Below are 115,343 nucleotides of genomic sequence, written 5' to 3' on the forward strand. Positions count from 1 at the left end.
CGTGTCCGCCCTCACCCGGGAGTGTCGACCGGCCGGGTGAACCGGCGGCACAGGTGGACCCGCCGGAACTCGGCACGCAGCCCCTCCTCGTCCGCCGGATCGGCGTGCGCGAGGGCCCTCACCACCGCTGTGACCTTCGGGACGCTGGCGGGTCGCGACGCGTGGTGTGTGCGGGCGTCCAGCGGCGCAAGGGCGAGCCGCGTTACCTCGTCGTGGTCGGCGTACACGTGGAGGTAGTGGTCGTGGTCGGTGAAGCCGCCGGACCGGTACCAGGCCAGTGTGGCGGGGTCGTCACGGGTCCAGGCGTCCAGCCTCCGGACCCCCTGCTCGCGCAGACGTTCCAGGAGGGTGGACAGCAGCCGCCCGCCCACTCCTCGGCCCTGGTGGTCGGGGTGGACGGCGACGGTCTCGATCACCGCCGTGTCGCCGTCCAGTTCGGCGTCGAGGATGCCGACCAGGGTCGCGCCGCGTACCGCGACCAGCTCCACGGAGGCGGCCGGACGGACCGGTTTCGTCTGGACCACGTCGTCGTGGTACGCGGTGTGGAGGAAGGACAGGACCCGGCAGCGCAGCCACTCCTCCTCGTCGGCGGTGCGGTAGGGGCGGATCTCCGTGGGGGGCATGGCGGTCATTCTCGGCACCGTGATCCACGGCCGCAACGGGTTTCGGGGGCTCGCCCGGGAGTGTCGGACGCGACTCCGTCCTCCCGAGTGCAGGGCGGGTGGAACGGGGAGGTAGGAAGGAGACGGTACGTACGGAGGGAGCCGAACATGGCGGACGCCGCGCACGCGCGAGGTTCGGGGCTGTTCCTGTACGACAGGGACTGCGGCTTCTGCCAGCGCGCGGTTGCCTTCGCGCGGGATCGCCTGCGCACCCGGACCGCCTTCGCGGCCTCTCAGGACTCCGACCTCCCCGCCCTCGGTCTCACCCCCGAGCAGGCCGACGAACAGGCCTGGATCGTCTATCCGGACGGTAGGCGGCTGGCCGGGGGCGACGCCGTCGCCGGGGTGCTCCTGGGCGCGGGGCTCCCCGCCCGGATCCTCGGCCGTTTCCTGCTGCTGCCCGGGGTGCGCGCGCTCAACCGCGCCGCCTACCGGATCGTGGCCGCGAACCGGTACCGGCTCCCCGGGGGAAGCGCCGCCTGCGCGCTCCCGCCCTCGAACGGAAGGTCCACACCCCCATGAACCCCCTGGCCGCGTCCTCCGACCAGATGATGCCGCTCGGCGCGATCGCTCTGATGATGGCGAGTCTGCTGCTCATGGCGGTGGCGCTGGTGCTCATGGGGGTGCGGGGTGCCCGGCGGAGGATCAGACCGAACCGCCTCTTCGGGATCCGGACCGCCTACACGTTCTCCGGCGACTTCGCCTGGTACACCGTGCACGAACTGGCGGCGCCCTGGTCGATCGTGGCCGGGTTGGTCTGTCTGCCGGGCCTGGCCCTGCTGCCGGTGGCGGCCACCCCGAACCTCCAGGTCGCGGCGGTGCTCGCGCCGATCGGGGCCAGCCTCGTGGTGCTCCTCGTCGGGACGTGGCGGGCCCACAGGGTGGCACGGGAGCGTGCGGCCCGGGACGCGGGCCGCGCCGACCTGCCCTGAACTCAGGCGGCGCGCAGGGCCCGGCACACGTCCAGGACCCGTTCGCGCAGCACCGCGCCGCGTTCGGCGAAGTCCCGCTGGTACTCCATGTAGGCGGCCTTGCCCTCGGCGGTCTCGATCCGCACCGGCTGGTACCCCCACGCGGCGAGGTCGTAGGGAGAGGCGCGCATGTCGAGCACGCGGATCTCCCTGGAGAGCTCGAAGCAGTCCGCGACCAACTCCGAGGGGACCGCCGGGGTGAGCTTGTACGCCCACTTGTAGAGGTCCATGTTGGCGTGCAGGCACCCCGGCTGGTCCAGGTCGGCCTGGCGTTCCCGGGTGGGCTGGAGGGTGTTGAGCGGGCGGGCGGGTCCGGTGAAGAACCGGAACGCGTCGAAGTGCGAGCACTGGATCCGGTGCGACTCGACCACGCGGTCGGTGCCCTCGTGCCCGAGCCGCAGGGGGACCTGGCCGTGGCGCACCTCCTCGGTCCGGTACACCATCGCCCACTCGTGCAGCCCGAAGCAGCCCAGGTGCGCGGGGCGCCCGGCTACCGAGGTCAACAGGCGTTCCACGAAGTCCAGCACCGGCCGGGCGGACAGGAACGCGGGCACGTCGAGCCCCACTCCGCCGGGGAGTTCGGTGTAGAAGCGTTCGGAGAGCCGTGCGCGGGCGCCCTCGCCCAGCAGCACCGTCCCGACGCCGGGGTGCCAGCGCCGCAGTTGCGCGGGCTTGAGGTTGTAGTACGTGAACAGGAAGTCCTCGACGGGGTGCCGCTCGCCCGCGCTCCGGCGGCGTACGTGCTCGCCCACCAGGGCGTCGACCCGGTGCTGGTGCCGCTCGGCGCGTGCGCGCCACTCCGTCTCCGCCAGGCCCCTCAGGGCCTCGGTCCTCGTTCCCGTCACGGCACCCAGGGTACGTGCGGTCCTGCCCTAGTCTGCTGGGATGCAGATCCCCACCGACGAAGAGATCCGGGCCCTCCACGAGCGGTACGCGCCCACTCCCGAGGCCTTCGCGCTCGTGTACACCCACTGCCGGGCCGTGTGCGAGGTGGCCGAACTGCTGATGGAAGCGGCCCCCGGCGGAGTGGACGCGGCGCTGGTCCGTGCCGGGTGTCTGCTCCACGACGTGGGCGTGTACCGGCTGATGGACGAGCGGGGGCGGATCGACGGGTCCCGTTACGTGAGCCACGGGGTGCTCGGCCACGAGCTCCTGGCGGGGGAGGGGCTGCCCGAGGCGCTGTGCCGGTTCTGCTCGCACCACACGGGCGTGGGCGTGACCCGGGACGACGTGCGGGACCAGGGCCTGCCCATCCCGGTGGCGGACTACCTCGCGGAGTCGCCGGAGGAGGAGCTGGTCATGTACGCGGACAAGTTCCACAGCAAGAGCGTGCCGCCGGTCTTCCTCACCGTGGACACCTACGCCGCGAAGGTGAGCCGCTTCGGCCCGGACAAGGTGGCGCGCTTCGGGGAGCTGGTGGACCGCCACGGCGTACCGGACCTGGCGGCGCTGTCCCGCTCCTACGGGCACGCGCTCGTCTGAGTCCGTTCAGTTGGACTGCTGGACGGGCAGGTGCCGCCCCAGGTAGCCGACGTACACCCGGTTGGTGGTGTCCGGGCCCAGATGCGGGAAGAAGTACAGGCGGGGGCAGATGCCGTACTCGATGTCCAACTTGATGTGGGCGTACATGGGGACCCGCCCGTCCGGCTCCACCTCGGCCGGGACGCGGAACACCCGCTTCTCGTTGAGCTTGCCCCGGTTGCGGACGTAGTCGGACTCCTGCGAGGCCAGCCGCTTGACCGGGATCACCCGGTAGCCGTCCGGGGGTTCGCGCAGGTAGGAGTGGAAACCGAGTCCGCTTCCGGGGTTGTCGAACTGGTAGCGGGCGTAGTCGTTCAGGGCCAGGAGCGCCTCCCAGGCCCGGGTCACCCACAGGCCCTCCTTGCGGCTGTCGGAGAGCTCGTACACGGTCTGGTCCTCGATGGTGAAGAACAGGTGCGGCAGGGCCGAGCCGTCGGTGATCCGTTCCAGCAGCTCGGCCACGCTGGACGGCGGCCCCTGCTCGGGGTCGCTCGGGGCCGGGGCGGCGGCCAGCCGGAACAGGCCCGCCTCGCGTGCCTGGTCGCGCAGCCACCGGACCTCGAAGCGGGCCACGCGGCGCTCCTCCCGGGTGAGGGCCAGCTCGTCCGCGAGGTCGGCGGTCTCCGCGAGCACGGCCTGGTGCTCCTCGGAGAGCTCCCCGATCCGCGCGTTGAGTCTGCGCACCTCCTCCCTGAGCCGTCGGACCTGCTGTTCCTGTGCCTGGGCGGCGGCGAGTTCCACCGAGGAGACGGAGTCGTGTTCTGACTGGTGCGCGATGACGTTCCCCGATCCTGAGGGTGCCCGTGGGGGAACGGGGGCACGGGTGTGCGGACCCCGGCGCAGGTCCTCGGTCTCCTCGGCCAGGAGCGCGTCGATCGCCCGGAGCGCCTCGGGCAGGCGCAGTCCGAGCGCGTTGTCGCGCACCCGCCGGGACAGGGCGGCGCCCACCCAGTTGCGCACGCGTTCGCCGTCGCGGGCGGTGTCGAGGGTGCCCGGACTCATCCGGGGGTGGCGCTGGGCGTCCGCCTCGTCGGTGGGGTCCACACCAGGTAAGAAGGTGCGGACCCCACCGACGGGGACGTCCAGACCCCGGGGGAGGAGCTCGGAGACCCGCTCCAGGGCGGCCCCGTCCAGCACGTATCCGGCGCACATGCCGGTGCAGCGGGACAGGGTCCCCGCCATGGAGGTGCGCCAGTCGGCCACGGTGACGTCGTGCGGCGCCCCGGTGGCGACGATCGCCAGGCGTCGCAGGGGGTCGCGGATGGTCGAGAGCAGGGCCGCCACGTCCTCCTCGTCACGCCCGCGCACGATGCGGGGGGTGGACGGCAGCGGGTGGGCGCCGTCGTGCGCGCCCACCGACCCGAGCAGCATGCGCGCCGCCTCGGGTGGCATCACCTCGGCGCGGGGGGTGTCGGCGGTCGCGACGGGGTCGACGGTCATGTCGATCCACACGTAGTTCCAGGGGGAGAGCTCGGGGTCCACCACCACCGTGGCCAGGGTGCGCCACACGCCCTCGGGTTTCTCGGACTCGGTGGTCAGCCTCAGGAAGGTGAGTCCCTCGTCGGCGTTGTGGTGCCGTGCGACCAGTGCCCGGGAACGGTTGCTGAGCTCGAACCGGCCCGAACCGGTGAAGTCCACCCGCGCCCCCGAGTTGCCGCGCTTGCTCAGCCAGCGGGAGAGGACCGAGGAGGCGGCGGAGACCAGGTCCCCGTCGTCGTCGTGGACGGCGACCAACGTGCGGTAGACGAGCGGCAATGGGCACTCCCGGGTTCCCGTCGACGGCGGCGACCCGAGGGTCCGGCCGAACCCGCTGGCGGAGCCCTCCCTCACCACTGTGGACGAAGGACCGCCCCCGCACCAGCCGCTTGGCCAGGTTCCCTTCGGCGGTCGGTCGCCCGCCGCCCCCGGGTCGTACCTTCCGTTTACCCAAGGAACGGCCGAGTCACCAATCCCCACACGCCGGTGTGCCCCGGGATTCCCCGATCGGGTACGCCACAGTGGCCAAACGGGAGCTCCGGGTTGGTGATGGTGGACAACGCGGGCGGCTCCGTGCGGGGGCTAGCGTCACCGACATGACCACGCATCCGTTCTGGCTGGCCGGTTCCGCCGCGTCCGGCGACACCGAGCTGACCGTCCGCAACCCCTACACCGGAGGGACGGCGGGCGTCGTCTCCGTGCCCACCGAGGCGCAGGTGGAGGCCGCCGTCTCCGCCGCGCACGCGGTGGCCGCCGAGGCCGCCGCCCTGCCCGCGCACGTCCGCGCCGGGGCCCTGGACCACGTCTCCCGGCGCATCGGAGAGCGTGCCGAGGAGATCGCCCAGGTCATCACCGCCGAGAGCGGCAAGCCCATCAAGTGGTCCCGCGCCGAGGCCGGACGCGCGGTGTCGGTGTTCCGCTGGGCCGCCGAGGAGGCCCGCCGGGACAGCGGCGAGCTCCAGCGCCTGGACACCGACCCCGGCGGCACCGGCCGGATGGCGCTGGTCCGCCGGGTCCCCAAGGGCCCCGTCCTGGGCATCTCACCGTTCAACTTCCCGCTCAACCTGGTCGCCCACAAGGTGGCCCCGGCCATCGCCGTGGGCGCCCCCGTGGTGCTCAAGCCCGCTCCGGCGACCCCGATGACCGCTCTGATCCTCGGGGAGATCCTGGCCGAGACCGACCTGCCCGCGGGCATGGTGTCGATCCTGCCCATGCCCAACGAGCTGGCCGCGCCGCTGATCACCGACGAGCGGCTGCCCGTCATCTCCTTCACCGGCGGTCCCTTCGGTTGGGAGCTCCAGCGGCGGGCTCCGCACAAGCACGTGACCCTCGAACTCGGCGGCAACGCGGCGGCCGTGGTGCTGGACGACGCCGACCTCGACTGGGCGGCCCGGCGGGTGGCCCTGTTCGGCAACAACCAGGCCGGTCAGGTCTGCATCGGGGTGCAGCGGGTCGTGGTCACGGACGCCGTGCACGACGCGTTCGTGGAGCGCCTGGTAGCGGAGGTCGAGGCGCTGGGCACCGGTGACCCGACCGACCCCGGGACCGACGTCGGACCGCTGGTCGACGCGGCCGCCGCCGAGCGCGTGACGTCCTGGGTCGAGGAGGCGGTCGCCGCGGGGGCCCGCCTCCTGACCGGCGGCACGCGCGACGGCGTCACCGTGGCGCCCACCGTCCTGGCGGACGCGCCCGCCGACGCCCGGGTGGTCCGCGAGGAGGTGTTCGGCCCGGTGCTGGTCGTCCAGCGGGTCGCGGACACCGACGCCGCCTTCGCGGCCGTGAACGACAGCGACTTCGGCCTCCAGGCCGGTGTCTTCACCCGGGACCTGCCCACCGCGTTCCGTGCCCACCGGGAGCTGGAGGTCGGCGGCGTGGTCGTCGGTGACGTCCCCACCTTCCGCGCCGACCAGATGCCGTACGGCGGGGTCAAGGGTTCGGGTGTGGGCAAGGAGGGCCTGCGGGCGGCGATGACGGACCTCACCCACGAGCGGGTCCTCGTCCTCACCGGGATCGACCTGTAGGGACGCCGCGCGGACGCGGACGGGGGCGGGGGGCGGCCGGTGTTCGGCCGCCCCCCGCCCCCGTCGTGACCCCGGGGCCCCGGGCGCCGCAGGGGCCCTCTAGAGCCGCGCCGCGTGGTCGTAGAGGCGCTTGGCCTCGGCGCCCAGGCGCGGGCCGTACTGGGTGCTGCGGTCGTCGGCGTACTTGAAGCTCACCACCGAGGAGATGGTGCCCTGGCCGGTCGCGGTGTCGAAGTCGGTGAACCAGGGGCCGCCGCTGGAGCCCTGGGTCATGGTGCAGCGCACCCCGTTGGCCGTGGTGCCGCCGGTGTCCGGGACGGTCCGGCCGGAGCAGTAGTGCAGTTCGCGGCCGTCGTAGGGGGAGGCGGACGGGTAGCCGAAGGTGTAGACCTGCACCCCGTTGTTCACGTTCTGCTCGGACCACGTGGAGAAGGACAGCTTCTGCGCGCCGACCCGGTCCTGCACCGGGGTGCCGCCGTCCTCGTTGAGCACGACCATCGCGAAGTCGTAGCTGTCGTCGGCCCGGTCGGACCACTGCGGGGCGACCATGAGGTCGCGGGCGGTGAACTTGCCGTGCGGGCTGTCGCCGGAGGAGTACCCGGGGACGAAGGTCCAGTTCTGGGCCCAGGAGCCCCTGCCGTCCTTGGCGCAGTGCCCGGCGGTCACCAGGGTGCTCTTGTTGGCGGAGTCCACGACCGAGGCCGAACAGGTGAAGTCGCGGCCGTCCATGGTCAGGTACACCTTGCCGGTGGTCTGGGTGACCTTGCCGCCGTCGTTCCAGCGCTCGCCGTCGCTGTTGGGGCTGGACGCCTGCGGCTCGACGTCGGCGGTCCCCTGGAGCGGGTCGGTCAGCCCCAGGGTGGACTCCACGAGGCTGGTGATCGGCTGGGCGGCGGCCATGCGGTCGCTGGTCCAGTAGTCGAGGACGGCGGTGCGCTGTTCGCCGGTCACGGCCCCCGCCTGGTGGTGGATCCCGTCGGTCCTGGAGACCGGTGTCCGGTTCTCGGGAGCGGGGAGTTCGGGGGCGAGGGCGTCCGGAAGGACGGCGGAGGCGTGGATGGCCTGGGAGACGGCCGAGGCCGGGGCGGGCAGGTGGTCGATGAGGGCGAGGCCCCCGAAGGCGACCGCGGCTGCGGCCAGCGGGGCGAGGATCCTGCGTGCGGTGGGCGAGGTCATGACCACGATCTTCGCACACTTGGAGTAACTTGATGACTACTTTGGGTTTGTGTCGCGGCTTTCTCGGGCATGCGACCGGCCGACCCCGCGCGAGGCGGGTCGACCGGTCGCCCGGCCCGTGGTGTCCGGTTGACCGGAACACGGGGTTTCGGCGCCGATCAGGGGTGGAAACCCGGGACCGGCGCCCACCGCGGCCTAGCCGATCGGAATGGTCACCCGGGTCGGCGCCTCCTCCGGAGAGGACACCGTGACCCGGTTCCCGATCCGGCTCTCACTGACGTAGCGGGGGTCCTTGCTGTCCACCACCACGGCCAGACGGTGACCGGCCGGGACGTCCCACACCACCGACGAGAGCTCGGTCTCGACCGTCACCGGCGCGCCCGGGGTCGCGTCGCGCAGGGTGTACGGGGCGTGGCTCAGCAGGGAGCCGGTGCCGCGCTCGTTGATCGCGTACAGGTACACGAAGACCGACTGGTCAGCGGCGGTGGGGGTCACCGTGAACGTCACCTCGGGGGTCCCCGCCACGCGGACGCCCTCGGGGTGGGCGGGGCTGGTCCACACCGCGGCCCGGTAGCGGTCGACGGTGGGCAGCAGGACCCCGGTGGGCACGTCGAAGAACTGCTGGAGCGCCCCCGAGAGGATGACCGTGCCGCTGTGCGCGGTCGTGCCGATCCCGGTGCGGAAGCCGTAGTCCCAGCCCGTGGCGGGCTCGTCGCCCATCGCGCCGTCGCTCTGCCAGCGGCCCCAGGTGGAGCGGGGCTCGTCGAGGTGGTACTCGTCGGTGGACGCCGTCACCGAGGGCCAGTCGGCGTGCGAGGTCCACCCGCCGTTCCCGTTGTTGGGCCGGACACGCACCGGGTCCTCGGCGCCGACGCCGTTGTCCTCGCCCTTGAGGTGGTGGTCGAACCAGCGGCCCAGGTCCTCCCACACCTCGTTGGGCAGCCCCACCGCGCCGAACGCCTCGGGGGTGGCGTGGTCGCCGGGGGTGAGCATGAGCCGCTTGGGGCCGGACAGCTCCTCGTAGAAGTCCGCGATGTGCCCGACGGGGAACATGCCGTCGTTCCATCCGTGCGCCATCATGACGGCGGTCCCGTTGGCGTTGATCTGGTCCACCTTGGTGGCGGCGGAGCGGTCCGGGGCCATCTCCAGGATGGGGTCGACGTTGCCGCGCCGGTACTCGCGCTCCATCTCCCGGAGGGAGTCCCCGGGGGTGCCGAGCAGGTTCCCGGCCAGGAGCAGCAGTTCGGCCGACTGCACGTCGATGGTCCGGCCGGGGTAGAGCGAGGCCTCCAGGTCGGCCCAGCCGCTCATGGAGCCGACCGCCCTCACCCGGTCGTCCTCGGCGGCGGTGAGCAGGCTGATCCCGCCGCCGTAGGAGATGCCCGCCATGCCGATCCGGTCGGCGTCGGCCTCGGTGTTCTCCAGGGCCCAGTCGATGACGGCGCTGGCGTCGGCCCGGTCCTCGGGTCCGGCCACCTCGACGCCGCCGCCGGAGTCCCAGAACCCGCGCGAGGTGTAGGCGACGACCTGGTATCCGGACTCCTCGGCCAGCTTCTTGGCCGCGCCGACGTACAGGATGTGCGGGGTGGCCCAGGCGGAGGGCATGACGAGCAGCGGGCGCGGGCCCTCGGCGTCGGTGGGGGTGATGACCTTCGCCTTCAGTTCGGTGCCGTCATGGCTGACGATCGTCTCGTAGCTGATGGTCGAGGAGATCGTCACCGCCGAGGCGGGGGCCGGTGACAGCGCGGCCACGGCGACGGCGGCCGCCACGGCTGTGGCGGAGAGGGCGTGGAGTCGCGTGCCGAAGGGGGCGCGCTCTCGGGGTGGGGGAGAGATGCTGACTGAGGGCATGGCGGGAACCTCTGGGGTGGGGCGGGGGAGGCTCCGATGGTCGCTCGCGCCAGCACCATCGGGGGAGCCGGACGCACCGGCGGTGATCGGCGTCGCACTGTACTGTGAGGTAACTTACTCGCCAGTCAAGTTAGGCGATCCACCGCCCTTTGTAAAGACCCGGGGCGCGCGCCTCCCCGGAGTGCGCTCCCGCGCCGCTGTCGCACTGTGAGGGTTTGTCCCCGTGCCCGCCGCCGGGGTGCGCTCGTGCGGCGGACCGGCTTCCACCTCGGTGCCTGCCACCGGGGCTCCCCCTCCCCGCTGCCCGCCGTGCGCCGCCCACACCGAGGGTTCGCCCGGCCGTACCCGGGGGTTGTCCACAGGGCCCCGGCGCTGGGCCGCCGGGTGCGCGACAATGGAGGGGTGCGAGAAGAACAGCAGCGAACAGTAGTGATCCTCGGCTCCACGGGCTCGATCGGGACCCAGGCCGTCGACATCGTCCAGCGCAACCCCGCGCGCTTCCGGGTCGTGGGCCTGGCCGCCGGGGGAGGCCGCGCCGACCTGCTCGCCAAGCAGGCCGTGGAGCTCGGGGTCGGGCACGTGGCCGTGGCGGACCCCGCCCGCGCCGCCGACCTCACCCGCCTGCTGCGCGAGCAGGGCAGCGACGCCGAGGTCCTGGTCGGAGCGGAGGGTGTCGCCGCGCTGGCCGCGCACCCCTGCGACGTCGTCCTCAACGGGATCACCGGCGCCCTGGGGCTGGAGTCCACCCTGGCCACGCTGCGCGCGGGGACCACCCTCGCCCTGGCCAACAAGGAGTCCCTCATCATCGGCGGGCCCCTGGTGCGCGACCTCGCCGCGCCCGGCCAGATCATCCCGGTCGACTCCGAGCACTACGCCATCGCCCAGTGCTTCCCCCACCTGCCCGAGGGCGAGCTCACCAGCCCGGCGCAGGGCCTGGTCCACGCCGCCCGCGCCGACGTGCGCCGCCTGGTCGTCACCGCCAGCGGCGGTCCCTTCCGGGGCCGACGCGCCGAGGAGCTCACCGGCGTCACCCCCGCCGAGGCGCTGGCCCACCCCACCTGGAGCATGGGACCGGTCATCACCGTCAACTCCGCGACCCTGGTCAACAAGGGCCTGGAGGTGATCGAGGCCAACCTCCTGTTCGACGTGCCCTTCGACCGGATCGACGTCGTCGTGCACCCGCAGTCGGTCGTGCACTCCATGGTCGAGTACGTGGACGGCACCACCCTGGCCAAGGCCAGCCCGCCCAGCATGATGATCCCGATCGCCTACGGGATCGGCGCGCCCGACCGCGTCCCCGACGCCGCCCCCGGCATGGACTGGACCCGCGCCCAGAGCTGGACCTTCGAGCCGCTGGACCACGAGGCCTTCCCCGCCGTGCGGCTGGCCGCCGAGGTCGGCGCGGCGGGTGGCACGGCGCCCGCCGTCTACAACGCCGCCAACGAGGAGGCGGTGGACGCGTTCCTCAAGGGAAACCTCGCGTTCCCGGCCATCATGGACACTGTCTCCCAGGTAGTCTCTGAACACCGGCGGGCGGACCATCCGGGTACCTCGACCCTGACCCTGGACGACGTGTACGCCGCTGACACCTGGGCCCGAACCCGCGCGCGCGAGCTGCTCACCCGCGGCTGAGGACCGACATCGGCTTGAGGAGAGATGCATGGTCGTTCTGCTGACCGTGGTCGGGATCGTCCTGTTCGTCGTGGGACTGCTGTTCTCGATCGCCTGGCACGAGCTCGGCCACATGTCCACGGCCAAGATGTTCGGGATCAAGTGCACCGAGTTCATGGTGGGCTTCGGCAAGACGCTGTGGTCGGTGCGCAGGGGCGAGACCGAGTACGGCATCAAGGCCGTCCCGCTGGGCGGCTTCGTGCGCATGGTCGGCATGCTGCCGCCCGCCAGGGAACGGCGGGACACCGGGGCCCGGAAGATGTCCCGCTGGCGGGCGATGGCCGAGGACGCCCGCGAGGCCTCCTACATGGAGCTCTCCCCCGAGGACCAGGACCGGCAGTTCTACCAGCGCGCCCCCTGGAAGCGCCTGATCGTCATGTTCGCCGGTCCGGGCATGAACCTCGTGCTCGCGATCATCCTGCTCGGCGTGCTCTTCATGGGCATCGGCGTGCACCAGGAGACCCCGCAGATCGGGTCGGTCCGCGAGTGCGTCGTCCCCGCCGGAGTGACCGCCACCGAGTGCACCGACGAGTTCGCGCCCACCCCCTCCCACGAGGCGGGCCTGGAGCCGGGCGACGTGATCGTCTCGATCGACGGCCAGCCGGTGACCGGCGACACCGTGAACGGACAGATCCGTCAGTCCCTCGGCAGCACCGAGTTCGAGATCGAACGCGACGGCGAGCGCTTCACCACCGACGTCGACATCGTCGAGAACGAGCTGCCCGCCCGGAACTCCCAGGGCGACATCGTCTACGACACCGACGAGCGGGGTGACCTCGTCTACGACGAGCAGGGGCGCCGGGTGGCCGCCACCGAGGTCGTCGGGTTCCTCGGCGTGGTGTTCGTCCAGGAGCGCCAGCCGCTGACGGTGGGGGAGTCGGTCTCCGAGGTCGGCACCATGCTGGTCGGTGTGGGTGAGGCGATCATCGCCCTGCCCAGCCGGGTCCCCGAGGTGTTCGGCGCCGCCTTCCTGGGCGAGCAGCGCACCGAGGACTCCCCGGTGGGCATCGTCGGGATCTCCCGCATCGGCGGCGAGATCATGTCGCAGGGCCTGCCGGTGATCGACACCGTGGCGATCATGATCAGCATCCTGGCCAGCGTCAACCTGTTCCTCTTCGCCTTCAACATGCTCCCGATCCTGCCGCTGGACGGCGGGCACATGGCCGGGGCGCTCTGGGAGTCCGTCAAGAAGTGGACGGCACGACTGTTCAGGAGACCGGACCCGGGGCCGGTGGACGTGGCGCTGCTGACACCGGTGGCCTATGTGATCGTCGGCTGCTTCCTCGTCTTCAGCGTCATCCTCCTCGTGGCCGACCTCATCAACCCCGTGCGGTTGTTCGGCTGACCCCTCGGGGGCGGCTCGGAGCCGCCCCCGAGCCGGCCCCGAGGGATGAACACCGGTTGAACTGGTGTGAGCGCGGCCACGAAGGGCCGTGTGTCGCCCCAAGGGCGGGTAACCTGGAGGTCGCGTACCGGGATCGCCGCCGTGGCGGAGGCCACCGAGACGGAGCACCCGGACACGCCTCCGGGCGCCGCCGTGCGCGCCCTTCTCCACGAATCGGACGACATCAAGTGCCGCCCTCCCTCCGGCGGCAGACGAGGTGAACCAAGCGTGACCATTGATCTCGGTATTCCCGCCACCCCGCCGCGCCCGCTGGCGACCCGGCGCAAGACCCGGCAGATCATGGTCGGGAACGTGCCCGTGGGCGGGGACGCGCCGGTGTCCGTGCAGTCCATGACGACCACCCGCACCTCCGACATCAACGCGACCCTCCAGCAGATCGCTGAGCTGACCGCCTCCGGCTGTCAGATCGTCCGCGTGGCCGTCCCGACCAACGAGGACGCCGACGCGCTGCCGATCATCGCCAGGAAGTCGCAGATCCCGGTGATCGCCGACATCCACTTCCAGCCCAAGTACGTGTTCGCGGCGATCGACGCCGGGTGCGCCGCCGTGCGCGTCAACCCGGGCAACATCAAGAAGTTCGACGACAAGGTCGCGGAGATCGCCAAGGCCGCCTCCGAGGCCGGCACCCCGATCCGCATCGGCGTCAACGCCGGTTCGCTCGACAAGCGTCTGCTCGCCAAGTACGGCAAGGCCACCCCGGAGGCGCTGGTGGAGTCGGCGCTCTGGGAGTGCTCGCTGTTCGAGGAGCACGGCTTCCGGGACATCAAGATCTCCGTCAAGCACAACGACCCGGTCGTGATGGTCAACGCCTACCGGCTGCTGTCGCAGGCCTGCGACTACCCGCTGCACCTGGGCGTCACCGAGGCCGGTCCGGCCTTCCAGGGCACCATCAAGTCGTCCGTGGCCTTCGGCGCCCTGCTGTCGGAGGGGATCGGCGACACCATCCGGGTGTCCCTGTCCGCCCCGCCCGCCGAGGAGGTCAAGGTCGGCGCCCAGATCCTGGAGTCCCTGGGGCTGCGCGAGCGCGGCCTGGAGATCGTCTCCTGCCCGAGCTGCGGCCGTGCCCAGGTGGACGTGTACACGCTCGCCGAGGAGGTCACCGCCGGGCTGGAGGGGCTGGAGGTGCCGCTGCGCGTGGCTGTCATGGGCTGCGTCGTGAACGGTCCCGGCGAGGCCCGCGAGGCCGACCTGGGTGTGGCCTCCGGCAACGGCAAGGGCCAGATCTTCGTCAAGGGCGAGGTCATCAAGACCGTGCCCGAGTCCAAGATCGTGGAGACGCTGATCGAGGAGGCCATGCGCATCGCCGAGGAGATGGGCGAGGCCGGGGTCGAGGGCGAGCCCAGCGTGTCCGTGGCGAGCTGACCCCCTCCCCGTCGGGGGAGGAACCACGCTTCGAGGGGAGTACGGCGGCGGCCGTGCTCCCCTTTGTCGTGTCCTGACGCCGCCTTGACGTGGAACCCGCCGGACGGGGTGGGAACACCCGGGGCGATCGGACGCTTACACCTACGGGCGGGACCCTCGTCGTCGCTGGTCACGAGAGCCTGATCACCGTGAGTCATGTCATGTGGCACGAGTCACCACGGCGTGCGTTTTCTTGCGTCGGTGCGCATGATTCGGGCCCGGAAAGCGGACATGGGCAACGAATGTGGGTCATGTTACTCACGCAACACCATTAACGTTGCCCAAGGCACAAGTGGGGTCCCGTTGGTTCGCGACGGCGCCGATCCGGTGTGCCCACCCGCAGAACGTCGAGGAGTCATTTCGTGGTGGACCAGAAGAGCCCCGCGCGGGCGGACGCTTCCGCGCCCACGCTGGGGCGGCGTCTGAGCCGACGCAAGCCGGTCGAGAAGCTCGTGGCCGAGACCGAGGGCGGCCACGGCCTGCGCCGCACCATGGGGTTCTGGCAGCTGTCCATGATCGGTATCGGCGCCACCCTGGGTACCGGCATCTTCGTGGTCCTGGGCGAGGCGGTCCCGATCGCCGGACCCGCCGTCATCCTCGCGTTCGTCCTGGCCGGTGTGACCGCGCTCTTCTCCGCGCTCGCCTACGCCGAGATGGCCGGGATGATCCCCGCCTCCGGCTCGGCCTACTCCTACAGCTACGCCACCATGGGCGAGTTCATGGCCTGGGTGTGCGGCTGGTGTCTGATGCTCACCTACGGGGTCTCCGTGGCGGCCGTCGGCGTCGGCTGGGGCCAGTACATCAACGAGCTTTTGCACCTGACCACGGGTCTGTCGCTGCCCGGCGCGCTCCTGGCCGGACCCATGGAGGGCGGCCTGGTCAACGTGCCCGCGGCCGTCGTCGTCCTGCTGTCGATGTTCGCCCTGCTCGCCGGGGTGCGGGAGAGCACCCGCGCCAACGCCGTCATGGTCACCATCAAGATCGCCGTGCTGGTGATGTTCGTGGCCATCGCGGTCACCGCCGTCCAGCGGGGCAACTTCGCCCCGTTCATGCCGATGGGCATGGCGGGTGTCTCCGCCGCCGGCGCCACCCTGTTCTTCTCCTACATCGGCTTCGACTCCGCCTCCACCGCCAGCGAGGAGGCCCGGAACCCGCAGCGCGACCTGCCGCGCGCCATCATGTTCTCCATGATCGTGGTCACCGCGATCTACTGCCTGGTGGCCTTCAGCGCGGTCGGCGCCCTCAACTGGACCGAGTTCGCGGAGGGGCGGACCTCCCTGGCCGGGATCCTCACCGTGGTCACCGGAACCCCGATCTGGGCGGTCATCTTCGCTGCGGGCGCCGTCCTGGCGCTGGCCAGCGTCGTCCTGGTCGTCCTCTACAGCCAGACCCGCATCCTCTTCGCGATGTCCCGCGACGGGCTCATCCCGGCCGCCTTCTCCAAGGTGGACGACCGGGGCACCCCGCGCGCCAACACGATCATCACCTCGGTGTTCATCGCCCTGCTGGCCGCCCTGATCCCGCTCGGCCCGCTCGCGGACGCCACCGCCATCGGCACGCTCTTCGCCTTCGCCCTGGTCAACGTCGCCGTGCTCGTGCTGCGCAGGAACCGCCCCGACCTCACGCGCGCCTTCCGGATGCCCGGGGCCCCGGTGACCCCGGTCCTGGGCGTCCTGGCCTGCGCCTACCTGATGCTCAGCATGCCGGTCAGCGTGTGGGTCGCCTTCGGCGCCTGGCTCGTGGTGGGTCTGGCCATCTACTTCGGCTACAGCATGCGGCGCTCCGCGCTGGAGGACGAGCCCACGGTGCGGGTCGGCTCCTGACCGGGACCGGGCACACGTCGGACGTGTGAGCACGGGCGGGACCGGGGGAATCCCCCGGCCCCGCCCCACGTTCACTCTGGGACCGTGGACGCGAGCGAACGGAGCGTGACACCGCGATTTCGCGCAACGAACCACGACGAATCGCCGCGAACTCGCAACGGAGTGCACGTCGTACACACGGTTCCCACGCACTGCTCCACCTAGAGTGGACGCGGCCGACCAGCGGCGACGCACCAGGAGGTACGCAGCGATGCCCGCACCACTGCGCGTGGCCCTCGACCAGGGCACGGGACGCAGCGGCGACCCCGCCTCCTCGCTCCAGCGGCTCCGCGAGCGGGCACGCGAGGCCGCGGCCGAGGGCGCGACCCTGCTGGTCACCCCCGAGATGTCGCTGACCGGCTACAACATCGGCAGCAGGGTCCGGGACCTGGCCGAACCGGCGGACGGGCCGCTCCTCGCCGAGGTCTCCCGGATCGCCGCCGACACCGGGGTGGCCATTGTCCACGGGTTCCCCGAACTGGCCGACGGCGACGTGTACAACGCGGTCCGGCTGGTGGACGCCACGGGGGCCTCCCGCGCGCTCTACCGCAAGACCCACCTGTTCGGAGACCTGGACCGGGACCACTTCCGCGCCGGTGACGCACTGGTCGTCCAGGCCGACCTCGACGGCCACCGCATCGGCCTCCTGGTCTGCTACGACGTCGAGTTCCCCGAGGCCGTGCGCGCGCACGCGCGGGCCGGGACCACGCTCCTCGTCGTGCCCACCGCCCTGATGGCGCCGAACACGTCGGTGGCCACCCTCCTCGTCCCCGCGCGGGCCATGGAGAACCAGATCCACGTGGCCTACGTGAACCGCTGCGACACCGAGGGCGAACTCGACTACGTCGGATTGAGCGCCCTCGTGGGCCCGGACGGCGCCGAGCTGCTGCGGGGCGGGCCCACCGAGGCCCTGCTCGTCGGTGACGTCGACCCGGCCGCCACCGAGGCCTCCCGCGCGGAGCTCTCCTACCTGGGCGACCGCCGACCGGACCTGTACCCCGACGCCTGACATCCGTCCCACCCCGCCGCGCCCGCGGCGGTCCACACCCTGCCCCAGTGAAGGAGGGCCCCATGACGTCCGCCGTGCCCACGTCCGCCGGTACCGCACCCGTGTCCGACTCCCGGACCGACGACCGTCCGCTGACCATGTCCGGGCCCGACTTCCCGTTCGCCTACGACGCGTTCCTGGCCCACCCGGCCGGACTGGGCCAGGTGCCGGCCGAGCACCTCGGCACCGAGGTCGCGGTGGTCGGCGGCGGGCTGTCCGGAATCGTCACCGCCTACGAGCTCATGAAGATGGGGCTGCGGCCGGTCGTGTACGAGGCCGACCGGATCGGCGGGCGCCTGCGCACCGAGCGCCTGCCCGGCGCCCCCGACGACGTGGTCGCGGAGATGGGCGCCATGCGCTTTCCCCCGACCTCCACGTCCTTCTGGCACTACGCCGACCGCGTGGGCCTGCGTACCAGCCCCTTCCCCAACCCGCTCTCGCCCGCGACCCCGAGCACCGTCGTGGACCTCAAGGGGGAGTCGCACTACGCGACGCACCTCGACGACCTGCCCGAGCTCTACCGCGACGTGGCGCGCGCCTGGGACCGGACCCTGGAGAGCGTGGAGCACACCCGCATGCAGCGGGCCATCCGCGACCGCGACGTGGCCACGCAGAAGGAGATCTGGAACCGGCTGGTCGAGCGGTTGGACAACCAGACCTTCTACGGCTTCCTGTGCGAGTCCCCGGGGTTCGCGTCGTTCCGCGACCGCGAGGTCTTCGGCCAGGTGGGCTTCGGCACCGGAGGCTGGGACACCGACTTCCCCAACTCCATCCTGGAGATCCTCCGGGTCACCTACACGGGCGCCGACGACGACCACATGGGCATCGTCGGGGGCGTGGACCAGCTCCCGCTCCGTCTGTGGGAGGACGCCCCGGACAAGCTCGTGCACTGGGCGCGGGGGACGTCGCTGGCCTCACTGCACGGTGGTGAGCCGCGTCCGGCCGTGACCGCGCTGCGCCGCACGGCGGCCAAGGGGTCCCCGGCGGGCAACCTCACCGTCACCGACGCCTCCGGTTCCACCCGCACCTACCCGGCGGCGGTGTTCACGGCGCAGTCCTGGATGATGCTGTCCAAGATCGACTGCGACGACGACCTGCTGCCGATCGACCACTGGACCGCGATCGAGCGGACCCACTACATGGAGTCCTCGAAGCTGTTCGTGCCGGTGGACCGCGCGTTCTGGCGGGACCGGGACCCGGAGACCGGCCGTGACGTCATGAGCATGACGCTCACCGACCGCATGACCCGGGGCACCTACCTGCTGGAGGGGGAGGACCCGGACGGCCCGGCGGCCATCTGCCTCTCCTACACCTGGTGCGACGACTCGCTGAAGTGGTTGCCGCTGTCCGCCAACGAGCGCCTGGAGGTCATGCTCGCCTCGCTCGGCAAGATCTACCCGGACGTGGACGTGCGCTCGCACATCACCGGTGACCCGGTCACGGTGTCCTGGGAGGACGAGCCGTACTTCATGGGCGCGTTCAAGGCCAACCTGCCCGGGCACTACCGGTACCAGCGCCGCCTGTTCACGCACTTCCACCAGGCGGACCTGGCCGAACGGCACCGGGGTCTGTTCCTCGCCGGTGACGACGTGTCCTGGACCGCGGGGTGGGCCGAGGGCGCCGTGCAGACCGCCCTGAACGCGGTGTGGGGCGTCATGCACCACTTCGGCGGCGAGACCGACCCGACCAACCCCGGCCCCGGCGACCTGTTCGACGAGCTGGCCCCGGTCGCCCTCCCCGAGGACTGACGGGGCCGACGTGGAATGATCGGGGTCGGGGCGTGCTGCCCCGCCCCCGAGGAAGAGGTTTCTCCCGTGCCTTCTCCCGAGAGGACCACCCGACGTCAGGTCCTGTGGTCACCGTTGATGCTGGTCGTCGGCACGGTCGTCGTCGTGCCGATCGCTGGCTTTCTGCGCGTGTCCGACCTCGCCGACCTGGGTGCCGAGTCGATCCTGGTCCTGGTGGTGGTCGTGACCGTGCTGTGGGCGATGGTCTCCAGCGCTCTCGGACTCGGTGTGTGCGTCGGCCCGCGGCGTGCCCTGGTGTGCGACTACCTGTTCACGACCCGAGTGCGACTGGTCGACATCGACGCGGTGTACGTGGTGGACGAAGGCAGGATCGTGCTCTGGCTGCGCGACGACAGCAGAGTGAACGTCCGGGCCTACCAGCGAGCCCAGGCCCTGATGTTCTTCGGTACGGACGCCGCCGATCACGCCGCCGAGCGGATCAGAACGGCGGTCCGGGCCGCGGGGGCGGCGGGCGGGGGCCCGGTCGTGCTGCAACGAGGCTGGTGGCCGGTTCCCGTCCACCTCACCCTCGCTGTGCTCCTCTGTGTTGGGCTCGGGTGGATGACCGCGCCGATCATCTAGGCCCACGCGGACGGAGCGTTCGGGTCGGCCCTTCGGAAAGCGAGGCAGCCGGTCGGGCCGGGTGGGGTCAGGGGGTGTTCTGGTCCGACGGGTCGGGGTCGGCGGTACCGGCGAGGATGGGCTGGTCCACCAGGCGGGAGAGCACCAGGGTGCTCTTGGTGCGGACCACGAAGGGCTCGGCCCCGATCCGCTCGATGACCTCCTCCAGGTGCTGGGTGTCGCGGGCGCGCACCTGCACGATGGCGTCGGCCTCCCCGGTGACGGTGCAGGCCGAGGTGACCTCCGCGTACCCGGACAGGCCGATCCGGATCTCGCCGGGGGACGTGCGGGCGCGGCAGTACAGCTCGATGAAGGCCTCGGTGGTCCAGCCGATCGCCTGGGGCTCCACGACCACCGTGAAGCCGCGCACGGCGCCGGACTCGATCAGACGGTCCACGCGACGCTTGACCGCGGAGGGGCTGAGACCGACCCCGCCGCCGATCTCCGCGAAACTCGTCCGCGCGTCCGCGCCGAGCATCGCGATGATCCGCTCGTCGACACGATCAAGCCGCATTCTGCCCCTTTGTCCATTTCTGATCTGACCAGGGCACATGTTACCGGGGGAGTGCTCGAATGGGGCCCGTGTCGCTTCCGGAGGTCACGCCGGGTAGCGGTGAGAATGCATGAGGACATCATGGCCGGTATCGGGGGTAAGCGAGTGCGTTCATCGGGCACACAGTGGGCAGCCGTCTCCGTCGGGGTGCTCCTGGCCTCACTGGTCGCCGTGCCCACGGCCACGGCCGGGACGGCCGCACCGCCGACCACCCGGATCGACCAGAGCGCGCTCGACTGGCGGCCCTGTGAGGACCTCGCACCGGTGAGCGGCACGGAGATGGAGTGCGCCACCCTGACCGTGCCCATGGCCAGGACCACCGGTGGCCAGCGCGTCGGCGACCTCGCGGAGACCCTCCAGATCGCCCTCTCCCGGGTCCCCGCCACCGGCACCGGCACCGCCGAACACACCCTCCTGGTCAACCCCGGCGGGCCGGGCAGCGCCGGACGCGCGTGGGCCGCCCACACCCACAACCGCATGCCCGAGGAACTGCGCGAGATCTACGACGTGGTCTCCTTCGACCCGCGTGGCATGGGCGCCTCCACACCCAACGTCACCTGCGACCCCGGTTACTTCGCCCCCGTCCGCAAGGACTCCGTCCCGGCCGACGCCGCTGAGGAGCAGGCCCTGCGTGAGGACGCCGAGGCCTACGCCGCCGCCTGCGCCGAGAACACCGGGCCGCTCCTGGACCACATGCGCACCGAGGACACCGCGCACGACATGGACGCCATCCGCGTCGCCCTCGGTCTCGACCGGATCGACTACCTCGGCTACTCCTACGGCAGCTACCTGGGCACGGTCTTCGCCTCGCTGTACCCCGACAGCGTGCGCGCCGTGGTGCTGGACAGCGTCGTCGACCCGAGCCTGCCCTGGTACGACAGCAACCTCCTCCAGAGCCGGTCCCTGGACCACGCGGCCGTGAACTTCTTCGACTGGATCGCCCGCCACGACGCCGTCTACGGACTGGGCACCGACGGCGAGACGGTCGCCGCCGCCTTCTACGACCTGCGCGCCAGCCTCCGCGAGGCCCCGCTGGAGGACACGGTCGGCCCCACGGAACTGGACGGCGCCGTCTCCGTCGTCGCCTACAGCGGCAACTCCTGGCCCACCGTCGCCGCCGCGCTGGCCGCCCGGATCAACGACGCTGACTCCGCCCCGCTCCTGGAGCTCCACGGGAACTACGGCGACGACGCCGACAGCGACCCCGGCTTCGGCGGCTACCTCGCGGTCCAGTGCACCGACGCCCCGTGGCCGCGTGACTGGGACACCTGGAACAGGGACGCCCGGCAGGTCCACGCGGACGCGCCCTTCCTGGGGTGGCACAACATCTGGTACAACGCGCCGTGTGCCTCGTGGTCCAGCGAGTCCGACCCCTGGTTCAAGGTCGGTGACGGCCCGGACGAACACCCCGCCTACGACGGCGACGCGCTCGTCGTGCACGCCACGGAGGACGGCGCGACCCCGATCGCGGGCGCCTACTCCCTGCGCGAGCGCCTGCCCGGCTCCGCGCTGGTGATCGAGGACGGCGGCATCACCCACGGCGTCGCGCTCACCGGGAACGCCTGCGTGGACGAGACCGTCGTCGCCTACCTCCGGGACGGGGTCCTGCCCGAACGCGGCGCGGACGCCCCCGACGTCACCTGTGAGGCCCGGCCCGAGCCCGCCCCGCGTGACGCCCAGGGCACCGAGGCCGCACAGGTGGACCGCCTCGGACCGATCGGACTCGAAACATCCAGGTGAGTCCGGACAGACGGTCTAATAGGCTGGAATCGGCGCGAATTCGTCGTGGGCCCATGAACCGATCCGGTGACCGCCGGAGACGGTGACCGGGAAGATGGGGGAGATGCGATGCTGCGGACCTCGGCGGTACGGATTCTGGGAGAACGCGACCGGGAGGCCGTCCGCGCGCTCCTGGACGCGGACCCCGTGGGCAACGTCTTCGTCGCCTCACGACTGATGACCACGGGCATGACCGGCGGAGCCGGGGCCGAGGTCTGGGGACACACCGAACGCGGCAGACTCACGGCCCTGTGCTACTCGGGGGCCAACCTCGTCCCGGTCAACGCCGGACCCGCCGCCGTGCGCGGGTTCGCGGACCACGCGCGCTGGCGCGGCCGACGCTGCTCGTCGATCGTCGGCCCCGTCGAGGCGGTCAGGGACTTCTGGGAGCAGATCACCCCCGCCTGGGGGCCGGCCCGCGCCATCCGCGCCAGCCAGCCGGTCCTGGAGATCAACGGCCCGCCCGTCGTCGCCCCCGACCCCCTGGTGCGCCGGGTCCGCGTCCACGAGATCAACACCCTCGTCCCCGCCTGCGTGGCCATGTTCACCGAGGAGGTCGGTGTCCCGCCGGACTCCGGCGACGGCGGCGCCCTCTACCGCGCCCGTGTCGAGGAACTGGTCCGCACCGGCCGCGCCTTCGCCCGGATCGAGGACGGCCGCGTGGTGTTCAAGGCCGAGATCGGCGCCGTCACCCCCCAGGCCTGCCAGGTCCAGGGCGTGTGGGTCCACCCCGACCTGCGCGGTCAGGGGTACGCGAGCGCGGGCATGGCGGCCGTGGTCAACTACGCCCGCGCCGAGATCGCCCCCCGGGTGACCCTGTACGTCAACGACTTCAACGCCCCCGCCAGGGCCACCTACCAGCGCGTCGGCTTCCGCCAGGTCGGGGAGGTCATGTCGGTGCTCTTCTGAGCCTGACGCATCACCGTCAGGTTGCGGACCGACCGGGGCCCGGCGCCGAGGTCGCTGGGTACCGTTGACGGGCTCCCTCACCCTCGCCGCAGAGAGGCCCCATGCTCCGCAATCCCACCGGCCGCGCACGGCTGGGGCTGGCCCTCCTCCTCGCCCTGCTGACGGTGCTCGGCCCGCTCAACATCGACATGTACCTCCCGGCCTTCCCGGAGATCTCCGACGACCTCGGCGCCAGCGCCTCCCAGGTGCAGCTGAGCCTGACCACCTGCCTGGTGGGCCTGGCCGTCGGCCAGGTGGTGATCGGACCGATCAGCGACGCGCGGGGCAGACGCGGGCCGCTCCTGGTCTGCGTGGCCCTGTTCGTCCTCTCCTCGGCCCTGTGCGCGCTCGCTCCCAACACCGTGATCCTGGTACTGGGCCGCTTCCTCCAGGGCTTCACCGCCAGCGCCGGGGTGGTGCTCTCCCGCGCCGTGGTGCGGGACGTCTTCGACGGCACCGCGCTCACCCGGTTCTTCGCCCTGATCATGGTGGTGGTCGCGGTCGCCCCGATGGTCGCCCCGATCGTCGGTGGCGGGGTCCTGCTCCTGCCCTCGACGACCTGGCGGAGCGTCTTCTGGGCGCTGGCCCTGCTCGGCGCCGTGATCCTCGCGGTCTCGGCGGCGCGCCTGCCGGAGTCACTCTCCGTGGAGCGGCGGATCCCCGGCACGCTCGGGGGCAGCCTGCGCACCATGGGTGCTCTGTTCCGGGACCGTCGCTACCTGGGGTACACGCTCATCGTCGGCCTCCTGCACGGCGGCAGCTTCGCCTACGTCGCCGGGACCCCCTTCGTCTACCAGGATCTCCACGGGGTGTCCCCGCAGGTCTTCGGGTTCCTCTTCGGGGTGAACGGCGTGGGGATCATCCTCGGGAGCACCGTCGTGGGCCGTCTCAGCGACCGCCACGGCGAGCGCTCCCTCCTCGCGGTCGCCGTGGTCACGGCGGTGGCCGCCACCGCCGTGGTGCTCGCCACCGCGCTCCTCCACGGGCCGCTGGTCCTGCTCGTCGTGCCGATCTTCGTCTACATGACCTGCATGGGAGTGGTCCTCACCGCGTCCTTCGCCCTGGCCATGGAGGGCCAGGAGAACCGTGCCGGGAGCGCCAGCTCCCTCCTGGGCGCCCTGCCGATGCTCATCGGCGCCGTGGTCGCGCCCATGGTCGGCCTGGACGAGACCACGGCGGTTCCCATGGGCCTGCTGCTGTTCGCCAGCTCCGCCCTGGGCCTCCTGGTCCTGGTCACCCTGGCCCGCCCCGCCGAGCACTCCGCCACCCGTGAGGCCGACCCCCTGCCCTGAGCGGGGTCGGGGGCGGGGCGCGTCGCGCGCCCCGCCCCCGTCACCTCCGCGTCCGGGTCAGCCCTCGGAGACGCGGTCCGTCGAGCCCTTCCGCTCGGCGTCCATGCCCAGGCGCTCGGGGGCGCCGGGGAAGGACAGCTCGAAGTCCGGGGTGTCCGCGATCAGCGCGCGGGTGTACTCGTGCCGAGGCGACGACATCACCTCGCCCACCGGTCCGTACTCGACGATCTCGCCCTTGTTGAGGATGGCGACCCGCTCCGCGATGTTGGAGACCAGAGCGATGTTGTGCGTGACGAACAGCAGCGCCATGCCCTGGTCCTGGAGCTCGCGCAGCAGCTTCACGATCTCCGCCTGCACCGACACGTCCAGCGCCGACGTGATCTCGTCGCACACCAGCAGGTCCGGCCCGGTGGCCACCGCGCGCGCGATGCACACGCGCTGGCGCTCGCCGCCGCTGAGCTGCTCGGGGAAACGGTCCGCGTAGGAAGCGGGCAGGGAGGCCCGTTCCAGGGCCCGGGCCACCACCGCGTCCGGGTCGTCTGGGTTGCCCACCAGGTGCCGGTAGGGGCCCAGGATCTGTTCGCGCACCCGCTTGCGGGGGTTCAGCGCCTCGTACGGGTTCTGGAACACGTACTGCACCCGGCGGCGCTGCTCCGCCGTCCTGCGGTAGCTGCTGGTGGCCAGCGGCTCCCCGTCGAAGAGGATCTCACCGGTGAACTGGTGGTGCAGACCCGCCACCGAGCGCGACAGGGTGGTCTTGCCCGAACCGGACTCGCCCAGCAGCGCCACGCACTCGCCTCGGGAGACCGACACGTCGATCCCCTCCAGCACCTGCGTGCGCCCGTACCCGGCGGCCAGCCCGGAGACCCGCAACAGCGGCTCCTCCACCGGTTCCGGCTCCTCGTGCCCGGAAGTCCTCAGCAGCGGCACCGCCATCAGCAGCTGACGGGTGTACGCGTGCCGGGGGTCGGACAGCACCGTCTGGGCGCGCCCGTGCTCCACGACCTCGCCCCGGTACATCACCGCGATGTCGTCGGCCAGGTCGGCCACCACGGCCATGTCGTGGCTGATGTACACACCGGCGGTGCCGTAGTCGCGGGTCATCGACCGGATGGTCTCCAGCACGTGCGCCTGCGTGGTCACGTCCAGGCCGGTGGTCGGCTCGTCGAGCACGATCACGTCCGGGCGGCCCACGAACGCCATCGCGATCGCCACCCGCTGCTGCTGCCCTCCGGAGAGCTGGTGCGGGTAGCGGCGCAGGAAGGCGTCGTCGTCGGGCAGGGCCACCTCGCGCATGACCTCGCGGACCCGGTCCCGGGTCTCCTGGGCCGTCAGCGCGTCGTCGTGCAGGGCCTCCGTCAGCTGCGTGCCCAGCCGCAGCGCCGGGTTGAGGGCGGAGGCGGGCGACTGCGGGATGTAGGCCACCGCGCGGCCGCGCAGCTCCCGGACCTCGCGCTCGTTCAGCGTGGCCAGGTCCCGGTCACCGACCAGCACCTGACCGCCGACGATCTCCGTGGCGCGCTTGCAGTGCGCCAGCAGGGACAGCCCCAGGGTGGTCTTGCCCGAACCGGACTCACCCACCAGCCCGAGGATCTCGCCGCGCCTCACGGTGATGGACACGCCGCTGATGATCTCGACGTCCGAGGGGCGGCCTATCACGGTCAGCCCGTCAACCACCAGCACGGTCTCGCCATCGTGGCGCCGCGCGCGTTCCGTGTTCTCGTCCAAGGTCACTTCTCGACCCCCCTGTCGATGCCGATCGCCGCGCGGGAGAGCCCGTCGGTGATGAGGTTGGCGCCGACGGTGAGCACCGCGATCGCCGTGACGGGCAGCGCGACCGCCCACGGCTGGATGGCCATGCCCTGGCGGTTCTCGTTGATCATCAGCCCCCAGTCCGCTGTGGGCGGCTGGAGCCCCATGCCGAGGAACCCGAGCACCGCCACGACACCGATCGAGTAGGTCAGACGCAGACCCAGCTCCACCAGCAGCGGGCTGGTCACGTTGGGCAGGATCTCCACCGTCATGATCCGCCAGCGGGGCAGGCCGATCGCCTCGGCCGCCTTCACGTAGTCCTGTTCGATCACCTTGCGGGTGGCCTCGCGGATCACCCGGGCCACGCGGGGCATGTGCGAGACCGCGATGACCGCGACGATCAGCCACACCTTCGGGCCGAGGATCGACATCACCAGCAGGGCGGCGATGAGCTGGGGGAAGGCCAGCAGCACGTCGTTGGTGCGCATGAGGACGTCGTCCACCCAGCCGCGACGGTAACCGGCGATCACGCCGATCACCGTTCCAGCGGCCACGCCGATCCCGGCGGACGCGGCGGCCAGCAGCAGCAGTGTCCAACCGCCCCACAGGAAGCGGGTGAACACGTCACGGCCCCGGTTGTCGCCGCCGAACAGGGTGCCGTCGACACCCGTCTCGAACGGCTTGGACACGAACTCGGTGGCCGTGTAGGGCGCCAGGAACGGCCCCAGCACGGCGATCAGGACGATCAGCCCGGTCAGGGCCACACCGACCTTGGTACGGCCGAACCGCCAGGCGGTCCGGAACAGTCCCGGACGCCGCCGCGGCGACTCCGTGACGGGTGTGCTCGTCGAAGGTCCAGTCATCGGTTCGCGACCCTCACCTTCGGGTTGGCGGCCAGCCCGATCACGTCCGCGACCAGGTTGACGAGGATGTAGATCCCCGCGATGAGCAGGACCACGGCCTGGATCAGCGGCACGTCACGGTTGCCGATGGCGTCCATGAGGACCTTGCCGACACCGGGGAAGTTGAACAGGAACTCGATGGCGACCACGCCGCCGGCCAGCCAGGCCAGCTGGAGGGCGACCACCTGGGCGACCGGGCCGATCGCGTTGGGCGCGGCGTGGCGCCACAGCACCGTGCGCTCGCCCATGCCCTTGAGCCGCGCCTGCTGCACGTACTCGCTCTCCAGGACCTCGATCATCGTCGCCCGCATCATGCGCACGATCGGCGGTGCCACGGCCAGCGCCAGGGTCAGCACCGGCAGGACCCACTGTTCGGGCCCGCCCTCACGGGCGTACACGGACGGGAACACGCCGAGGCCGCCCGGACCGAGGAGCAGGATCAGCAGGATGCCGACCACGAACTCGGGGACGGACGCCAGGACGAGCGTGCCCATGGACGACGTGTGGTCGAAGGCGCGGTCGCGGCGCAGGGCGCTGAACGCCCCGACGAACAGGGCGATCGGGGTCGCGACCAGGGCCGACAGACCCATCAGGGTCAGCGAGCTCCGCACCGGGTCGGTGAGGTACTCGGCGACGGGCAGCCGGTTGGAGAACGACGTGCCCAGGTCGCCCTGGAGCAGTCCCTGGAGCCACTGCATGTACTGCACGGCCACGGGCTCGTGCAGGTTCAGCTGGTCGCGGAGCGCCTCCAGCCGTTCCGGGGTGGCGTCGCGGCCCAGGATGAGCTGGGCTGCGTCGCCCGGCAGCGCCTGCGTGGCCGCGAAGACCACGAGGGACACCGCCCAGAGCGTCAGCGCTCCGAAGAAGAGGCGGACGACGATGAGTCGAGTCATGGTGAGCTTTCGATAGCGGTCTGGAGGTTCGGGAACCGGATGTCCGCTACTGCTCCAGCCACATGGTGTGGAAGGCGTAGGAACCCAGCGGATGGCCGGAGACCGCCGGCTCCAGCCCGTGCACCGAGACGTGGTAGGCGTCGAGCAGGTTCACGAAGCCCCACACGATGTAGCCGCCCTCCTCGTGCTCGATCTCCTGGGCCTTGCGGATGAGCTCGTGGCGCGCGTCCTCGTCGGCGGTCTGACGCGCCTCCTCCAGGTGCTCCAGCCACTCCTCGTGCTCGCCCCACATGGTCTCGTTGTAGGGGGCGCCCACGACCGAGCCCTGGGCGGTCTGGGTGATGTAGTTCCGGGCGCTCCAGAAGTCCTGGCCGAAGGCGTACGGGAAGCCCTCCTCCGGGTTCCAGTAGTCGCTCGGGTTGACCCGGCGCAGGGTCACGGTGACCCCGGCCTCGCGGGCCTGCTCCTGGAAGACCTCGGCGGCGGCGACCACACCGGCGCTGATGTCGGAGGTGACCAGTTCGACCTCCAGGCCGTCCTCGTGACCGGCCTCCGCGAGCAGGCGCTTGGCCTCCGCGATGTCCTGGTCGCGCTGGGGGAGGTCCTCGGGGTAGGACGGGTCCATCCGCGCGTACATGTCGTTGCCGACCTGTCCGTACCCGGCCAGTGCCTGGTCGATCATCTCCTGGCGGTCGACGATGAGACGGAAGGCCTGGCGGACGCGCACGTCGTCGAAGGGGGCCTCCTCCACGTTCATCGTGAAGGGCAGCCACATGCCGGTCTCGGACTCCAGGATGTTCACGTTGGGGTCGCCCTCCATGATGGCGACCTGGACGTGCGGGACCTGGCTGATGACCTGGACGTTGCCGCTGTTGAGGGCGTTGACGCGGGCGTCGTCCTCGGGGAAGTTCACGATCTCCAGCTCGTCCACGTAGGGCAGGCCCTCGATGTGGAAGCCCTCGTGGCGCTCGAAGACGCTGTACTCCCCGACCTTGAACTCGGAGAACTTGAAGGGGCCGGCCCCGATCGGGTTGGCCGGGTCGTAGTCCACCGGGACGACGCAGTTGTAGTACTCGGCGAGCGCCTCGGGCAGGGTCACCAGGGGCTCGTCGACCGGGATCGTCATCTCCAGGTCGCTGACGACCTCGAGCTTCTCCGGGTCGACGCCGGGCATGTCACCCGCGCCGCGCATGGGGTTGTCGGGGTCGAGGATGCGCTTGAGGGAGTACACGACCGCCTCGGTCGTGACCGGGGTGCCGTCGTGGAAGGTCAGGCCCTCCTTGAGCACCAGCGTCCACTCGGTGCCGTCCTCGTTGGGCTCGAGCGACTCCGCCAGGTAGGGCTCGATGGTGCCGTCGTTGTCGAAGCGCATCAGCGCCGCGTACAGCGCGTGGTTGCGCGCGATGTCGACGTTGTCGGTGGGGTCGTGCGCGTCCAGGGTGTCGCTGGCGCCGCCACCGGCGACACCCACCTTGAGGCGGCCGCCGGTCTGGGGCTCGCCGTCGCCGGAACCACCGGAGCCGGAGTCCCCGCCGCCGCACGCGGCCAGGACCGGGGCCACGGCCGCGCCGGCGGCACCGGCCTTGAGGAGGCTGCGGCGGGAGGTGAGGTGGTTCAGAGCGGTGGTGGGGTCTTCGGACTGGGCTGGCACGGGGACACCTCGTGTGGGGACGGGAGCTTCGGAGAGGCCGGGACCCTGGTGACAGACGGTGGCTTGGGGTGCCCCCGGGAGGGAATGTCGGGATCGGCCCCAATCGATACTTGTTCGCACTACAGGAAGCGTCAAACGAGGTCGGGGCGGTCCCGGAGGCGCTCAGGGGATTTCTTACGGAGTGTCCGGGATGGTGTGTGAGGGATTGGTGACATCTGCTGTGGCCTGGGGGTTTCAGGCCGGATGGGAGGGCGTCCGGCGTGTCCGTTCGCGAGCACCGTCCGCGCCGTGGTAGGCACCCCGGATGCGTTTTCGGCGCCCCCTGTTGTGTCCTCATCGTTGCCTGTGAGTAGTGAAAACGTGGCGTTTAGTCGTCGGTTTTCCGTCTTTACCAGGCGCTCGATCACGTAGGGTGACTCTCTCGGGGTGGCGCGGTCGGGTCTCCGGAGACCTCGTGCCCAGCGTTTCGGGGGAGTGCGCGCGCCGTGCGCGGCCGGATATGGCCACGCATTGCCTGGGTGTGGCACGTCACATGGTCCGTCCTGGGGGCCGGGCTGTTTCCTTTGTCCACATCGGGGAGGACACGGGACGAGGTTTTGTGACCAATCCCCGGCGAGAGGAACCCAGGTGTGCTGTTCTGGACCCGGCACACCCTTGTCTAAGGTGAGTGCGGGCGGCGCAACCCGCGCGCCCGTCGCGGGTGATTGGAGTGACCGGATGGCTGAGGCGAGGCAACTCCGGGACTACGTGCCCGCGGAGGCCGCAGACGCCGTGACGTCGACCGCCCCGAGGATCGACGTCGGGGACCTCACGGGTGGGGTCACCGACCACACCGTGTGGAGCTGCGCGGGAAACCTGACCGCCGTGCGGTCCATCCGCGCGCGGGTCCGTGAGTTCCTCACCAGGAACGGGCACGGCGACGGGGCCCTGGACGACGCGGAACTGGCCGTGAGCGAGCTGGCGACCAACGCCCTGCTGCACTCGCGCTCGGGGCAGAGCGGAGGCGTGATGACGCTGTTCATCCGCTCCGACGCGAACAGGCTCCGAGTGGCTGTGGCGGACCAGGGCGAGCGCGACCCGGTGGACACCGAGAGCGGGCACACCCGCGAGGACGGCGACGACTTCGGGCGCGGCAGGTTCATCGTCGACAGCTGTGCCACGCGCAACGGTGAGTACTGGAGCGAGGCCACCCACGTGACCTGGTTCGAGATCGATGACGAGACGGGCGGGAACGCGGTCGGCGAGACCGCCTGAGAGCCCCCTCAGAGGGCGTACACGGGGCCACCGGGCCCGGAGTAGCCCTGCCCCCTCCATGACGCGCTCCGTGTCCCCCCAGGGTGCGTTCAGGGACGTACGTCCCCCCAGGCGTGGGTCGGACGGCACTGGCGTGGTGTCTCCGCCTGCCGGTGGCCCGCTCTCCCCGCGGACGTCCGGCCGTGTGACCGACTTCCGAGAGGCGGCGTGCGAGACCCCCGGTCCCGCTCCTCGGGGCGCGACGTCGCGGCGAGCGGGTCCGCCCGGCCCTCCCGTCGGCGGCCACGCCGCCGGAGGAGACCGCACGACGCGGACCCGGAACTCTCCGTGGAACCCGAGCTAACGCGCGACGTCGGACTGCGGGTGGGCGATGCGTGTGGGGACGGGGTCGCAGGTGACCGTCATCCGCCGCCCCTCCGGCGGCGGGCAGTCCTCGCCCGCGACCACGCACGACCCGGTCCACAGGGCCAGTGCCACCAGGGCCAGCCTGGTGGCCTCGTCCCCGGACTCGCCCACCGCGACGACGTCGTCGGCGGTCAGGGCCAGCTCGCCCCGCAGCTCCGCGAAACGGGCCAGGAGGTCGTGGTGGGTGTGCAGCGTGGTGAGGATGTCGTCCCCGGCGGGCTCGTAGCCCAGGTGGCCGTTGTCGAAGAGGCCCCGCGCCGGGCTGTACACGCTCCCGTCCGGACTCGGCAGCAGCAGCTCCCGGAACGGGGTGGTGCCCAGGGCGCTGCCGAAGGTGATGACCTGCCGCACCCGCGAGCGCTCGGCCAGTTCCAGCCCGCGCTCCGCCAGGTCCTCGCTCACCATCAGCAGCCGGGCGTCGGTCTCGGCCAGCGCACGGCACTGGGTACGCAGGTCGGACTCGGGCGTGACCGTCAGAGCCCGGCCCCCCACGGCCATGACCGTGTACGAGGCCAGGAAGCGGTCGGGGGAGACGGGAGCCAGGACGCCGACCACGTCCCCGAGACACATCCCGCGGCGGCTCAGCCCCGCGGCGGCCTGCTCGACGGTGGCGGCGAAGGTCAGCGCGTCCATCCGTCCGGAGGCGCCGCGAATCGTCCCGCCGCGCGCGGTCCGCAGACGCAGCCGCTCACACAGCCCACCGGTGAGCGATCCGATCGGGTCGTCCCGACGCGGCAGATGACGGCCGGGTCGTCCGGTTCCTGAAGTCAGCCCTACCCCCATGCGATCCCCCACTCGAACGGTCTCCGTGTGGGCCCGCTGCCCGGGCTCGTCACGCCCCCTCCACGTGGCGAGCCCGGAAGCGCCGCGCCGGACGTTCGCCGCGAGGGACCTCCCCAGGTCTCCCCTCGCGCCAGCACGGTTGCCCACCGGTTCCGGGAACCCTCCCGGTACCGACGGCGCGACGATCCCCGGGGGTTCGGCCCGGGATTCGACGGCCGTTTCTGGGACCGGCCGAACACCGTTCGCACGGTGCCGGGAGCCCGAAGTCCCATGGCTTCGAGCCTAGCGCGTTCATGGCAATATGCACATGCATCTGGCCATGCAGATGCATATGTAGATTCGTGGTCGGGCGAGAACTACACAACCCGCGCGAGAACCGGGAGTCCCGTCCGCGCGGAGTGTTCGCGGCCCGGTCAGCCCGTACGGTGCCGCTTGATCCACGCGGTGATCTGCGTGCGGGAGTTGAAGCCCATCTTCCGGTTGATGTTGGCCACGTGCCGGGCGGCCGTCGACGACGTGATGAACAGGGTCCGGGCGATCTCGGGGTTGCTCTTGCCGGTGCTCACCAACTGGGCGATCTCCAGCTCCCGTCGGGTCAGGAGCTTCCCCGGGCTGGCCGACTCCGGCGAGGGCGGCACCGGCACGGGCGCCGGCTTGGTGGCGGCCGTCGCGGTCGCGTCCCCGCCGCGTTTCCTGCGCGCGGGCCGGGGAGCCGGGTACCGGCCCTCCTCCGCCAGCAGTTCCGCCTCACGCACCGCCTCGGACTGGCTCAGGGCGTACCCCTGCTCCCACCAGGTCACCAGCTGGCGACGGCGCCGACGTCCCCGCTCCTCGTCCTCGAAAGGCCACGGGGCCTGGCGCACGGGCAGTCCGACCCGGGAACGCAGCGCCGTGGCGGCCCCGGCCAGACGGCAGGCGGGCTCGCGCCGTCCGGAACCGAAGGCCACCCGGGCCAGCGCCACCAGACTCCGGGCCGCCTCGGCCCGCTGCCCGCTGGCGTGGCTGAGCAGCAGACCCTCGCTCAGGTAGTCGTAGGCCTGGCTGGTGTGGCCCTGGGCGTGCGCGACCCGGCCGATCCCGGCCAGGCAGCGGGCCTCCTCCGACACCGCGCCGATCAGCCGCTGGGTGTCCAGGGCCTCCCGGTAACAGCGGTCGGCGGTGATCAGGTCGTCGTTGGCCTCGGCCGCGCGTGCCTGGTTCATCAGGGTCACCCCCACCCCCCAGCGGTGGTCGATCCCCCGCAACAGGGTGAGCGCGGCGTTGTAGTGGTGGTCCGCGGTGGGGTAGTCCCCCTGCTGGGCGACCAGGGCCGCCCGGCAGCCCAGGGCGATCGCCTCGCCCCACAGGTCTCCGGCCTCCCGGCACAGGCGCAGGGCCTCCTCGACCCGGACGGAGGCGCGGTCGAGGTTGCGTTCGCGCACCTCCACCAGCGCGAGCAGGCTCAGGCAGGTGCGCACGAACACGTCGTCGCCGGCCTCGCGGCACAGCCGCAGCCCCTCCTCGCCCGCCTCCAGGGCCAGCTCGTGGTCCCGGCGCACACGTGCCAACTGGGCCCGGCCGACCAGCGCCCGCGCCCGCGAGGGCGCCTTGGCGCTCTCCTCCAGCGCCAGCAGGCGGTCCATCCAGTGCGCGCCCTCGGAGTAGTTGTTGTGGCTCACCCAGTGGGCCACCAGGCTCACGCAGAGCCGCAGTCCGGGTTCGGCGGCGCCCTTCTGGAGGGACCAGCGCAGCAGCGAACGCAGTGTGTCGTACTCGGCGATCACCCGTTGGCGGCCGGAGTCCCGCTCCGACCACGGCATGGACCGGCTCGACTCCAGGCGCCGCCCCAGGTCCTCCGCCAGGCGCAGCATGCGCGCCAGCAGGCGTTCCTGGAACACCTCGTACTCGCCCGACGCCACCAGCCGCTCCTGCGCGAACCGGCGCACCGCCTCGGGCAGCCGGTAACGCACCCGGCCCTCGAACTCACCGGTCACCGTGATCAGGGACCGGTCCAGCAGCGAGGTGAGCAGGTCGAGGATGGTCGGCTCGGGCAGGGACTCGTCCGCGCACACCTGCTCGGCCAGTTCCAGGTCCCAGCCCCGGAACACCGAGAGACGGCGCAGCAGCACGCGTTCGGGTTCGGGCAGTCCCCGGTAGACGAAGTCCAGCACCAGCGGCAGGACCTGGCTGCGCGAGACGGCCTGCCCCGGGCCGGGTTGGAACATCGGTGAGGCGAGGTGGGCGCGGAGCCCGTCCGTGAGCGCGGGGATGCCCTCCTCGGGTGCCCGGGCGCCCAGTACCTCGATCCCCAGCGGAACCCCGCCGCCCAGGTCGCACAGGGTCGCCACCGCCTCCAGTTCGGGGCCCGAGGCGGTGAACCGGGGGTCGCGGGCACGGGCGCGGTCCATGAACAGACGCACCGACTCCGCGTCGGCCGGGTCCGGGGGAGGGGCGTTGCGGGGGGTCACCGGCAGGGCCATGGCGGGCACCCGCCACACCGTGCCCCCGGTCAGCCGCACCGGCACTTCGCTGGTGAGCAGGACCGACACGGCGGGGCACTCCGCGAGCAGGGTCTCCCCGACCTCGGTCACCTCGTCCGCGATGTGTTCACAGGAGTCCAGCACCAACAGCAGTCTGCGGTCCCGCAGCGCCTCGGTCACGGTCACCCCGAGCGGCAGCCCGGGTTCCTCGACCACCCCGACCGCCTGGGCGATGCGCGCGTGCACCTCCAGGGGGGTGCGCACGTCGGTGAGATCGGCGATCCACACCCCGTCCGGGAACGACACGGTGGACTGCTCGGCCACACGCAGGGCCAGCCGCGTCTTGCCGATGCCGTCGGCGCCGCAGAGCGTCACGGATCTGCTGGAGCCGAGCAGGCGGAGCAGATCGCTCAGATCTCGCTCCCGGCCCACGAAGCTGGTGCCCGGCAGGGGGAGGTTGTGCCGCGCAGGCGCGGTCAGAGGTGCCATGGCCTTCACAAGTAGGGGCTGTTGGGGGTTGTTCTCACCACGGAGGATACGAGGGGGACGGGGACGGTCGTCATCGAGGTGGGCGAAGGGGCTTGGGCTTTCTGGTTTAGCGGGTGCACGCGCACTGTGCAAGTGCTTCGGCACGAACACCCCTGGTTCAGCCGGGTTCTCTCGGTGAAGCCCAGCCGGTCAACTGCGTCCTCGAGGAAATCGAAAGTTTTCTGAAGATGTTCGCGATATGGCGTGCCGCGGTGGCCTGGCTGATAGTGAGCCGGGTCGCGATCTCCCGGTTCGACAGACCTCTCTCGGCCAGTGTGGCGATCTCCCGTTCCCGGGGAGTGAGCGACCCCGGCCCGGTCAGTCGTGACGTGGGCGGACGGGGGAAGGCCAGGGCCCGGTCCCGTACCTGTTCGAGGGGGAGCGAACGCCAGGCGTTCCACGCCTCGGAGGCCCGGCCCGCGCCCACCCGCCGCTCCACCGCCGACCGCAGTCGCACCGTTTCGGCGGACGGTCGGTCCAGCGCGGTCCGCAGGTCGGACGCCACCCCCGCCAGGGCCGCCGCACGCGTGGGCTCCTCCTCGGCCAGAGCGAGTTCGGCCAGGGCCTCCAGGGCCTCGGCCACCGCGATCCTGCGGCCGGAGGTGAAACTCACCCGCAGGCACCGGCTGAGCGGCTCCCGGGCGGCCAGGGTGTCCCGTGCCGCCAGGTGCAGGCGGCCCAGATCGGCGGCGCACCGGACCGCGTAGGGCGCGGAGGGCAGCTCGACGAAGACCTCCAGGGCCTCGGAGAACAGCTCCCGGGCGCGGTCGTGGTCACCGGCCTCGGCCGCGATGGTGCCCAACCCGTACAGGGCGCGTGCCTCGCGCCAGCGGTCGCCCAGTTCACGCGAGGCCGCGGCGCTCTCCTCCAGGTGCGTGACGGCCTCCTCGGTGGCGCCCCGGCGCTGGGCCAGCTCGGCCAGGACGCCGCGGGTGCTCGCCTCGGTCATCGGGTCACCGGACTGGCCCGCCCAGTCCAGCGCCCGCGCGGCCTGCCGCTCGCCGTCCTCCAGGGCTCCCGTCCGCAGGGAGAGCGTCGCCAGGGTGGCCAGGGCCGAGGCGGCCGCGATCGGCTCACGGCAGGCCCGGGCGGCCTCCAGCGCGCAGGAGGCCAGGGTGTCGACCCGGGGCGCGGGGTCCACGTCCAGGCGCAGCTCGGCGTGCAGGGCCAGGGCGCGGGCACGCAGCGCCGGCTCCTGGTCGTCGGGCTGGTGCGCCAGCACGTGTTCCAGGAGCCGGCTGCCCTCCGCCGACAGGTCCCGCATCAGCCAGTGGGCCCGCAGCGCCACGCACACCCGCAGGGCGTCGTCCACGCGCCCCCGGGACAGCGCCCACTCCACCAGCCGGGCGTGGTTCTCCCGGTGGTGGTCGTACATGCGCAGTCGCCCGAGCCACTCGTCCCAGGTCTGGGAGGAGGCGGAGCTCTTGGCCGACTCCTCCAGCCGGTCCACGGTGAACCGCAGGTACCGGCCCCACCGCAGGTCCGCGTCGGCGCCCAGGCGCTCGGCGGCGTAGGCCCGCACCGTCTCGGTCAGCCGGTAGTGCGCGGTCCCGTCGATCTCGGAGTCCATCACCACCAGGGACTTGTCCAGCAGGGAGAAGTGCAGGGAGAGCACGTCCGTGGAGTCCACGCCCTCGCCCGAGCACACGTCCTCCGCGACCTCCAGGTACCAGGTGGAGAACAGCGACAGCCGGTGCAGCAGGAGCCGCTCGGTGTCGCTGAGCATGTCGTGGCTCCACTCCAGCACGGCCCGCAGGGTGCGCTGGCGTGCCGGGAGGTGGCCCGTGCCGTCACTGGTCAGGAGTTGGAAGCGGTCGTCCAGTCGGCGCAGGATCTGCTGGACCGACAGCACCCGGACCCGTGCGGCCGCCAGCTCGATCGCGAGCGGCATGCCGTCGAGCATGCGGCAGATCTCCGCCACGTAGCCCGAGTTCTCCCGGGTCATCTCGAACCCGGAGCGCGCCGCGTGCGCGCGGGTGAGGAAGAGGCGCACCGACTCGTACCGCTGGGCGTCCCGACGGGGGATCGGCGCGGGGACCGCCGCGTAGGGGTCGGTCGGGGTGGGCCGCGCGGGCAGCGAGAGCGGGGGCACCCGCCAGATGTTCTCCTCGGGGACGTGCAGCGGCTGGCGGCTCGTCACCAGGACGCGCACCCGGGGGCAGTCGCGCAGTACCGCCTCACAGAGCTCCGCCATCGGTTCCACGGCGTGCTCGCAGGTGTCCAGCAGCAACAGCAGGTGCTGGGTGCGCAACGCCGTGATGACGCTGTCCATGAGCGTCGTGGAGTCGGCCGTGACCGCCTGGAGGCCCGCCGCGACCGCGCGCAGCGCCTGCTCGCGGGTGGTGGCCTCGCTGAGGTCGATGAACCGCACACCGTCCGGGAACCGGCGCAGGACGCGCTCCGCGAGGTGGAGCGCGAGTCGTGTCTTGCCGATGCCGCCGGTTCCGGTGAGCGTGATCATCCTGGCCGTGCCCATGAGGCGGCTCAGGTCGACGATGTCGCGTTCACGTCCGACGAACTGGATGAACTCCCCGGCGGACAGGGGCAGGTTGTGGCGAGGAGGAGACATGGCCTCGATTACTAGGACAATCGGCCCGTGCCTGAGGTACGGCACGGAGAACAGCCTCTCCCAGTCTGGCACCCGGGCGCCGAAGCTGTCTCGCGAATGGCCGGTTCCGGCACGGGAGGTCGAAAACCGCCCGTGCCGGGCCAGAACCTGCTAAGTGGCGGGGGACCACACGGCCGGGTCGGCCGCGCCCTGCTCACCCTGGGCCATGTTCTTCACCTCGTGCTCGCCACCCTCCTCGAAGGGCGGGAACCAAACGAAGGGGATGCCCTTCTTGGCGGCGTACTGGATCTGCTTGCCGACCTTGGCGGTCGAGTGGAACACCTCGGTGTTGAAGCCGCGCTCCCGCAGCAGCTCACCGGTGCGCAGCGCGTCGGCCCGCCGCTCGGCGCTGGGCACCACGACCATCACGTCCGTGGGGCAGATCCGGCCGCCCTCGATCCGGCCCTCCGCCACCAGTTTGGCGAAGATGCGGGTCAGGCCGATGGAGATGCCCACGCCCGGCAGCCGCTTGCGGATGAACTGCCCGGCGAGGTTCTCGTACCGGCCGCCCGCGCAGATGCTGCCGTAACCGGGGTCGTCGTCGAAGGAGGCCTCGTACACGGTGCCGGTGTAGTAGTCCAGGCCGCGCGCGATGGACAGGTCCGCGACCACGCTGCCCTCGGGCAGGTCGGCCAGGTCGTCCAGGACGAAGGCGAGCTCCTCCAGTCCCTCCTCCAGCAGTTCGGAGACGACTCCGAGCGCCCGGACCTGCTCGATGACCCCGGCGCCCCGGATACGGGCCAGCGCCAGGCAGGGGTCGATCTGCTCGGCGGTGAGCCCCTCGCCCTCCAGGATCTCCCGGACGCCCTCGTCACCGATCTTGTGGAGCTTGTCCACGGCGCGGATGACGGCGATCGGGTCCTTGACGCCGAGCCCCTCGTAGAAGCCCTGGAGCACCTTGCGGTTGTTCACGTTGAGCGTCCACGCCGGGATGTCCAGTCCGCTGAGCACCCGGTACACGATGCGGGGCAGTTCGGCGTCGAAGTGCAGCGGCACCGAGTCCACGTTGATGACGTCGATGTCGCACTGGGTGAACTCGCGGTAGCGGCCCTCCTGCGGGCGCTCACCGCGCCACACGCGCTGGGTCTGGTAACGCTTGAACGGGAAGGTCAGCTCGTTGAAGTGCTGGGCGACGTACCGCGCGAAGGGCACGGTCAGGTCGAAGTGCAGACCGAGCCTGGCGTCGGAGTCGTCCTTCGCGTCGGCCTGCAGCCGGTGCAGTGTGTAGACCTCCTGTGAGGTCTCGCCCTTGGCCATCAGCACGTCCAGGTTCTCCACGGAGGGAGTCTCGATGGACGCGAAGCCGAAGGACTCGAACCCGGCGCGGATATGGTCCAGCCAGCGCTGCTCCACGGCCCGGACCTGTGGGGTCCACTCGGGGAAACCGCTGATGGGAGTGGGGCGGACGACGCGCTGATCGGACATGTGGGGTACTCGGCTCCCTTGGGAGTGTTCGGCCTGTTCGGGAAGGTGCCCCTCGACCCGGACCACGGCTAACGCCGCTCGGGGAGGGGCCCGTCCATCCTACGCACCCGGGTCGCACCCCAGGGCCCACCCCGAAACCCAGCCACAGGTCGTAGGCCGGGAGGTCCCCCTCGGCCACCGTTCGGAGTGCTGTCCGGCCTCGGGTGTGAGTCCTGCCCGTGCCCCTCAACCACAGCCGTGAGCCCCGCCCGCCCACCTCGCCACTGGGGGGGTGCCCGTTCGAGCGCCGGAGAGTGTTCTGCAAGACGAGTCAAGCCGCCAGCGAGGAACGAGCCAGGCGCAGACGAGGATGAAGAACAGCTCTGCAAAGGCGCCGAACCCGGGCCGAAGCGAAGCGGAGGCCCAAAGAAAACACGTCTGAACCCCAAGCACAGCCGTGAGTGCCGCCCGCCCACCTCGCCACCGGGGGTGCCCGTTCGCATCGAAGCGAAGCGGAGATGCACAGCAAACACAGGGTCCCACCGGCCCACGTGGACGGTTGTGGGCCGGTGGGGCTGTGGGGGCGCCCGTCGGTGGGGTGTACGGCCGGTCCGACGTCGAAGAGCGAGGCGTCGGTGGTGGTCGTGCGCCCCGGGGCGCCGCCGGGGCCCCCGTGGTGGTCGCGTCCTCGTGCCAGGAGTCCGTGGTGACCGCGCTCAGGCGGGTGCCCTGCCTTCCACCGTAGATGGCGGGGAGGACGCCGGACAGGGATCGACGCGGCCGAAAGCGGCCGAAAATGACCGCTCTCAATGTCGTAAAGTCGACGTGCCGGGGTACAGGAGTGTGCTTGTCTGACTACGTTCCGTCGGACAGGGCGGACTCCCCGCCACGAGGTGGACATCGGACCTCGGGGCCTCTTCTGGTGTGTTTTGACCCGCTTGGGCCGACTGGTCGGGGATGTGACGTGTTCCCCCACTGTGTCGAAACCCCGGATTCCAGTGTCGGCCGGTGTTAGGTTCCAGTTGCGGTGGTTTCCGTGAAGGTTCGGAACCGGGAGCGCCGCGCCCCTCCAGCCCGGGTCGTGTGCGCCCGTCCGTTCGTGCAGGCCCGGCATTCTCGCTAGGACTAACAGTGATCCACTCAGCTAACAGTACGAACGACGTCCACGCACCCAGTGAGCTGTCCACCAAGATCATCATCGCCGGTGGCTTCGGTGTCGGCAAGACCACGTTCGTCGGGGCTGTCTCGGAGATCCCCCCGGTCCGCACCGAGGCCGCCGTGACGGCGGCCAGCGCGGGTGTGGACGACCTCTCGCACACTCCGGACAAGACGAGCACCACGGTGGCCATGGACTTCGGCCGTATCTCCCTGGACACCGACCTCACCCTGTTCCTGTTCGGTACCCCGGGCCAGCAGCGCTTCTGGTTCATGTGGGACGACCTCGTCCGTGGCGCCCTGGGCGCGGTGATCCTCGCGGACACGCGGCGCCTGGAGGACACCTTCCAGGCCCTGGACTACTTCGAGCGGCAGTACCGGCTGCCCTTCGTGGTGGCGGTCAACGAGTTCGACCCCGAGGCGGCCTACAGCGCCGACGAGCTGCGTGACGCCCTGGACCTCACCCCGGACGTGCCCGTGGTCTACTGCGACGCGCGTGACCGCAGGTCCGTGGTGAAGGTTCTGGTCACCCTCGTCAAGCACGGCATGGCGTTGGAGGCGCGTCAGCGCAACCGCCAGCTCGTGAACTGACCGCGCCGCCCCGGGCCCCCGACGAGTCCCTGGTCCAGGGTGTTCTGTCCCCGTTGGAGCCGACAAGCAGGTACCCGAGAGGAACCATTCGCTTGTGTCCGGCGTTACTCTGGCGTGGTGTTCGGACGAATGGCGGAAAGCGTCCGCCGCCTACTGGGCAAGCCCGGTGCGGTGGACCTGCGGCCCTATACCAAGCTCCTGCCGGCGATCGAGGCCGAAGAGGAGGGTCTGCGAGAACTCAGCGATGGCGAGCTGACGGAGAAGGCCATCGACCTCGGCTACGCCGAGCTTCCCTACTCCCAGAACGACCTCGTCAGTCTGTGCGCGGTCGGCCGTGAGGCCGCCCGGCGCACCCTCGACGAGCGCCCCTTCGACGTGCAGTTGCTCGGTGTGATGGCCCTCCTCGACGGCCACGTCGCGGAGATGGCGACCGGTGAGGGCAAGACCCTCGCCGGAACCCTCGCCGCCGCCGGGTTCGCCCTGCGGGGCAAGCGGGTCCACGTCCTCAGCGTCAACGACTACCTCGCCCGGCGTGACGCCGAGTGGATGGGTCCCCTCTACGCGATGCTCGGGGTCACGGTGGGCTCCGTCAGCGAGGAGTCCACCGTTGACGAGCGAAAGCAGGCGTACGGCTGCGACGTCACGTACGCCGCCGTGAGCGAGCTCGGGTTCGACGTGCTGCGCGACCGCATGGTGACCGACGTGGACGACCGGGTGGTGCCCGAGCCGCATGTCGCCATCATCGACGAGGCGGACTCCGTGCTCGTCGACGAGGCCCGGGTTCCGCTCGTCCTCGCCGGTGCGGCCGAGGCCGTGGCCGCCGACGTCGAGATGGCCGACGTCGTGCGCGGCCTCAAGCCGCGCCTGCACTACGAGGTCGACGGTGAGGGGCGCAACGTCCAGCTCACTGACGCCGGTATCGACGCGGTCGAGAAGGCCCTGGGCGGCGTGGACCTGTACTCCGAGGACGACACCTCGGTGCTGCCCCAGGTCAACCTGGCCCTGCACGCCCACGTGCTGCTCCAGCGGGACGTGCACTACGTGGTGCGCGACGGCGAGGTGCGGCTGATCAACGAGTCGCGCGGACGCATCGCCCTCCTCCAGCGCTGGCCGGACGGCCTCCAGGCGGCGGTCGAGGCCAAGGAGAAGGTCGCGGTCAGCCAGACCGGCGAGGTGCTCGACTCGATCACGGTCCAGTCCCTGGTGCTGCGCTATCCCACGCTGGCGGGGATGACGGGTACCGCGATGAGCGTCGCGGAACAGCTGCGCGAGTTCTACGAGCTCGAAGTGGCCGTCGTGCCCTCCAACAAGCCGAACGTCCGCGAGGACCACGGCGCGCTCCTGTACGCCACGCGTGAGGAGAAGGAGGACGCCCTGGTCGCCAAGGTGGAGGAGATCCACAAGACCGGGCGCCCGATCCTGATCGGCACCCAGGACGTCGCGGAGTCGGAGCTGCTGGCCGAACGGCTGCGCGCCGCCGGTCTGGAGAGCGTGGTCCTCAACGCCAAGAACGACGCGGACGAGGCGTCCATCATCGCGGAGGCCGGCACCTACGGCGCGATCACCGTCTCCACCCAGATGGCGGGCCGCGGTACCGACATCCGGCTGGGCGGCAGCGACATGACCGACCGCGACCGGGTGGTCGAGACCGGCGGTCTGTTCGTGATGGGCTTCGGCCGTTACCCCAGCAGCCGTCTGGACGGTCAGCTGCGCGGGCGGGCCGGGCGCCAGGGCGACCCCGGCGACTCCATCTTCTTCGTCAGCATGGACGACGACCTGCTGGTGAACCACGCCCCCGAGACGACCGGCTACAAGACCACGGCCGACGGTGAGATCACCGACGAGGGCTGGCTGGCCATGGTCGACCACGCCCAGCGGGTCTCCGAGGGCCAGCTGCTGGAGGTCCACCGCAACACCTGGCGTTACAACAAGCTCATCGACGTCCAGCGCGAGGTGGTCCTGGAGCACCGCGAACTGGTCCTGTCCTCGGGGCAGGGCGACCGGCACGTCGCCGCGGACCGCAGGGAGCGCCACGAGGAGCTGGTGGAGGAGCTGGACGCGGACGAGGTCGCCCGCGCCGCCAAGCTCATCACGCTCTACCACCTGGACCGGGGCTGGACCGACCACAACGCGTTCCTGTCGGAGCTGCGGGAGGGCATCCACCTTCGGTACCTGGGCCGCCGTGATCCGCTCGACGAGTTCAACCGCGAGGCGGTCCCGGTCTTCAAGGGCTTCCTGGACGGTGCCCGGGCGCGCGCCGCCGAGAGCTTCGAGGAGCTGGAGGTGGTGGACGGCGAGCTGGACGTGAGTTCGGTCGGCGTCAAGCGGCCGTCGATGACCTGGACCTACATGGTGCACGACCACCCGTTCAGTTCGGCCCTGGAGACACTCGTGGGCAGGCTCAAGGGCGGCCGGGGCACGTCGAACGGTGACTGATTAATTCGCTGTACCGCGACTCGCGCGGGTCAGGACTAAAGTCCTGGCCCGCGCATTACTTTTGTCGGCTAGTCTGCTGAAGCGCTAATCTTACCCGTTGGTTCCCTGTTTAATTGGTGCACGCGGGTTAATATGGATGCGTTTTCCAGGTTATTCGAGACGGTTGGGACTGAATCCACGGTGGTCCACGAGATCGGCGCGCAGGAGAAGATCAGTTACGGGCGCAACGACCGCTTCGCCGGCGGGCCCGTCGGCGGAGGGAGCTTCTGGGTCGACGACGACGGTCAGCCGGTCGCCAAGATCGGCGGCCCGAAGGAGTGGCGGCCCACGCCCATGATCGACGTCCGCGTCAATGACGTGTTCAGCGTCGGTGGCCAGGCCTGGCGGGTGACGGAAATCGTCGACGCCGATTCGCCCGGTGCGTATCTGCTGGCCACACGGATTAGCTGAGGTCACTCCCCGGGGCGGACCCGGGGAGGCTTTTTTCTGGCCCTCGTCGGAATCCCCTCCTGTCGCGACCGTTCCCAGGTCGTGTGTGGAACGATTCCTGTTTCGGGTTTCCCGGCGGGGGCTTCTCTGTTTTCCCGCGACGATAACTCCCGCCCCGAGGCGTCCACACGTGTGTGCGACGCCTCGGTCGCGGTGCGTCGTCGCAGGTCGGGGCGGGTCGGTGAGAGACCTCCAGGGGCAATCGAGACATTCCGGTTACCCGAAGGGGGGTGTTCGCGTGACCGGTGCCTCGTTAACGTCTGTGGTGAAGGCGCGCCCCGGAGCGTGTGGGAGGGTCCATCGTCCACCAGGGGTACGGGTGGTCGCGCCGATCATCGTCGGTCCCAGGGGCTGTCCCCCGCCCCTGGGCCTGGCCCACTCTCCCTGCCGCGCCGGTGTGTCCCGCCCGGTGCCGCCTCGCGCCCGCCCCCGTGCCATCGCCCCGGCGCCCCCTGCCCGTCGGCATGGACCGGGCTCAACGGGATCAGGTTGCAGGGGAGTGCTGTGCCCGACGGGTCCGTACCGCTACCGTGCACGCTGGGTTTTCGAGGAGAACCGAGCGGCGTTCGGGTCTTGCGGTAGAACGTGTTCCAGTACTAGCCTCGGGGTGTGCCTCGCTCGGCGGGGGCGCCCGACCGTTCGGTCGTGAGCGTCGTCGGCGACAGGTGAGACCGTCGCCCGTCGATGTCGGATCGCGCCCCGACCTCGGCGGGCGTCGTCCTTTCCCGGGGCTTTCCGGGTGTGCTCCGGGTCGGGGTCAGCCGAGGAGCCGCGTGATCTCGCCGAAGGTCGGACAGGGCCAGGGCAGGCGACACCCCTGGCAGTGCGGGTCGTCCTGATCGTCGGGGCTGTGCAGGCCGAGCAGGTCCAGGCAGAGCCCGGCCAGGGCGGAGACCTCGTTGCGAGCGTTGGCGTAGAAGGCGACGTCGTTGATCCGCGCCAGGGCGCTGTCGGTGCGGGCGTCGGGGAGCCCGACCGTATCCGGCTCCCAGGGCACCGCGCGGTCCGAGCGCTCCAGTATCGCCTCCACGCACTGGAGCAGCCGGGCGTGTTCGGAGTCGTGGACCCTCCGTGTCGCTGGTCTCGTGAACGGCGGCATCGCTGATCGCCCCCAACGGGTGGATACGCAGCGGCTCATCCCCCAAGGAAAAGCACTGTGACATAGCGTACACACCTCGTCGCGTATTGTCGCGACTTGGGACTGTGGTCCGTCCTGGTCACGTGGCCGCCGGACCGTGGGGAGTGGGGGCGCGGGCTGTCCCCAAGGGGAGGGACAGCCCGCAGGTCGGGGAAGGCACCCGTCGCACGAGCGCGGGGCCCCGCCTGGGGAACCGGTCAGCCGCAGCGGCCGCCGCAGCCGCAGGAGCCGCCGCTCTGGCAGCCACAGCCGCAGCTCGATCCGCAGCCGCATCCGCTCAGGCCCGGCGGTCTGGTCAGGGGGTCGGTCACAGTCCCTCCTCAAGGGCTCGACGCCGTCACCCGTGCGCGATCTCGCCGGGTCCGGGATCGGATTCGGCGCCACGGGCGAGTTTCCCGCCCCAGGAAGTGCCCGCTGACCGGCTTTTCCAATCGGAGACGGGAACCTTGCCCTCCCATGACCCGGCGGGGGCTGACCGGCCCCCTCACCGGGTTCCCGGTCTGACCTGTACCTTCCGGCCCGGGGGTCAGGCGAAGAAGGTCGGGGTCGTGGCCGGGCGCCGTGTCATTCGGTAGAGCCAAACCTGGCCGAGGAGCATGACCGGAACCACGGGCAACAGCATCGACCAGACGAACGCACCGGTCATCCCGGGAGGGGCCGACAGGGGAGTCCCGACGGAGAGCGCCACCACCAGCCCGGGCACCGCGATCGCCAGCGCCGACGTGTGCCGGGACAGCATCGGACCGGTCAGCCCGCTGGTCGCGGCCAGCGCCGCCGCGAGGATGCCGACCAGGACCGCCGCGACCTCGGGGCGGACCAGGGCCGGTCCACCGAGGCCCACCCCGACCAGCACGGTCACCGCCAGGGCCGCCAACGCCGTCCTGGCCAGGGGACGGGTCGCCCGGGCCGCGGCGTCCGCGCTCTCCGCCTCCGAGGCCCCCACCAGACGCTCCGCGCCGAAGGCCGCGCCGCGCAGCGCGAACAGCGCGACGACTGTCACGGTGCCCAGGACGGTGAACGGGTCCGGGGCCAGTCCGTCACCGACCAGGGCGGTCAGGACCAGCCCCCAGCAGACGGCCAGCGTCCAACTGCCCGCCACGAGCGCCGTGTCGCACAGGGACCTCCACCGCCGGTCGTCCACCCGGGAACGGAACCACAGCCCCGCGTCCCGGACCAGCCACCCGAGCGCCAGGGCCACGAGCACCGGCCACAGGGCACCGACCAGCTCGTGCTCCAGGTCGGGGAAGAGCCCGGCCAGCACGCCGAGAGCGGCGACCAGCCACACCTCGGAGGCCAGGAAGTAGGGGGCGACGGCCGCCACCACACGGCGGCGCTCGGCCGGGGTGCGCGCCACGTGGGGCACGAGCATGCCCAGACCGACGTCGGACCCGGCGAGCACCAGGTAGCCCACGACGAACAACGCGAGGAGCGCTGTGGACAGGAGTTCCATGATGGCTGCTTCCCTTGACCGTTGACTCTCGGAACGTGCGCGTGCGGTTCAGAACGTGGGGACGGGGTCGGGGTCCTTGGATCGCTCCTCCTCCCAGTGCTCGGCGAGCGGACCTCCCTCGGGGCCGCGTCGGGCGAACCGGACCAGCAACCAGCAGGTCACGCAGGCCAGGACCCCGAAGGCGACCGTGAACAGGGTGAACGAGGTCACCGCGGCGCCCGGCGACAGAGGCGTCACCGCGTCGGCGGTGGTCAGGTGGTGCACCACCACCCAGGGCTGCCGGTTGGTCTCGCGGTACACCCAGCCGCCCACGCTCGCCAGGTAGGGCAGGAAGGGGGAGAACAGGAGCAGGGCCAGCCCCCAGCGACGCGGCCGGAACCAGGACGGCACCCGGGGCGCGGAACCCGGACCGTCCGCGCCGGTGGCCGTGCTCCCGCGCCCGTTCCCGAACCACCGCCGGGGGTTCAGCGGTCCCCCGTACCGCGCCAGCAGCATCACCGGCCCGAGGAGGAACATGACCGTCCAGGCGGTCATCATGACCAGTTCACCGGCCGTGTTGACGGCGGACACGAAGGCGCTCGGACCGGCGGCCTCGATCGCCTCGATCCGCTCGGCCGTGTAGGTCAGCCCGCTGGTGGGCGGGTCCTGACCGAAGATCCGGAACTGCGCGCCACCGAAGCTCACCACGACCATCGGCATCACGGTCATGGTCACGGCGGCGAAGCCCATGCCGCGTCGGAAGATCCCGTGCGGGTCGTCCCCCCGCAGCAGGTGGTGAGCGCTGGCGGCCGCCACGACCAGCGCACCGACCAGCATGGCGCCGCTGACCACGTGCAGGAAGGCGAACACCGCCGCCGGGTTGGTCACCAGGGCGACCGGGTCGGTCAGGTGCGCGACCCCGTCCACCATCGCGAACCCCACCGGGTGACGCAGGAACCCGTTGGAGACCAGCACCCACCACGCGGAGGAGTACGCCGTCGCGGTGACCACGGAGAAGCAGAACAGGTGCGCCCACCGGCCCATGCGGTCCCAGCCGAAGATCCACAGCCCCAGGAACGTCGACTCGACGAAGAACGCCGTCATCGTCTCGACGGCCAGGGGAGCGGCGAAGGTGTACCCGAAGGTCTCGTGCAGCCCGCTCCAGTTCAGCGCGAGCTGGAGCTCCATCACCAGACCGGACAGGACGCCCATGCCGTAGTTGACCAGGTACAGGCCGCCCCAGAAGCGCACGGCGACCATGCGGGACCGGTCCCCGCGCAGGGTCGCCACGAGCTGGGTGCCGAGGATGTACGGAGCCAGCCCCAGCGTGAGCGCCACGAACACGTAGTGCGTGGCCGCCGTCAGCGCGAACTGGAGCCGGGCGAGCACGAGGGGATCGTCGAACACGGGAGGGCCTCTGCGGTCGTCGGTGGGGACGCCCCCAGCCTCCGCCGACGGTCGGGGGCGGCGCATCGCCCCCAGGGCGGCATCCGAGGGCCGTCCGGAGGGGTACTCCGCCGTCCGCTCCTACTCCCCGGGGCGTACGGGACGACCCCGAGGCGCCCTCAGGGTCGCCCGGGTGCGCGGTGGCGCCGCCCCCGCCGCTACCCGTCCCGCGACCAGCCGGGGGTCACCAACGCCGTCTCGTAGGCGAGGACCACGAGCTGGGCCCGGTCGCGCACGCCCAGCTTCACCATGGCGCGGCTGACGTGGGTCTTGGCGGTGGCCGGACTGAGCACCAGCTCCCGGGCGATCTCCTCGTTGGACATCCCCCGGCCGACCAGAGCCAGGACCTCCCGCTCGCGGTCGGTGAGCCCGTTCAGCCGGACGGAGGAGGGCGGCGCCCCCGCTGGGCGGCGGGCGAAGTCGGAGATCAGCCGCCGGGTGATCCCGGGGGAGAGCAGCGCCTCGCCCTCGAACACCACCCGCACCGCCTGGAGCAGGTCGCGCGGCTCGGTGTCCTTCACGAGGAAACCGCTGGCGCCCCCGCGCAGCGCCTCGAAAATGTACTCGTCAAGGTCGAACGTGGTGAGGATGACGACCCGGGTCCGCTCCAGCGACGGTTCCGCGAGGATGCGCCCGGTGGCGTCCAGCCCGTCCACCTCCGGCATCCGGATGTCCATCAGCACCACGTCGGGGCGTTCGGCCAGCGCGAGCCGTACCGCCTCCGCGCCGTCGGCCGCCTCCGCGACCACCTGGATGTCGGGCGCGCTGTCCAACAGCGCGCGGAACCCCGCGCGCACGAGCGCCTGGTCGTCCGCGAGCAGTACCCGGATCAACCCGTTCCCCCCGTCTCACCACGGGGGTCACCGTCGATCGGCAACCGCACCCGCACCCGGAATCCTCCACCCTCCACGGGCCCGGCGTCCACCGAGCCGCCCACGAGAGAGGCTCGCTCACGCATCCCGGTGATGCCGTTGCCCACGGCGGGCGGGCCCACCGTCCCGTGTCCGTCGTCCGTGACCTCGACGGTCAGCAGGGAGGGCCCGTAGTCGATCCGCACCCGGGCACCGTCCGCCCCGGAGTGGCGGACCACGTTGGTGAGCGCTTCCTGCACGGCCCGGTAGGCCACCCCCTCGGTGCCCACGGACAGCCGCCGCTCCTCCCCGGTCACCTCCACCTCGGTGGGCAGTCCCGCGCCCCGGGCGCCCTCCACCAGGTCCCCGACCCGGTCCAGCCCCGGGACCGGAGACCGGGGCGCCGCCGCGTCCTCGTCCACCGCGCGCAGCACCCCCAGCATCGCCCTGAGCTCGCTCAGCGTGTCCTTGCTGGTCTGCTTGATGGTGGACAGCGCCTCGACGGCCCTCTCCGGCTGGATCTCCATCAGGTAGAGCGCCGTCCCGGCCTGCACGTTGATCAGGGAGATGTTGTGGGCCACGGTGTCGTGCACGTCGCGCGCCAGCCGCAGCCGCTCGTCGGAGGCCCTGCGCAGCAGCTCCTCCTCGCGGGTGCGGGCGGCCTCCAGCTCGCGTTCGCGGTCCGCCCTCAGGTACTCCTGGCGCCAGCGCACCACCTCGGCGGCGCACAGCAGCAACATCACCCACGCCACGATCCCGACCGCCTCGGGACGGTAGGTGCCCGTGGCCAGGAACTCGTAGGCGTTGACCGCCGCGAACTGCCCGACCCCCAGGGTCCACCCGAAGGCCCGGTACCCCCAGCGCACCACGGTGTACAGCATCACGGCGGTGCACAGCATCACCATGCCGTCGGGGAAGCCCAGCGGGTAGTAGACGGTGGCGGCCACCACCGAGACCACGGCGACCGTGCGGGGGAGGGCGGTCCGCCACAGGACCGGCAGGCAGGCCGCGAGGATCAGGGCGTACCCCCACGGCCGGGGGTCCAGGTCCTCGGGGACCGGGTCGACCACCTCGACCAGCAGGGTGCTGCCCAGCGACAGGAACACGAGGGCGGCCGTCAACCGGAGGTCGGTGCGGGTGGGACGCGGAACGCGTGCGAGGAGTGCTGCCACGCCCACGACGGTACGGCGGCCGCACCGGCGGCGCCGTCCTCCTCAGGGTGACTCTTCGGGGGCGGGCCTACTCCCCCCGGAGTAGTCCGGCCTCGGAGAAGGTCAGAAGAGGTCGGTCGGCGGCGCGGGGGAGTCCTTCGCCTCCGCGTCGTGTACGGGGGAGTGGCCGGAGAGGAACCGGTCCAGGTCCTCGCCCTCCACCAGCCGGGCCATCTCGGGGTCCCGGTGCGCCAGCCGCCCCAGCTCCTCCACCGGCAGCGGCCGGTGGCCCGCCACCAGCACCAGGTTGCCGAACCGGCGCCCGCGCAGGATGCCCGGTTCGGCGGTCATCACCACGTGCGGCAGCACCGAACGCACCGTGGCCACCTGGGCGCGCGTGTGCCGCAGCGCGTAGCCGTCCCCGACGTTCACCACCAGGAACCCGCCCGGCCGCAGCACCCGCGCCGCCTCCGCGTAGAACTCCACCGAGGTCAGGCGGGCCGGGGTCCGCGCCCCGGAGAAGACGTCGGACACGATCAGGTCCGCGCCGTCCTCGTGCCTGGCGCTGATCCACTCCCGGGCGTCACCGATCCCCACTCGGAGTTGGGCCCTGCGGTCCCACGGCAGACGCCGTCGCACCAGCTCCACCAGCGCCGCGTCCACGTCCACCGCGCGCTGACGCGACCCCGGGCGCGTGTGCGCCACGTACCGGGCCACCGTCAGGGCCCCGGCACCCAGGTGCAACGCCTCGACCGGCTCACCCTCCGGCGCGACCAGGTCGACCGCGTGCGCGATCCGCCGCACGTACGAGAAGTCCAGGTATCCGGGGTCGGACAGGTCCACGTGCGACTGCGGTGTGCCCTCCACCAGCAGGAACCACGAGTTGGCGCGGTCCGCGTCAGCGAGCAGGTCGACCCCGGGCACCACCGAGACCTCCTCCTCCGCCTCGACCCTGTCACGCACACGTCTGCCCATGTCCCCCACCCCGGTCCGCACGATCCCCCAACGTTAGGCGCAGTCGGGAGCCTTCGGAAACTGGCGCGCGAACCCCCTCGAAGGAGCGCTAGCCTGGGGTTCCCCAGAAGTCCCAACCCGCGCCCTCCGGGGCGCGATCACCGAGGAGTGGCCGTGCTACTGCGGATGTCGAACCTGTTCCTGCGCACCCTGCGTGAGGACCCGGCGGACGCCGAGGTGCCGAGCCACAAGCTCCTCGTCCGCGCCGGGTACGTCCGCCGCGCCGCCCCCGGCATCTACACCTGGCTGCCCCTGGGCAAGATCGTCCTGGAGAACGTCGCGCGCGTCGTGCGCGAGGAGATGAACGCGATCGGCGGCCAGGAGGTCCTGCTGCCCGCGCTGCTCCCCAAGGAGTTCTACGAGACCACCGGGCGCTGGGAGGAGTACGGCGACACCCTCTTCCGCCTCAAGGACCGCAAGGGCGCCGACTACCTCCTCGGCCCCACCCACGAGGAGCTCTTCACCCTCCTCGTCAAGGGCGAGTACTCGTCCTACAAGGACTTCCCGGTCGTGCTCTACCAGATCCAGGAGAAGTTCCGCGACGAGGCCCGCCCGCGCGCCGGCGTGCTGCGCGGCCGCGAGTTCCACATGAAGGACTCCTACTCCTTCGACACCGACGACGAGGGCCTCCAGCAGTCCTACGACCAGCACCGGGCCGCCTACATCCGGATCTTCGACCGGCTGGGCCTGGACTACGTCATCGTCTCCGCGACCTCCGGCGCCATGGGCGGCTCGGCCTCCGAGGAGTTCCTGGCCGTCGCGCCCACCGGCGAGGACACCTTCGTGCGCAGCACGGAGTCCGACTACGCGGCCAACGTCGAGGCCGTGCGGACCCCTGCCCCGGCTGAGGGCTCCGTGGAGGGGCTGCCCGAGGCCCGGGTCCACCACACCCCCGGCACCGCCACCATCCAGACCCTGGTGGACTTCCTCAACGGCGCCGGGCTCGACCGCGACTTCACCGAGGCCGACACCCTCAAGAACGTCCTTGTCAAGACCCGCGCCCCGGGCAGCAAGGAGTGGGAGCTCCTCGGCATCGGCCTGCCCGGTGACCGCGAGGTCGACCTCAAGCGCCTGGAGGCCGCCCTGGAGCCCACCGAGGTCGCGCTCCTGGACGACGCCGACTTCGCCGCCAACACGTTCCTGGCCAAGGGCTACATCGGCCCGCGCGCCCTGCTGGACAACAAGGTCCGCTACCTCGTCGACCCGCGCGTGGCCACCGGCACCTCGTGGGTGACCGGCGCCGACCGCACCGACCACCACGTGCTCGACCTCGTGGCCGGACGCGACTTCACCCCGGACGGCACCATCGACGTCGCCGAGGTGCGCGACGGCGACGCCTCGCCCGACGGCCGGGGCACCCTGTACACGGCGCGCGGCATCGAGATCGGGCACATCTTCCAGCTCGGCCGCAAGTACACCGACGCCTTCAAGTTGGACGCCCTCGGCCCGGACGGCAAGCCCCGCCGCGTCACGATGGGCTCCTACGGCATCGGCGTCTCCCGTGCCGTCGCCTCCGTGGTCGAGCAGTCGCACGACGACAAGGGCATCGTCTGGCCTCGGGAGATCGCCCCCGCCGACGTGCACGTGGTCGGCACCGGCAAGGGCGGCGAGGTCGAGGAGGCCCTGCGAATCGGCGGAGAGCTGGAGGCGCGCGGCCTGCGCGTGCTCGTCGACGACCGCAAGGCCGCCCCCGGCGTGAAGTTCAACGACGCCGAGCTGCTGGGGATCCCGACCGTGGTCATCGTCGGCCGTGGCCTCAAGGACGGCCTGGTCGAGCTGCGCGACCGCCGCACCGGTGAGCGCACCGACGTGCCGGTCGGCGAGATCGTCGAGAGCACCGTCGCCGCCTGCGCCGGGTAGGGCGCGGCACGAACGGGGAGGGGGCTCCCGCGCCGGTGCGCTCGGGAGCCCCCTTCGTGTGTCCGGAGCGGACCCCGGCAGCGCTGGTCAGCCGTGGTCGAAGGCGGGGAGGGGGTCGAGCTCGGCGCCCCACTCCAGCGAACGCACCGTCGCCTCCTGGAGACTGCGTGCCGCCGTGACCCGCAGGTCGGTGTCGGCGGACGAGCTCAGCCACAGGTAGGCGCTCATGGTGGTCTCCTCCAGCCGAACGGCGAAGTCGTCCATGTCGCCGCCGTCGCGCCCCTCGGGCAGCGGGTAGGAGGCGAGCGCGGCCGGGGGGTCCACACCGCGCTCCACGGAGGCCGCGTGCAGGGAGTCCCGGAGCGCCTTGTGCTCGTAGGCGGACGCCGAGGCCCGCTCACGGCGGGTCCGGTCACCGGCGGCGCCGCCGATGAACTCGTGCCCGTACACGGCGGCGTGCTCGGCCCTCAGGGCCTCCGCCAGGGCCGCGCCGGTGGGGTCACCGCTCTCGGAGGGGGAGGCGTCCGCACCGGTCTCCCCGGAGCCCTGCGCGGGCGTGGGGCTCTCGCTCACCTGACTACCTTCCTTCCACCTTCACGCCGCTCGGACGTCCCTGGGATGTTCCTCGACTTCTTCCGCCGCCGTCCCTTCGGCACCGTGCGCCGCGCCGTCGCCCCCGTGACCGCTCAGGCACGCGCGAGCAGGTGGGCGTGCCCGGCCTCGCAGGCGCCGATCCCGCTCACGAGCTGGGCCAGACCGGGGTCGGTCACGGCCGCGGCCTGGTCGAGCCGGGCGCTGGTCGCGGCGGCGGCGAGGGCGCGCAGCCCCGGGACGTCGGGCACGGCCTCCAGCGCGGGGTCCGCCGCCGAGGTCGGGGCCCCGTCCTCGGCGGCCTCGGTGTCGTCGTGCGCCTCCACCCCTTCGGGCAGGGCGTCCAACAGCGCGTCCAGGTGGGTGGCGTGGTCCTCCAGCAGCCGCTCCAGCAGCTCCGCCGGGCCCGTGCCGTGTGCCAGCGCGGCCTCGTGCCGGACGATCGCCCGCTCCTTCTCCCGGATGAGCGAGCGCAGGACGGCGACGTCCGGCGTGACGTCGAACGGGTACCAGTCGGCCCCGGCGCATCCGGTCACCCCGACCGCTCCCGCGACGGAGCCGGTCACGGCGACACCCGTCAGCACGAGGCTCCGGGCCGCGAAGGACCTCCTCGTCAGCCCGGGCGCCGTGCGACCGCTGGCGTTTCCCTGGTCCACGCGCGCTCTCCTCCCGTACCCCACGGCGTCGACTGGACCGCCGTCACCGGCGGTCAGCCCCCATCTTTCCACGGTCGGGGACGGGCACGGGTCGTACCGGCACCCCCTGCCAGGACGGTGTTCCCGCGGGGCCGACCCCGGTCCGCGACCACCCCCCGTCCGCGTGTACCGACCTGGGCGCCGCTCAGGTGTGGATACCCTTGCACCACAACCGCCGTCGCACGCGACGCGCGGCGCTCACGCTGCCCGCACGGGGGCGTCGAGCGGATTCGACGAAGACTACGTACAGAGCTGGACCGCCCCGTTCAACGGCACACAGCCGAGCGGGCGGGATTTCGCCGTTTGAGGGGCTAATCACGCATGGGAGCGCAGGCGCGCAACGAGCGCATCGCCGAGCTGCTTGAGCCGGTACTGGCCGAGGCCGGACTGGACCTGGAGGCCGTCGAGCTGACACCCGCGGGCAAACGCCGGGTGCTGCGCGTGGTCGTCGACTCCGACGACGGGGTCGACCTGGACACCGTCGGTGAGGTCAGCCAGGCCGTCAACGAGAGCCTGGACGCCTCCGACGTCATGGGCGAGCAGCCCTACGTGCTGGAGGTCACCTCCCCGGGGGTGGACCGTCCGCTGACGCTGCCGCGCCACTGGCGGCGCTCCCAGGGGCGTCTGGTGAAGGTCTCCCTCGTCGAGGGCGGCGACCTCACCGGGCGCGTCACCGGGTCCGACGACCAGGGCGTCACCCTGGACGTCAGGGGCCGCCCCCGCACCCTGGCCTACGACACGATCGCCAAGGCCAAGGTCCAGGTGGAATTCCGTCGCGAAGCCGACACCGACGCGGCGGACTAGAGGGGGAGCCCCATGGATATTGACATGAGTGTCCTGCGCAGCCTGGAGCGCGAGAAGGACATCGCCGTCGAGCTCGTGGCCAAGGCCATCGAGGACGCCCTCCTGATCGCCTACCACCGCGAGGAGGGCCCCGACAAGAAGGCCCGCGTGGAGCTGAACCGTTCCACCGGCCACGTGGTCGTCTGGGTCTCCGAGACCGACGAGGAGGGCGAGGTCGTCGGTGAGTTCGACGGCACCCCCACCGGGTTCGGTCGCATCGCGACCTCCACCGCCAAGCAGGTCATCCTCCAGCGTCTGCGCGACGCCGAGGACGAGCTGACCCTCGGCGAGTTCGCCGGACGCGAGCACGACATCGTCTCCGGGATCATCCAGCAGGGCAACGACCCGCGCAACGTCCTGGTCGACCTCGGCAAGATCGAGGCCGTCCTGCCCCCGCAGGAGCAGGTCCCCACCGAGGACTACACCCACGGCGAGCGTCTGCGCGCCTACGTGGTGCAGGTCCGCAAGGGCCACCGCGGTCCCTCGGTCACCCTCTCGCGCACCCACCCCAACCTGGTGCGCAAACTCTTCGAGCTGGAGGTCCCCGAGATCGCGGACCACACCGTGGAGATCGCCGCGATCGCCCGCGAGGCCGGCCACCGCACGAAGATGGCGGTCCGATCCAACCGGGGCGGCGTCAACGCCAAGGGTGCCTGCATCGGCCCGCTCGGCAGCCGGGTCCGCAACGTCATGGCCGAGCTCCACGGAGAGAAGATCGACATCGTCGACTACTCCGAGGACCCCGCCGTGTTCGTCGCCAACGCCCTCTCCCCGGCCCGGGTCAACTCGGTCGAGATCCTCGACATGGCCGCCCGGGTGGCCCGCGTGGTCGTGCCGGACTACCAGCAGTCGCTGGCGATCGGCAAGGAGGGCCAGAACGCCCGTCTCGCCGCTCGGCTGACCGGCTGGCGTATCGACATCCGCTCCGACGCCGAGCCCGCGCGGGACCCGGCCGAGGACGCGGACGAGGCCGTCCGGGGGGACGAAGACACCCCTTCGGCCGGTTAATCGGGTCGCGCCCATGTCCCGACGCGATAGGGTGGCCGGAGACGGTCCTGACCGCCCCGTGCGTACCTGCGTGGGGTGCCGGTCGCGGACAGTCCAGTCCGACCTCGTGCGGCTGGTGGCCGTGGGCACGGTCATCACGCCCGACACCCGAGGTCGACGTCCGGGGCGCGGCGCCTATCTGCACGACGATCGGCGATGCCTGGAGCTCGCCGAACGCCGCAGAGCATGGTCCCGTGCCTTCCGGAACCGGAACGGTGGTGGCGCCACCGGGTGGGACGTCTCACTTGTGAGGTCCCTGCTTGGTGACGCCCCCGCTTGACCGAGCTCCGCTCGGTTCCGGATAGGGTTGGAATGTCCGCGCCGACTCCGTGGTTGATGTGACCGAGGTCGGCGTGTAGTGCTGTGTCGGCACCTATGAGCTGGCCCATTGTTGTGTAGCGATGAGGAAGCAGGTCGAGATTGCGATGAGCGCCTGATGAGTACGCAGCGATGAGTAACTCGAGCTAACGACGGTCCGGCACAAGCCCATGTCCCGGACCGAAGCTGAAGGAGAAGTGTGGCGAAGGTCCGGGTGTACGAACTCGCCAAGGAGTTCGGTGTAGAGAGCAAGGCCGTGCTGGCCAAGCTCAACGAGATGGGCGAATTCGTCCGTTCGGCGTCCTCGACGATAGAGGCCCCCGTCGTTCGACGCCTGCAAGAAGCTTTCGACAACGGTTCCGACGGCGGCAAGAAGGGCGGATCGGCCAAGCCCGGTCCCAAGCCCGCCGCCGAAGGTTCGGCGCGTCCCGCGGCTCCCAAGCCCGGCCCCGCGCCCAAGCCGGGCCCGAAGCCCGGCCCGGCCGCGCGCCCCGCGGCCCCCAAGACCGAGGCCCCGGCCGAGAAGCCGGCCGCTCCGGTCGAGAAGCCCGCCGCGCCGGTGGAGAAGCCCGCGGTTCCGCATTTCGAGAAGCCCGCCGAGCGGCCCGAGTCCGCTCCGAAGCCCGGCCCCAAGCCGGCTCCGAGGGCTGCCCGCGGCGACGCTCCGCGTCCCGGCGGCCCCAAGCCCGGCGGTGCCCAGGGCGGCGCCCGTGGCGACCGTCCCCAGCGCGGTGACCGTCCGGAGCGTTCCGGCGGCCGTGAGGGTGGCGGACGCGAGGGTGGCCGTGACGGCGGCCGCAGCCCGCGTCCGGGCGGTCCCCGTCCGGGCCCGCGTCCGGGCAACAATCCGTTCGCGTCCAACGCCTCGGGCATGGGCTCCAAGCCCTCCGCCCCGCGTCCCGGCGGTGCCGCCGGTCCGCGCCCGGGTCCCCGTCCCGGTGGCCCGCAGGGCGGCGGCGAACAGCGCGCTCCCCGTCCCGGCGGCGGCGCTCCGCGTCCCGGCGGTGCCGGTGGCCCGCGTCCGGGTCCCCGTCCCGGTGGCCCGCAGGGCGGCGGCGAACAGCGCGCCCCGCGTCCCGGCGGTGCCGCGGGCGCTCCCCGTCCCGGTGGCGGTGCTCCGCGCCCGGGTGGCGGCGGCGCTCCGCGTCCCGGCGGTCCGCGTCCCAGCCCGATGAACATGCCCTCGTCCCGTCCGGCCGCGCCCGCTGGCGGCGGCCGTGGCGGTGCCGGCGGCGGTCGTCCCGGTGGCGGCGGTGGCCGCGGCCGTGGTGGCGCTCCCGCCGGTGCGGGTCCGCGTCCCGGTGGCGGCGGCGGTCGTCCCGGCGGCTTCGGTGGTCGTCCCGGTGGCGGCGGTCGCGGTCGCGGTGGCGGAACGGCCGGTGCGTTCGGTCGTCCGGGCGGTCGTCCCGGGCGTGCGCGCAAGTCCAAGAAGCAGCGGCGTCAGGAGTTCAACGACCTCCAGGCCCCGTCCTTCGGCGGCGTGAAGATCCCGAGCGGCAACAACCAGGTCATCCGTCTGTCCCGTGGCGCCTCGCTCTCGGACTTCGGCGACAAGATCGACGTCAACCCGGCGTCGCTGGTCCAGGTCATGATGCACCTGGGCGAGATGGTCACCGCGACCCAGTCGCTGCCCGACGAGACGCTCCAGCTGCTCGGCGAGGAGCTGAAGTACACGATCGAGGTCGTGAGCCCCGAGGACGAGGACCGCGAGCTGCTCGAGTCCTTCTCCATCGAGTTCGGTGAGAACGAGGGAGGCGACGCCGAGCTGCGTCCGCGTCCGCCCGTGGTCACCGTCATGGGTCACGTCGACCACGGTAAGACCCGACTGCTGGACACCATCCGCAAGAGCAACGTCGTCAGCGGCGAGGCCGGCGGAATCACCCAGCACATCGGTGCCTACCAGGTCGCGACCGAGGTGGACGGCGAAGAGCGCAAGATCACCTTCATCGACACCCCCGGTCACGAGGCGTTCACCGCCATGCGTGCCCGTGGTGCGAAGGTCACCGACGTCGCGGTCCTGGTCGTGGCGGCCGACGACGGCGTCAAGCCGCAGACGGCCGAGGCCATCGACCACGCCAAGGCGGCCGAGGTGCCGATCGTGGTCGCGGTCAACAAGATCGACGTCGAGGGAGCGGACCCGCAGCGGGTGCGCGCCCAGATGACCGAGTACGGCCTCGTGGCCGAGGAGTACGGCGGCGACGTCCAGTTCGTGGACATCTCCGCGCTCAAGGGCGACAACATCGACGCCCTGCTCGAGTCGATCGTCCTCACGTCCGACGCGGCCCTGGACCTCCAGGCCAACCCGGACATGGACGCTCAGGGTCTGGCCATCGAGGCCTACCTGGACCGCGGTCGCGGTTCCATGGCCACGGTGCTGGTCCAGCGCGGCACGCTCAACGTCGGTGACTCCATCGTCTGTGGCGACGCCTTCGGCCGCGTCCGCGCCATGCTCGACGAGCACGGCGAGAACGTGCAGTCGGCCGAGCCGTCCCGTCCGGTCCAGGTCCTGGGTCTGACCAACGTGCCCAGCGCCGGTGACAGCTTCCTGGTCGTCAAGGACGACCGCGTGGCCCGTCAGATCGCCCAGCAGCGCGAGGCACGCGAGCGCTTCGCCCAGCAGGCGAAGTCGGCCCGCCGGGTCACCCTCGACAACTGGCAGTCCGCCATCAAGGAGGGCGAGCGCTCCGAGCTGCTCCTCCTCATCAAGGGCGACATGTCCGGTTCGGTCGAGGCACTCGAGGAGTCGCTGCTCAAGATCGACGCCGGTGGCGACGAGGTCAGCATCCGGATCATCGGACGCGGCGTCGGTGCCATCACGCAGAACGACATCAACCTGGCGTCGTCCGCGGACGCGATCATCGTCGGCTTCAACGTTCGGCCCGAGGGCAAGAACAGCCAGCTGGCGGACCGCATGGGCGTCGACATCCGGTACTACTCGGTCATCTACCAGGCCATCGACGAGGTCGAGGCCGCGGTCAAGGGTCTCCTCAAGCCCATCTACGAGGAGGTCCAGCTCGGCAGCGCCGAGGTCCGCGAGGTCTTCAAGGTGCCGAAGATCGGCAACATCGCCGGTTCCATCGTCCGCGACGGGATCATCCGCCGCAACACGAAGGCACGGCTCATCCGCGAGGGCAAGGTCATCTCCGAGAACCTCAACGTCGAGTCGCTGCGTCGGTTCAAGGACGACGCCACCGAGGTCCGCGAGGGCTTCGAGTGCGGTATCGGTGTCGGTTACAACGACATCCGGGTCGAGGACGTCATCGAGACCTACGAGATGCAGGAGAAGCCCCGCGACTAGTCGCGAGGACTGATCCACCTGGGGCCCCGGACGATCGTGTCCGGGGCCCCGCCTTTGACGGCTCACACAACACCACAGGTGATCACTTGTACGTTGGGGCGCTGACACTGGACGTGCTCCTCGGAGACGTCCACTCGCTCAAACAGAAGCGTTCGCTGGTCCGGCCGGTCATCGCCGAACTGCGACGGAAGTTCTCGGTGTCGGTCTCCGAAGTCGGGGAACACGACCTCTACCGTCGGGCCAGGATCGGTGTCGCGGTGGTCGCGCCGACCGCCGCGCACGCCCGGGACCAGATGGACACCTGCGAGCGTTTCGTCGCGGGCCGTCCCGAACTGGAGCTGCTCTCCGCCAGGCAGCGGCTCTTCAACGAAGAGGAAGACTGACGATGGTTGACGCCGCACGCGCGCGAAAGATCGCCGACCGAATCCAGCGGATCGTCGCCGAGATGCTGGACCGGCGAATCAAGGACCCGCGCCTGGGATTCGTCACCGTGACCGACGCCCGGATCACCGCGGACCTGCGGGACGCCACGGTGTACTACACGGTGTTCGGCACCCCCGAGGAGAAGGCGGCCAGCGCGGCCGCGCTGGAGAGCGCCAAGGGCGTGATCCGCAGCGAGGTCGGTCGCCAGACCGGCATCCGCCACACGCCCAGCCTGACCTTCGTCATCGACGAGGTGCAGGAGAACGCCCAGCACATCGAGAAGCTGCTGGTCGAGGCGCGCAGGTCCGACGAGGAGGTGGCCCAGAAGGCCACCGGAGCCAAGCACGCGGGTGAAGCCGACCCGTACAAGGCGCCTCGTGAGGACGAGGACGAGGACGACGAGTAACCCAGACCCCCCGGGGCGGCGGCAGCGGCCGCCGCCCCTCTCCCAGAAGGAGCCCCCATGGCCGACAGCGGTGTCGTGGTCGTCGACAAGCCCGCCGACTGGACCTCACACGACGTGGTCGCGAAGACCCGGGGTCTGGCGCGCACCCGACGCGTGGGCCACGCGGGCACCCTGGACCCGATGGCCACCGGGGTCCTGGTCCTGGGGATCGAGAAGGGCACCAAGCTGCTCGGTCACCTGACCCTGACCGAGAAGACCTACGAGGCCACGATCCGCCTCGGCCTGGTCACCAACACCGACGACGCCGAGGGTGAGCCCGGAGCCCGGGTGGACGCCTCCGCCGTCACCGACGCCGACGTGCGCGCCGCCGTCGCGAAGCTCACCGGCCCGATCCAGCAGGTCCCGCCGCAGGTCAGCGCGATCAAGGTGGACGGCAAGCGCGCCTACAAGTCGGCCCGTGAGGGCAAGGAGGTGGCGCTCAGGGCGCGGACGGTCACCATCTCCCAGTTCGACGTGACCGCCGTGCGGCACACCCCGGACGGCTTCGTGGACGTGGACGCGGTGATCACCGGCTCCAGCGGCACCTACATCCGCGCGCTCGCGCGCGACATGGGCGCGGACCTGGCCGTGGGCGGGCACCTCACCGCCCTGCGCCGCACCCGGGTGGGCCCCTACGACCTGTCCCAGGCCCGCACGCTCGACGAACTCGCCAAGGAGTTCACCCAGGTCCCCCTGGCCCAGGCCGTGGCAGCCGCGTTCCCGGTCCGCACCATGGACGAGGCCGAGACCCGTGCGATCCGCCACGGGAACCGGATCAGCGAGAGCTCCCTGGGCGACGGTCCCGTGGGGTTGTTCGCGCCGGACGGCACCGTGGTCGCCCTGGGCGAGAACCGCCCGGGCCACATGAAGCCGGTCGTGGTCTTCTCACCGGCCTGACCGGGATCCCCCGGCGGACGCGTGGCGGAAGCGGGGGGCCCGACGTGGCACGCTGGACTCTGACCAACCGAACGTGACCGAAGGGGACCGAACGTGCTGCGATGGGACGGGCTGGGGGACACTCCCTCCGACTGGGGACGGTCCGTGGTGGCGGTCGGTGTCTTCGACGGCGTGCACCGGGGACACCAGGCGATCCTGGCCGCCGCGCGCGGCCACGCCGACCGCCTCGGCCTGCCGGTGGTCGCGGTCACCTTCGACCCCCACCCCGAACGCGTACTGCGCGGGTCCACCCCGGCGGTCCTGACACCGGTCGACCGAAGGGTCGAGCTCATGGCGTCCCTCGGGGTCGACGCCGTGTGCGTCCTGCCCTTCGACGAGGCCCTGTCCTCGCTCGGCGCCGAGGAGTTCGTCCGCGGCGTGCTCTCCGATCGGCTCGGCGCCGCGGCTGTCGTGGTCGGTGAGGACTTCCGCTTCGGCCACCGGGCGGCCGGGGACGTCGCCGCGCTGGCCGAACTGGGGGAGAAGTACGACTTCGTGGTGGACGGCGTGCGCCTGGTGGTCGAGGGCGACACCATCACCTCCACGCGCGTGCGCGCGCTGCTCGACGAGGGGGACGTGGCCGCGGCCGCCGAACTCCTGGGCCGCCCGCACCGGGTGTCCGGCGAGATCGTGCACGGTGCCGCCCGGGGCCGCGAGCTCCTGGGGTTCCCCACCGCCAACGCCGACCTGCACCCGGACACCGCCGTGCCCGGTGACGGCGTGTACGCGGGGTGGCTCAGCCGACTGGAGCCGGTCGAGGGGCACGAGGCACGGTGGCCCGCGGCGATCTCGGTGGGCACCAACCCCACGTTCGACGGGGCCGAGCGTACGGTGGAGGCCTACGCCCTGGACCGCGACGACCTGGAGCTGTACGGACTGCGCATGGCGGTGGACTTCACCGCGCGCATCCGGGGTCAGGAGCGGTTCGAGGACATCGACGCGCTCATCGTGGCGATGCGCCGCGACGTCGACCGCTGCCGTGAGGTCCTCGGCGTCGCCTGAGTCGGGCGTCACCGGGGAACCGGGTTCCGCGCCACAGAGCCTGCGGTAGGGTGGGGTCCGTCCACGTGTGCCCGCGGTCAGTCACGCCCCCTCCGGGGAGCGGACGCGGCGGGAGCGCGGTGCACCCACGCCATCGGCGGAGGGCCGCGCGCACCACACGCGACGGTGACTGCTCGTACGCGCGGTCACCGCGTCTGAACCCTGCCACGTACCGGGGTTCGCCCCTGCGTACCGACTTCTCAGTGAAGGAGCGTCGTGTCGATCGACACCGCCACCAAGGAAAAGATCATCGCCGAGTACGCCACCGTCGAAGGTGACACCGGCTCCCCCGAGGTCCAGATCGCGCTGCTCACGCACCGCATCACCGAGCTCACCGAGCACCTGAAGGACCACAAGCACGACCACCACAGCCGTCGTGGCCTGCTCCTGATGGTCGGCCGTCGCCGCCGTCTGCTCAAGTACGTGGCCAAGCAGGACATCACCCGCTACCGCTCGCTCATCGAGCGTCTGGGCCTGCGCCGCTAGGTCGTTTCGGAGGGAGTGGCTTCGGCCGCTCCCTCTTTGTTAGTAAGGTGTGACCAGAGTGGTGTCCGCGACGGACGCCACCCGCACCACCCGTGCCGCCACCCCGGACCCAGGGGTCGGTCCTCGGTAGTGGTCTCCGGACATCGCCCGTACGGGCGGGCCGTGGGCTTCGATCGATGACCGACCGTCATCACCTCCGGGGCACGACACGGGATCAGTATCGCCGTGCCACGGACCCGGAGAGGGTCCGGCGCGGCGCCCGCAACGTGTAACAGGAGGTCGCCCATGGAGGGCGTTTACTCGGCCGAAGCCGTCATCGACAACGGCAAGTTCGGCACCCGCACCATCCGCTTCGAGACCGGCCGTCTGGCCCGTCAGGCCGCCGGTTCGGCCACGGTCTACCTGGACGACGAGACCGTCGTCCTGTCGGCCACCACGGCCTCGAAGCGCCCCAAGGAGAACCTCGACTTCTTCCCCCTGACGGTGGACGTCGAGGAGCGGATGTACGCCGCTGGCCGCATCCCCGGCTCCTTCTTCCGGCGTGAGGGCCGTCCTTCCGAGGACGCCATCCTCACCTGCCGTCTGATCGACCGTCCGCTGCGCCCCTCCTTCAAGAAGGGCCTGCGCAACGAGATCCAGATCGTCGAGACGATCCTGTCGCTGCACCCCGAGCACCTGTACGACGTCGTCGCCATCAACGCGGCCTCGATGTCCACGCAGATCGCCGGTCTGCCCTTCTCCGGCCCGCTCGGCGGCGTCCGGGTCGCGCTGATCGACGGCCAGTGGGTCGGTTTCCCCACCCACGCCGAGCTTGAGGGCGCCACCTTCGACATGGTCGTCGCCGGCCGCGTCCTGGAGGACGGCGACGTCGCGATCATGATGGTCGAGGCGGAGTCCACCACCCGGACCCTGAAGCTGGTCGCCGAGGGCGCCGTCGGCCCCAACGAGCAGACCGTGGCCGAGGGCCTCGAGGCCGCCAAGCCCTTCATCAAGGTGCTGTGCAAGGCCCAGCAGGCCGTCGCCGACCAGGCCAGCCGTGAGCAGGGCGAGTTCCCGATCTTCCTCGACTACGAGGACGACGCCTACGCCGCCGTCGAGGGCGCCGTTCGCGAGGAGCTCGCCAAGGCGCTCACCATCGCGGACAAGCAGGACCGCGAGGCCGAGCTCGACAAGATCAAGGCGTCGGCCGCCGAGAAGCTGGCCGAGGACTTCGAGGGCCGCGAGAAGGAGATCAGCGCCGCCTTCCGCAGCCTCAGCAAGCAGCTCATGCGTGAGCGCGTCCTGCGCGACAAGGTCCGCATCGACGGCCGTGGTCCCAAGGACATCCGTCAGCTGAGCGCCGAGGTGGGCATCCTGCCCCGCGTGCACGGTTCGGCCCTCTTCGAGCGTGGCGAGACCCAGATCATGGGCGTCACCACGCTGAACATGCTGCGCATGGAGCAGACGGTTGACACGCTCAACCCGGACAAGACCAAGCGCTACATGCACAACTACAACTTCCCGCCCTACTCCACCGGTGAGACCGGTCGGGTGGGCTCGCCCAAGCGGCGCGAGATCGGGCACGGCGCCCTGGCCGAGCGGGCCCTGCTGCCGGTTCTGCCCGCCCGCGAGGAGTTCCCGTACGCCATCCGCCAGGTGTCCGAGGCCCTCGGGTCCAACGGCTCCACCTCGATGGGTTCGGTCTGCGCCTCCACCATGTCCCTGATGGCGGCCGGCGTGCCGCTCAAGGAGATGGTGTCCGGTATCGCCATGGGTCTGATCAGCGAGGGCGACGAGTTCGTCACGCTGACCGACATCCTCGGTGCCGAGGACGCCTTCGGTGACATGGACTTCAAGGTCGCCGGCACCCGGGAGCTCATCACGGCGCTCCAGCTGGACACCAAGCTCGACGGCATCCCCGCCGAGCAGCTGGCCCTGGCGCTCCAGCAGGCCCGCGGCGCCCGTCTGGCCATCCTCGACGTCATGCAGGAGGCCATCGAGCGTCCGGCCGAGATGAGCCCGAACGCCCCGCGCATCCTCACCGTCAAGGTGCCCGTCGAGAAGATCGGTGAGGTCATCGGCCCGAAGGGCAAGATGATCAACTCGATCCAGGACGACACCGGCGCGGACATCTCGATCGAGGACGACGGCACCATCTACATCGGTGCCACCGACGGCCCCTCCGCCGAGGCGGCCCGGGACACGATCAACCAGATCGCGAACCCGACCATGCCCGAGGTGGGCGACCGCTACCTGGGCACCGTCGTCAAGACGACCGCCTTCGGCGCGTTCGTCTCGCTGCTGCCCGGCAAGGACGGTCTGCTGCACATCTCGCAGATCCGCAAGCTGCACGGCGGCCAGCGCATCGAGAACCTCGACGACGTGATCAGCATCGGTGAGAAGATCCAGGTCGAGATCCGCGAGATCGACGACCGCGGGAAGCTCTCCCTGGTCCCGGTCGAGGTCGTGGAGTCCGAGACCGCCGCCAAGTCCGACAGGGCCGAGGCCCCCGCGGCCGCGGACGCGGACGAGGACGACGAGAAGGGCGACGACAAGGGCGAGGGCGCCCCGCGCCGCCGCCGTCGCCGCAGCTCGGGCGGGCGTTCCGAGAACACCTGATCCACACCTGTGTGACCCTGTACGGGGCGGTCGCGTCTGCACGACGCGGCCGCCCCGCCGTCGTCCCGGGCGTATGCTCTGCTGGATGTCCCGACGCGAAGAAGAAGGATCCATGAGTTCTGTCCCCATCGCCGCCGAGCAGGAGCCGGGCACGACCGTCACGCTGCTGGAGCCCGACGGCGGTTCCGGTCTGGTGCGTCGGACGGTGCTGCCCGGCGGCCTGCGCGTGGTCACCGAGAACGTTCCCGGGGGCCGCTCCGCCGCCTTCGGTGTCTCCGCGACCACCGGCTCCCGTGACGAGGACTCCGCGCACGCGGGGTCGGCGCACTTCCTGGAGCACCTGCTCTTCAAGGGGACCGGGACCCGTTCGGCGCTGGAGATCTCCGCGCTGCTGGACGGGGTGGGCGCCGACCACAACGCGTACACCACCAAGGAACACACCTGCTACTACGCGAAGGTCCTCGACCGGGACCTGCCGCTCGCGGTGGACGTGGTGGGCGACATGGTCGCCAACTCGGTCCTGGACGAGGGGGAGGTGGAGACCGAGCGCGGCGTGATCCTGGAGGAGATCGCCATGTACGAGGACGAGCCCGCCGACCTGGTGGACGACGTCTTCGCGGAGCACTTCTTCGGTGACACCCCGCTGGGACGCCCGATCCTCGGCACGACCGACACGATCAAGGCGCTCTCCCGCGAGCGTATCGCCGAGCAGTACCGGGACGCCTACGTGCCCTCGGAGCTCATCGTGACGGCTGCGGGCAGCCTGGACCACGAGAGCGTCGTGGAGCAGGTCCGCGCCATGTTCGCGAACCGCCTCGGCGCCGCCGGTGACGCCCGCCCGTCCCGCCCGCGCGGGGCCGGGGAACCGGTCCGGACCTTCGGTGGCACGGTCGTGCAGCCGCGTGAGACCGAGCAGGCGCACATCATCCTGGGTTCGGAGGGGCTGACCCGCACCGACCCGCGCTGGCACGCCCTGCGCCTGCTCAGCGCCGCGTTGGGCGGCGGCATGTCGTCGCGTCTCTTCCAGGAGGTGCGGGAGAAGCGCGGCCTGGCCTACGCGGTGCACGCGTACCACACGGCCTACGCCGACACCGGAACCTTCCAGATCTACGCGGGCTGCCTGCCGGAGAAGGCCGACGAGGTCATCGGCGTCTGCCGCGACGAGCTGGCCAAGGTCGCCGCGTCCGGGATCACTCCGGAGGAGCTGACCCGCGCCAAGGGCCAGATCCAGGGCGCCATGGTGCTCGGCAGCGAGGGCACCAACGCCCGGATGGGCCGCCTGCTCGCCCACGAGCTCACCCAGCCGCGCCACTTCTCCATCGACGAGGACCTGGCCCTGTTCGACGCCGTCACGCTGGACGACGTCGCCGGGGTCGCCGCCGAGCTGCTGGCCCGCCCGAGGGCGCTCGCCGTGATCGGCCCGTACGCGGCCGACCGGACGTTCTGAGGTCGGACCCCGCGAACGAAGGGAGCCCGTGACCGTCGCCGGTCACGGGCTCCCTCCTTCCGCTCGCCCTACAGCGGGCGTCCGCGCGGCCGACCGCGCTTCTTGATCGCGATCTGCCGGGGGCCGCCGGTGTGGGCGCCACCGTGGACGACGACCTCCAGGAGGCCGTCACCGAAGGCCGCCTCGACGTCCTTGTCCTCGACGTCCTCGGGGAGGCTGATCTCACGCCGGAACGAGCCCATGAAGCGCTCGGACGTGTAGTAGATCGTGGAGTCGTCCTCCTCGCGGTGCCGCTCGCCGCTGATGACGAGCACGCCGTGCGCGAGGCTGACGGACACGTCGGTCTCCTTGACCCCGGGCAGCTCCGCCCGGATGACGAGGTCGCGGCCCTTGGCCATGATGTCCGTGGACGGGCTCCAGGCGTCGGCGAACGTCCTCTCGCGCTCACCCACCTGGGTGGTCTCGATCGTCGAGATCGTGTCCGACATCCTGTTCATCTCGGTGATCATGTCCACCACCCCGTGGAAGGGGTTGCTGAACCTCTTGGGTGCCACCGTTGCCTCCTCAATACGCCGTCGGTGGTGATGCGCCCACCGTCAGGAACGAACTGGTTCCTACTCTGCCCGGTCTCCGGAACGAGAACGATCCTCGGCCCGCGACCTCTTGGGTTCGCCCGGGGCACGTTCGCTGGCCAGCCCCTTGAACAACCCGGCCGCCATGAACAGCAGGATCACCGCGAAGGGCAGTCCGGTGATCACCGAGGCCGCTTGGAGCGCCGACAACGCGTCGTCGCCCCCGGCCACCAGGAGGATCCAGGTGACGCCGCCCAGGCAGACGGCCCAGAAGCCGCGCTGGAAGCGGTTCGGGTTCCGGGTGCCGCCGTTGGTCAGCATGTCCACGACCAGCGAGCCGGAGTCCGCGGAGGTGACGAAGAAGATGGCCACGACGGCCAGCAGCCACACGGCCGCGACCATCGCGACCACTCCGGAGATCGGCAGCGCCTCCAACAGGGTGAACGCGGCCTGGGCCTCGTCCCCCTCGATGAAGTTGGCCCTGCCCGCGAGGTCGTAGAAGAGGCCGGAGCCACCGAACACGCCGAACCACAGGACGCAGACACCGGTCGGGGCGAACAGGGCGCCGATCACGAACTCACGGATGGTGCGCCCGTAGGAGATCCGTGCCAGGAAGATGCCGACGAAGGGCGCCCAGGAGATCCACCAGCCCCAGTAGAAGATGGTCCAGGCCTGGGTCCAGGCCGCCCCCTGCTCGTCGACCCGGGGACTCGGGAACGACAGGCTCCAGGAGACGAGGTTGCTCAGGTACTCCCCGGAGGCGGTGGTGGTGCTCGCGATGATCCAGAGTTTGGGACCGACCGCGAACACGAAGGCGAGCAGGATGAACGCCAGCCACAGGTTGATCACCGACAGGCGGCGCAGTCCCTTGTCGATGCCGGACAGCACACTGAACAGCGCCACGGCCGTGATCACCACGATGATCAGGGTCTGGATCAGCGCGTTGTTCGGAAGCCCGAACACGTCGGTGAGCCCGCCGTTGATCTGGAGGGTGCCCAGGCCCAGCGACGTGGCCAGGCCGAAGATGGTGCCGAACACCGCGAGGATGTCGACGACGTTGCCGGGCCAGCCGAAGGCGCGGTCCCCGAGCAGCGGGTGGAGCGCGGAGGCCGGGCGCAGCGGCAGACCCTTGCGGTAGGCGAAGTAGCCCAGGGACAGGCCGAGGGCGATGTAGACGGCCCAGGGGTGGAACCCCCAGTGGAAGAACGTGAGCGCCAGCGACTCCGACGCGGCCGCGGGCAGTGGAGCGCCGTCCTCACCCGGCATGAGCGCGGCGTCGCGCGGCCAGTGCAGGTGCTCGATGGGCTCGGCCACACCCCAGAAGACCAGTCCGATGCCCATGCCCGTGGTGAAGAGCATCGCGAACCAGGCCAGGGTGCTGAACTCGGGTCGCGAGTCGTCCGGTCCGAGACGGATGCCCCCGTACTTGCTGAGCATCAGGAACACGGCGGTGACGACGAAGAAGACCGTCGCCAGGACGTAGATCCAGCCGATCTTCTCGCCGATCCACGTCCGGGTGCCCTCAGTGGCGTCCAGCAGGGGGCCCGTGTACGCCACACCCAGGATGATGAAGGCGATGATCACGAGGCCCGACACGCCGAAGACCGTGGGGTTCGTCTTTTCTTTTATGTATGTGCGCAGGGATGAGATGGTGTCTCCTTCCCGGCACCGCCGGGGGATCGAGCGGTGTTTGGGAGAGTTGCCGGTCCCGCTGCCGGCCACGGATGGGTCCCGTGGGATGTTAGGGCCGTTGGTCCCTTGCAGCAAAGTAAAGCCGCGAGTTGGAGTGTTCCGACAAAAACGGCATGACGGACTTGGGTCGCGTGTGGCGCGGACGTCGCGGCGCCCGGAGGGTGCCTTCGGGTCAGGGGCGCGGCGGCAGTGAGGTGATCAGAGCCTCAAGGGTGAGCCCCGCGCGGTCCAGCCAGTCCGCGATCACCTCGAGTTCCGCGTCGGTGTAGCCAGCGTGCAGGTCGGTCATGGCCTGGCGCATGCCCGGCGCGGGGGGACCGAGCGTGGCCTCGGCGCCCTCGAGGAGCCGCACGGCGATCTTGCGTCGATCCAGCGGGTGCGGTGCGCGCTCGACCAGTCCGTGTGCCTCCAGGCGGTCCACGACGCCGGTGACGGACCCGGTGGACAGGCAGAGGCTGTCCGCGATCTCGCCGGGCGTCATGGTGCCGCTCGCGCGGAGCAGTGTGTAGCACTGGAAGTCGGTCGGGTTCATGCCCGAGCGGTCGGCCATGCGGTGCAGGAGCCGGACCAGGCGCACGGCCAGCTGCTGTCCGTCGCTCTGGAGCGCCTCGTACAGCTCCGCACGCGTCCTGTGACCGTTGCCGTCTCCGGGTGCCCTCGCGGGAGGCTCGGTGCTGGGCGCGGTGTCCATGGATCTCCCTACCGCTCCGTGAACGGTCCCTCCGGTCACTTGCCGTCGAGTCTAGGCCGCTCTCCAAGTGTCGCCTGGCCCCGGAGTGCGTCGCGTGAAATACTTGCCTCAGTAAGATGCTCGATTTTTAAGGTATTTCCCGAGAAATCGGACACTCGCCGGGGGTAGCCATCGCCGTCTCGCCTGCCGACACCGTGGAGGAACCGCTTCCCACCGACCTGGACGGGGTGCGGGAGGCGGTGAACGGACTCCTGGCCGCGTACCTCGGACACAGGGTCGAGGCCGCACGGGCGGTCGACGGGGACTTCGCGGCCGAACTCTGCGCGAGGATGTCGGCCTTCACACTCGCCGGGGGCAAGGGTCTGCGCTCCGTTCTGGCCTGGTGGGGGTGGCTCGCCGGTGGCGGCACCGCCGCGGGGCCGGTCGCCGGGTCGGCGCTGCGAGCGTGCTCGGCGGTCGAGGTGCTCCAGTCCTTCGCCCTCGCGCACGACGACGTCATGGACGCCGCCCCGCTCCGGCGCGGTTCCCCCTCCTTTCACGCCGTGTACACGAGACAACACCGTGAGAGGGGCCTGCGCGGGGACGCGCGCCGCTACGGCGAGTCCCTGGCGATCCTCGTCGGGGACCTCGCCATGGTCTGGGCCGACGACCTCCTCCACGAGTCCCTGGCCGACCTGCCCACCGGGGCCGCCGCGCACGCGGTGTGGCGGGACATGCGTACCGAGGTCATCGCCGGACAGTTCCTGGACCTCGGCGCCCAGGCCGACGGCGACCGCTCCGAGGACAGGGCGGTACGCATCGACCAGCTCAAGACGGCGACCTACACCGTCGAACGCCCCCTGCACATGGGGGCGGTGATGGCCGGGGCCGACGAGGCCACCGTGACCGCCCTCCGCGCGTACGGCACCGACGTGGGCGTGGCCTTCCAGCTCAGGAACGACCTGATGGACGCCTACGGCGCCCCTGACCACACCGGGAAGCGGACCGGCGAGGACCTGCGGGAGGGCAAGAACACACTCCTGTTGGCCTGCGGCGTCCGGAGGGCGGAGGAGGCGGGGGACCGGTCGGCCCAGCGCGCCCTCGCCCGGGTCGGACGCTCCTCCGCACCGGAGGACGCGGAGGAGGCGGCGCGCGTGCTCGACCGCGTCGGCGCCCGCGAGGAGGTCAGCCGTCGATGCCGCCTGCTCGCCGAGCGCGGACTGGGACGGATCCGCCGACTCGATCTCCACCCCGCCGTCTCCGAGGGCCTGCGCCGCTTCGCCGAGACAGCGGCCCGTACGTGAAACCCACACCGAGAGGATCCGTCGACGTGCCCGCGAGGAACGGTAGGGAACCCGTGGTCGTGGTGGGGGCCGGTCTGTCCGGACTCTCCTGCGCCCTCCACCTGCTGGGAGCCGGACGCGAGGTCGTGGTGCTCGAACGCGAGGACCACCCCGGCGGACGCGCCGGGCGCCTGGACATGGACGGCTTCCGGGTCGACACCGGACCGACCGTGCTCACCATGCCCGAACTCCTCGACGAGGCGTTCGCGGCGGTCGGGGAGTCCGTCGGCGACCGGCTCGAACTGCTGCCGCTGGCCCCGGCCTACCGGGCGTCCTTCACCGACGGCTCCACCGTCGACGTGCACACCGACCGGGAGCGGATGGCCGCCGAGGTGGCCCGGGTCGCGGGCCTGCGTGAGGCGGTGGGCTACCTGCGGCTCCGGGACTGGCTCACCCGTCTGTACGAGGTGGAGATGCGGTCGTTCATCGACGCGCGGTTCGACTCGCCGCTCGACCTCCTCGGCCCGGACCTCGTGCGGCTCGCCGCGATGGGCGGGTTCCGCCGCCTGTCCCGGGTCGTCGGCGGCCACCTGAAGGACGAGCGCCTGCGCCGCGTCTTCTCCTTCCAGTCGCTCTACGCCGGGGTCGCCCCGGACCGGGCCCTGGCCGCCTACGCCGTCATCGCGTACATGGACACCGTCGCGGGCGTCCACTTCCCGAAGGGCGGCATGCGCGCCATGGGCGAGGCCCTGGCGGGCGCCGCCGCCAAGGCCGGGGCGGTCCTGCGCTACGGGGAGTCGGCACACCGCCTGGAGCGTCGCGGAGACCGGGTCACGGCGGTCATCACCGAGCACGGGGAGCGCCTGCCCTGCGACCACGTGGTGCTGACCACCGACCTCGCCGCCGCGCACCGTCTGCTCGACCACCGCTCGCGGCGCCCGCTGCCCCACCGGTACTCCCCGTCGGCCGTGGTGCTCCACCTGGGGACCGACCGCACCTGGGACCACCTGGCCCACCACACCATCTCCTTCGGCGCGCAGTGGGAACGCACCTTCACGGAGATCATCGACGAGGGCCGGACCATGAGCGACCCCTCCCTCCTGGTCACCCAGCCCACCCTCACCGACCCGAGCCTGGCACCCGACGGGCACCACCTCCTGTACGTCCTGGCGCCCGCGCCCAACCTGGCCGCGGCGGACATCGACTGGGACAGCGAGGGCCCCCGCTACCGGGACCGGATCGTGGCCGTCCTCGAAGCCCGGGGGATGACCGGCCTGGACGCCTCGGTGCGCGCCGAACACCTGGTCACGCCCGCCGACTGGGCCCGACAGGGGCTGGCCCGGGGCACCCCCTTCTCCCTCGCCCACACCTTCGCGCAGACCGGGCCCTTCCGGCCGCGCAACACCGTCCCCGGAACCGCCAACGCGGTCCTGGCAGGGTGCGGGACCACGCCCGGGGTGGGTCTGCCGACCGTCCTCGTCTCAGGGAAGCTGGCGGCCGCGCGCGTCGTGGCCGGAACGGAGCGGCGCGCACGATGATGACCTCAGCCACCGGGGAACTGGACGCCGCCGGGATCGAGCCGGGGCGGCTGCGCTCCGACTACCTGCGGTGCCGCGCGCTGCACGCCCGCCACGGCCGCACCTACTTCACCGCGACGCGGGTGCTCCCACCCGAGCGCCGCCCCGGCATCCACGCCCTCTACGGGTTCGCGCGCTGGGTGGACGACATCGTCGACGAACCCGGCCCCGACACGACGCCGGACGATCAGCGTGCCCGCCTGGACGAGATCGGCGCCGACCTCGACACCGCGTTGACGGGAGGGGAGCCGCGCGAGCCCGTGCTGCGTGCGCTCGCGCACACGGTGGAGGGGTACGGGCTCCCCGGCGACTACTTCACCGCGTTCATGGCCTCGATGCGGATGGATCTCGACACCACGGCCTACCGGGACCTGCCGCACCTGCGCGAGTACATGTACGGGTCGGCGGCGGTCATCGGGCTCCAGGTCCTGCCGGTCCTGGGGACCTCCGCGCCCAGGGAGGAGGCGGCGCCGCACGCCGCCGCGCTGGGGGAGGCCTTCCAACTCACGAACTTCCTCCGCGACGTGGCGGAGGACCTGCGCAGGGGCCGCGTCTACCTGCCCGCCGACGTGCTGGAGGCGCACGGCGTGGACCGGCCGCTCCTGGAGCGCTGCGCACGGGGACGTCGGCCCGACCCGCGCGTCCGTGGTGCCCTCGCCGCGCTCGTGGAGGTCAACCAGGACCTCTACCGCGAGGCAGAACCGGGCGTCGCGATGCTCTCACCGGTCGCCCGACCGTGTGTCTCCACCGCGTTCCGGCTCTACCGCGCCATCCTGGACGAGATCACCGCCGCCGACTTCGACGTGTGGAGCGTGCGGCACCGCGTCTCCGACACCCGCAAACTGGCCGTGGCCGCGCCCGCCCTGGCCCGGGCGCTCTGGGCGCGGACCGTGCCCCGGCCCCGGGTCGGCACCTGACCCGCCGGTCCGCAAGGGACCGTCAGAGACCCGTTGAGGAGGTCCCGTGACACTGCCCGACCCCGAGCCGCGACGCCTGCCGCTGCGGCGCATGCCCAGAAGCGTCTGGGCGCGACAGCACCCGACCTGGCGCGAGGCCTCGCCCTCGGTCATCGGCGGGGCGCTCAAGCGTGCCCTGGCCCGGCCCTCCGGGAACTGGTTCGTGCTGGCCGCCAGCTCCGAGGTCCGGACGGACCGGCCCTTCGGCCGGGTGGTGTCCGGGACCGAGCTCGTGGCCTGGCGCACCCCCGACGGGGCCGTGCACGCCGGTCCGGGTGCCTGTCCCCACCTGGGTGCGCCCCTGTGCCGGGGCGCGGTGACGGAGGGGAACCTGGTCTGCCGCTGGCACGGACTCTCGCTGGGGCCCGGGGGCATGCCCGGGTGGAGCCCGTTCCCGGCGCACGACGACGGCGTGCTCGTGTGGGTCCGCCTGGACGGGTGCGGGGGAGAGGAACCGACGGAGGCGCCGGTGGTCCCGGAGCGTCCGAGGGCGGACGCGAGCATCGCGGCGGTGGAGAGCCTGGCCGGACGCTGTGAACCGGAGGACGTGGTGGCCAACCGGCTCGACCCCTGGCACGGTTCGTGGTTCCACCCCTACTCGTTCGTCGGCCTGACGGTGACCGAGGTCCCGCAGGGCCCGGACCCCGACCCGGACCGTCTGGTGGCGGACGTGGGGTTCCGTGTGGCGGGCCGCTGGGGCGTGCCCGTGCGTGCCGAGTTCACCTGCCCCGAACCGCGCACTGTCGTCATGCGCATCATCGAGGGGGAGGGCACGGGCAGCGTGGTGGAGACCCACGCCACGCCGCTGGGCGCCGACCGCGACGGGGTCCCGCGCACCGCCGTGATCGAGGCGACGGTGGCGGTCTCCGGGCGCACCGGTTTCGCCCTGGCCCGGCGCGCGGCCAGCGCGGTGCGACCGGCGATGCGGTTGGTGGCCCGCCGACTGTGGAAGGACGACCTCGCCTACGCGGAGCGCCGCTACCTGCTGCGCACCTCCGGCCGCTGGCCGGGCTGACGGAAGGACCGGGCCAGAGCCCTCAGGACCGCGCCCCTCCCCTGGCGGGGCACGGTCCACAGGTCGTGTCCGGGCGTTCCCCAGCGCGACAGCAGCGCGTTGGCGGCGCTCAGTCCCGTGGTGGCCGCCCCCTCCATGAGGGCGACCGGCAGGTCGACCCGGACGTGGTCGCCCGCCACCACCAGGGTCGGGTCCGGTGTGGTCACCGTGCAGCGGTCCCGGTAGCCGCCGGGAGGGAACAGCGCGCAGTCCGCGCGCAGCTCGTGCCGGGAGTCCACCTCGCGCGCCGGAGCCAGCTCCGGGTAGACCGCCGTCGCCTGCTCCCAGAGCGACTTCCGCTCCAGGTCGGGGTCGTGGTCCTCGGGCAGCGCGTAGGCGTGCAACTCGACCACGGAACCTCCGGTGCGGGCGGCCCACGCGCGCGCCTGGTCCTCGTAGCGGTCCAGGACGCTCACGTTGTCGAGCGTCGGATACCCGGCGGTGGCCAGGAAGGCCTGCCGGTGCGGCCGCACCGGGCGGTCCAGCCAGTACCGGGAGACCAGGAAAGGCGGAGCGGAGGCGACCCCCGCGACCCGTGCGCGCCAGGCCGCCGTCCCGAGTCCGGGGGAGTCCGCCACCAGGGCGCGCAGCCCGCGCGGGTCGGTGGCCAGCACCACCGCGTCGAACTCCTCCCGGCGGGACCGTCCGACGTCGCGCCAGGTGAGCGCGTGACGCAGGCGCTCCCCACGGGTGACCCGCTCCACCCGCACCGCCGTCCGGAACCCCACTCCAGCCCGGCGCAGGTACCCCTCCAAGGGGTTCCACAGGGCCTGGGGGAAGGGCGAACGCGGCACGTCGAACACCAGGCCCTCGGACGAACCGAGGAAGTAGACGTGGAACATGACCGCCATCTCGGCGGCGGAGAGCCGTTCGGGCGCGGCGAAGAAGCTCCGGCTGAAGACCTCGAAGGCCAGGTGGCGCGCGGTGCGCGGAAAGCGGGTGACCTCCAGCAGGTCCCGGGCGCTCCGGTGCCCCAGGCGGTCGTGCACCCCCGGGACGTCCACGTCCAGGAACTGGAGCACCGCCGGGAGGTTCACCGCGGCCAGTTCCGAGACCGGGAAGCTCCGGCTCGTGGCCGCCAGCGCGAACGCGTTCCACGGCGGAGTGGTGGGAAGACCCGAGAAGCGGTCACGGGCCCCGGAACGGTGCACCAGCGGGTAGTCGGGCAGCGGCACCAGCGAGTCCAGGTCGGGATCCGCGCGCCGGAGCAGCCCCCGCAGGTTGTAGTACTGGCGGAAGAAGGCGTGGAACCCGCGGCTCATGGTCGCCGTGCCGCCGTCGGCCAGAGTGGTGTCCCACCCCCGGAGACGACCGCCCAACCCCTCCTCGCGCTCGAACACCACGGTGTCCACCCCGCGCTCCGCGAGCCCGCAGGCAGCCGCCAGCCCGGCGATGCCGCCGCCCACCACCGCGACCCGTGGCGCGCGCTCCGGGGGCGGCCCGGACGGGGCGGGGGCGACGATCCGCTCGGCCCGGGGGTCGTTGACGTCGGGGTTCACGGCCGGGCTCCCACGAAGGTGTGCGTGATCCCGTAGCGCCAGCCCGGCATGGGCGCGCTGGCCACCGCTCCCAGCCCCGCCGCCCGCATCCGCTGCAGCAGGGCGGCGCGGCCGTCGAAGTCCAGGACGCTCCGCCAGAGGTACCGGAACAGGTCGTCCCGCCCGGTCAGGGCGCGGCCCGCCGGGATCACCACGCCCCAGCACACCGCGCTCCACACCGCGCGGGCGGAGGCGGAGTCGGCCACGGAGTACTCGTGCAGCGCCAGCCGCCCGCCCGGACGCAGCAGCGCCCGAACCCTCGCGAGGAAGGCGTCCGGATCCGGGACGTTGCGCACCAGGTAGGAGGCGAACACCGCGTCGGCCGGGCCACCGACCACCTCCTCGGCCCACTCCGGGGTGAGGTCCTGGGCGCGCGCCAGGTGGAAGCCGACACTGCTCGGCCACCCCTTGGCCTCCGCCTGGCGGAGCATGCCCTTCGAGGAGTCCACGCCGACGATCCGGGCCATGGGGTACTCGCGTGCGAGGGCGGCGGTCGAGGCCCCGGTGCCGCAGCCCAGGTCGACCAGCACCTGGTCCGCGCCCCGGTTCGGCAGGAAGAGCCGACGCGCGGACGTGCGCAGGTCCCGGTGGTAGCCGGGGCTGGACGCGACCAGTCGGTCGTAGGCCGGTGCGGCGAGGTCGAACTCGTCGGTCACGGCGGCGGTCTTCATCCGCTCTGTCGTGGTGGTCATCGGTCCTCCGGAAACGGTCGGGGTGGACGGGGGACTTCGACCGCCGTAGGGGCCATGCTGGGAGGATGGCCGACTACGACGTGGTGATCATCGGAGCGGGAGCCGCAGGGCTCACCTTGGCCCATCGCCTCGGGCAAATCAACGATCGGCGCGACCCACCGCTCAGAACGGCGGTCCTGGAGCCCCCGCCCGGTCCGCACACGCCGCCCCGGCGGACCTGGTGCTTCTGGGAGGCCGGTCCGGGGCCCTGGGACCACCTGCTCGCCGCCTCGTGGGAGGACCTGTCGGTCATCGGCCCGGACGGCGCGGAGCACCGCTCCCCGGCGGGACCGTACGCCTACAAGATGCTGCGTTCCACCGACGTGGACGCGCACGTGCGCGCGTCGGCCGGTGCGGCGGTCGAGTTCCGGCCGCTGTTCGTACGGGACACGGAGGACGGGCCCGAGCACGCCACCGTCCGGGCGCTCGCGCCGGGAGGGGAGCACCTGCGCCTCACCGCCCGCTGGGTCTTCGACTCACGGCCTCCCGGTACGCCCCAGGGCGGTCGCACCCGCCTGCTCCAGCACTTCCGGGGATGGTTCGTCCGCATGGAGGACGACGCCTTCGACCCCGCCGCCGCGGTGCTCATGGACCTGCGCCCGCCCCAGCCCGCACACGGTGTGGCCTTCGGCTACGTGCTTCCGCTGTCCAGCCGCGAGGCGCTGGTCGAGTACACCGAGTTCGGCCGGGAGGCGCTCACCACCGCCGAGTACGAGCGGGCCCTCACGGACTACTGCGAGCGGAGCGGGCTCCACGGCGCCGAGGTCACCGCCTCCGAGCAGGGCGCCATCCCCATGACCGACGCGCGTCCGCGCACCAGGGTCGGTCGGCGGCTGTTCCGGATCGGCGCGGCGGGGGGCGCCACCCGGCCCTCGACCGGCTACACGTTCAGCGGCACTGCCCGCCAGACCGCGGCGGTCGCGCGGGCGCTGGAACGGGGCCGGGTCCCGGTGCCGCCGGTGCCGCACCGCCCCAGGCACCTCGCCATGGACGCCGTCATGCTCCGCGCGCTGGACAGCGGCAGGGTCGCGGGCGCCGACTTCTTCACCGGGCTCTTCGCCGCCAACCGGCTCGGGGACGTGCTCGCCTTCCTGGACGGGGACTCGCGCCCGCCGCGCGAGTTCGTGATGGGGCTGACCACCCCCGTCGCCGCGATGTCCCTGAGCACGGCCGACCACCTCTGGTACTCACTGCGCTCGCGGGTCCCGGCCCCGTCGCGCGAGGGGGTGTCACGGCGCGGTCGGGGGGTCAGCCGCTGAGCGTCCGCACGCTCTCGGCGAGGGAACCCAGGTGCCCGTCCGCCAGCCGCAGGGCGTCCCCGGTCCCACGCCAGCCGGGGCCGGCCGTGTAGAGCGCGGTGCGCTCGGGCGCGGACACCGTCGCGCGGGCCGTCGCCACCAGCGTCTCCGTGTCCTGCTCGCCGCTCGTGTGACACCACAGGACCACAGCGCGCGGGCCGATCCGGCCGACCGTGCGGACGGTGGCGTCGGTCGGGGTGCAGGGCCCCAGGACGCGGTGGGGGAGCCCCGCCTCGCGCAGGGCCGCCGCCAGCGCCTCCACCGGGAGGCTGTGCGCCTCGTGCGGCACGCAGGCCAGGACCACGGGACGGGCACGGACGCGGGGGACCGTCGCCGGAGCGGGCACGCGGCGCAGCACCGAGGACACGCTCCACGAGAGCAGGTGCTCCACCTCGACGTAGCGGCGGGTGTCCTCCCATCGGCGGCCCATGCCGTACAGCAGGGGCATCGCCAGGTTCTCCCAGGCCGCCACGGTCCCGTGGCGCTCCACGGCGGCCTGGAGCAGGTGTTCCACCAGGTCGGAGTCCATGCGCATGGCAGCCCTGGTCAGGCCCTGGAGGGTCGGGGTGTGCTCGCGCACGGCCGTGGGTAGGGCGTCGGTAGGCCGGGTGCCGGGGCCGGTGGCCTCGGCGCGCGGCTCCGGAACGGCGGGGGCCGTGGCGAGGATCCGCAGGGCGGCCTCGGCCGCGGGAACGCCCTCGCCGACCAGGTGACACAGTGCGCGGAGCCGGGCGACGTCCGCCGGTGCGTACCGCCGGTGCCCGCCCGGGCTGCGCTCACGGGGACCGATCCCGTAGCGCCGGTCCCAGCTGCGCAGAGTGGTCGGCGCGACGCCGAGGAGACGGGCGACGGCCCCCGGGCCGAGAGCTTCGGTCATGGCACCCCAACACGTTGCGAAAGCGGTGCGACTTGTGACGCGGGCCGCTGACCTCCGACTCTAGGACCTGACAGCACCGAAAGGGGCGACGACATGGATCTGGACACCTCGCGCCGGGCGGACCGGCGGTTGGACCACGTCTACCGGATCGGGGCCGGGCTCACCGGGCTCGTCCTGGTGGGTTTCGGCAGCGCCGGCATGATGATCAGACTTCCGTTGTTCGACACCCAGGGCGAGGTGGTCGCGGGGCTGTCCACGAACGGCGCCCTCAGCTTCCTGTCCATCGCGATCGGTTCGCTGCTGGTGGGCGCGGCGATCCTGGGGGGCAAGTTCGCGTCGACGGTGTGCGTCACGGTCGGCGGGGCCTTCCTGGTGAGCGGTCTGGTCAACCTGATCCTCATGAGCACCGACTTCAACATCCTGGCCTTCAGCGTCCCCAACGTCATCTTCAGCTACGTGGTGGGCCTGGTTCTGCTCACCTTCGGGATGTACGGCCGGTTCACGGGGAACCTCCCGGAGGACAATCCGTTCCGGCGGTACCGCCACCCTGAGGAGGACGCGGCGAAGGAGAACACCGACGTCTCCCCGGCCGAGGGCGGTGCCCACGGCGTGCCCGGACCGCGATCGGCCCGTGAACGCGAGGACAGCACCGAGGAGACCAGGGGATGAGCGCGCCCTCGGGGAGGCTGGCCCTGGTGACCGGGGCGAGCGGGTACATCGGCGGACGGCTCGTCCCCGAACTGCTGGCCGCCGGGTACCGGGTCCGCTGCCTGGCCCGCACACCCGAGAAGCTGCGCGACCACCCCTGGCGCGCCCGGGTCGAGGTGGTCCGGGGCGACGTGGTCTCCGGGGAGGGGCTGGCGGAGGCGTTGGCCGGTGTCGACGTGGCCTACTACCTGGTGCACTCCATGAGCGGCGGCAGCGACTTCGTGCGCACCGACGCCGAGGGGGCCCGCCGGTTCGCGGAGGCGGCCGGGGAGGCGGGGACCGGACGGGTCGTCTACCTCGGGGGCCTGGCCCCCGAGGGCACGGAGCTGTCGGAGCACATGGCCTCGCGGGAGGAGGTCGGGCGCCTCCTGTTGGAGGCCCCGACCCCGGCGGTGGTGCTGCGCGCCGCCGTCATCCTGGGGTCGGGGTCGGCCTCCTTCGAGATGCTCCGCCACCTCACCGAACGGCTTCCGGCGATGACCACCCCCCGGTGGGTGCGCAGCCGGGTGCAGCCGATCGCGGTGCGGGACGTGCTCCGTCTGCTGGTGCGCGCGGACGAACTCCCCGAGGGGACCAACCGCACCTTCGACATCGGCGGACCGGAGATCCTCAGCTACGCCGAGATGATCCAGAGGTTCGCCACCGTGGCGGGGCTGGCTCGTCGACTGATCCTCCCGGTGCCGGTCCTGTCGCCGGGGCTGTCGAGCCTGTGGGTGGGTCTCGTCACGCCGGTGCCGCCCTCGGTGGCCCGGCCGCTGGTGGAGTCGCTGCGGCACGACGCGGTGATGGGCGAGGACGACCTGGCGGAGGCCCTGCCGGACCACCAGCGGATCGGGTTCGACGAGTCGGTCCGGCTGGCGCTGCGGCGGATCGACGAGGACCGCGTGGACACGCGCTGGTCCTCGGCGGCCTGGCCGAGCGCCCCCTCCGACCCACTGCCCACCGACCCCGACTGGACCGGCGGGAGCCTGTACACCGACCGGCGGGCCCGGTACGTGGACGGATCTCCCGAGAGCCTCTGGCGGGTGATCGAGGGGATCGGCGGCGACCGGGGCTGGTACTCGTGGCCGCTGGCCTGGGCCGCCCGGGGCTGGATCGACCTCGCTGTCGGCGGGGTGGGGCCACGGCGCGGGCGCCGCGACCCGCAACGCCTGCGGGTGGGCGACTCCCTGGACTTCTGGCGGGTGGAGGAGATCGTCCCGGGTGAGCTGCTCCGGCTGCGCGCGGAGATGCGCCTTCCCGGCCCGGCCTGGCTCGAGCTGCGCGTGGCCCGCCTGGAGGGGCGCACGGTCTACTGCCAGCGGGCGCTGTTCCATCCGAGGGGACTGTCGGGGCACCTGTACTGGAAGGCGGTCACTCCCTTCCACGGGATCGTGTTCGGCTCGATGGCGAGCAACATCGCGGCCCGCGCGGAGCAGGAGACAGCCCGGGGCTGAGCCCCGGTGGAGGGCCGACGCCGGGATGCGCTACGTTGTGGACAGAATTAGCTAGAAATCCGAGAGACTTGGTTTTCGAGCTAATAGGCCACAGCTGGGGCCGCGCCGACGCGTGCCCGGAAGGAAGTCCCGTTGTCGACACGACACGCACCCCCGCCCCGTCGATCCCGCTGGTGGGTCGGTGCCGCACTGCTGGTCAGCCTGGTGTGGCTGCTCGGTGCGGGCCCGCTCGGCGCATTCCTCGGGAAGCTCGGCGAGGTGCAGACCAACGACCCCGGCGCCTTCCTGCCGGTCGGTGCCGAGTCCACCGAGGCCGGTGAGCTGGCCGAGGAGTTCGACCGCGGCGACACGGTCCCGGCGATCGTCGTCCTCTCCGCCGACCAGGAGCTCACGGGGTCCCAGCTGGCCGAGGCGGGCGCGCTGGGAGAACGGATCGGGGATCAGTCGTGGGTCTCCGGCGAGGTCGTCGGCCCCCTGCCCGGCACCGAGGACCCCTCCGTCGCCCAACTCGTGGTCCCGATCGGCGCGGAGAACGACACCGGCGACTCCGTGGCCGAACTCCGGGAACTCCTGGCCGACCACTCCCTCCCAGGGATCCAGGCCCAGGTCACCGGGCCCGCCGGCTACGCGGCCGACCTGGTCGCGGCCTTCGGCGGCATCGACTCGACCCTGCTCCTCGTGGCGGTCGTCGCGGTCCTGGTCATCCTGGTCGCCGTCTACCGGTCGCCACTGCTCCCGGTCCTGGTGATCGTCGCCTCGCTCCTGGCCCTCGGACTGTCGGGAGCGCTCGTCTACGCCGCCGCCGACGCGGGCCTGGTCAGCCTCAACGGCCAGAGCCAGGGCATCCTGTTCATCCTGGTGGTGGGCGCCTGCACCGACTACGCCCTGCTCCTCGTCGCCCGCTACCGCGAGGAACTGGCCGTCCACGAGCGGGTGCCCGAGGCCGTGCTCGCGGCGGTGCGCGGGGTCACCGGTCCGGTCCTGGCCTCCGGGGGAACGGTGATTCTCGGCGTGCTCTGCCTGCTCGCCGCCGACCTCGCCTCCACCCGCAGCCTCGGCCCGGTGGTCGCCCTCGGGGTCGCCGCCGCGATGCTCTCCGCCATGACCTTTCTCCCCGCCGCCCTGGCCCTGTGCGGACGCGCCGCGTTCTGGCCCACCGCTCCGCACCGTGCCCGTGAGGAGGCCGGGAACACCACCGACGAGGTCCTGCGCCAGCACCCGTTCTGGGGGCGGATCGCCACCACCGTGGCGCGCCGACCACGCGCCTACTGGCTGGGCACCGCAGCCCTGCTGCTCGCGGCGGCCGTGTTCGCTCCGCAGTTCAGCGCGCAGGGCACCGGCCAGTCGGAGGTCTTCCGCACCGAGGTCGAGGCCGTGGACGGGCAGGAAGCCCTGGTCCGGGGGTTCGGGGCCGACTCCAGCGCGGCGCCCGCCCTCGTGGTCGCCAGGGAGGGCCACCTGGACGAGGTCGTGGCCGCGGCCGAGCGGGTTCCCCGGGTGGAGGGGGCGGCTCCGGCCACCGAGCCCGGCCCGCCCGGTGCGGAGGCCCCGCCGCTGGTGGAGGACGGACGGGTCCTGGTCGAGGTGGTGCTGTCCGCCGATCCGGAGTCCCCGGAGGCGGTGGAGGCCGTCCGCGACCTGCGCGCCGAGCTCGGCACGGTCGAGGGGGCCGACGCGCTGGTCGGCGGGGTGAGCGCCACGGACCTCGACACCCTGGAGACCGCGCAGCGGGACTTCGTGGTGGTCGTCCCCCTGGTGACGCTGGTGGTCTTCCTGGTGCTGATCCCGCTGCTGCGGTCACTGGTCGCCCCGCTGCTCCTGATGACCGCCAACGTGCTCTCGTTCGCCGCCGCCCTGGGCGTGGGAACCCTCGTGTTCGACCACGTCCTCGGCCTGCCCGGCGCCGATCCGGTGGTGCCGCTCTTCGCCTTCGTCTTCCTGGTGGCGCTGGGGATCGACTACAGCATCTTCCTGATGTCCCGCGCCCGTGAGGAGACGCTCGCGCACGGGCACCGGGAGGGGATCCTGCGGGCGCTCACGGTGACGGGAGGGGTGATCACCTCGGCGGGTGTGGTGCTGGCCGCCACCTTCGCCGCGCTGGCCGTGATCCCGCTGCTGTTCCTGTTGCAGCTGGCGTTCCTCGTCGCCTTCGGCGTCCTGGTGGACGCCCTGCTGGTGCGGACCCTGCTCGTGCCCGCCCTCTCGTTGGACGCGGGACCGCGCCTGTGGTGGCCCGGACGCGCGGCCCGGATCCGCTAGAGCGGGTCGCCCGGAAGTTCCCGGTAGGCCCGTGCTATTCGTTCCGTGAGCTCGGGGAGGGGCAGGTCCACCCCGTCGATCGAGGCCACCGGACGCACGCCCGTGGCGGCGTTGGTGACGAAGGCGCCCGCCGTCCTGGTGGCCGCGACGGCCGCCAGGGGGCGGGTGGCGACCGGGACGCCGAGCGATGCGGCGACCCGGTCGACCAGCCGCGCGGTGACCCCCTCCAGGCACGGCGCCTCGGGCCAGACCAGCCCCTCGCCGTCCAGGAAACCGATGTTCCAGGTGGGGCCCTCGGAGACGCGGCCGTCGACCCCCATGAACAGCGCGTCGTCGAGTCCGTCCAGCTGGGCGGCGCGCCGCTGGCGGATCACCCCGAACAGTCCGGTGCCCTTGATGGCCGGCGCGTCGCGGGTGAACTGGCGGGTACCGAGGTGGAGCGGGGGCGGGGTGGAGGCCGGGGCCGGGCGCGTCGTGACCAGGATCTGCGGGAGGGACCGCGCGGCGGGGCGGCCGAGGTCGAGCTCGGGGTCGTACACGGTCACCCGCACCACGCACGGTGACGGGTGGGCCCGGGCGGAGCGGCGGGCGAGCTCGCGCACGCGCGGGACGTCGAGTTCGGCGCCGAACAGGGCCGAGCAGTCCCGGGTGAGCCGTTCCATGTGCAGGTCGAGGCCGCGTACGCGCAGGTCGGTGACGAGCATGGTCGTGAAGTGCCCGTAACCGTACAGGGCGAGGCCGGAGAGTTCTCCCGTGCTGACGGGGCGTCCGTTCAGTTCCATTACGGACACCATTCTGGCACTTCGGGACCTCTGGCAGGGGTGGTTCCCGTGGCTCGGCGCGGTGGTCAGGCCGGCGGGTTCGGGGTCCGGGAACCCGTCTCCATCTCGGTGAACGCGGTCACGAGCTGCTGTTCGGAGGTGTCCAGGTAGGTGCTGAGTTCGGCCGCGGCGGCTCCGACGTCGCCTCGGGCCAGCTCCCGGTGGATGCGGCGGTTCCACTTGAGGTAGGGATCGTGGAACTCGCGGGGCGCGGCCATCACGTGGAAGACGAGGCGGGTCTCGGCCAGGACCTGACGCATGAACTCGTTGACCCGGGCGCTGCCGGACAGGGCCGCGAGGGCCTCGTGGAAGCGCATGTTCGCGCTGCCCATCCGCCACCAGTCCTCCCGGGCCCGGGCCCGCTCCCCCTCGTCGACGGCGCCGCCCACCGCGCGCACGAGTTCGGCCGGGGCCTCGGCCGCGCCGCGCACGGCGGGAAGTTCCAGGGACCGTCGGGCGCTGAACAGGTCGCGGACGTCCTCGCTGGTGGGGCGGTTGACGAACACCCCGCGGTGCATGTGGTGGACGAGCAGGCGTTCTCGGCTGAGGAGCCGGAAGGCCTCACGCAGGGTGTTGCGGGAGACCTCGTACTTGCGGCTGAGCTTCTCCTCGGACAGTCGCACCCCGGGGGTCAGCTCGCCGTCGATCACGAAGGCGCGGAGCAGCTCGGCGACGCGTTCGGCCTGGCTGGTCGGCCGGGTCAGGGCGGGAACGGGCAGCCGGTCGATGTGGTCCTCGGTCGCCGTCACGTGAGCCCTCCGCTGTCTCGTGCGCCCACACCGGAGACGGGGTGGTCCCACCAATGTTACGTACCGGGACTCCACGATTTTACTTATCCGTGCCTTACTTGGGGTGCAAGATTGGAGTATTGTTCAACAATCCAACAATGAGGTTGGCGTCACACCACTCCCGTACACCTGGAGAGTCAGCCATGGGCGAAGCGCCCCCCGCACCTGATCAGAAGGTGCGTCTGCGGCTTGGCAGAGTCACTCTGAGCAGCGGTCTCCTCGGAGCCATGTTCCTGATGGCCACCAGTGCCATCGGTCCCGGGTTCATCACCCAGACCACGACCTTCACCGCCCAGCTCGGTGCCGCCTTCGCCTTCGCGATCCTCGTGTCGATCCTGGTCGACATCGCGGTGCAGCTGAACATCTGGCGCGTCATCGGCGTCTCCAACATGCGCGCCCAGGACCTCGCCAACAAGGTGCTTCCGGGAGCGGGCTACCTGCTCGCCGTCCTCATCGTCTTCGGCGGCCTGATCTTCAACGTCGGCAACATCGCCGGTACCGGCCTCGGCCTCGACGCGATGATCGGCCTCGACCCGCGCGTGGGCGCGGCGATCTCGGCCCTCGTCGCGATCGTCATCCTGGCCGTGAAGAGGCTGGGCGTGGCCCTGGACCGCATCCTCGTGGTCCTCGGCGTCATGATGATCGCCCTGACCGCCTACGTGGCCTTCGTGTCCAGCCCGCCCGTGGGCGACGCCCTGCGCCAGTCGGTGCTGCCCGAGGCGGCGAGCAGCGACCTCTTCCTCGCCACCATCACCATCATCGGCGGCACCGTCGGCGGCTACATCACCTACGCGGGAGCCCACCGGCTCATCGAGAACGGCATGGGCGGCCGTGAGAACATCGCGGCCATCACCCAGACCTCCGTCACCGGCATCATCGTCACCGGCCTCATGCGCGTCCTCCTCTTCCTCGCCATCCTGGGCGTGGTCGCCGGCGGCGTCGCCATCATGGACGCGCCCAACCCCTCCGCCGAGGCCTTCTACCAGGCCGCCGGAGAGGTCGGCATGCGGCTGTTCGGCATGATCATGTGGGCGGCGGCCGTGAGCTCCGTGATCGGTGCCTCCTACACCTCCATCTCCTTCGTCACCACGTTCTCCCCGTGGCTGGAGCGGCACAAGGGCAAGCTGGTCACCGGGTTCATCGGTGTCTCGCTGGCGATCTACCTGGTCTCCGGACAGGCTCCCGGCACCCTGCTGGTCATGGCCGGCGCCCTCAACGGCGTCATCCTGCCGGTGGGTCTGGGGCTGCTCCTCTGGGTGGCCGCACGCCACTCGAAGACCCTGCTCAACGGCTACCGCTACCCGCGCTGGCTGCTGGTCGTCGGTGTCGCCGCCTGGCTGCTCACCGTCTACATGGCGGTCAACGCCCTGGGCGGCATCGCCGCGCTCTGGCAGTAGCGAAGGGCCCGGGACGGCGTACACAGTCCCGGGCGGACCACCACCCCCACGGGCGGCGTCACCACCTCGGAGTGGGGGCGCCGTCCGCGGGTACGAGAACTGGGAGGACCCACGTGCGTATCGACCTCAACTCCGACCTCGGTGAGAGCTTCGGCCGCTGGGAGCTCGGTGACGACCAGGCGCTGCTGTCCATCGTGACCAGCGCCAACGTCGCCTGTGGCTTCCACGCCGGAGACCCGTCGGTCCTGCGCCGGACCACGGCCGAGGCGGCCGCGCGCGGGGTCGCCGTCGGCGGACACGTGGCCTACCGGGACCTGGCCGGGTTCGGCCGCCGGTTCGTGGACGTGCCACCCGCCGAGCTCACCGACGAGGTGCTGTACCAGCTCGGCGCGCTGTCGGCCTTCACCGCCCTGAGCGGCGACCGCATCCGCTACGTCAAGCCGCACGGCGCCCTGTACAACGCGATCGTCCACCACGAGGACCAGGCGGCCGCGGTCGTCGAGGCCGTCCGCGCCTTCGACCCGGACCTGCCCGTCCTCGGCCTCCCCGGGTCGAGCTTCCTGCACCGGGCCGAGGAGGCGGGCCTGCGCACCTACCGGGAGGCCTTCGCCGACCGCGCCTACACGCCGCAGGGGACCCTGGTCTCGCGCCGCGAGCCGGGCGCCGTCCTGCACGACCCCGAGGCGATCGCCGCCCGCTGCCTGCGCATCGCCCGGGGCGAACCCGTCGAGGCCGTCGACGGCAGCGAGATCCTCATCCGGGCCGACTCCCTGTGCGTGCACGGCGACAGCCCCGGAGCGGTGGACATCGCCCGCGCCGTGGCCGATCTGCTGCGCGCCGAGGGCGTCACCATCGCGCCCTTCACCGGTACCGACCCGTCCGCCTGACCATCCCGATTTGGAGTCGTCCTTGCGCGTCCTGAAGTGCGCAGACACCGGGGTCCTGGTGGAGGTCAGCGACCTCTCCCAGGTCATCGCCCTGGGTGCGGCCCTGGAGGCCGCCCCGCTGCCCGGCGTCGCCGACGTCGTCCCCGCAGCCCGTACCGTCCTGCTGCGGCTGGAGCCCGGCGCCGACCCGGCGCGGGTCGCCGAGGCCGTCACCGCACTGCCCCTGACCTCCGGCGGCAGCCGCAGCGTGGGGGAGACCGTGACCATCCCGGTCCACTACGACGGGCAGGACCTCGACGACATCGCCGGGCTCACCGGCCTCAGCCCGCGCGAGGTGGTGCGGGCCCACACCGCCGCCACGTGGACCGTCGCGTTCTGCGGCTTCGCCCCCGGCTTCGGCTACATGGTCGGTGACGACCCGCGCCTGAACGTGCCCCGCCGAGGCGAGGCGCGCACCCGGGTCCCGAAGGGCTCCGTGGCGCTGGCCGGGGAGTTCACCGGTGTGTACCCGCGCAGCTCCCCCGGCGGCTGGCAGCTGCTCGGCCGGACCGACGCGGTGGTGTGGGACCTGGAACGCGACCCGCCCGGCCTGCTCCGCCCCGGGGTCCGCGTGCGCTTCGAGGAGGTCTCGTGACCGCGCTGGAGGTCCTGGCCACGGGACCGATGACCACCGTCCAGGACGCCGGGCGCTTCGGGCACGCCGCCCTGGGAGTCGGGCGCTCCGGCGCCGCCGACGCCGCCTCCTACGCCCTCGGCAACCGGCTCCTGGCCAACCCCGAGGGCGCCGCGGCTCTGGAGGTCACCCTCGGCGGCCTGCGGGTCCGCGCCCGGGGAGCCGTCACGGTCGCCGTGACCGGTGCCGAGGCGCCGGTCCGGGTCGACGGGCGCGGTGCGGCGGTCAACACGGTCCTGCACCTGCCGGACGGCGCCGAGCTCACCCTGGGCGTCCCCGCGCGGGGGCTGCGGTCCTACCTGGCCGTACGCGGGGGAGTGGCGGTCGCGCCCGTCCTCGGCTCGCGCAGCACCGACGTGCTCGCCGGGCTGGGCCCCGACGTCCCCGGTGCCGGTGACCTGCTGCCGGTCGGTCCGGCACCCGCCGCCCTGCCCAACACGGACCACGCCCCCGTCCGGGCGGTCGGCGGGGACCTGGTGAACCTGCGGGTCGATCTCGGACCCCGTGAGGACTGGTTCACGGAGAAGGCCGTCACGGCCCTGTTCTCCGGCGAGTACGAGGTGACCTCCCGCAGCGACCGGGTCGGCGCCCGGCTCGCCGGGCCGGTCCTGGAACGCTCCCGCGAGGGTGAGCTCCCCAGTGAGGGCATGGTCGCCGGGTCGCTCCAGGTGCCTCCCGGCGGCGAACCGGTGCTGTTCCTCGCCGACCACCCCGTGACCGGCGGCTACCCGGTGATCGCGGTGGTGCGCTCCACCGAGCTGCCCAAGGCCGCCCAGGCCCGCCCCGGCACCCGGATCCGCTTCGTCCCGTGAACCCGCCCCAGAGAGAGGCCCGGAACCGATGAACCCCGAACCCGACCACAGCACCGACGGGCCGTCCCCGGCCGAGCTCTCACCCGCGCGTGCCAGGGCCCTGTTCCGGCGGGGGCTGCGCGTGCCGACCTCCGGCTACAGCGCCGGGTACGCGCAGGCCAACCTGATCTCGCTCCCGCGTGACCTCGCCTTCGACTTCCTCCTGTTCGCCCAGCGCAACCCCAAGGCCTGCCCGGTCCTCGACGTGACCGAGCCCGGCGAGGTGTCGGCCTCGGTGTTCGACGGCGACCTGCGCACCGACCTGCCCGCCTACCGCGTGTACCGCGACGGCGTGTTCGTCGAGGAGCGCACCGACGTCACCGACCTGTGGCGCGACGACCTGGTGTCCTTCCTCATCGGGTGCAGTTTCACCTTCGAGACCCCGCTCCTGGAGGCGGGGGTGCCGGTCCGGCACATCGAGACCGGGAGCAACGTCGCCATGTACCGGACCAACCGCGCGTGCCGACCCGCCGGGCGCCTCTCGGGTCCGCTCGTGGTGTCCATGCGACCCATCCCGGCCGGGCAGGTCGCGGACGCCGTACGGATCACCTCCCGCTACCCGGCCGTGCACGGGGCGCCGGTCCACGTGGGCGACCCCGCAGCCCTGGGGATCACCGACCTGGACCGGCCGGACTACGGTGACCCCGTGGAGGTCCGGGAGGGCGAGGTGCCCGTGTTCTGGGCCTGCGGCGTCACCCCGCAGGCGGCGGTGACGGCCTCCGCCCCGGAGTTCGCCATCGGACACGCCCCCGGACACATGGCCGTCACCGACGTCCGGGACACCGTCTACCAGGTGCCCTGACCTGGAGGATCAGACCCCGCCCGGACGGTCGGCCGCCAGGACGCGCAGCCGACCGTCCCGCATCTCCAGGACCCGGTCGGCCGCGTCCAGGTACTCGGTGTCGTGCGTGACCAGCAGGGTCGCCACGTCGAAGGTGTTGGTCGCCTCGACCAGCAGCTCCATGATCCGTCCGCCCCGTTCGTGGTCCAGGGCCGCGGTGGGCTCGTCCACCAGCAGGACGCTCGGCCGACCGGCCAGCGCACGGGCGATGTTCACCCGCTGACGCTCACCTCCGGACAACTGGTGCGGGCGCCGGTGCTCCTTGCCGGACAGGCCCACCGCGGCCAGCGTCTCCATCGACCTGACGCGCGCCTCGCGGACCGGGAGCCCGCGCATGTGCTCGGTCACCACGAGCTGTTCCACCGCCGTGAGGGAGCCGATCAGGTTGGGCTGCTGGAAGACGATGCCCACCCGGCCCAGCCGCAGTTCGCTCAGCTCCCGGGGGCGCAGGCCCAGCGTCTCGACCCCGCCGACGGCCACCCGCCCGGAGTCCGGCCTGATCAGCGTGGCGGCCACGGCGAGCAGGCTCGACTTCCCCGATCCGGAGGGGCCCACCACGGCGGCCAGCTCACCGGGGGCCACCCGCACCGACACCCGGTCCAGTGCGGTGACCACGCCGTCGCCGTCGGGATGGGTCAGGGTCACGTCGTTCAGTTCCAGGCTCATCGCACGCCTCCCAGCGCGGTCAGCGGGTCGACGGAAGTGATGCGGCGGACGGCCAGGACCGCGCCGAGCATGCCCAGCACGACCATGGCGGCGATCGGGCCGAGGGTGGTCGCGGCGGTCAGGGAGAACGGCAGGGCCGCACCGGCCAGGGCGCCCGCCGCGATCCCGAGGCCTCCGCCCACGGCGGCGCCGGCGACCAGCACGATCAGGGCCTGGGCCAGGGCGTCCCTGACCAGGTACCCGGTGGAGCCGCCCAGCGCCTTGAGGATCGCGATGTCACCGCCGCGCTGGATGGTCCACACGGTCAGGAACGCACCGACGACCAGCGCGGAGATCCCGTACAGGAAACCCTGCATCGTGACCAGCGAGCCGTTCTCGGAGGAGAAGGAGCCGATCGCGCGCAGGCTGCCGGAGAGGGTGGTGGACACGGTGTCGGCCGACGCGTCCGCCTGCTCCGGGGCGCCCGCCCCCGACCCCGTCCGCGCGGCGATCACGTTGGCGACCGGCGCGTCCGCGCCCTTCGCGTGCCGCACCCGGGGGTCGATCCCCCGCCACACGTCGATATCGGTCCACACCACGGGCACGTGGCTGTGGTGCTCGGTGGGGGCGACCGCCCCCACGACCAGGTCGGTACCGGCGACGGACACGGTGTCGCCCACGTCCACCCCGAACTCCTCCGTGATCTTCTCGCTCACCACCAGGCGGGCGCCGGGCTCCAACCCCTCCGGGGCCAACGGGCCGTCCGCCGACACGCCGAACAGCACGGCGGCGGTCCCGTCCCCGCCGTCCAGCTCGACCCGGCTCTGGGTTATCCCGAGCGGCTCGGCCCACTCCACCCCCTCGGTGCCGGACCAGGCGTCGAGCTGGTCCCGGGTGACGGTGCTGTCCGCGAAGGACTCCTCCGGCGAGCCCTCCCCGGACGTCCCGAAGGCGACGTGGCTGGCGGGCAGGTTCCTGACCGCTGACGTGGACTGGTCGGCCAGACCCGCGGTGAGTCCCGACAACAGGACGATCAGCAGGGTGATCAGGGCGACGACGGAGCCCATCAGCGCGAACCTGCCCCTGGCGAAACGGATGTCCCGAAGGGCGACGAACACGACGGCCCCCTTTCTGGTGGATCGGTTGTTCCGTGGCCCCAGACTCCCGCGCGGCCGGGGGCGTCGGCATCGGGCGAACGGAGCTCCTCCCGGCCCCCGAGGGTGGAGGCGCGACTCCACCGAACGATGGATGCCCTCGCCGTCCCCACCGACGTACGCTGCACTGATGCGGAACAGCGGAGGGTGGGCGCCCGAACTGCCCGGGGTGACGACGGTGCTCAGGGCGCTGCGCCTGCTCCTCCACGCCTGCTTCCTGTTCCTGCTCGGTGTCGGCACCGCGCGGTACGCGCTCACCCACCTCGGTGACACCCGGGCCCAGGGCCTGCACTGGGCGGTGCTGGGCGGGGCCGTGCTGCTCGGGACCGTCTACTGCGCCGGAGCGCTGGCCGCCCGCCACGACCTCCACCGGACCCGTTCGCTCGTGTGGCTCGCGGCCGTCACGCTCCTGTGGTTCGCGCTCGTCTGGGCCGGGCAGGACTTCGTGTGGCTGGCCTTCCCGCTCTACTTCCTCCACCTCCACCTGTTGCGCGGCCTCCACTCGGTGCTGGCGGTCGTCGTCATCACGGCCGCGGTGGTCCTCGGCCAGTCGCTGCACACCGGCGACATGACCGCCGGGATGGTCCTCGGGCCCGTGCTCGGCGCGGTCTTCGCGGTGGCGATCGCGGCCGGATACACGGCGCTGCGACGTGAGGGCGAGCGGCACCGCGAGCTCATCGAGACGCTCACCCGCACGCGCGGCGAGCTCGCCGCCTACCAGCGGCGCACGGGGGTCCTCGACGAACGCGAACGCCTGGCCCGGGAGATCCACGACACCCTCGCCCAGGGGCTGTCCAGCATCGTCCTGCTGCTGCGCTCGGCGGAGAACGCGCTGCCGGGGGACCCCGGGCTCGCCGCCACCCGGGTCACCGAGGCCAGGGAGAGCGCCTCCGCCAACCTCGCCGAGGCGCGCGGGTTCGTACGCGACCTCGCTCCGCCCTCACTCACCGGCGCCAACCTGCCCGAGGCGCTGCGGCGCCTCTGCGAACGGGTGGGCCGCACCGAGGGACTCGACTGCCGGTTCCGCACCGACGGCGTCCCCACCGAGCTGCCCGCGGGCTACGAGGTGGCGCTCCTGCGCGCGGCGCAGTCCAGCCTGGCCAACGTCACCGCGCATGCCGACGCCACCACCGCCGTCGTCACCCTCGGCTACCTGGAGGAGGAGGTCACCCTGGACGTGTACGACGACGGTCGGGGCTTCGCGCCCGCGGGGCTCCGGCCCCGAGAGGACGGAACCGGCTACGGGATCACCGCGCTGAGGCAGCGCCTGGCGGCCCTGGGCGGAGACCTGGAGGTGGAGTCTGCGCCGGGCGAGGGCACCGCGGTCGCCGTCCGGCTGCCCCTGACCCGGAGGGAGACCCCGTGACCGCACCGGACGAGCGGCGCCGTGCCCTGCGCATCCTGCTGGTGGACGACCACCCCGTCGTGCGGCACGGACTCAAGGCGATGTTCGCTGAACGACCCGACATGGACGTGGTGGCCGAGGCCGCCGACGGCGGGGCCGCCCTGGAGGTACTGGCCGGAGACCCCGTGACGGAGGTGGACGTCGTCCTCATGGACCTGCGCATGGGGGCGGGGATGGACGGGGTCACCGCGATTCGGCGCATCACCGAGCTCGACGCCCCGCCCCCGGTCCTCGTGCTCACCACCTACGACACCGACGCCGACATCCTCGCGGCCGTCGAGGCGGGGGCCACCGGCTACATGCTCAAGGACGCCCCGCCGGACCAGCTGTGCGAGGCCGTGCACACGGCGGCGCGCGGGCAGACCGCGCTCGCCCCGGACGTCGCCAACCGCCTCATGGACCGGCTGCGCTCACCGAGCCCCGCGCTGAGCGGGCGCGAGCTGGAGATCCTCGGCCTGCTCGCCCGGGGCCTGTCCAACCGGGCGATCTCCCGGGAACTGTTCATCAGCGAGGCGACGGTCAAGACGCACCTGGTCCACGTGTTCGACAAGCTCGGGGTGGACAACCGCACCGCCGCGATCACGACGGCCCTGCGGCGGGGGATCATCCGGGTCGACTGAGGGAGCGCCGGGCGGTCAGGCCGACCGCGCCGGGGAGGCGGTCGGACGCAGTCCCAGACGGCGCAGTTCCAACGCGGCCAGTCCGGCCACCGCCGCCCGGTCGTTCCCCTCCCAGGCTCCGGCGGGGTCGTCGTGCACCTCCAGAAGCCTCCTGCCGGAGACCGAGGTCAGGGCACGCAGCGCCAGGATCCGGGTCCGGGCCTCCGGGGCCATCCGGTCGAGACGCCTCGTCCCCGTGGCCCGGCGGATCCACCGCGCACGCAGGGGCAGCCAGGTCGTGGCGATGAGGTACAGCGGGATCACCGCCACGAGCAGGGGAAGGGTGACGGCGAGCTGGGCCACGGTCTCCTGGAAGGAGTCCCCCGCCGCGCTGAGTGTGGTCCCCGACTCGCTGAGGTTGACGAAGGGCGTGGCCAGGGCCTCCCCGGCGAAGGGGACCTGCTGGACGTTCTCGGCGGCCGTGCTCATGTGTTCCGTGAACCCCTCCCCGGTGCTGGTCATGAGCTCACCGGGGCGGTTCAGGGAGAGCAGGACCTCGCGCAGGGACACGGCCGCGTAGATCCACAGGACCGCCCAGGTCAGGGCGAACAGGTCCGAGACCAGCTGGAGGACAGCGCGCACCGGGGCGTCGGCGTACAGCTTCACGGGGGACTCCGGGGGGTGAGGAGGGAAGGGGGTCGGGGCCTGGGCCCACGCTTCCCCGTTACCCGTTTCCCTCCGGGCGCACCCGTCCCGGCGCCCGCCCGTGCCCTCCTACCCCCAGGCCCCGGCCCGAGCGGCCCCGGCGACGTACTCCTCGAACCCTCCGGCAGGGCGGCCCAGAGCACGCCGCACCCCGTCCGAGGGCGCGGCGTTGCGGCCGTCCAGGACCTCGGAGAACAGGGCCACCAGGGCGTCGGCGACCTCCTCGGGCAGACCGTCGGCGGTCGCCCCGGCCACGAACTCCTCCGGGGCGACGGCCCGGTGCTCGACCGGGCGTCCGGTGGCCGCGCCCAGGACCGCGCCGACCTCGGTGAAGGTCAGTGCCCTGGGGCCGGTCATCTCGTACAGCTCCCCGGCGTGCCCGTCCTCGGTGAGGGAGCGGACGGCGGCCTCGGCGACGTCGTCCAGGTCCACGAACGGCTCGGGGACGTCCGCCACCGGCATCGTGATCGTTCCGGCCAGGACCGCCGGGACCAGGTAGGACTCGGAGAAGTTCTGCGCGAAGAAGGCGCAGCGCAGCACGGTCAGGCCGGGGAGGACCCGGCGGACCTCCTCCTCCGCGCGCCGGGCCTCCGGCTCACCGCGCCCGGACAACAGGGTCATCCGGCGCACGCCCCGGGCGACGGCGCGCGCGGCGAAGGCGGACACCGTCTCGGCCGCCCCGGGGACGGCCAGGTCGGGGTGGAAGCAGAGGTAGACGGCGTCGGCCCCCTCCAGAGCCCCGTCCCAGGTCTCGGGGGCGTTCCAGTCGAAGGGCGGGGTGCCGGTCTCCGCGTGACCGGCGCGGGAGCCGACCCGGTGGTCGACGCCGCGTGCGGCCAGGAGGGCGCGGACGCGGCGGCCGGTCATGCCGGTGCCGCCGGTGACGAGGACGCGCTGTGTGCTGCGGTTCGTGTTCATGACTCCAGTACAGCGGCAAACGTCTGGACGGGACATGGTTCATCTGCTGGACTGCATAAGAGATCGTCCAGAACTGGGAGAGCCCATGGACCCCCTCGTCCACCTGATCGACGGGCCCCGCGCCCGCTCCGCCTTCACCCTGCGCGTGGTGATGAGCGGGGCCTGGGGCGTGCACATCCGTGACGAGGCGGCGCTCGCGGTGGTGGTGGTCACCGACGGCCGAGTGTGGCTGCGCCGGGAGGGCGCCGAACCCGTGCTGACCGGACCCGGGGACGTGCTGCTCGTGCGGGGGCCCGAGCCCTATGTGGTCTCCGGCGGGCCCGACACCGCTCCGACCACCGTCGTCCACGCGGACCAGCGCTGCGTGGGCCTGGACGGCGAGGAGGTCCGCCTCACCATGAGCCACGGGGTCGGGACCTGGGGCAACGACCCCGAGGGCACGGACCGGATGATCATCGGGGCGTACGCGGACACCGGTGAGATCGGCAGGTTGGCGCTGTCGGCGCTGCCACCGCTGGCGGTCCTGCCGGCGGGATCGGTCGACGCCTCCGTGGTCGCGCTGCTCACCCGGGAGATCACCACCGCGCGGGTGGCCCAGAGCGCGCTCAACGACCGCCTCCTCGACTGCCTGCTGGTCATGGCGGTTCGCAGCTGGCTGGAGGCGCACCCGGACTCCGCGCCGAGCTGGCTCAGCGCACGGCACGACCCGGTGGCCGCCCGTGCCCTGGACCTGGTCCACGAACGCCCCCACCACCCCTGGACCCTGGACTCCCTGGCCAGGGAGTGCGCGGTCTCCCGGGCCACGCTGGCCGCCCGCTTCCAGCGCGCGGTGGGCAGCCCGCCCATGACCTACCTGCGTACCTGGCGTCTCACCCTCGCCTGCGACCTCCTCCTGGCCGAGCCCGGCCTGGGACTGGAGCCACTGGCGGCTCGCGTGGGCTACGGCAGCGCGTTCGCGTCCAGTGCGGCCTTCAAGAAGCACCTGGGTACCAGCCCGTCCGCCTACCGCCGGGCCACGGCCGAGGACCGGCCGGACCCGCGCGCACGGGCGGGGCGGAGGCGCCTCGACGCACCGGTCGAGGCGCCCGTGTACGGGTGACCGCCTCCGTCCGGGCGTTGGTCGGGGACGTCGTGCGGGGTGGGGGTCCCCGCCCCGGCTGGAGGACGGTTGGTTCGGTGCGGGCGGGACCCTCACCAGGGTCCGAAGGTTCAGCCGGTGATCTCCCCCCGGTCGAGGGCCGCCTGTCTCCGGGCCTCGACATCGTCCACCAGCAGGTCCAACATCTCCTCGGTGACGCCCAGACCGAAGGTGCGCAGGGTGAGGATCGGCAGGGACCTCGCCATCTCCAGCATCTCCGGCGGGAGGTCGTCGAGCCCCGGGAACGTCGCGATGATCTCCTCGATGACCGGCCCGCCGACGGGGTGCGAGCGCCACTCGCCCACGGTGCAGTACTTGGTCAGCGGGCGCACGTACCGGTCGCCCTCGGTGGTGATCTCGCCGCGCAGCGCCAGGTCGCGGGAGGACGCCCCGACGGAGACGGTGTAGGTGCCCGCCGCCAGCGACCAGCGCTGGTCCCTGGGGTCCCAGACGGACAGGTCGCGGCGGGTCAGCGGCAGCTCGATCCGGGCGCTCTCTCCGGGTTCCAGCGCCACCTTCGCGAAGCCGCGCAGCTCGTGCCGGGGCCGGGTCGGGTGGTCCTGCTCGACCCCCGTGTACAGCTGGGCGACCTCCCGTCCGGCGCGGTCGCCGGTGTTGGTCACGGTGCACGACACCGTCCACCCGCCGTTCCCGTCCGGGTCCACTTCCAGCCCGGAGTACGCGAAGGTCGTGTAGGTGAGACCGTGCCCGAAGGGGTAGGCGACCGGTACGTCCAGGGTGTCGAAGTGCCGGTAGCCGACGAACACGCCCTCACCGTGGCGGACCACGCCGTGCTCGCCGGGGAAGTTCAGATAGGTGGCGTGGTCGCTCAGCCGGACGGGGATCGTCTCGGTGAGCCTCCCTGAGGGGGACACGGCCCCGGTCAGCACGTCCACGACGGCGGCTCCGCCCGCCTGACCGAGCAGCCAGCCCTCCACCACCGCGTCGGCCCGGTCCTGCCACTCGGACACCGACACGACACCGCCGTTGGAGAGCACGACCACCACGCGGTCGCTGACCTCGCGCACTCTGGCGAGCAGGTCCAGCTGGGGCGCGGGAAGGCTGATCGTGGCGCGGTCGTACCCCTCGGACTCGGCGGCGTCCGGCAGCCCGAGGAGGAGCACCGCCGTGTCCGCCTCGCGCGCCGCCGCCACGGCCTCCTCGACCAGCGCGGGGTCGTCGGTCCCGTCCAGGGTGAATCCCGGGGCGAACCGCACCTCGTCGAGCACGCGCTCGAACTCCTCCAGCGCGGAGTGCACCCGGGTCGGCACCACGTGGGAGGAACCGCCCCCCTGGAACCGGGGCGTCCGGGCGAACTCCCCGATCACCGCGACCGAGCGGTCCGTCGTCAGCGGCAGCACGCCGCCCTCGTTCTTCAGCAGGACCAGGGCCTCCCGCGCGGCCTCCCGCGCCAGGGCGTCGTTGGCCTCGTGCTCCAGCGGGCGCGTGGTGTCGGCGGACACCCGGTCCTGCAACCGCCGCAGCCGCTCCACCACGGTGTCCAGCACGGACTCGTCCAGCTCGCCCCGCCGCACCGCCTCCACCACGACCTCGTCGGTCCCACTCGGCGGCATCTCCAGGTCGAGCCCGGCGCGGAGGGCCGCGACCCGGTCCACGACGGCGCCCCAGTCGGAGACCACCACGCCCTCGAACCCCCACTCACCCCGGAGGAGGTCGGTGAGCAGCCAGGGGTCCTGGCTGGTGTACACCCCGTTGAGCCGGTTGTAGGAGCTCATCACCATGGCGGGCGCGGTGGTGCGGACGACCTCCTCGAAGGCGGACAGGTAGATCTCCCGCAGGGTGCGGTCGTCCACTTCGGCGCTGATCCGGTGCCGGTCGGTCTCCTGGTTGTTGGCGGCGAAGTGCTTCACGCACGCGCCGACCCCCTGCGACTGGATCCCCGTGACCAGGGCGGCGGCGATGCGCGCCGTGACGTGGGGGTCCTCGGAGACGTACTCGAAGTTGCGGCCGCACAACGGCGACCGTTTGATGTTCATGCCCGGCCCCAGGACCACGTCCACGCCCTGCGCGCTGGCCTCTCCGCCGAGCGCCGCACCGACCCTGCGCACGAGGTCGGGGTTCCAGGTCGCGCCCAGGCCGACGGCGGGCGGGAAGCAGGTGGCCGGGACGCTGCCGCCGATGCCGAGGTGGTCGCCCTCCTCGGGTTGGTGCCGCAGCCCGTGCGGGCCGTCCGCGAGGTGGAGGGGGCGCAGCACGCCCTCCACACCGGTGCTGTGCCAGGTGTCGGAGCCGGAGCTGGCGGAGGCCTTGGCGGTGAGGTCGGGGCGTGGTTCCGTGCTCATGTGGGCCTGTCTCCCGTGGGGTCGGTGCTGGCGGGGGTCGGGTCGGGGACGGTGATGCCGAGGCCTTCGAGGAAGGAGGCGACCACGGCCCGCATGTCGACGGAGTCCGGATCGAGGAGCCACTGGACCTGGAGTCCGTCCTGGAGGGCCAGGAACTGCTGGGCGGCGGTCTCCGGCGTGGGGTGCGGACGGTCGCGGAGGAGTCCGGCGAAGGCGGCTGCGAGGTGTGCGCGCAGGACGCGGTACCGGCGGACGAAGTACTCGTGCGCGGGGTGTGTCGGGTCGGTGGCCTCGGCCGACAGGTTGACGTAGAGCGAGACCATCCCGGGCGTGCCCGTGTTGCGCTCCACGATCCGCACGATGTTGTCGATGAGTTCCCGGTGGCTCAGGGCCTCGCTGAGGACCAGGGGAGCGTCGATCTCGTCGCGCCTGCTCAGGACGTGTATGAGCATGGCTTCCTTGTTGGGGAAGTGGTGCAGCGCCCCCGCGTGCGTGATCCCGGCGTGCGCCGCGATGTCGCGCAGTGACACCGCCCGGTATCCGGACCGCGAGAACAGTTCCGAGGCGGAGTCGATGATGCGCCGCCGTGTGCGCTCGCCCTTGCTCGGCCGGGGGTGGTCTGCGTCCGCCACGGGACGGTCTCCTCGCGGTTGGTCGCGCCACGGGTCCGCCGTGGCGACGTGGGCCTGGGTCGCTCCGAGACTACGGTTCCGTTCCCTCGTTCCTCCCGTACGCGACCGCCGCGCCGCGCGTCGGACAGGCAAAAATCTACCATCTGGTTAATTTGTGAGGCAAGGCACATGAGTGTCCGTCGACGCGCTCGCGTTCGCCCGCGCGTCGGCCTCCTTGGGTGCCCCGCTCCCGGAGAGGCGGGGGAGTGGGCGACGAGGGCCCGGGCTGGGAGGGGCGGGAGGGACGACACCCTGGCGCGAGGGGCAGTGGGCGACGAGGGCCCGGGCGGGGGCGAGGGGCGTCGATGTCCTGGATGGTGGGCCGAGCGCATCGGGCCCCTCCCTGGGGTCGTGGAACCGGGGTGGATTCCAGGACACCAGGAAGGGGCCGTGCTCGCCACCCCCGGTTCTCCGCCTGTGGACAACCGGGAGCGACCGGGTCTCATCCGGGCGTCGTCCGCCACCGGGACCACCGGCGCTCCAGGGCGACCAGCGCGCCGTTGAGCGTCACCCCCAGCAACGCGATGGACAGGATGCCCGCGTACATGTCGTGGATCTGGAAGTTGAGCTGTGAGGAGTTGATCAGGTAACCCAAACCCGACTGCGCGCCCACCATCTCGGCGGCCACCAGCACCAGGATCGACGCCGCCCCGGCCATCCGGATCCCGGTGAAGACCGACGGCACCGCGGCGGGCAGGACCACCTTCCGGAACAGGGCGAGCGGGCCGAAGCCGAGCGACACCGCCGCCTTGACCAGCAGCGGGTCCACCGTCCGCACCCCGGTCACCGTGCTGAGCAGGATCGGGAACGTGCAGGCGAACACGACCAGCGCCACCTTGGACGCCTCACCGATCCCCAGGATCAGCACGAACACCGGGAGCAGGGCCAGCGCGGCCGTGTTGCGGAACAGTTCCAGGAGCGGCAGCAGGAGGTCGGACACCGGCCGGTACCAGGCGATCAACAGGCCCAGCGGCACCGCGACCGCCACAGCGACGACGAACCCGGCCAGCGCGCGGGACAGGCTCGCGGAGACGTGCGCCCACAGCTGGCCGCCGACGGCCAGGTCGGCGGTGGCCACGAGGACCTCCGAGAGCGGGGGCAGGAACACCCGGTCGACCAGGCCCACACGCGGCGCGGTCTCCCAGAGGAGGAGGAACGCGAGGATCGCGGCCGAACGCCTGAACCACAGCCAGCCGACCGCCAACAGAGGACGCGCGGTCCCGTGCGCGGTCGGGTCGTCGGTGGGAACCGTGGGAGCGGGGGTGCGGGTGAGGGTGTCAGCCACGGTCGGCCTCCGACGGGACGGGTGCGAACTCGGACCTCGGGGCCAGCGCCACCTCGTCGTGGAGCTCCTGCCAGACCCGGTTCCGGTACCGGGCGAAGGCCGGGTCCGAACGCGGGTCCCGGCTGGCGTCCCGGTCCAGGTCGACGTCGATCACGCTCTTGATCCGCCCCGGCCGTGACGTCATCACGGCCACCCGCTGCCCCAGGTAGACGGCCTCGTCTATCCCGTGCGTGATGAACAGGACGGTCTTGCCGGTGCGCAGCCAGATGGCCCGGAGCTCGTCCTGGAGTGACTCGCGGGTCTGGGCGTCCAGCGCCGCGAACGGCTCGTCCATCAGCAGCACCTCGGGGTCGAACGCGAGGCTGCGGGCGATCGCCACCCGCTGTCGCATTCCGCCGGAGAGTTCGTGCGGGTAGCGGTCCGCGAACCCCTCGAGGCCCACCAGCGCCAGGTACTCGCGGGCGCGAGCGCCCCGTAGACGCCGGGGCAGCCCCTTGGCCTCCAGACCGAACGCCACGTTGTCCAGGGCCGTGCGCCAGGGCAGCAGCGCGTACTGCTGGAACACCAGGCCCCGGTCGAGCCCCGGCCCCTCCACGGGGCGGCCGTCGAGCAGGATGCGCCCGCCGGTCGGCCTCGCGAGCCCGCCCAACAGGTCCAGCAGGGTGGACTTGCCGCAGCCGCTGGGACCGACCAGGGTGAGGAACTCGCCCGCCCCGACGTCCAGGGTGACGTCGTCGAGAGCGGTCAGGGGTGGTCCCGGCCGCCCTCGGGAATCGCGCACGGGGAAGGTCTGCCGGACCCCGTCCAGCCGCAGCCTGGGGTGCTCGCTCATGCGTCCTCGCTCTCGGTGGGACCGCCCACGGGCTGCCCGTCGGGGCCCGACCCCTCGGGGAAGGTGCCGTTGTGGAACGGGTTGAACTCGTTGGTGTAGAGATCCGAGGCCTCGACCGAACCCCCGGGCAGCTCTCCGTTGCGGTCCAGCCACTCCAGCCAGATCGCGAACTCCTCCTGCGCGACGACCCCGCCGGTCCCGGCCACACCGCTGCTCCTCCAGTACCGGATGACCTCGGAGGTCTCGTTGCGGCCGCGCCCCTCGACGATGGCCGCGAACCGGTCCACCACCTCCTCGCGCGGCGTGACCTGTGACCAGCGGATGGCCCGGGCGACCCCGCTGACCAGGGAGAGGGTCGCGTCGGGGTGCTCCTCGACGAACTCGTCACGCAGGACCAGGGACCCGTAGCTGAAGGTCCCGTACAGGGCCTCGTCGGTGAAGAGGGGGCGGATGCCGCCGCGCTCCACAGCGGTCTCGCGCAGGATGCCCCCGAGCGTGGCGGCGTGCACCTGGCCCGCGCGCAGGGACTGCTCGGTGTTGGCGGGCGGAACGACGGTGAGCTCCACCCGGGCGATCTCGTCCGGGCCCAGTCCCTCCCGTGCCAGCCACTCGCGGACCACGAACTCGTGGTGGGCGCCCAGAGTGTTCATCGCGACCTTCCGGCCGACGAGGTCCCTGGCCCCCGTGATCTCGCTGTCCTCCAGCACGTAGTAGCCGTTGAACGACTCCTCGTCGGATCCGTAGTAGGAGATGACCGAGGTGATCGGGGACCCGGCGGCGACCAGTTTGGCGATCGCCCCGTTGAAGGCGCCGCCGATGTCGGTGTCGCCGGTGGCCACGGCCTGGATGTCCTGGGGGCCGCTGGTGGTGTCACCGATCCACTCCAGTTCGATGCCGTCCAGGTAGCCGAGGTCCGCGGCCAACTCGGGGAAGACCACCGAACCGGCGGTCCCCTGGTAACGCACGAGGGTCGCGTCCGGGTCTCCGGCGGAACGCTCCGAGGTGCCGCAGGCGGCCGCGAGGGGCAGGACGGCCCCCGCCGAGGCGGTGTAGCGCAGGATGTCGCGTCGTGAGTGCATGTGTGGGCTCCGGAGGACGGCGGGTCGCGTGTGCCGCGACCCGCCGTCGTCGAGGGGGTGTGCTGCGGTGGGGCGGGCCCGCCAGGGCCCGGGGTCAGATCGCCGGGGTGTACTCGCTGGAGTCGCCCACCAGGGAACGGCTGGGGGTGCCGTCGACGCCCTTCGGGACGTCGCCGCCCACGGTGATCCGGTGCAGGCGGCGCGCCTGGTCGTCGTAGTCGGCCACCGCGTAGTGCTGGGTGGCGCGGTTGTCCCACACCGCCACGTCGCCCTCGCGCCAGCTCCACCGCACGGTGTTCTCCGGGCGGGTGACCCGCTGTTGGAGGAGGTCGAAGAGGGCGGTGAAGTCCCGGCTGCTCAGCCCGGAGAAGTGCTGGGCGAAGTGGCCGAGGAAGAGCGCCCGCTCGCCGGTCTCCGGGTGGACGCGCACCACGGGGTGCTCGGTCCGGTAGAGCGTGGAGACGAACTGCTCGCGGTACTTCCTCAGCTCGCCGCTCACCTCGGTCCTGGGGGTGGAGGCCGCGTAGTCGTAGTCGTTGGTGTGGACCGCGCGCAGGCCGTCCGCGAGCGCCCTCAGGGGTGCGGGGAGGTCCTGGTAGGCCGTGACGGTGTTGGCCCAGGTGGTGTCACCGCCGTACGGGGGCAGGTGGATCGCGCGCAGCACGCTGGCCTGCGGGGGGCGGTCGACGAAGGTGACGTCGGTGTGCCAGCTGTTGGCCTTGCCGCGCTCGGAGTCGATCGGCAGGACGTGGTGCTCCTGCCCGAACACGCCGCCGGTGGTGGGGTGCGGGGTGGTGAGCGGGCCGAGCAGCGAGGCGAACCCGGCCTGCGTCTCGTCGGTCAGGTGGTGCTGGTCGCGGAAGAAGATCACCTTGTGCGCGAGCAGGGTCTCGCGGATCCGCGCGACGGTGGCCTCGTCGAGGCCGGGACCGATCTCCACGCCGGAGATCTCGGCCCCGATCCGTCCGGCGACGCGGCGGACGGTCAGGTCCGTGGTGGTGGTCACGTTGGTGCTCCGTTCTGGCAGCGGGTGCGCGGCGGTCACCTCACGCGTTCGGTCGCGGTCCGTTCGCGGCGGGTGACTTGAAGGTAGGGCCGACGCGCGAACAAAGTCAACTAAATCAGTAGGAAAACCATGAATGGCCAGATGGGGAGGTCACGGAGGTGGATCCGGGGTTCAGACACCGTTCACACCGGTCACCGAACCGTCACACCGGTCACCGTGTCGGACGCTCCGCTACGGTCGTCACACCCCCACACCCCAAGGAGAGGGACACCGATGAGCGACGACCGGACCCAGGCCTTCAGCGGGCTCTCCGGGAACTACCAGGCCTTCCGCCCCGACTACCCGGCGCCGATCCTCGATCTCCTGGCCGACCACCTCAAGGCCGGAGCCACCGACGCCTGGCCCAGCCCCTGGCTCCTGCTCGACGTCGGCGCGGGGACCGGCATCTCCACCCGCGCCCTACGCGCCCTCCTCGGCCCGGAGCCCCGGGTGGTCGGCGTGGAGCCCGGCCGCGACATGATCCTGACCGCCGAGGCGGAGGGTGGCGGGGTCGAGTACGTGCGGGCCGCCGCCGAGGACGTCCCCTTCCCGGACGCCTCCGCCGTACTCGTCCTGGCCGCCCAGGCCGTGCACTGGTTCGACCGCCCCGCCTTCTTCGCGGAGTCCGCCCGGCTGCTCGCTCCCGGCGGCACCCTCGCGGTGCTCAACAACAACCGCGACCTCACCGGCAGCGCGTTCGTGGACGACCACGAGGGTCTGCTGGAGCGGTACAGCCCCGGGTACGACCGGCACTACCGCCAGTACGACCTGGTGCGGGAGCTGTCCGAGGTCCGGGGGCTCACCGGGGCGACCGAACACTCGCACCGCTGGACACGGGTGCTCACCACCGACGAGTACCTGGGGATGGCGCTGTCCTCCAGCAGGATGGCCGCCGTCGTCGGCGAGCTCGGCGAGGAGCGCACCCGCGCCGAGATCACGGCCGTGGCCGAGCGCCACTTCCCCGACGGCCGGGTCGAGATGCCCTACACGACGCAGCTGGTGGTGGCCCGCCGCGTGTGAACCGGGGTTTTGCGGGATCGCTCCCTCCCGCTGGCCTTGGCCAGAGACGCCCCGGGGAACGCTCCCGCAGATCGGGCCCGCCGACGGCGGGCCGGGCGACGACGACGGGGGGAACCAGCACCCATGGCGCAGCTGATCGTACTCGGGGTGGCCGACCGCGACACCGCCGAGAAGGCGCTCGACATCGCCTCGGACCTGAACAAGCAGGAGCTCCTCCAGCTGGAGGACGCCGCCTACGCCTACAAGGACGGCAAGGGCCGTCCCCGCATCCACCAGACCGTCAACCTCACCGGCTACGGCGCGGCGGGCGGTGCCCTGTGGGGCACGCTCATCGGCCTGCTCTTCCTCAACCCGCTCCTCGGCCTGGCGGTCGGCGCGGGCGCCGGTGCCATCGCGGGCAGGCTCAGCGACGTCGGGATCGACGACGACATGATCAGGGACATCGGGGCCGAGCTCCAGCAGGACCGGGCCGCCGTCTTCCTGCTCGCCACGGACGCCACCATCGACCGCGTCGTCGACGCCTTCCGACAGCTGGACCCCACGGTCATCCAGACCAACCTGTCCAAGGACAACGAGCGGGAGCTCGTCGAAGCCCTCCAGAGCCAGTAGGTACCAGGTCGGCCGGGCCCGGAGCCCCGAGCCCTCTCACACCGCCGGTGCGGGTCGCCCGCACCGGCGGCCGCACGGGTGCACCCGCCCGGACGAACCCCGTCCGTACGACGAGGAGCAGCGATGACCGGTCACGGACCCGAGCACTCCGACGACTTCGCCAACGCCGAGCGCGGCCTGGTCGCCCGGCTCGAACCCGGCCAGATCAGGGACGCGAACGGCCGCGTGGTGTGGGACGCCGATGCCTACGGCTTCCTCGACGCGGAGTGCCCGGACACCGCCAACCCGAGCCTGTGGCGCCAGTCCCAGCTGTGCGCCAAGCAGGGACTGTTCGAGGTCACCGAAGGGATCTACCAGGTCAGGGGCCTGGACCTGTCCAACATGACCCTTGTGGAGGGAGACCAGGGCGTCCTGGTCATCGACCCCCTGATCTCCGCCGAACCGGCGCGCGCCGGTCTGGAGCTGTACCGGGAGCACCGGGGGAACCGGCCGGTCAGCGGGGTCGTCTACTCGCACTCGCACGTGGACCACTTCGGCGGGGTCGGCGGGGTCACCGACGGCACCGTGCCCATCCTCGCCCCGGCCGGGTTCCTGGAGAACGCGGTGGCGGAGAACGTGCACGCCGGGCCCGCCATGGCCCGTCGCAGCCTCTACCACACCGGTTCCCACCTGGAGATCGGACCACGGGGACAGATCGGGGTGGGGCTCGGTCAGACCCGGTCGGTCGGCACGGTCACCCTCATCGCGCCCAACCGGGAGATCACCCGCACCGGCCAGGAGGAGGTGGTGGACGGGGTGCGGATCGTCTTCCAGATGACGCCCGGGACCGAGGCGCCCACGGAGATGAACTTCTACTTCCCCGACCACCGTGCCCTGTGCATGGCGGAGAACGTCACTCACAACCTGCACAACATCCTCACCCTGCGCGGAGCCCCCGTGCGGGACGCCCGGGTGTGGTCGCGCTACCTGGACGAGTCGGTGGAGCTCTTCGCGCACGAGTCGGACGTCCTGTTCGCCTCCCACCACTGGCCGACCTGGGGCACCGAGAAGCTGGTGGACCTCCTGTGCCAGCAGCGGGACCTCTACGCCTACCTGCACGACCAGACGCTGCGCCTGATGAACCGGGGGTACGTCGGCGCGGAGATCGCGGAGCACCTGCGGATGCCGCCCGGCCTGGAACGGGAGTGGCACACCCGGGGCTACTACGGGTCGGTCAGCCACAACGTGAAGGCGATCTACCAGCGCTACATGGGCTGGTTCGACGGTAACCCCGCCCATCTGTGGGAACACCCGCCGGAGGAGGCGGCGCGGCGCTACGTGGACTGCATGGGCGGTGTGGACGAGGTGGTGCTCCGGGCGGACGAGTACCGGGACCGGGGCGACCTGAGGTTCGCCGCCACGCTGCTCAACCACGCGGTGTTCGCGGACCCGGAACACGGCCGGGCGCGGGCAGCCCTGGCCGGGGTGTACGAGCGGCTGGGGTTCGGCTCGGAGAACGGCACCTGGCGCAACTTCTACCTCCAGGGCGCGGCCGAGCTGCGGCGGGGCAAACCGGAACTCCCGTCGAACCTGGGCACGGGGATGGCGGCCGCGCTGTCGGTGGACCAGCTCTTCGAGTCGGTGGCGATCCGGGTCAACGGCCCCAGGGCGTGGGACGAGCAGTTCGTGATCGACTGGGTGTTCACGGACCTCGACACCACGTTCCGGACCACGCTCTCCAACGGAGCGCTCACCACCAGGGAGAAGCCGCGCCGGGGGGAGCCGGGCCTCACCGTGACCCTGAACAAGTTCCGCCTGCTGCGGTTGCTCGCGGGGAAGGGGACCGAGGGCATGGCCTTCGCGGGGGACGGGGAGCTGCTGGACCGGCTGCTCGCCCTGCTGGACCGGCCCGACCCGTCCTTCGACATCGTGACTCCCTGACCGCGCCCCCGCCGCGGTGCCGGGAAACGGTCAGTTCCGGGAGCGTAGACGGCGGAGCATACGGGCGTCCTGGAACCCGACGGCCCGGGCGGCGGCCTCCGCCGTCGCTCCCGCGTCCAGCAGGAGTTCGGCCCGTTCCAACCGCAGGCGCTGCTGGTACCTCAGCGGGGTCAGCCCGGTGGCCGCGCCGAACGCCCGGGTGAGGGTGCGTTGGCTGACCCCGAGTGAGGTGGCCAGCGCGGACAGGGGAAGTGGTTCGGCGAACCTGGCTTCGATGGTGTCCTGCGCCCGGTGCACGAGGTCCACGGGGTGGTTCCGGAACCGCAGCACCACGCTGGCCTGGGGTTCGTCCCCGTTACGGCGGGCGTAGACCACCATCTCCCGGGCCACGGCGGCCGCCACGGACGGCCCGTGCCAACGGGTGACCATGTGCAGGGCGAGATCGATGCCGCTGGCGATCCCGGCCGAGGTCACCACCCGGTCGTCGGACACGTACAGCACGTCCGGGACGACGCGGGCGCGCGGGTGGCGCCGGGCGAGCCCTTCCTGGAGGGAGTGGTGCGTGGTGCACCGGCGCCCGTCCAGCAGACCGGCCTCCGCGAGCACGAAGGCTCCCGAACAGACGCTCGCCACCGTGCCGCCGCGGGCGTGGTGGGAGGTCAGCGCCTCGATCTGCTCGGGTGTGGCGCGCGGCGGGGGACCGGAGGTCCGCCATCCGGGGACGAGCACCAGGTCGTCCGGCCCGAGCGCCGGCCAGACGACCTCGGCCCGCAACCCGACCCCCTGGGCGGTGGGGACGTCGGGTCGCGCGGCGACGTGGTGGAGCGCCACCGGGCGGTCCGGCCCGGCCAACGTGGAGAACACCTGCGCCGGACCGGCCAGGTCCAGCAGGTGCAGCCCGGGCAGCAGGAGGAAGACGATCGTACGCACGATCCGGTCAGCCTAGCCGAGGCCGTCGGCCAGGATCTCCTCCACCGTGCGCACCCGGGCGAAGCGGTCGGCCAGCGCGTACACGGTGCGGGTGACGATGTCGTGGGGGAGCAGGGTCGCGGGGTCGTCGAGGACCTCCCGCAGCGAACGTCCGGGAGCGGACCCCGGGGCCGCGATGGGCTCCGTGGCGGTGGCGTCCACCGCGAAGGTCATGGTGAACCCCAGCTCCGACCCCATGCGGGTGGTGGTCTCACAGCACTGCTCGGTGCGCACGCCGCAGACGGTGAGCTCCCGTACGCCCCACGCGGTGAGCAGGTCCTCCAGGTCGGTGCCGGTGAAGGCGCTGTGCGCGGTCTTGGTCAGCAGGGTCTCGCCGCTCGCCGGGGCCAGCCCGGGCATCGGCTCCACCAGACCGCGCTCGGGATCGAACACGGTGCCGGTCCCGGGCTCGGTGTGCAGGACCCACACGACCCGGTCGCCCCGGCCCCGGAAGTGGTCGACCAGTCGGCCGATCCGCGAGGCGACCTCGGGATCGGAGGAGGCGCTCCAGCTCTCACGCTGGAGGAAGGACCGTTGAGCGTCGACGACCAGCAGCGCGGCGCCGGTGGCGGTGTGCGTGTTCATACCCGAACCCTCGCAGCCGCGCGGGCACGGGACCAGACACGATCCCGCGCGACACCGGACTGATCCGGTCACCGTGCCCTTCGGGCGGGGTCCTGTGCGACCCCGCCACCCTTGGAACGGTCACGGTGGTACCCGGACCCGGTTCAGACCAGTCTCTTCTTGAAGCCGATGTGGCTGGGCTCGTACCCCAGCCGCTGGTAGAAGCGGTGGGCGTCCTGACGTTTGGCGTCCGAGGTCAGCTGCAACATCACGCAACCGCGCCCCTGGGCCTCGCGTTCGGCCCACTCCAGCAGGGTGGAGCCCAGACCGCCGCCGCGTTCGTCGGCGTGCACCCGGACCGCCTCGATCTGGGCGCGGGTGGCCCCCTGCCGGGAGAGCCCCGGGACCACGGTGAGCTGGAGCGTGCCGACGACCCGGCCGTTGCGGCGGGCGACCGCCAGGTACTGGTGCGGGTCGGCGTCGATGACCTCGAAGGCCTCGGTGTAGCGGGACAGGTCGTCGGGCGTCTCCCGGCGGGCGCCCAGGGGGTCGTCAGCCAACAGGGCGACGATCGCCTCCACGTCGGTCTTCAGCGCGCGTTCGATGGTGATCATGCGCCCAACCTAGCGACCCCCCTCTGAGCGGCCCGGAGGCTTGAACCGGTTCCCCCCGGTTGGGCGTGGACTCTCCCGATCCGGAACATGGGTCAATTACTGTTGACCCATGGACACCGAACACCTCAGCGCCCTGGCCCGCGCCATGGACGGCGGCGACCCCCTGGAAGGACTGGACGCCGTGGTGCGGCTGAGGGGCGAGGCCGAGCGCGTCGAAGCGGTCCTCGTGCGGCGCGCGAGGAACGAGGGCGCCACCTGGGCCCGGATCGCGGAGTCGCTCGGGGTGTCCAAGCAGGCCATCCACAAGAAGTACGGCGGCCGGGGCCTGCTGCGCGACCAGAAGTAGGTCAGCGCAGCGCGGCCACGAACCGCACCATGCGCTCCTCGAAGCCCTCCGCCTCCCCGAACCACACGGCGACGGAGTCCGCGCCCGCCACGGCCAGCTCACGGAACCGCGCCACCGCCCGAGCGAACTCCTCCTCGCCCCCGGTCCACGCCATCCGCACCCCGGTGCCCACCGGGCGACGGGTGAGCTCGCCCAGCCGAGCGCGGGCGGCGCGGAAGACCTCCGGGTCCGGGTCCACGCCCTGCCACTCGTCGGCCCACGCGGCCGCGCGGCGGAGCGCGGGTTCCGAGCCCCCGCCGACCATCACGCGCACCCGGCGGCGCGGTCGCGGCGCGAACACCCCGTGTTCGTACTCGTGGAAACGGCCGTGGAAGGCCCCCTCCCCCTCGAACAGGTGCCGCAGCAGCGCCAGCGCCTCGTCCGCGCGGGCGCCCCGGGTGGCGAAGTCCGACCCCACCGCCGCGAACTCCTCGCGGGACCAGCCCACGCCCACTCCGAGCGTGAACCGGCCCCCCGACACCTCGTCCAGGGTCGCCACCTGTTTGGCCAGTACGAAGGGGTCGCGCATCGGCAGCACCAGGACGGACGTGCCCAGCCGGACCCGTTCCGTGCGGGCCGCCAGGTACGCGAGGGTGACCAGGGGTTCGTACACGCCCCCGAACGTGGCGCCGTAGGGCGCGGGCGGGAGGAGGTGGTCCGGCAACCACACGGTGTGGGCACCCAGTTCCTCGGCGCGCACGCCCAGGTCGACGACGGTCCTCGCGGGGGTTCGGGGCGATTCGTTGGGCAGGACCACCTGGAGGCGGGGTCGGGTCGGCTCGCTCATGCGGCGACCGTATCCCGCCCGGTCCTCCCGAGTCCGGCGCTTCGGGAACCGCCTTCCAGGACGATCGTGTCCCGCTCTCAGACCGTCCCGTGGGGAAGGGTCAGTCCGGCCACCAGCGCGCGGTGCGGGGTCCCCGGAACGTCCAGGATCTCCAGCTCGTCCACGGACACCCGGTCATCCACCAGCACGTGGTCGATCGCGGCCTTGGGCAGGGGAGCGCCCACCGGCCAGGTGCCGGTCAGACCCTGGCCCAGGTGGGCGGCGGCGTCGACGTACCCGCGATCGAGGACGCCCCGCGTCTCGGCGTGGTCGAGGGTGGCGTTGAAGTCGCCCGCCAGGACGCGCAGGGTGTCGTCCGAGGTGGCCGGCAGCCCGCGCAGCCCGTCCTGCCAGGCCGCCATCGTGGAGGGACGGCGCGGGGGCATCGGGTGCACGGACACGACCTCCACGGGCCGGGAGGCGCCCGGGACGCTCAGACCGGCGCGTGGCATGGCCAGGGAACCGATGTCGTGCCCCACGTCCCCGAGGTCCGTCAGGGGGTGCACCGAGTGCACCGTACCTCCGGCCGCGGCGGGGGCGGAGTGGTCCACCGTGTACGGCAGCAGGTCACCCAGCCCGGCCGCGTCCAGCCCCTCGGCCAGCTCCGGCGTCACCTCCTGGAGGGCCAGGAGCTCGACCCCGTGCTCGCGGACCAGGTGGACGACGGTGTCCGGTCGCGTGTGCCCGAAGTGCACGTTGAGCGTGAGCAACCGCAGGTTCGGTCCCTCCTGGGCCGTGGAGCCGCCGTCGAGGGCCCTCGGCAGGATCGCCGTCGCCAGCAGGACCCCGGCCAGGGCGAGGGCCGCCGCCGACCACCAGCGGCGCAGCAGGGCGGCGCCCAGCAGGGCGACGGGCGCCGCGCAGAGCACCAGTGGGGCGTAGGCGAGCAGGGGGACGAGGGGGAAGCCGCGCTCCAGTCCCAGGGTGCGCACCAGCGCGTAGACGAGGAATCCGACCGCGACGAGGGCGACCAGGAGGGTCACCGCGCGGTGAGGGCCGGGACCCGTCGGACGGGGACGGGGTTGGGCGTGCATGGGGGATTCGGCTCCGCTCGCCGGGGACGGGTGACGCGGGGTGTGACGGCGCCGGGGCTCCGGTGGTTCCCGGGCCCTGCGACAGGCACGCCGACACGTGCGGTCCCGATTGGCCGCCGCGCGGCGCGCGGGTCTACCCTCGGGGTCGCGCGGGCGGCCGGACCAGGCCCCACCTGCGCGGGGTCCGCTCGTGGCGCCGCCCCGAGCCGCGACCCGCACCCACCGTCGAAAGGCATCCCTTGCAGTACGTCACGCTGAACAACGGCCTCACCATGCCGCAGCTCGGATTCGGGGTCTGGCAGGTTCCCGACGACGAGGCCCACCGGTCCGTCTCGACCGCCATCGAGGCCGGGTACCGCAGCATCGACACCGCCCGGATCTACGACAACGAGAAGGGCACCGGCCGCGCCATCGCCGAATCCGGTGTGGCCCGCGAGGACATCTTCCTCACCACGAAGCTGTGGAACGACGACCAGGGCCACGACAACGCCCTGCGGGCCTTCGACGCCAGCCTGGAGCGCCTGGGCACCGACTACGTCGACCTGTACCTGATCCACTGGCCCACCCCGGCGCGCGACACCTACGTCGAGACGTGGAAGGCGCTGGAGCGTATCCACGGCGAGGGCCGCGCCAAGGCGATCGGCGTGTCCAACTTCACGGCCGCGACCCTGGAACGTCTCGTGGGCGAGGCCGACGTGGTGCCCGTGATCAACCAGATCGAGCTGCACCCCTACTTCTCCCAGTCCGGGATGCGCGCGGCCAACGCGGCCCACGGCCTGCTGACCGAGGCCTGGAGCCCCCTGGGGCAGGGGAAGGGGCTCCTGGAGGACCCCGTCCTGGTCGAGCTCGGTGCCCGCCACGGCAAGTCCGCCGCGCAGGTCGTCCTGCGCTGGCACCTCCAGCTCGGCAACGTCGTCATCCCCAAGTCCGTGACCCCGGCGCGCATCCGTGAGAACTTCGACGTGTTCGACTTCGAGCTGACCGCCGAGGACATGGACCGGATCGGCTCGCTCGACCGCGACGGCCGGATCGGCCCGGACCCCGCCGGGGTCAACTAGGTCCACTGACGGGGTCACCGGGTCCACGGGCCAGCCCCGGACCGGCCGTGTTCCTGGTCACGGTCACCGTCGCCGGGCCCGTCGAGCCCCGCTCGGCGGGCCCTGGACATCCCATCTCCCCCTGACCTCGTCATGGGATGAGAGGTCGGATCCCAGGGGTGGTCATCGGATCCCGAACGCCCGGAACCACACCGGGTCCGCGCCAAACTTCACACGGTCGAATGTCCACTTTCGGACGAGATGCGCAACCCCTGGACCAGGGCAAACACACACAACTCGTGACACATCGGTGAGGGTAGGAGTCCGTTGTGCGCGGCTGGTCGGCGACACCACACCGGGTGCTCCCCTTCCGGAGTGGCGGGGGGCCGAACAGAGGCGTACAGTCCTCTCTGGTGCGCCGGGAAAGTTCACGCGGCGGACACCACATCTCTCTCTACGCGAAACCAGATCCATGACCGTCGTCCCCCTGCGCACAGCGCGCGTGTACCGCTCCGTCACCGCCGAGCGGTCAGTGCACGCCTGGTGCCACAAAGCCCTGAGCCAGTGGCCCGAACTCGGACCCCTTCCGCCCATGGAGACCCGGCTTGGCCCCACACAGGCCTTCCGCGCCTCGGGCGGGAACGGAACCCCGGTCCTGGTCCTGTCTGGCACCAACTTCAACGCCGCCACCACGGTTCCCGCCGCCCGCGCGCTCGCCGCGGACCGGCCGGTCCTGCTGGTCGACCTTCCGGGACAGCCGGGTCTGAGCTGCAACCAGCGGACCGCGGGGGCCCGGATCGAGGCCTACGGTGGGTGGCTCGACGAACTGCTGCCCCAGATCACGGACGGCCCCGTCATCGTGCTGGGCCACTCCAGGGGCGCCGCGATCGCGCTGTCCTCGACCCCGAGCCCGCTCGTGGCGGGGATGCTCCTGCTCAACCCGGCCGGGTTGACCGCGGCGGGCGTCAGTTCGGAGTCGATGCGCGCCACTCTGCCGTGGATGATCCACCCCAACGAGCAGACCAGCACCCGGTTGATCGAGTTCCTCAGCGGTCCGTCCACGGACACCGGCTGCGAGGAGCACCGCTCCGAGGCCGAGTGGCTGACGCTGGTGGCCCGCCACTGCCGCACCCACTCCACACCGACCCCGCTGCACGCGGAGTCCTTCCTGGCCTGGTCCGGTATCCCGGTCCGGGTGGCCACGGGGTCGCACGACCCGTTCTTCTCGCCCGCGCGCCTGCACGGACCCGCCCGCCGGTTCCTGAACACCGACGTGCGGACCATCGAGGGCGCGGGTCACCTGTCCCTGTACGAGCAGCCGGAGAGGGTCGCGGAGCTCCTGCGCGAGTTCGACGCCTGACCGGAACCGGCGCCGACGACGTCGAGGCGCCACTGGTGGCGGCCGTACGACCGCCACCAGCCCGTGTTCAGTCCCGGCCCAGTGCCCGCCTGAGCTCGGGCGCCGACGTGAACACGTGCCCCTGGAGGCCCAGCTTCCCGGCGGCCTCGACGTTGGTCCGGTTGTCGTCCACGAACAACACCTCACCGGCGGGTGTCCCCATGCGCTCCAGACACCACCGGTAGGCCCCGGCCTCGGGTTTGGCGTGGCCGATCCGGCAGGAGAGTCCCCGGGTCGGGAACAGGTCCAGCACGGAGGAGTGTCTCTCCTCGAAGCGCGCGGCCAGCTCCGGGGGGATGTTCGAGAGCAGACCGAGCGGCACGCCCGCCTCGGAGAGCTCCGTCACCAGCGCCACCGAGTCCTCGTTCAGTCGCGACCAGCTGTCCAGGTCCAGTGCGACCAGCCGTTCGATCCGCTCCGGCTCGAAGGACTCACCGAGCAGGCCTCCCACGGTGCGCCAGTAGGCGGGCCCGTCCAGGTCGCCCCGGTCGTAGTCCTGGCGCGGGGCCCAGTACGCGGCCCAGAAGGTGTCGTGGTCGTGGCCGGAGTACTCCACCATCGTGGCGCGGACCGTCGGTGACTGGTCCATGGCGACCACACCAAACATGTCGAACAGCACTGCTTCCACGAGGCACTCCCAGGGTCGAACGTGCGGGGGGTCGGTTCGGAGGCCCTCCTTCCCTCACAGGCCCCGGACGAACCGCCCTCCACTCAGGTCCCGGGGAGCGTCGGGAGCGCGGTCCGGAGGTTGATGCCGACCCCGGTTCGATGGCATTTATTGGTTTTTTTGGTGATACATGAGCCGATGAAGTTTTGTCAGCTTTTGTCGACCGTTTTCAGAGGGCTTTCTCAGAGTGGTGGTTCTTTGTCCCGTGAGGGCCGGTTTCGCTGTCAGAATGTGGGCATGTGACGGAAGAGAAGACGTCTTCCCTTTGCGCCTCTCTGCCCGAGGCCGACTGGTTGGGGAAAGGATGGGGCCCCGCTGGTCGAACCAGCCCGAACCACCAGAAAGCAGCCGGTATGTTCGAAAAACTGGCACGGAAGCTGGGTCTGGAGACGAACCCGGCGATCTTCTTCGTCTCGGCGTCGCTGACCGTGTTGTTCGTGGTGTGCGCGATCACCTTCACTGACCAGGTGGATCTGGTATTCGGTGCCACCTCCGAGTGGATCCTGTCGCACCTGGGGTGGCTCTACATCCTCGGTGTGACCACTTTTCTCATTTTTCTCATTTGGATCGCTTCCAGCCGTTTTGGCAACATTCGTCTGGGTCCGCCGGACAGCAGGCCGGACTACAGCAACCTCACGTGGTTCTGCATGCTGTTCGCGGCGGGAATCGGAAGCATCCTCATGTTCTGGGGCGTGGCCGAGCCCATCAGCCACTACGCCAATCCCCCCCAGGGCAACGCCGAGCCCGAGACGATCGAGGCCGCGCAACAGGCGATGGGCTTCACGCTCTACCACTTCGGCCTGCACACCTGGACGATCTTCTGCCTGCCCGCCCTGGCCTTCGCCTACTTCGTGTACCGCAAGGGCCTGCCGTTCCGGGTGAGCTCGATCTTCCACCCGTTCCTCGGTGACCGCGTCAACGGGCCGTTCGGCCGGATCATCGACATCTTCGCGGTCCTGGGCACCCTCTTCGGTGTCGCCGTCACCATCGGCCTGGGCACCATGCAGATCAACAGCGGGCTCAACACGCTGTTCGGTGTCGAGGAGAGCCGCGTCAACCAGCTGATCCTCATCGCCGTGGTCACCTGCGTCGCCGTGATCTCCGTGGCCTCGGGCCTCGACGTGGGCATCAAGTGGCTCTCCCAGATCAACATCATCATCGCGGTCGCGCTGCTGGTGTTCGTGTTCGCCGCCGGGTCC

99 protein-coding genes (1 of these 99 running past the window's edge) are annotated in these 115,343 nt (G+C 71.9%); 53 read left to right on the forward strand and 46 right to left on the reverse strand.

Annotated features, from left to right (window positions below):
* Positions 1-11: 11 nt before the first annotated feature.
* A complete protein-coding gene (locus ACRWK8_RS09520; protein ID WP_431869663.1) occupies positions 12-623 on the reverse strand; it encodes a GNAT family N-acetyltransferase in 612 nt (203 codons plus the stop codon).
* A 147-nt stretch (positions 624-770) separates the two neighbouring features.
* Between ACRWK8_RS09520 and ACRWK8_RS09525 the strand changes: the two genes are divergently transcribed.
* Complete coding sequence (locus ACRWK8_RS09525) at positions 771-1,184, forward strand: thiol-disulfide oxidoreductase DCC family protein (RefSeq protein ID WP_378743102.1); 414 nt, start codon at positions 771-773, stop codon at positions 1,182-1,184.
* Positions 1,181-1,594 carry an SdpI family protein gene (locus ACRWK8_RS09530; RefSeq protein ID WP_431869665.1) on the forward strand — a complete coding sequence of 138 codons (414 nt, stop codon included), beginning with the start codon at positions 1,181-1,183 and terminating at the stop codon, positions 1,592-1,594. The genes ACRWK8_RS09525 and ACRWK8_RS09530 overlap by 4 nt, the downstream gene beginning before the upstream one ends.
* 2 nt (positions 1,595-1,596) lie before the next feature.
* Here ACRWK8_RS09530 and ACRWK8_RS09535 read toward each other — a convergent pair whose 3' ends face one another.
* Positions 1,597-2,478 (reverse strand): 3-methyladenine DNA glycosylase, encoded by an 882-nt coding sequence (locus ACRWK8_RS09535; protein WP_431869667.1) that lies wholly within the window; start codon positions 2,476-2,478, stop codon positions 1,597-1,599.
* A gap of 40 nt (positions 2,479-2,518) precedes the next feature.
* Here ACRWK8_RS09535 and ACRWK8_RS09540 point away from each other — a divergent pair, with 40 nt between their 5' ends.
* Positions 2,519-3,115 (forward strand): HD domain-containing protein, encoded by a 597-nt coding sequence (locus ACRWK8_RS09540; protein ID WP_378743096.1) that lies wholly within the window; start codon positions 2,519-2,521, stop codon positions 3,113-3,115.
* 6 nt (positions 3,116-3,121) lie between these two features.
* Here the strand turns inward: ACRWK8_RS09540 and ACRWK8_RS09545 are convergent, their stop codons facing one another.
* Positions 3,122-4,909 carry a hypothetical protein gene (locus ACRWK8_RS09545; RefSeq protein WP_431869669.1) on the reverse strand — a complete coding sequence of 596 codons (1,788 nt, stop codon included), beginning with the start codon at positions 4,907-4,909 and terminating at the stop codon, positions 3,122-3,124.
* A 317-nt stretch (positions 4,910-5,226) separates the two neighbouring features.
* On the opposite strand from ACRWK8_RS09545, the gene ACRWK8_RS09550 reads away from it, so the two are divergent.
* A complete protein-coding gene (locus tag ACRWK8_RS09550; protein ID WP_431869671.1) occupies positions 5,227-6,651 on the forward strand; it encodes an aldehyde dehydrogenase family protein in 1,425 nt (474 codons plus the stop codon).
* 99 nt (positions 6,652-6,750) lie between these two features.
* Here the strand turns inward: ACRWK8_RS09550 and ACRWK8_RS09555 are convergent, their stop codons facing one another.
* Together ACRWK8_RS09555 and ACRWK8_RS09560 are read right to left on the reverse strand one after the other, a co-directional pair.
* Positions 6,751-7,827, reverse strand: a complete 1,077-nt coding sequence (locus ACRWK8_RS09555; RefSeq protein ID WP_378742848.1) for a trypsin-like serine peptidase — start codon at positions 7,825-7,827, stop codon at positions 6,751-6,753.
* Between the two features lie 195 nt (positions 7,828-8,022).
* Complete coding sequence (locus ACRWK8_RS09560) at positions 8,023-9,678, reverse strand: CocE/NonD family hydrolase (protein WP_378742850.1); 1,656 nt, start codon at positions 9,676-9,678, stop codon at positions 8,023-8,025.
* Between the two features lie 429 nt (positions 9,679-10,107).
* Here ACRWK8_RS09560 and dxr point away from each other — a divergent pair, with 429 nt between their 5' ends.
* The 7 genes from dxr to ACRWK8_RS09595 all read left to right on the forward strand — a co-directional run bounded on the left by dxr (position 10,108) and on the right by ACRWK8_RS09595 (position 19,434).
* A complete protein-coding gene (dxr, locus tag ACRWK8_RS09565) occupies positions 10,108-11,310 on the forward strand; it encodes a 1-deoxy-D-xylulose-5-phosphate reductoisomerase (protein WP_431869799.1) in 1,203 nt (400 codons plus the stop codon).
* A gap of 28 nt (positions 11,311-11,338) precedes the next feature.
* Positions 11,339-12,694, forward strand: coding sequence for a M50 family metallopeptidase (locus ACRWK8_RS09570; protein ID WP_431869673.1), 1,356 nt, complete (start codon positions 11,339-11,341; stop codon positions 12,692-12,694).
* 267 nt (positions 12,695-12,961) lie between these two features.
* Entirely contained in the window at positions 12,962-14,116 is a 1,155-nt protein-coding gene (gene ispG, locus ACRWK8_RS09575) for a flavodoxin-dependent (E)-4-hydroxy-3-methylbut-2-enyl-diphosphate synthase (RefSeq protein WP_378742854.1), read from the forward strand.
* A gap of 401 nt (positions 14,117-14,517) precedes the next feature.
* Positions 14,518-15,978: an amino acid permease gene (locus ACRWK8_RS09580; protein WP_378742856.1), complete on the forward strand. Its 1,461-nt coding sequence runs from the start codon at positions 14,518-14,520 to the stop codon at positions 15,976-15,978.
* Between the two features lie 250 nt (positions 15,979-16,228).
* Positions 16,229-17,026 (forward strand): carbon-nitrogen hydrolase family protein, encoded by a 798-nt coding sequence (locus ACRWK8_RS09585; protein WP_378742858.1) that lies wholly within the window; start codon positions 16,229-16,231, stop codon positions 17,024-17,026.
* Between the two features lie 62 nt (positions 17,027-17,088).
* Positions 17,089-18,813, forward strand: a complete 1,725-nt coding sequence (locus tag ACRWK8_RS09590) for a flavin monoamine oxidase family protein (RefSeq protein WP_431869676.1) — start codon at positions 17,089-17,091, stop codon at positions 18,811-18,813.
* Between the two features lie 66 nt (positions 18,814-18,879).
* Complete coding sequence (locus ACRWK8_RS09595) at positions 18,880-19,434, forward strand: hypothetical protein (RefSeq protein ID WP_431869678.1); 555 nt, start codon at positions 18,880-18,882, stop codon at positions 19,432-19,434.
* A gap of 67 nt (positions 19,435-19,501) precedes the next feature.
* Here ACRWK8_RS09595 and ACRWK8_RS09600 read toward each other — a convergent pair whose 3' ends face one another.
* Positions 19,502-19,987 carry an Lrp/AsnC family transcriptional regulator gene (locus ACRWK8_RS09600; protein WP_378742862.1) on the reverse strand — a complete coding sequence of 162 codons (486 nt, stop codon included), beginning with the start codon at positions 19,985-19,987 and terminating at the stop codon, positions 19,502-19,504.
* A gap of 120 nt (positions 19,988-20,107) precedes the next feature.
* Here ACRWK8_RS09600 and ACRWK8_RS09605 point away from each other — a divergent pair, with 120 nt between their 5' ends.
* From ACRWK8_RS09605 to ACRWK8_RS09615, 3 genes are all read left to right on the forward strand, one after another.
* Positions 20,108-21,766, forward strand: a complete 1,659-nt coding sequence (locus ACRWK8_RS09605) for an alpha/beta fold hydrolase (protein ID WP_431869680.1) — start codon at positions 20,108-20,110, stop codon at positions 21,764-21,766.
* 108 nt (positions 21,767-21,874) lie between these two features.
* Entirely contained in the window at positions 21,875-22,714 is an 840-nt protein-coding gene (locus ACRWK8_RS09610; RefSeq protein ID WP_378742866.1) for a GNAT family N-acetyltransferase, read from the forward strand.
* 101 nt (positions 22,715-22,815) lie between these two features.
* Positions 22,816-24,045, forward strand: coding sequence for a multidrug effflux MFS transporter (locus tag ACRWK8_RS09615; RefSeq protein ID WP_378742868.1), 1,230 nt, complete (start codon positions 22,816-22,818; stop codon positions 24,043-24,045).
* 57 nt (positions 24,046-24,102) lie between these two features.
* On the opposite strand, the gene ACRWK8_RS09620 is transcribed toward ACRWK8_RS09615, so the two are convergent.
* The 4 genes from ACRWK8_RS09620 to ACRWK8_RS09635 are packed head-to-tail and all read right to left on the reverse strand — an operon-like array spanning position 24,103 to position 29,243.
* Positions 24,103-25,779: an ABC transporter ATP-binding protein gene (locus tag ACRWK8_RS09620; RefSeq protein WP_431869683.1), complete on the reverse strand. Its 1,677-nt coding sequence runs from the start codon at positions 25,777-25,779 to the stop codon at positions 24,103-24,105.
* Positions 25,776-26,660, reverse strand: a complete 885-nt coding sequence (locus ACRWK8_RS09625; protein WP_378742872.1) for an ABC transporter permease — start codon at positions 26,658-26,660, stop codon at positions 25,776-25,778. The genes ACRWK8_RS09620 and ACRWK8_RS09625 overlap by 4 nt, the downstream gene beginning before the upstream one ends.
* The gene (locus ACRWK8_RS09630; RefSeq protein ID WP_378742874.1) at positions 26,657-27,592 is read right to left on the reverse strand and encodes an ABC transporter permease; all 936 of its coding nucleotides are present in this window, start codon (positions 27,590-27,592) and stop codon (positions 26,657-26,659) included. Before ACRWK8_RS09630 ends, ACRWK8_RS09625 begins: the two co-directional genes overlap by 4 nt.
* 46 nt (positions 27,593-27,638) lie before the next feature.
* Positions 27,639-29,243, reverse strand: a complete 1,605-nt coding sequence (locus ACRWK8_RS09635) for an ABC transporter substrate-binding protein (RefSeq protein WP_378742876.1) — start codon at positions 29,241-29,243, stop codon at positions 27,639-27,641.
* Between the two features lie 717 nt (positions 29,244-29,960).
* Here ACRWK8_RS09635 and ACRWK8_RS09640 point away from each other — a divergent pair.
* Complete coding sequence (locus tag ACRWK8_RS09640; RefSeq protein WP_378742878.1) at positions 29,961-30,497, forward strand: ATP-binding protein; 537 nt, start codon at positions 29,961-29,963, stop codon at positions 30,495-30,497.
* A gap of 339 nt (positions 30,498-30,836) precedes the next feature.
* Here the strand turns inward: ACRWK8_RS09640 and ACRWK8_RS09645 are convergent, their stop codons facing one another.
* The 4 genes from ACRWK8_RS09645 to hisS all read right to left on the reverse strand — a co-directional run bounded on the left by ACRWK8_RS09645 (position 30,837) and on the right by hisS (position 38,705).
* Positions 30,837-31,685, reverse strand: a complete 849-nt coding sequence (locus ACRWK8_RS09645) for an AMP-binding protein (protein WP_431869686.1) — start codon at positions 31,683-31,685, stop codon at positions 30,837-30,839.
* Positions 31,686-32,098: 413 nt separating this feature from the next.
* The gene (locus tag ACRWK8_RS09650) at positions 32,099-34,624 is read right to left on the reverse strand and encodes a LuxR C-terminal-related transcriptional regulator (RefSeq protein WP_378743075.1); all 2,526 of its coding nucleotides are present in this window, start codon (positions 34,622-34,624) and stop codon (positions 32,099-32,101) included.
* Between the two features lie 166 nt (positions 34,625-34,790).
* Entirely contained in the window at positions 34,791-37,241 is a 2,451-nt protein-coding gene (locus tag ACRWK8_RS09655; RefSeq protein ID WP_378742882.1) for an ATP-binding protein, read from the reverse strand.
* A gap of 150 nt (positions 37,242-37,391) precedes the next feature.
* Positions 37,392-38,705 carry a histidine--tRNA ligase gene (gene hisS, locus ACRWK8_RS09660; protein ID WP_378742884.1) on the reverse strand — a complete coding sequence of 438 codons (1,314 nt, stop codon included), beginning with the start codon at positions 38,703-38,705 and terminating at the stop codon, positions 37,392-37,394.
* Positions 38,706-39,815: 1,110 nt separating this feature from the next.
* Here hisS and ACRWK8_RS09665 point away from each other — a divergent pair.
* The 3 genes from ACRWK8_RS09665 (at position 39,816) to ACRWK8_RS09675 (ending at position 43,316) form a co-directional block, all read left to right on the forward strand.
* Positions 39,816-40,430 carry a GTP-binding protein gene (locus tag ACRWK8_RS09665; protein ID WP_378742886.1) on the forward strand — a complete coding sequence of 205 codons (615 nt, stop codon included), beginning with the start codon at positions 39,816-39,818 and terminating at the stop codon, positions 40,428-40,430.
* A gap of 129 nt (positions 40,431-40,559) precedes the next feature.
* Positions 40,560-42,866, forward strand: a complete 2,307-nt coding sequence (gene secA2 / locus ACRWK8_RS09670) for an accessory Sec system translocase SecA2 (protein WP_378742888.1) — start codon at positions 40,560-40,562, stop codon at positions 42,864-42,866.
* A gap of 180 nt (positions 42,867-43,046) precedes the next feature.
* The gene (locus ACRWK8_RS09675; protein WP_378742890.1) at positions 43,047-43,316 is read left to right on the forward strand and encodes a DUF6406 domain-containing protein; all 270 of its coding nucleotides are present in this window, start codon (positions 43,047-43,049) and stop codon (positions 43,314-43,316) included.
* 796 nt (positions 43,317-44,112) lie between these two features.
* Here ACRWK8_RS09675 and ACRWK8_RS09680 read toward each other — a convergent pair.
* The 6 genes from ACRWK8_RS09680 to ACRWK8_RS09705 form a co-directional block, all read right to left on the reverse strand.
* Entirely contained in the window at positions 44,113-44,454 is a 342-nt protein-coding gene (locus ACRWK8_RS09680) for a hypothetical protein (protein ID WP_378742892.1), read from the reverse strand.
* Positions 44,455-45,019: 565 nt separating this feature from the next.
* A complete protein-coding gene (locus ACRWK8_RS09685) occupies positions 45,020-45,943 on the reverse strand; it encodes a cytochrome d ubiquinol oxidase subunit II (RefSeq protein WP_378742894.1) in 924 nt (307 codons plus the stop codon).
* A gap of 48 nt (positions 45,944-45,991) precedes the next feature.
* Entirely contained in the window at positions 45,992-47,329 is a 1,338-nt protein-coding gene (locus tag ACRWK8_RS09690; RefSeq protein WP_378742896.1) for a cytochrome ubiquinol oxidase subunit I, read from the reverse strand.
* Between the two features lie 197 nt (positions 47,330-47,526).
* Entirely contained in the window at positions 47,527-48,201 is a 675-nt protein-coding gene (locus tag ACRWK8_RS09695; RefSeq protein WP_378742898.1) for a response regulator, read from the reverse strand.
* A complete protein-coding gene (locus ACRWK8_RS09700; protein ID WP_378742900.1) occupies positions 48,198-49,391 on the reverse strand; it encodes a sensor histidine kinase in 1,194 nt (397 codons plus the stop codon). Before ACRWK8_RS09700 ends, ACRWK8_RS09695 begins: the two co-directional genes overlap by 4 nt.
* A gap of 102 nt (positions 49,392-49,493) precedes the next feature.
* Positions 49,494-50,345, reverse strand: a complete 852-nt coding sequence (locus ACRWK8_RS09705; RefSeq protein ID WP_378742902.1) for a spermidine synthase — start codon at positions 50,343-50,345, stop codon at positions 49,494-49,496.
* A gap of 165 nt (positions 50,346-50,510) precedes the next feature.
* On the opposite strand from ACRWK8_RS09705, the gene ACRWK8_RS09710 reads away from it, so the two are divergent.
* The gene (locus tag ACRWK8_RS09710; protein ID WP_431869801.1) at positions 50,511-52,244 is read left to right on the forward strand and encodes a proline--tRNA ligase; all 1,734 of its coding nucleotides are present in this window, start codon (positions 50,511-50,513) and stop codon (positions 52,242-52,244) included.
* Positions 52,245-52,331: 87 nt separating this feature from the next.
* On the opposite strand, the gene ACRWK8_RS09715 is transcribed toward ACRWK8_RS09710, so the two are convergent.
* Both ACRWK8_RS09715 and ACRWK8_RS09720 read right to left on the reverse strand, forming a co-directional pair.
* Complete coding sequence (locus ACRWK8_RS09715; RefSeq protein WP_378742904.1) at positions 52,332-52,817, reverse strand: ferritin-like domain-containing protein; 486 nt, start codon at positions 52,815-52,817, stop codon at positions 52,332-52,334.
* A gap of 113 nt (positions 52,818-52,930) precedes the next feature.
* Positions 52,931-53,491, reverse strand: a complete 561-nt coding sequence (locus ACRWK8_RS09720; RefSeq protein WP_378742906.1) for a hypothetical protein — start codon at positions 53,489-53,491, stop codon at positions 52,931-52,933.
* A 360-nt stretch (positions 53,492-53,851) separates the two neighbouring features.
* On the opposite strand from ACRWK8_RS09720, the gene rimP reads away from it, so the two are divergent.
* The 11 genes from rimP (at position 53,852) to ACRWK8_RS09775 (ending at position 66,412) form a co-directional block, all read left to right on the forward strand.
* Entirely contained in the window at positions 53,852-54,334 is a 483-nt protein-coding gene (gene rimP, locus ACRWK8_RS09725) for a ribosome maturation factor RimP (protein WP_378742908.1), read from the forward strand.
* A gap of 24 nt (positions 54,335-54,358) precedes the next feature.
* The gene (gene nusA / locus ACRWK8_RS09730) at positions 54,359-55,381 is read left to right on the forward strand and encodes a transcription termination factor NusA (protein ID WP_378743079.1); all 1,023 of its coding nucleotides are present in this window, start codon (positions 54,359-54,361) and stop codon (positions 55,379-55,381) included.
* Positions 55,382-55,394: 13 nt separating this feature from the next.
* Positions 55,395-55,700 (forward strand): YlxR family protein, encoded by a 306-nt coding sequence (locus ACRWK8_RS09735; RefSeq protein ID WP_378742910.1) that lies wholly within the window; start codon positions 55,395-55,397, stop codon positions 55,698-55,700.
* A 237-nt stretch (positions 55,701-55,937) separates the two neighbouring features.
* Positions 55,938-59,036, forward strand: coding sequence for a translation initiation factor IF-2 (infB, locus tag ACRWK8_RS09740; protein ID WP_378742912.1), 3,099 nt, complete (start codon positions 55,938-55,940; stop codon positions 59,034-59,036).
* Between the two features lie 86 nt (positions 59,037-59,122).
* A complete protein-coding gene (locus ACRWK8_RS09745; protein ID WP_357762419.1) occupies positions 59,123-59,419 on the forward strand; it encodes a DUF503 domain-containing protein in 297 nt (98 codons plus the stop codon).
* A 2-nt stretch (positions 59,420-59,421) separates the two neighbouring features.
* Complete coding sequence (gene rbfA / locus ACRWK8_RS09750) at positions 59,422-59,865, forward strand: 30S ribosome-binding factor RbfA (protein WP_378742914.1); 444 nt, start codon at positions 59,422-59,424, stop codon at positions 59,863-59,865.
* A gap of 57 nt (positions 59,866-59,922) precedes the next feature.
* Positions 59,923-60,801, forward strand: coding sequence for a tRNA pseudouridine(55) synthase TruB (gene truB / locus ACRWK8_RS09755; RefSeq protein WP_431869694.1), 879 nt, complete (start codon positions 59,923-59,925; stop codon positions 60,799-60,801).
* A 93-nt stretch (positions 60,802-60,894) separates the two neighbouring features.
* Positions 60,895-61,842 carry a bifunctional riboflavin kinase/FAD synthetase gene (locus tag ACRWK8_RS09760; RefSeq protein WP_378742918.1) on the forward strand — a complete coding sequence of 316 codons (948 nt, stop codon included), beginning with the start codon at positions 60,895-60,897 and terminating at the stop codon, positions 61,840-61,842.
* Positions 61,843-62,097: 255 nt separating this feature from the next.
* Complete coding sequence (rpsO, locus tag ACRWK8_RS09765; protein WP_017542637.1) at positions 62,098-62,367, forward strand: 30S ribosomal protein S15; 270 nt, start codon at positions 62,098-62,100, stop codon at positions 62,365-62,367.
* 285 nt (positions 62,368-62,652) lie between these two features.
* A complete protein-coding gene (locus tag ACRWK8_RS09770) occupies positions 62,653-64,965 on the forward strand; it encodes a polyribonucleotide nucleotidyltransferase (RefSeq protein WP_431869697.1) in 2,313 nt (770 codons plus the stop codon).
* A gap of 112 nt (positions 64,966-65,077) precedes the next feature.
* Positions 65,078-66,412 (forward strand): M16 family metallopeptidase, encoded by a 1,335-nt coding sequence (locus ACRWK8_RS09775; RefSeq protein ID WP_378742923.1) that lies wholly within the window; start codon positions 65,078-65,080, stop codon positions 66,410-66,412.
* Between the two features lie 68 nt (positions 66,413-66,480).
* On the opposite strand, the gene ACRWK8_RS09780 is transcribed toward ACRWK8_RS09775, so the two are convergent.
* From ACRWK8_RS09780 to ACRWK8_RS09790, 3 genes are all read right to left on the reverse strand, one after another.
* The gene (locus tag ACRWK8_RS09780) at positions 66,481-66,966 is read right to left on the reverse strand and encodes an Hsp20/alpha crystallin family protein (protein WP_378742925.1); all 486 of its coding nucleotides are present in this window, start codon (positions 66,964-66,966) and stop codon (positions 66,481-66,483) included.
* Positions 66,967-67,026: 60 nt separating this feature from the next.
* Positions 67,027-68,568 (reverse strand): BCCT family transporter, encoded by a 1,542-nt coding sequence (locus tag ACRWK8_RS09785; protein ID WP_378743081.1) that lies wholly within the window; start codon positions 68,566-68,568, stop codon positions 67,027-67,029.
* 280 nt (positions 68,569-68,848) lie between these two features.
* Positions 68,849-69,367, reverse strand: a complete 519-nt coding sequence (locus tag ACRWK8_RS09790) for a MarR family winged helix-turn-helix transcriptional regulator (protein WP_378742927.1) — start codon at positions 69,365-69,367, stop codon at positions 68,849-68,851.
* A 194-nt stretch (positions 69,368-69,561) separates the two neighbouring features.
* On the opposite strand from ACRWK8_RS09790, the gene ACRWK8_RS09795 reads away from it, so the two are divergent.
* From ACRWK8_RS09795 to ACRWK8_RS09810, 4 genes are read left to right on the forward strand one after another with little or no spacing between them, the layout of a single operon-like run.
* A complete protein-coding gene (locus tag ACRWK8_RS09795) occupies positions 69,562-70,650 on the forward strand; it encodes a polyprenyl synthetase family protein (RefSeq protein ID WP_378742929.1) in 1,089 nt (362 codons plus the stop codon).
* Positions 70,651-70,703: 53 nt separating this feature from the next.
* Positions 70,704-72,167: a phytoene desaturase family protein gene (gene crtI / locus ACRWK8_RS09800; RefSeq protein ID WP_431869804.1), complete on the forward strand. Its 1,464-nt coding sequence runs from the start codon at positions 70,704-70,706 to the stop codon at positions 72,165-72,167.
* Positions 72,167-73,123: a phytoene/squalene synthase family protein gene (locus ACRWK8_RS09805; RefSeq protein ID WP_378743085.1), complete on the forward strand. Its 957-nt coding sequence runs from the start codon at positions 72,167-72,169 to the stop codon at positions 73,121-73,123. Before crtI ends, ACRWK8_RS09805 begins: the two co-directional genes overlap by 1 nt.
* 46 nt (positions 73,124-73,169) lie before the next feature.
* The gene (locus tag ACRWK8_RS09810) at positions 73,170-74,177 is read left to right on the forward strand and encodes a Rieske (2Fe-2S) protein (protein WP_431869700.1); all 1,008 of its coding nucleotides are present in this window, start codon (positions 73,170-73,172) and stop codon (positions 74,175-74,177) included.
* Here ACRWK8_RS09810 and ACRWK8_RS09815 read toward each other — a convergent pair.
* Together ACRWK8_RS09815 and ACRWK8_RS09820 are read right to left on the reverse strand one after the other, a co-directional pair.
* Positions 74,141-75,715 (reverse strand): FAD-dependent oxidoreductase, encoded by a 1,575-nt coding sequence (locus ACRWK8_RS09815; RefSeq protein WP_431869702.1) that lies wholly within the window; start codon positions 75,713-75,715, stop codon positions 74,141-74,143. The two genes, ACRWK8_RS09810 and ACRWK8_RS09815, sit on opposite strands and share 37 nt — an antisense overlap.
* Positions 75,712-76,446, reverse strand: coding sequence for a class I SAM-dependent methyltransferase (locus ACRWK8_RS09820; RefSeq protein ID WP_431869704.1), 735 nt, complete (start codon positions 76,444-76,446; stop codon positions 75,712-75,714). Before ACRWK8_RS09820 ends, ACRWK8_RS09815 begins: the two co-directional genes overlap by 4 nt.
* A gap of 65 nt (positions 76,447-76,511) precedes the next feature.
* On the opposite strand from ACRWK8_RS09820, the gene ACRWK8_RS09825 reads away from it, so the two are divergent.
* Positions 76,512-77,744, forward strand: coding sequence for a lycopene cyclase family protein (locus tag ACRWK8_RS09825; RefSeq protein ID WP_431869706.1), 1,233 nt, complete (start codon positions 76,512-76,514; stop codon positions 77,742-77,744).
* Here the strand turns inward: ACRWK8_RS09825 and ACRWK8_RS09830 are convergent.
* Positions 77,734-78,660, reverse strand: a complete 927-nt coding sequence (locus tag ACRWK8_RS09830; protein WP_431869708.1) for a MerR family transcriptional regulator — start codon at positions 78,658-78,660, stop codon at positions 77,734-77,736. The genes ACRWK8_RS09825 and ACRWK8_RS09830 overlap by 11 nt on opposite strands.
* Positions 78,661-78,753: 93 nt before the next feature.
* On the opposite strand from ACRWK8_RS09830, the gene ACRWK8_RS09835 reads away from it, so the two are divergent.
* From ACRWK8_RS09835 to ACRWK8_RS09845, 3 genes are all read left to right on the forward strand, one after another.
* Positions 78,754-79,329 (forward strand): DUF4383 domain-containing protein, encoded by a 576-nt coding sequence (locus tag ACRWK8_RS09835; RefSeq protein WP_378742941.1) that lies wholly within the window; start codon positions 78,754-78,756, stop codon positions 79,327-79,329.
* On the forward strand, positions 79,326-80,804 hold the full coding sequence (locus ACRWK8_RS09840) for an SDR family oxidoreductase (protein WP_378742943.1): 1,479 nt from the start codon (positions 79,326-79,328) through the stop codon (positions 80,802-80,804). The genes ACRWK8_RS09835 and ACRWK8_RS09840 overlap by 4 nt, the downstream gene beginning before the upstream one ends.
* A gap of 132 nt (positions 80,805-80,936) precedes the next feature.
* Entirely contained in the window at positions 80,937-83,063 is a 2,127-nt protein-coding gene (locus tag ACRWK8_RS09845) for an MMPL family transporter (RefSeq protein WP_431869710.1), read from the forward strand.
* Here the strand turns inward: ACRWK8_RS09845 and ACRWK8_RS09850 are convergent.
* Both ACRWK8_RS09850 and ACRWK8_RS09855 read right to left on the reverse strand, forming a co-directional pair.
* The gene (locus ACRWK8_RS09850) at positions 83,060-83,845 is read right to left on the reverse strand and encodes an aminotransferase class IV family protein (RefSeq protein ID WP_378742947.1); all 786 of its coding nucleotides are present in this window, start codon (positions 83,843-83,845) and stop codon (positions 83,060-83,062) included. The genes ACRWK8_RS09845 and ACRWK8_RS09850 overlap by 4 nt on opposite strands.
* A 65-nt stretch (positions 83,846-83,910) precedes the next feature.
* The gene (locus ACRWK8_RS09855) at positions 83,911-84,633 is read right to left on the reverse strand and encodes a GntR family transcriptional regulator (protein ID WP_431869712.1); all 723 of its coding nucleotides are present in this window, start codon (positions 84,631-84,633) and stop codon (positions 83,911-83,913) included.
* A gap of 182 nt (positions 84,634-84,815) precedes the next feature.
* On the opposite strand from ACRWK8_RS09855, the gene ACRWK8_RS09860 reads away from it, so the two are divergent.
* From ACRWK8_RS09860 to ACRWK8_RS09880, 5 genes are all read left to right on the forward strand, one after another.
* Positions 84,816-86,069, forward strand: a complete 1,254-nt coding sequence (locus ACRWK8_RS09860; RefSeq protein ID WP_378742951.1) for an NRAMP family divalent metal transporter — start codon at positions 84,816-84,818, stop codon at positions 86,067-86,069.
* A gap of 113 nt (positions 86,070-86,182) precedes the next feature.
* Positions 86,183-86,956, forward strand: coding sequence for a LamB/YcsF family protein (locus ACRWK8_RS09865; protein ID WP_431869715.1), 774 nt, complete (start codon positions 86,183-86,185; stop codon positions 86,954-86,956).
* Positions 86,957-86,978: 22 nt separating this feature from the next.
* The gene (locus ACRWK8_RS09870; RefSeq protein WP_431869717.1) at positions 86,979-87,590 is read left to right on the forward strand and encodes a 5-oxoprolinase subunit B family protein; all 612 of its coding nucleotides are present in this window, start codon (positions 86,979-86,981) and stop codon (positions 87,588-87,590) included.
* Positions 87,587-88,441 carry a 5-oxoprolinase subunit C family protein gene (locus tag ACRWK8_RS09875; RefSeq protein ID WP_378742958.1) on the forward strand — a complete coding sequence of 285 codons (855 nt, stop codon included), beginning with the start codon at positions 87,587-87,589 and terminating at the stop codon, positions 88,439-88,441. Before ACRWK8_RS09870 ends, ACRWK8_RS09875 begins: the two co-directional genes overlap by 4 nt.
* Before the next feature lie 28 nt (positions 88,442-88,469).
* A complete protein-coding gene (locus ACRWK8_RS09880) occupies positions 88,470-89,282 on the forward strand; it encodes a putative hydro-lyase (protein ID WP_378742960.1) in 813 nt (270 codons plus the stop codon).
* A gap of 9 nt (positions 89,283-89,291) precedes the next feature.
* On the opposite strand, the gene ACRWK8_RS09885 is transcribed toward ACRWK8_RS09880, so the two are convergent.
* Together ACRWK8_RS09885 and ACRWK8_RS09890 are read right to left on the reverse strand one after the other, a co-directional pair.
* Positions 89,292-89,987 carry an ABC transporter ATP-binding protein gene (locus tag ACRWK8_RS09885; RefSeq protein ID WP_431869719.1) on the reverse strand — a complete coding sequence of 232 codons (696 nt, stop codon included), beginning with the start codon at positions 89,985-89,987 and terminating at the stop codon, positions 89,292-89,294.
* Positions 89,984-91,084 (reverse strand): ABC transporter permease, encoded by a 1,101-nt coding sequence (locus ACRWK8_RS09890; protein WP_431869721.1) that lies wholly within the window; start codon positions 91,082-91,084, stop codon positions 89,984-89,986. The genes ACRWK8_RS09885 and ACRWK8_RS09890 overlap by 4 nt, the downstream gene beginning before the upstream one ends.
* Before the next feature lie 166 nt (positions 91,085-91,250).
* Here ACRWK8_RS09890 and ACRWK8_RS09895 point away from each other — a divergent pair, with 166 nt between their 5' ends.
* A complete protein-coding gene (locus tag ACRWK8_RS09895; RefSeq protein ID WP_431869723.1) occupies positions 91,251-92,486 on the forward strand; it encodes a sensor histidine kinase in 1,236 nt (411 codons plus the stop codon).
* Positions 92,483-93,145: a response regulator gene (locus ACRWK8_RS09900; RefSeq protein ID WP_378742968.1), complete on the forward strand. Its 663-nt coding sequence runs from the start codon at positions 92,483-92,485 to the stop codon at positions 93,143-93,145. Before ACRWK8_RS09895 ends, ACRWK8_RS09900 begins: the two co-directional genes overlap by 4 nt.
* Before the next feature lie 15 nt (positions 93,146-93,160).
* On the opposite strand, the gene ACRWK8_RS09905 is transcribed toward ACRWK8_RS09900, so the two are convergent.
* Both ACRWK8_RS09905 and ACRWK8_RS09910 read right to left on the reverse strand, forming a co-directional pair.
* Positions 93,161-93,790 carry a hypothetical protein gene (locus ACRWK8_RS09905; RefSeq protein ID WP_378742970.1) on the reverse strand — a complete coding sequence of 210 codons (630 nt, stop codon included), beginning with the start codon at positions 93,788-93,790 and terminating at the stop codon, positions 93,161-93,163.
* A 108-nt stretch (positions 93,791-93,898) separates the two neighbouring features.
* Entirely contained in the window at positions 93,899-94,747 is an 849-nt protein-coding gene (locus ACRWK8_RS09910; protein WP_431869725.1) for a Rossmann-fold NAD(P)-binding domain-containing protein, read from the reverse strand.
* Between the two features lie 85 nt (positions 94,748-94,832).
* On the opposite strand from ACRWK8_RS09910, the gene ACRWK8_RS09915 reads away from it, so the two are divergent.
* Positions 94,833-95,846, forward strand: a complete 1,014-nt coding sequence (locus ACRWK8_RS09915) for an AraC family transcriptional regulator (protein WP_431869727.1) — start codon at positions 94,833-94,835, stop codon at positions 95,844-95,846.
* Positions 95,847-95,956: 110 nt separating this feature from the next.
* On the opposite strand, the gene ACRWK8_RS09920 is transcribed toward ACRWK8_RS09915, so the two are convergent.
* The 6 genes from ACRWK8_RS09920 to ACRWK8_RS09945 all read right to left on the reverse strand — a co-directional run bounded on the left by ACRWK8_RS09920 (position 95,957) and on the right by ACRWK8_RS09945 (position 103,061).
* Positions 95,957-98,188, reverse strand: coding sequence for a glycoside hydrolase family 3 C-terminal domain-containing protein (locus tag ACRWK8_RS09920; RefSeq protein ID WP_431869729.1), 2,232 nt, complete (start codon positions 98,186-98,188; stop codon positions 95,957-95,959).
* On the reverse strand, positions 98,185-98,820 hold the full coding sequence (locus tag ACRWK8_RS09925; protein ID WP_431869731.1) for a TetR/AcrR family transcriptional regulator: 636 nt from the start codon (positions 98,818-98,820) through the stop codon (positions 98,185-98,187). The genes ACRWK8_RS09920 and ACRWK8_RS09925 overlap by 4 nt, the downstream gene beginning before the upstream one ends.
* 481 nt (positions 98,821-99,301) lie before the next feature.
* A complete protein-coding gene (locus ACRWK8_RS09930; protein ID WP_378742978.1) occupies positions 99,302-100,144 on the reverse strand; it encodes an ABC transporter permease in 843 nt (280 codons plus the stop codon).
* On the reverse strand, positions 100,137-100,976 hold the full coding sequence (locus ACRWK8_RS09935; protein WP_431869733.1) for an ABC transporter ATP-binding protein: 840 nt from the start codon (positions 100,974-100,976) through the stop codon (positions 100,137-100,139). Before ACRWK8_RS09935 ends, ACRWK8_RS09930 begins: the two co-directional genes overlap by 8 nt.
* A complete protein-coding gene (locus ACRWK8_RS09940; RefSeq protein WP_431869735.1) occupies positions 100,973-102,055 on the reverse strand; it encodes an ABC transporter substrate-binding protein in 1,083 nt (360 codons plus the stop codon). Before ACRWK8_RS09940 ends, ACRWK8_RS09935 begins: the two co-directional genes overlap by 4 nt.
* 94 nt (positions 102,056-102,149) lie before the next feature.
* Positions 102,150-103,061 carry a TauD/TfdA dioxygenase family protein gene (locus ACRWK8_RS09945; RefSeq protein ID WP_431869737.1) on the reverse strand — a complete coding sequence of 304 codons (912 nt, stop codon included), beginning with the start codon at positions 103,059-103,061 and terminating at the stop codon, positions 102,150-102,152.
* A 273-nt stretch (positions 103,062-103,334) separates the two neighbouring features.
* Between ACRWK8_RS09945 and ACRWK8_RS09950 the strand changes: the two genes are divergently transcribed.
* The 3 genes from ACRWK8_RS09950 to ACRWK8_RS09960 all read left to right on the forward strand — a co-directional run bounded on the left by ACRWK8_RS09950 (position 103,335) and on the right by ACRWK8_RS09960 (position 106,649).
* Positions 103,335-104,120: a class I SAM-dependent methyltransferase gene (locus ACRWK8_RS09950; RefSeq protein WP_431869739.1), complete on the forward strand. Its 786-nt coding sequence runs from the start codon at positions 103,335-103,337 to the stop codon at positions 104,118-104,120.
* A gap of 123 nt (positions 104,121-104,243) precedes the next feature.
* Positions 104,244-104,729: a DUF1269 domain-containing protein gene (locus tag ACRWK8_RS09955; RefSeq protein WP_378742988.1), complete on the forward strand. Its 486-nt coding sequence runs from the start codon at positions 104,244-104,246 to the stop codon at positions 104,727-104,729.
* Between the two features lie 123 nt (positions 104,730-104,852).
* Positions 104,853-106,649, forward strand: coding sequence for an alkyl/aryl-sulfatase (locus ACRWK8_RS09960; protein WP_431869741.1), 1,797 nt, complete (start codon positions 104,853-104,855; stop codon positions 106,647-106,649).
* A 30-nt stretch (positions 106,650-106,679) separates the two neighbouring features.
* Here ACRWK8_RS09960 and ACRWK8_RS09965 read toward each other — a convergent pair whose 3' ends face one another.
* From ACRWK8_RS09965 to ACRWK8_RS09975, 3 genes are all read right to left on the reverse strand, one after another.
* Complete coding sequence (locus tag ACRWK8_RS09965; protein ID WP_431869743.1) at positions 106,680-107,579, reverse strand: GlxA family transcriptional regulator; 900 nt, start codon at positions 107,577-107,579, stop codon at positions 106,680-106,682.
* Positions 107,580-107,591: 12 nt separating this feature from the next.
* Positions 107,592-108,203 (reverse strand): isochorismatase family protein, encoded by a 612-nt coding sequence (locus ACRWK8_RS09970; protein WP_378742994.1) that lies wholly within the window; start codon positions 108,201-108,203, stop codon positions 107,592-107,594.
* 143 nt (positions 108,204-108,346) lie between these two features.
* Complete coding sequence (locus ACRWK8_RS09975; RefSeq protein ID WP_378742996.1) at positions 108,347-108,796, reverse strand: GNAT family N-acetyltransferase; 450 nt, start codon at positions 108,794-108,796, stop codon at positions 108,347-108,349.
* A 109-nt stretch (positions 108,797-108,905) separates the two neighbouring features.
* Between ACRWK8_RS09975 and ACRWK8_RS09980 the strand changes: the two genes are divergently transcribed.
* Positions 108,906-109,142 carry a hypothetical protein gene (locus ACRWK8_RS09980; RefSeq protein ID WP_378742998.1) on the forward strand — a complete coding sequence of 79 codons (237 nt, stop codon included), beginning with the start codon at positions 108,906-108,908 and terminating at the stop codon, positions 109,140-109,142.
* Between the two features lies 1 nt (position 109,143).
* Here ACRWK8_RS09980 and ACRWK8_RS09985 read toward each other — a convergent pair whose 3' ends face one another.
* Positions 109,144-109,968, reverse strand: a complete 825-nt coding sequence (locus tag ACRWK8_RS09985) for a TIGR03619 family F420-dependent LLM class oxidoreductase (RefSeq protein ID WP_378743000.1) — start codon at positions 109,966-109,968, stop codon at positions 109,144-109,146.
* Between the two features lie 77 nt (positions 109,969-110,045).
* On the reverse strand, positions 110,046-111,041 hold the full coding sequence (locus ACRWK8_RS09990) for an endonuclease/exonuclease/phosphatase family protein (protein ID WP_431869747.1): 996 nt from the start codon (positions 111,039-111,041) through the stop codon (positions 110,046-110,048).
* 239 nt (positions 111,042-111,280) lie between these two features.
* Here ACRWK8_RS09990 and ACRWK8_RS09995 point away from each other — a divergent pair, with 239 nt between their 5' ends.
* Both ACRWK8_RS09995 and ACRWK8_RS10000 read left to right on the forward strand, forming a co-directional pair.
* Entirely contained in the window at positions 111,281-112,099 is an 819-nt protein-coding gene (locus tag ACRWK8_RS09995) for an aldo/keto reductase (RefSeq protein ID WP_378743004.1), read from the forward strand.
* A gap of 451 nt (positions 112,100-112,550) precedes the next feature.
* Positions 112,551-113,438: an alpha/beta fold hydrolase gene (locus tag ACRWK8_RS10000; RefSeq protein ID WP_378743006.1), complete on the forward strand. Its 888-nt coding sequence runs from the start codon at positions 112,551-112,553 to the stop codon at positions 113,436-113,438.
* A 67-nt stretch (positions 113,439-113,505) separates the two neighbouring features.
* Here the strand turns inward: ACRWK8_RS10000 and ACRWK8_RS10005 are convergent, their stop codons facing one another.
* A complete protein-coding gene (locus ACRWK8_RS10005) occupies positions 113,506-114,105 on the reverse strand; it encodes an HAD family hydrolase (RefSeq protein WP_431869749.1) in 600 nt (199 codons plus the stop codon).
* 392 nt (positions 114,106-114,497) lie between these two features.
* Between ACRWK8_RS10005 and ACRWK8_RS10010 the strand changes: the two genes are divergently transcribed.
* Positions 114,498-115,343: the 5' portion of a BCCT family transporter gene (locus ACRWK8_RS10010; protein ID WP_431869751.1), read on the forward strand. The gene runs 879 nt beyond the window's last position; only the first 846 of its 1,725 coding nucleotides appear in the window; its start codon is at positions 114,498-114,500; its stop codon lies off the right edge, out of view.

The sequence above is a fragment of the Nocardiopsis eucommiae genome, assembly GCF_965344335.1.
Taxonomy (GTDB): Bacteria; Actinomycetota; Actinomycetes; order Streptosporangiales; family Streptosporangiaceae; genus Nocardiopsis; species Nocardiopsis eucommiae.

Bases quoted from the DNA above. Each gene is read 5' to 3' on its own strand.
- ACRWK8_RS09520 (WP_431869663.1), bottom strand. From the start codon at position 623: ATGCCCCCCACGGAGATCCGCCCCTACCGCACCGCCGACGAGGAGGAG.
- ACRWK8_RS09525 (WP_378743102.1), top strand. From the start codon at position 771: ATGGCGGACGCCGCGCACGCGCGAGGTTCGGGGCTGTTCCTGTACGAC.
- ACRWK8_RS09530 (WP_431869665.1), top strand. From the start codon at position 1,181: ATGAACCCCCTGGCCGCGTCCTCCGACCAGATGATGCCGCTCGGCGCG.
- ACRWK8_RS09540 (WP_378743096.1), top strand. From the start codon at position 2,519: ATGCAGATCCCCACCGACGAAGAGATCCGGGCCCTCCACGAGCGGTAC.
- ACRWK8_RS09550 (WP_431869671.1), top strand. From the start codon at position 5,227: ATGACCACGCATCCGTTCTGGCTGGCCGGTTCCGCCGCGTCCGGCGAC.
- ACRWK8_RS09555 (WP_378742848.1), bottom strand. From the start codon at position 7,827: ATGACCTCGCCCACCGCACGCAGGATCCTCGCCCCGCTGGCCGCAGCC.
- ACRWK8_RS09560 (WP_378742850.1), bottom strand. From the start codon at position 9,678: ATGCCCTCAGTCAGCATCTCTCCCCCACCCCGAGAGCGCGCCCCCTTC.
- ACRWK8_RS09570 (WP_431869673.1), top strand. From the start codon at position 11,339: ATGGTCGTTCTGCTGACCGTGGTCGGGATCGTCCTGTTCGTCGTGGGA.
- ACRWK8_RS09585 (WP_378742858.1), top strand. From the start codon at position 16,229: ATGCCCGCACCACTGCGCGTGGCCCTCGACCAGGGCACGGGACGCAGC.
- ACRWK8_RS09590 (WP_431869676.1), top strand. From the start codon at position 17,089: ATGACGTCCGCCGTGCCCACGTCCGCCGGTACCGCACCCGTGTCCGAC.
- ACRWK8_RS09600 (WP_378742862.1), bottom strand. From the start codon at position 19,987: ATGCGGCTTGATCGTGTCGACGAGCGGATCATCGCGATGCTCGGCGCG.
- ACRWK8_RS09605 (WP_431869680.1), top strand. From the start codon at position 20,108: ATGGCCGGTATCGGGGGTAAGCGAGTGCGTTCATCGGGCACACAGTGG.
- ACRWK8_RS09610 (WP_378742866.1), top strand. From the start codon at position 21,875: ATGCTGCGGACCTCGGCGGTACGGATTCTGGGAGAACGCGACCGGGAG.
- ACRWK8_RS09615 (WP_378742868.1), top strand. From the start codon at position 22,816: ATGCTCCGCAATCCCACCGGCCGCGCACGGCTGGGGCTGGCCCTCCTC.
- ACRWK8_RS09625 (WP_378742872.1), bottom strand. From the start codon at position 26,660: ATGACTGGACCTTCGACGAGCACACCCGTCACGGAGTCGCCGCGGCGG.
- ACRWK8_RS09630 (WP_378742874.1), bottom strand. From the start codon at position 27,592: ATGACTCGACTCATCGTCGTCCGCCTCTTCTTCGGAGCGCTGACGCTC.
- ACRWK8_RS09640 (WP_378742878.1), top strand. From the start codon at position 29,961: ATGGCTGAGGCGAGGCAACTCCGGGACTACGTGCCCGCGGAGGCCGCA.
- ACRWK8_RS09645 (WP_431869686.1), bottom strand. From the start codon at position 31,685: ATGGGGGTAGGGCTGACTTCAGGAACCGGACGACCCGGCCGTCATCTG.
- ACRWK8_RS09655 (WP_378742882.1), bottom strand. From the start codon at position 37,241: ATGTCTCCTCCTCGCCACAACCTGCCCCTGTCCGCCGGGGAGTTCATC.
- hisS (WP_378742884.1), bottom strand. From the start codon at position 38,705: ATGTCCGATCAGCGCGTCGTCCGCCCCACTCCCATCAGCGGTTTCCCC.
- secA2 (WP_378742888.1), top strand. From the start codon at position 40,560: ATGGCGGAAAGCGTCCGCCGCCTACTGGGCAAGCCCGGTGCGGTGGAC.
- ACRWK8_RS09680 (WP_378742892.1), bottom strand. From the start codon at position 44,454: ATGCCGCCGTTCACGAGACCAGCGACACGGAGGGTCCACGACTCCGAA.
- ACRWK8_RS09685 (WP_378742894.1), bottom strand. From the start codon at position 45,943: ATGGAACTCCTGTCCACAGCGCTCCTCGCGTTGTTCGTCGTGGGCTAC.
- ACRWK8_RS09705 (WP_378742902.1), bottom strand. From the start codon at position 50,345: ATGGGCAGACGTGTGCGTGACAGGGTCGAGGCGGAGGAGGAGGTCTCG.
- ACRWK8_RS09710 (WP_431869801.1), top strand. From the start codon at position 50,511: ATGTCGAACCTGTTCCTGCGCACCCTGCGTGAGGACCCGGCGGACGCC.
- rimP (WP_378742908.1), top strand. From the start codon at position 53,852: ATGGGAGCGCAGGCGCGCAACGAGCGCATCGCCGAGCTGCTTGAGCCG.
- nusA (WP_378743079.1), top strand. From the start codon at position 54,359: ATGAGTGTCCTGCGCAGCCTGGAGCGCGAGAAGGACATCGCCGTCGAG.
- ACRWK8_RS09735 (WP_378742910.1), top strand. From the start codon at position 55,395: ATGTCCCGACGCGATAGGGTGGCCGGAGACGGTCCTGACCGCCCCGTG.
- rbfA (WP_378742914.1), top strand. From the start codon at position 59,422: ATGGTTGACGCCGCACGCGCGCGAAAGATCGCCGACCGAATCCAGCGG.
- truB (WP_431869694.1), top strand. From the start codon at position 59,923: ATGGCCGACAGCGGTGTCGTGGTCGTCGACAAGCCCGCCGACTGGACC.
- ACRWK8_RS09770 (WP_431869697.1), top strand. From the start codon at position 62,653: ATGGAGGGCGTTTACTCGGCCGAAGCCGTCATCGACAACGGCAAGTTC.
- ACRWK8_RS09775 (WP_378742923.1), top strand. From the start codon at position 65,078: ATGAGTTCTGTCCCCATCGCCGCCGAGCAGGAGCCGGGCACGACCGTC.
- ACRWK8_RS09790 (WP_378742927.1), bottom strand. From the start codon at position 69,367: ATGGACACCGCGCCCAGCACCGAGCCTCCCGCGAGGGCACCCGGAGAC.
- ACRWK8_RS09805 (WP_378743085.1), top strand. From the start codon at position 72,167: ATGACCTCAGCCACCGGGGAACTGGACGCCGCCGGGATCGAGCCGGGG.
- ACRWK8_RS09820 (WP_431869704.1), bottom strand. From the start codon at position 76,446: ATGACCACCACGACAGAGCGGATGAAGACCGCCGCCGTGACCGACGAG.
- ACRWK8_RS09825 (WP_431869706.1), top strand. From the start codon at position 76,512: ATGGCCGACTACGACGTGGTGATCATCGGAGCGGGAGCCGCAGGGCTC.
- ACRWK8_RS09830 (WP_431869708.1), bottom strand. From the start codon at position 78,660: ATGACCGAAGCTCTCGGCCCGGGGGCCGTCGCCCGTCTCCTCGGCGTC.
- ACRWK8_RS09835 (WP_378742941.1), top strand. From the start codon at position 78,754: ATGGATCTGGACACCTCGCGCCGGGCGGACCGGCGGTTGGACCACGTC.
- ACRWK8_RS09840 (WP_378742943.1), top strand. From the start codon at position 79,326: ATGAGCGCGCCCTCGGGGAGGCTGGCCCTGGTGACCGGGGCGAGCGGG.
- ACRWK8_RS09850 (WP_378742947.1), bottom strand. From the start codon at position 83,845: ATGGAACTGAACGGACGCCCCGTCAGCACGGGAGAACTCTCCGGCCTC.
- ACRWK8_RS09860 (WP_378742951.1), top strand. From the start codon at position 84,816: ATGGGCGAAGCGCCCCCCGCACCTGATCAGAAGGTGCGTCTGCGGCTT.
- ACRWK8_RS09880 (WP_378742960.1), top strand. From the start codon at position 88,470: ATGAACCCCGAACCCGACCACAGCACCGACGGGCCGTCCCCGGCCGAG.
- ACRWK8_RS09885 (WP_431869719.1), bottom strand. From the start codon at position 89,987: ATGAGCCTGGAACTGAACGACGTGACCCTGACCCATCCCGACGGCGAC.
- ACRWK8_RS09895 (WP_431869723.1), top strand. From the start codon at position 91,251: ATGCGGAACAGCGGAGGGTGGGCGCCCGAACTGCCCGGGGTGACGACG.
- ACRWK8_RS09910 (WP_431869725.1), bottom strand. From the start codon at position 94,747: ATGAACACGAACCGCAGCACACAGCGCGTCCTCGTCACCGGCGGCACC.
- ACRWK8_RS09915 (WP_431869727.1), top strand. From the start codon at position 94,833: ATGGACCCCCTCGTCCACCTGATCGACGGGCCCCGCGCCCGCTCCGCC.
- ACRWK8_RS09920 (WP_431869729.1), bottom strand. From the start codon at position 98,188: ATGAGCACGGAACCACGCCCCGACCTCACCGCCAAGGCCTCCGCCAGC.
- ACRWK8_RS09935 (WP_431869733.1), bottom strand. From the start codon at position 100,976: ATGAGCGAGCACCCCAGGCTGCGGCTGGACGGGGTCCGGCAGACCTTC.
- ACRWK8_RS09940 (WP_431869735.1), bottom strand. From the start codon at position 102,055: ATGCACTCACGACGCGACATCCTGCGCTACACCGCCTCGGCGGGGGCC.
- ACRWK8_RS09950 (WP_431869739.1), top strand. From the start codon at position 103,335: ATGAGCGACGACCGGACCCAGGCCTTCAGCGGGCTCTCCGGGAACTAC.
- ACRWK8_RS09955 (WP_378742988.1), top strand. From the start codon at position 104,244: ATGGCGCAGCTGATCGTACTCGGGGTGGCCGACCGCGACACCGCCGAG.
- ACRWK8_RS09960 (WP_431869741.1), top strand. From the start codon at position 104,853: ATGACCGGTCACGGACCCGAGCACTCCGACGACTTCGCCAACGCCGAG.
- ACRWK8_RS09970 (WP_378742994.1), bottom strand. From the start codon at position 108,203: ATGAACACGCACACCGCCACCGGCGCCGCGCTGCTGGTCGTCGACGCT.
- ACRWK8_RS09975 (WP_378742996.1), bottom strand. From the start codon at position 108,796: ATGATCACCATCGAACGCGCGCTGAAGACCGACGTGGAGGCGATCGTC.
- ACRWK8_RS09980 (WP_378742998.1), top strand. From the start codon at position 108,906: ATGGACACCGAACACCTCAGCGCCCTGGCCCGCGCCATGGACGGCGGC.
- ACRWK8_RS09985 (WP_378743000.1), bottom strand. From the start codon at position 109,968: ATGAGCGAGCCGACCCGACCCCGCCTCCAGGTGGTCCTGCCCAACGAA.
- ACRWK8_RS09990 (WP_431869747.1), bottom strand. From the start codon at position 111,041: ATGCACGCCCAACCCCGTCCCCGTCCGACGGGTCCCGGCCCTCACCGC.
- ACRWK8_RS10000 (WP_378743006.1), top strand. From the start codon at position 112,551: ATGACCGTCGTCCCCCTGCGCACAGCGCGCGTGTACCGCTCCGTCACC.